Genomic DNA, 112,373 nt, shown 5'->3' on the forward strand with positions numbered 1-112,373 from the left:
GCGCGTCGGTCAGGTGCCGCTCCTCGTACGGCAGGGGATCGGTCCCGAAGAGCTGGGCGATGCCCTGCCGCCCCTCGACCTCCACCAGGAGGGTGTGCCGCCGGGGCGCCCGCCGCCGGGGTGGCGCCCGCCCAGCGTGCAGCCGCCGGGGTGCCCGTCGGCGCGCCGCCGGCCGCCGCGCCGGTGCCGGTCGGGCCCGCCGTGGACCGGCTCTTCGCCGGCCTCGCCGGGCTCGGCGTGCTGACCTTCGCCCAGCGGGTACGGCTGCTCGTCGCGCACCGGGTGGCCGACCCGACGGGGCTGGCCAGCGCGGAGGCGGCGGTGGCCGCCGTCGACGAGGACCGGGCCGAGCTGAAGCTCTCGGTCAAGGAACGCGACGACTTCTTCACCACCTTCTTCGTCAGCACCTGGTCGCCGTACGTGACGAAGGCGTCGGCGAAGCTCGGGCTCGGCCCGACGGGCGTCACGATGATCTCGGTGGCCTTCGCGGTGGCCGCCGCCGTGCTCTTCGGCGTGGGAGACCGGCCCGCGCTGGTCGCCGGGGCGGTGCTGCTCTACCTCGGCTTCGTGCTGGACTGCGTGGACGGCCAGCTCGCCCGCTACACCCGGCACTTCAGTGCCTGGGGCGGCTGGCTGGACACCATGGCCGACCGGGCGAAGGAGTACGTGGTCTACGCCGGGCTCGGCTACGGGGCGACCCAGGCCGGTTTCCGGTACGGCTGGGCGCTGGCGATCGCCGCGATCACCCTGCAGACCGTCCGGCACATGACGGACACCTGGTACGGCGTGCTGCACGACGAGGCGGCCCGCCGGCCGAAGGCGGTCGGCACCTCCGGCGGCGGCATCGGCGACAAGCTGAACGCCGCCTCGAACCGGGTGCAGGCCGACACGGGTTCGGTGTCGTACTGGCTGAAGCGGACGGTGGTCTTCCCGATCGGGGAGCGGTGGGCGTTGATCGCGCTGACCGTGGCGCTGTTCGGCCCGCTGGTCAGCCTGTACGCGGTGCTGGCCTGGGGGGTGCTGGCGTTCGCGTACACCGGGGCGCTGCGTACCCTGCGGGCCCGCTGGATGCGGGTGCCGGTGCTGGACACGGTCGACGCCACCCTGTACCGCGACGACGGCCCGCTGGCCCGGTTCCTGCCGGTGATCCGCCCGGTGGGGCCGCTGACGCTGGCGGTCGTCGCGGCGCTGGGCCCGGCGGCGCTGCTGGTGGCGGCTTTGTTCGGCGTCGGCGGCACGGGATCGGAGGGCCTGCGGTGGGCGGTGCCGGTCGCGCTGGTCGTGTTGCTGGCCGCCGGGCTCGGTGCCGGGGCGGCGCACGGCGGGCCGCTGGACTGGCTGGTGCCGGCCGCGCTGCGGGCGGGCGAGTTCCTGTTCGCCATCGCGGTCGGCGTGGTCGGCGAGGTGCCGCCGTGGCTCGTCTTCGGGTACGTCTTCGTGCTGACCCTGCACCACTACGACCTGACGGCGCGGCTGGAGAAGCGGCAGTCGGCCCCGCCGCTGCACGGCGGCACGCTGGGCTGGGAGGGGCGGTCGGTGCTGCTGGCGCTGGCCGCGATCGTCGGTTTTGCGGCTATCGGCATGGCTACACTCGGTGCGTACCTTCTCGTGGTTTTCGTGGGGAGTGTCGTCCTCGCCTGGGTCGTCCTGCCCGCCCGCGCCGCGCGGGCGTCGGTGGGCCTGGCCGGAGCGGGAGGTCGCACGCCGGGCTGACGGAGGGGCCGGCCGATGACACTGATCAGCTTCGTCGTGCCGGCCTTCCGGGTGCAGGGCTACCTGCGCGAGTGCCTGGACTCCATCCTCGACCAGCCGGTCGCCGACATCGAGGTGATCGGGGTCGACGACTGCTCGCCGGACGACAGTGGCGAGATCCTCGCCGAGTACGCGGCCCGGGACCGGCGGCTGCACGCCGTCCGGCTGCCGCGGAACGTGGGGCTCGGTCCGGCCCGCAACATCGGGCTGGACCGGGCCGTCGGCGAGTACGTCTGGTTCGTCGACGGCGACGACTGGCTCGCCCCGGACTGCCTCCCGGAGGTGGCCGAGCGGCTCCGCGCCACCCGGCCGGACGTGCTCCTGGTCGACCACGTCCGGACGCACTGGAACAACGCCGCCAGCCCCAGCGCGATGGCCGAGGTCTTCCCGGAGCCGCCCGGCGAGGAGACCTTCCGGCTGCGGGACCGGCCCGAGACCCTCCGGCTGCTGCACACCGCCTGGAACCGGCTGGTCCACCGGCAGTTCCTGCTCGATCAGGGGCTGCGCTTCGCCCCCGGCTGGTACGAGGACGTCTCGTTCAGCTACCCGGTGCTGATGGCGGCCGACCGGATCGGCGTGCTCGACCGCGTCTGCGTCAACTACCGGCAGCGCCGGGCCGGCGCGATCACCAGGACCAGGGGTGACCGGCACTTCGAGGTGTTCGAACAGTGGCACCGGGTGTTCCGGCTGATGGACTCCTGGGGCCCGGCGGTCGACGACCTGCGGCCCGCCGTCTTCGAGCGGATGATCTGGCACTACCTGACCGTGCTCGGCAACGGGGACCGGATCGCCCCCGAGCTGCGGCCGGCCTTCTTCGCCCAGATCACCGCCGACCACGCGCGCTGGCTGCCCCCCGGCGGATACCCGGCGCCGGAGGGCACGGAAGGGCTCAAGCACCGGCTGGTCGCCGCCGGCCGCTGGCGGACCTTCAGCGCGCTGCGTACCGCCTACCGGGCGCGGGACGCGGCCCGGCGTACCGCCCGGGGCGCGAGGCGGCGGGTGGCACCCCGGGCCCGGCGCGCCGCCCGGCTGGCCCGGGACACCCTGTTGCGCGAGTACTACCGGGCCGAGCTGCGCCGGCCGGTCGATCCGGCGCTCGCCGTCTACGCCGCCTACTGGTACCGCGGCTACTCGGACAACCCGGCCGCCGTCTTCGAGGCGGCCCGGCGGCTGGCGCCGGAGGTCCGCGGGGTGTGGATCGTCCGACGGGACCGGGTGCACACCGTGCCCGAGGGCGTCGAGTACGTGGTCGCCGGGACGCCCGCGTACTACCGGGCGCTGGCGCGGGCGCGGTGGCTAATCAACAACGTCAACTTCCCGGACTTCGTCCGCAAGCGTCCGGGCACGGTGCACGTGCAGACCCACCACGGCACACCGGTGAAGGTGATGGGGCTCGACCAGCAGCGCTACCCGATCGGCGCGGTCGGGATGGACTTCGCCGGGCTGCTGCGCAGGGTGGACCGGTGGGACTACAGCGTCAGCGCGAACAGCTTCTCCAGCCAGATGTGGGAGCGGGCGTACCCCGCCGGGTACACCACCCTGGAGGTCGGCTATCCGCGCAACGACCGGCTGGTCACCGCGACCGCCGAGGAGGTGCTCCGGCTGCGCGCCGGCTTCGGCCTCGGCCTCGGCGAGCAGGTCGTCCTGTACGCCCCGACGCACCGGGAGCACCTGCCCGGGTACCGGCCGCCGTTCGACCCGGAGCGGCTGCTCGACGTGCTCGGTCCGGCCGCCCGGCTGCTGATGCGCAGCCACTACTTCCACGACCGGGACCGGCGGACCCGGCGTCCGGCGGAGCGGGAGCGGGTACGCGACGTCAGCGGTCACCCGCGCGTGGAGGACCTCTATCTCGTGGCGGACGCGCTGATCACGGACTATTCCTCGGCGATGTTCGACTACGCCGTGCTCGACCGGCCGATCGTCGTCTACGCCCCCGACTGGGAGGCGTACCGGCTGGCCCGTGGCGTCTACTTCGACGTGACGGCGGAGCCGCCGGGCGCGGTGGCCACCAGCTTCACCGGCCTGCTCGACCTGTTCCGGGCCGGCGAGGTCGACTCGGAGGCGGCGCGGAAGGCCCGGCAGCGGTTCCGGGCCCGGTTCTGCGCGCTCGACGACGGGCACGCCGCCGAGCGGGTCGTCCGCCGGGTCTTCCTCGGCGAACAGCCGTCGATGGACGGCGCGCCCGGCTGCTGATTTGCGGAGTTGCGCGCCTGGTGGGTGTTTACAGGGCCGACACAACTCGAACATGGAACGTTTACCCGATGTGCGAATCGGATGATCCTGGTCACAGTCATTCGGTGTTCGGCCGACGAGCTGGGGGGAGGGCACGGTGACCACCGTCGCGCTCAAGGATGTCACCAAGGTGTTCAGGGACGGCACCCTCGCCGTCGACAGCGTCAATCTCGACGTCAACGACGGCGAGTTCATGGTGCTGTTGGGCCCCTCGGGCTGCGGGAAGTCCACGGTGCTGAGGATGGTCGCCGGGCTGGAGGAACCGACCTCGGGCGCGGTGATGCTCGACGGCGAGCTCGCCAACGACCTGCCCCCGCGCGACCGGAAGATCGCGATGGTCTTCCAGGACTTCGCGCTCTACCCGCACATGACCGTCGGCGACAACATCGCCTTCCCGCTCAAGCTGGCCGGGTTGGAGCCCGAGCCGCGCGGCGAGCGGGTCACCGACGTGGCCAGCGCGCTCGGCATCGGCGACGTGCTCGGCCGCAAGCCCAGCCAGCTCTCCGGCGGGCAGCGCCAGCGGGTCGCGATGGGTCGGGCGATCGTCCGTCGCCCCGGGCTGTTCCTGATGGACGAGCCGCTGTCCAACCTCGACAGCGGCCTCCGGGCCGAGCTGCGTGCGGAGATCTCCGGCCTGACCCGGGAGCTGGGCGTCACCACCATCTACGTGACGCACGACCAGGCCGAGGCGCTGACCATGGCCGACCGGGTCGCCATCATGCGCAAGGGCGTGCTCCAGGACGTCGGCACCCCCACCCAGGTCTACGGCCGACCGGCCACCCTCTACGTGGCGGCGTTCCTCGGCAGCCCGCGGATGAACCTGCTGGAGGCCTCGGTCTACGTCCACCTCGACCGCTACGTCACGCTCACCCTCGGCGACCAGGCGCTCTACCTGCCCTGGGACGACATCCGGAGCCGGGCGGTCGCGCACTACCACGGCGAGCGGATCGTGGTCGGGATGCGGGCCGAGGCGCTCACCCCGGTCTCGCCGGACGCTGAGGGAGCCGTGCTGCACGGCCGGATCCGCTACCTGGAGCACCACGGGCACGAGTCGCTCGCCTACCTCGACATCGGGGCCACGGCGATCGTGGTGGACGAGATGGGCGCCCGGGTCGAGGCGCCCGCCGGCCAGCGTGGCCTGCGGCGCTTCGGGCAGGTCATGCAGCGGCTGACCGGGCGTGCCGCGGAGGAGGAGGCCACCGCCACCCCCACCACCCGCGGTGCCCGGACCAGCGTGCTCAGCGACCCGGGCCGGCACCACCGCCGCCCCGCCGAGCTGGCGGTCCGGCTCGCGCCGTATCCCGCGGTCGCCGCCGGGCACGCGCTGGCGGTCTCCGTACGCATGGACGCGCTGCACTTCTTCGACGAGCGCGGCGACCGCATCGACGTCGGCTGGCGCTGAGTGTAAGGAAGGGCACCTTCCTAACGCATAGCGTTAGGAAGGTGCCCTTCCTTACCGCCGAGAGCGGGCTTGTCGGGGAAGTTACCGGCTAGTAACGTCAGGCCATGACCATCGACTCGCGCCAGGTGGCGGCCGGCATACTGGAGGCCGTGCCGTTCGCCCGTACGCTCGGCATCGAATTCGTCGAGGTGGCCCCCGAGGCGGAGGGCGGGGTACGGGCGACCGTCCGGCTGCCCGACTCGCCGGCCACCCACAACCACGTCGGCGGCCCGCACGCCGGGGCGATGTTCACCCTCGGCGAGACCGCCTCCGGCGCGGTCGTGCTGGCGGCGTTCGGGCAACTGCTCGACCGGGCCGTACCGCTCGCGGTGCGGGCCGACATCGCGTACCGGAAGCTGGCCATGGGCCCGGTGCTGGCCACCGCGCGGCTCGGCCGGCCGGCGGCCGAGGTGGAAGCCGAACTGGAGGCCGGCCAGCGGCCGGAGTTTCCGGTGCTCGTCGAGATCGCCACCGAGGCGGGCAAGCCGACAGGCGAGATGACCGTGGTCTGGACGCTGCGCCCGAACTGATCGGCGCGCCGAGCGGACCGAAAGCGGTTTGCGGGCGTACCGGGCTGGATAGGTTTGTACCGTGCTGGGCCTACCTGCTCACGTGACCGCCTGTCTCTTCGATCTGGACGGTGTGCTGACGCAGACCGCCCGGGTGCACAACGCCGCCTGGGCGGAGACCTTCGACGGCTTCCTGCGCCGCCGCGCCGCGACCTCCGGCGAACCCTTCCGCCCCTTCGACCCGGGGCCGGACTACAACCGCTACGTCGACGGCCGGCCACGCGCCGACGGGGTGCGGACGTTCCTCGCCTCCCGGGGGATCGTGCTGCCCGAGGGGGCACCCGACGACCCGCCGGACGCCGACACCGTCCACGGGGTCGGCAACCGCAAGAACGTGCTCCTGCTGGAACGGCTGCGCACGCAGGGTGTGGACGTCTACCCCGGGTCGGTCGCCTACCTGAAGGCGGCGCACGCCGCCGGGCTGCGCCGCGCGGTGGTCACGGCCAGCGCGAACGGCCGGGAGGTGGTCGCCGCCGCCGGGCTGGAACCGCTGCTGGAGGCCCGGGTGGACGGGCTCGTCGCCCGAGCCGAGGGGCTGCGCGGCAAGCCCGAGCCGGACACCTTCCTCGCGGGCGCGAGGCTGCTCGGGGTCGACCCACGAGACGCCGCCGTCTTCGAGGACGCGCTGGCCGGGGTCGCCGCCGGGCGGGCCGGCGGCTTCGGGTACGTGGTCGGGGTGGACCGGGTCGGCCAGGCCGCCGAGTTGCGCGCCCACGGCGCCGACGTCGTGGTCACCGACCTGGCCGACCTGCTCGACTCCGGGCGACCCGCGTGATCAGGGAACGGGCCTATCCGGTCGAGCCGTGGCACATCCGGGAGACCCGGCTGGACATGGACGTGCTGGCCCAGTCCGAGTCGGTCTTCGCGCTCTCCAACGGGCACGTCGGGCTGCGCGGCAACCTGGACGAGGGCGAGCCGCACGGCCTGCCCGGCACGTACCTCAACTCCTTCTACGAGCTGCGCCCACTGCCGTACGCCGAGGCCGGTTTCGGCTTCCCCGAGTCGGGCCAGACCGTTGTCAACGTCACCAACGGCAAGCTGATCCGGCTGCTGGTCGACGACGAGCCGCTCGACGTCCGGTACGGCGAACTCCTCTCCCACGAGCGGGTCCTGGACATGCGTGCCGGCACCCTGCACCGCGAGCTGCACTGGCGGTCGCCGGCCGGTCGCGAGGTCAAGGTGCGTACCACCCGGCTGGTCTCGTTCACCCAGCGCGCGGTGGCCGCGATCAACTACGAGGTGGAGGCGGTGGACGGCCCGCTGCGGCTGATCCTCCAATCCGAGCTGGTGGCCAACGAGACGCTGCCCGCGCAGAGCCGGGACCCCAGGGTCGCGGCCGTGCTGGAGTCGCCGTTGCAGGCCGAGGAGGAACTCACCACCGACGACGGTGGGCTGCTGATCCACCGGACCAAGGTCTCCGGGCTGCGGGTCGCCGCCGCCATGGAACACGAGGTGTACGCCCCGGCGCGCAAGACCATCGAGTCGGAGGGGTACGAGGACTGGGTCCGTACCACGATCGGCTGCGTGCTCCAGCCCGGCGAGACGCTGCGCGTGGTCAAATACCTCACCTACGGCTGGTCGAGCCGCCGCTCCCTGCCGGCGTTGCGCGACCAGGTCGGCGCGGCCCTGGCGGGGGCGCGGCTGGACGGCTGGGACGGGCTCCGCCGCGAGCAGCGGGAATACCTCGACGAGTTCTGGGACGCCGCCGACGTGGTGGTGGAGGGCGACCCGGAGGTCCAGCAGGCCGTCCGGTTCGGCATGTTCCACGTGCTCCAGGCGGGTGCCAGGGCCGAACGGCGGCCGATCTCCGCGAAGGGGCTGACCGGTCCCGGATACGACGGGCACGCGTTCTGGGACACGGAGATGTTCGTCCTTCCGGTGCTCACCTACACCCACCCGGCCGCCGTGCGGGACGCGTTGCACTGGCGGCACCACACCCTGGCCGCCGCCCAGGAGCGGGCCCGGACGCTCAACCTGGAGGGCGCCGCCTTTCCCTGGCGCACCATCGAGGGACCGGAGTCGTCGGCGTACTGGCCGGCGGGCACGGCGGCCTTCCACATCGCCGCCGACGTCGCCGACGCGCTGCGGCGCTACGTGCAGGTCACCGACGACACCGCGCTGGAACGCGAGATCGGGCTGGAGCTGCTGGTGGAGACCGCCCGGCTGTGGCGGTCGCTGGGCCACCACGACCGGCACGGCCAGTTCCACATCGACGGCGTCACCGGGCCCGACGAGTACACGGCGGTGAAGAACGACAACATCTACACCAACCTGATGGCGCAGCGGAACCTGATCACCGCCGCCGACGCCGTGGCGCGCTACCGCGACGAGGCGTTCCACCTCGGCGTGACCGACGAGGAGGCGGCCGCCTGGCGGGACGCGGCTGCCGCCATGCACATCCCGTACGACGAGGAGGTCGACGTCCACGAGCAGGTGGAGGGCTTCACCCGGCTCCAGGAGTGGGACTTCCTGGGCACGCCACCCGAGAAGTACCCACTGCTGCTGCACTATCCGTACTTCGACCTCTACCGCAAGCAGGTCGTCAAGCAGGCGGACCTGGTCCTGGCCATGCACTGGCGCGGCGACGCGTTCACGCCGGAGGAGAAGCTGCGCAACTTCCTCTACTACGAGCGCCGGACCGTGCGGGACTCGTCGCTGTCGGCGTGCACCCAGTCGGTGCTGGCGGCCGAGGTGGGCCACCCGGAGCTGGCGCACATCTACCTGCGCGAGGCCGCGCTGATGGACCTGCACGACCTCAACGAGAACACCCGCGACGGGGTGCACATGGCCTCGCTCGCCGGGGCGTGGATCGCCCTGGTGGCCGGGTTCGGCGGGCTACGCGACCACGACGGCAACCTGTCGTTCGCGCCACGGCTGTCCAGCCGGCTCGCGCGGCTGGAGTTCTCCCTGCAGTGGCGCGGGATGCGGCTGCGGGTGGAGGTCCGGCCGCACCAGACCACGTACGCGTTGCGGCACGCCGACCCGGAGGACGTGCTGGAGCTGCGCCATCACGGCGAGCCGGTGCGGGTCACCCACGCGGAGCCGGTGACGGTGCCGATCCCCCATGCGGAGGTGTCCGGGCCGGCCCCGGAGCAGGCACCGGGTCGCGCCCCACTGCTCCGCCTGCCCGAGAACGAGCCGTGACGCGCCGCCGGTCGTGGTGGCGGTCCGCCGGCCGTTCGTGACGCGCGTCGCCGGCCGGTCGTGACGCGCGCCGCCGGCCCGTGGTGGCGGGCCGGCGGCGGCGGTCAGCGTGGCCCCGCCGACGAGCGGCGGACGGCGGTTCCGGTCAGAGTGGCCTGCCCTGTGAGGGGCGGCCGGCGGCGTCGCGGGGCGCCATCGCCCGCGGGTCGTCGGCCGTACGTGCCTGGGCCGCGTCGTCCGCCCAGTCCCGGCCGCGTTCGATGTCCTGATCCCGCCGGTCCCGGTCGGCGGCCTGCTGCCGGGACTCTGGCTGCTGCTTCTGCGCCCGCTGCTGCTGCGCCATGGCGATCCTCGCGATCCGTCGGGGCGCGGTTGCGCCGGTACGGTCTGCGGTCGCTGCCGCCTACCCGGGGCCCCTGCAGACAAACGCCGCCCAGGTCGGCGTGGCCGCCCGACGCGACCGGTGCCAGTCAACCCCCTCCCGGCGGCCGCCAACGGCCGACGGCGGGCGTACCTGGGCGGCGGGCCGGGGGCCGCTTGGCGGTCGTCCGGGCGGGTATGCGGGGCGGACCGAGGACGATGGAGGCCGGAATGGACGTACGCAGCGAACCGGACGTACGCAGTGCGGCGGTGACGATCCCGGCGGGGGGCGCCGAACTGCCGGCGGACCTGCTGATCCCGCCGGAGCCGGCCGGTGTGGTGCTCTTCGCACACGGCAGCGGCAGCTCCCGGCACAGTCCGCGCAACACGGCCGTGGCGCACGTGCTCAACGGGGGCGGCCTCGGCACCGTGCTGGTCGACCTGCTGACCCCGGCCGAGGAACAGGTGGACGCCCGGACGGCCGAGCTGCGCTTCGACATCCGCCTGCTCGCCGACCGGCTCGCCGCGATCGTGGACTGGCTGGCGGCGGAGCGGCCTTTCGGCCCGGCGCCGATCGGGCTGTTCGGGGCCAGCACCGGGGCCGCCGCCGCGCTGGTGGCGGCGGCTGCCCGACCGGAGCTGGTCGGCGCGGTGGTCTCCCGGGGCGGCCGTCCCGACCTGGCCGGGCCGGCCCTCGGTCAGGTACGCGCGCCCACGCTGCTGCTGGTCGGCGGCCTGGACGACCAGGTGATCACGCTGAACGAGCAGGCGCAGGCGGCGCTGCCCGGCACAGCCGAGCTGACGGTGATCCCCGGCGCCACCCACCTCTTCGAGGAGCCCGGCACCCTGGACCAGGTCGCGACCCGCACCACCACCTGGTTCACCACCCACCTCCCCAGGTAGTCCCCGGCCAGTCCCCGTTGATCATGGCGTTGGCGGCAGCGATGGAGGTCAATTCCGCCGCTAACGCCATGATCAACGGGGCGGTGCCTGAGGAACGCGATGATCAACGGGGCGGTGCCTGAGGAACGCGATGATCAACGGGGCGGTGCCTGAGGGGCGGGGGTGGCGGGGTGGCGGTGTTGTTGGACGGTGTCGATGATCCGCCAGACGACGGCGGTGATCGGTACCGAGACGAAGGCGCCGGCGATACCGGCGATCAGGGTGCCGGCGGTGACCGCCACCAGGATCACCGCCGGGTGCAGGCGCACCTGCCGCTTCATGATCAGCGGCTCCAGGATGTTGCCCTCCGCCTGCTGTACGGCGATCACGGCGGCCAGGACCAGCAGGGCGATCACGGGTCCCTTCGCCGCGAGCGCGACCAGCACCGCCACGGCACCGGCCACGGTCGCCCCGATGATCGGAACGAATCCGCCGAAGAAGGTGATCAGCGCGAGCGGGAAGGCCAGCGGCACCCGGAGCACCACCAGCGCCAGGCCGATGCCGATCGCGTCGATCGCGGCGATCATCATCGTGCCCCGGCTGTACGCGCCGAGCGTCCGCCAGCCCACCCGGCCCGCCTCCGCGGTCACCGATCGGTTCGGTCCGGTCATCCGGGACAGCGTCCAGTGCCACATGGAGCGGCCGTCCTTGAGCAGGAAGAACAGCAGCACGAGCGCGAGCAGCACCGAGCCGACCACTTCCGCGGCCGTACGGGCGCTGGACACCGGGTCGAGCGAGCTCTGGCCGAAGCCCTGCCGGGCCTGGTCGAGTAGCCGGTCGAGCTGCTGGTCGCTGACGGGCAGCGTGGAGGTGACGAAGTCCCTGGTCCGGCTCAGGCCCTGTCCCAGTTCCTGGCTCAGCTCGCTGAACTGGTTGGCCGTCAGGTTCCAGACCAGCGCGCCGACACCGAACAGCACGCCGAGCAGCAGCAGCACGGTGAGCAGGGCGGCCGCCGCGGCGGGCAGCCGGAGCCGGCGCAACGCGAGCTGCACCGGGTCGAGCAGCGCGGTGAGGAAGATGGTGACGGCCAGTGCGATGGCCAGCGGCGCGAGCAGCACCGCGATCTTCCCCAACAGGTAGAGCCCGGCGACGACCACCACGAGGCAGGCGCTCCACACCACCGCCGAACGGACCAGCCAGGGCAGCGCGGCCCACGCCTGCCGGGGGCCCTGGGCCCGGTCCGCCGTCCCCTCGGGCGTCCGCCCGGTATCGTCTGCGACCACGTCGGCCCTCCTCGATCTCCGGCGAGTCGGTACCCGGCCGGCGCCCCTTCGACACCCGCGTCCCCTTTCACGCTAGATGGGCCGCCGGTGTCGTGACGGCGGGACGGGCACCGACCAGGGCGTCCGGCCGTACCGCCGGCGGCCTTTCCGGTCGCGTTTGCGCCCCCGGCACCCGGGAAGGCAACGATCGAACCCGGAGCTAGGAGGCCCCGCATGAGCGACTTCATGAACAAGGCCAAGGAGTTCGTCGACAAGCACGAAAAGCAGGTCGACCAGGGTCTGGAGAAGGCCGGCGACATGGTCGACAAGCGCACCGGCGGCAGGTACGGCGAGCAGATCGACAGGGGTGTCGACCAGGCTCAGGCGCGTACCGGTGAAGGCGAGCAGCCTCGTTGACCTCGCGCGGTCCCGGGTCGTCGTCACCGGCGGCCCGGGACCGCGGTTTGTGACAGATCGACGCTGACCGCTAGCGAAGGATCGACCACTCTCGCTACTATCCGCAGTCGGAACATGACTCAACGTCGAGTCTTCCCGGCCGGACCGGCGCCCACCCCTTGGGGCGCCGTGACGAGAGGAAGTCATCCGGTGACCGAGGCACCCGAGACGACCGCCCACCGTTACCCGTTCAGCACCCCCGACCGGCTCAATCTCGATCCGAGCTACGCCCGGCTGCGCCGGGACGAACCCCTCACCCGGATCCGGATGCCGTTCGGTGAGCCGGCCTGGCTCGCCACCCGGCACGCCGACGTCCGGGCCGTGCTCGGCGACTCCCGGTTCAGCCGGGCCGCCGCGGTGGGGCGGGACGAGCCCCGCAGCGCGGAACGGCGCCAGGAGGGCGGGATCCTGTCCATGGATCCGCCGGAGCACACCCGGCTGCGCAGGCTCGTGGCGAAGGCGTTCACGGCCCGGCGGGTCGAGGAACTGCGGCCCCGCACCAGGCAGGTGGCGGACGAGTTGGTCGACGGCATGCTCGCCGCCGGTCCACCGGCCGACCTGGTGGAGCACCTGGCCACCCCACTGCCGATCCGGGTCATCTGCGACCTGCTCGGCGTTCCCGTGGCCGACCAGCACCGCTTCCACACCTGGTCCGAGGCGATCGTGTCGACGACCTCGCTCAGCCCGGAGCAGGCCCAGGAGTACATCGACAACCTGTTCGCGTACATGGGTGACCTGATCGAGCTGCGGCGGGAGCGACCCACCGACGACCTGCTGGGCGCGATGGTCCGGGCCCGGGACGCCGACGACCGGCTCGCGGAGGACGAGGTCGTGCGGCTGGCCGCCGGGCTGCTCGCGGCCGGGCACGAGACCACCGTGACCCAGATCCCCAACTTCCTCTACACGCTGCTCACCAACCCCGACGAGTGGGCCCGGCTGAGGGGCCGGCCGGACCTGGTGCCGGTCGCCGTCGAGGAGCTGATGCGGTTCATCCCGCTCGGCGCGTCCTCGGCCTTCGCCCGGTACGCCCTGGAGGACGTCGAACTCGGCGGCGTACTGGTGCGGGCCGGCGAGCCGGTGGTGGTGTCGATCGCCTCGGCCAACCGCGACGAGACGGTGTTCGCCGAGCCGGACCGGCTCGACGTGGCCCGGCAGGCCAACCCCCATCTCGGCTTCGGGCACGGGGTGCACCACTGTGTCGGCGCGCAGCTCGCCCGGATGGAACTCCAGGTTGTCCTGGAGACCCTGATCGCACGCGTGCCCGGCCTGCGGCTGGCCGTGCCGGAATCCGAGCTGACCTGGAAGAGCGGCCTGCTGGTCCGGGGGCTGGTCGCCATGCCGGTGAGCTGGTGACCAGATGAGCGCGACGAACGAGCAGTGGCGGGTGCACGTCGATCCCGCCCGGTGTATCGGGGCGGGGATCTGTGCGGGCATCGCGCCGAAGCACTTCGTGCTGGTGAACGGGCTGTCCCGCCCGCTGGCCGAGCGGGTGGCACCGGACGACGCGCTGATGGACGCCGCGGACTCGTGCCCGATGGAGGCGGTCATCGTGTCCGACGCGGGCAGTCTGCGCCGGATCGCGCCGGAGTCCTGAGCCGCCGGGGACGCGCGAGGGCCGGCCCCGCGTGAGGGCCGGCCCTTGTCGGTGATGGATCCGTCGGTGCTGGATCTCGTCGGTGTGCTGGATCAGGAGGAGTAGCCGCGCTCGGCGATCCAGTTGGCGACCTTGTCCAGGGCCATCCAGTACTCGGCCTCGGGGGCAGCCGGATCGGCGATCCGGATCAGCTCGCCACCGTCCCGGTAGCCCACCAGGGTCAGGTAGTGCCCGCCCTCGTACGAGTGCGGGTTGCCGGCGGTGTCGACGGCGGTGCCCTTGATGTTGGCCACCACTGGCCGGCCCTCGTCGAGGGCCGCGACGGCGTCCGACCGGAGCCGGTCGACCTGCTCCGGCCTGGCCACCGGGCCTGGGATCTCGGTCGTCCGGTACCGGCCACCGGTCAGCTCGTTGAGTACCCGCGTCGTGTCCAGGGCCGAGTCGGTGCCGGCCTCGGTGGTGCCCAGCCGCTTCGCTACCTCGTCCTGCGAGAGTGCCTTGCCGAGCGCCGACAGGGCGATCCGGGTCGCGGCCGGCCCGCAGTAGTAGAAGTTGGGCTGCGCCTGGTACTCGATGCCCACGGTGCGCTCGGCCCGCCTGCCGGCGCGGGCGCCCTTGTCGGTGCGGCTGTCCTTGTCGGCGCGTACCGAGCCCACCGGAGTGGTCGTCACCGGCGCGGCGTGCGCGGCCACCGTGGGAACCGCGAGGCACCCGCCGGCCACCAGCAGGCCGGCGACGGAGAGGCCGCTCTTTCGAACGATCGGGTTCATGGTCGGGCTCCAATCGGGGGTTGACGCCTCCGGGGGGACCGGAGGCGCTAGCACCGGGAGAGGCGCTCGGCGAGGGACTCCGACAGACCGCGCGGCGGATCGACCCGCGGGGCGTCTCAGGGATGCAACGGCCCTGCTCCGGCGGACATTCCGGCCCCCGGCCTGGTCCGCACGCCCTCCCCGATCCACCGCGATCTTGCACTTGCTGCCCCGACAAAAGCCACACAAGGCTCATTCCGGGGGCAGTAACTGCAAGATCGGCGCGGAGGGGGTGGGGGATGGGGGTGCGCGTCGCGCGGCGGGTCACAGGCGGGTGTGTGGGGTGTCCGGTTTCGGGCGTGCGGGGACGTCGGGTGTGGGTGGCGGTGAAGCGTCGGTCATGGGACGCGGCGGTGGGTCCGGTCGTCGTCGGACGGTACGTCCGGTCGGCCGGCCAGCGGGGTGTGCGCGGCGCGTCGCTGCCGGACCAGCCGGCCGAGGTAGATGAGCGCGCCGGTCAGCACCGCCATGTCGTCCAGGTAGATGGGGTCGGGCAGCAGGTCGATCGGTAGGACGGTGTAGAGCAGGGCGCCGTAGAAGGCGACCTTGCCGTTCACCCCGAGCGTGCCGAGCAGTCGGCGGGTGCGTACCACCCGGACGGCCAGCAGCACCGCGCCGATCAGCGTGGCGACCGCCACGACTCCGACGACGATCCACGCCTCCCTGGACATACCGCCACGCTAGCCCAGCGGAACCACTTCCGCCCGGATCAGTACGCGGGAACGGCCGCCCGGCCCCGCGCCGCCTCCCGGCCGGACACGACCGGGAACTCCCGGGTCTGCTCGGCCGCTCCGGCGCTGTCGAGCAGCGGCAGCAGCGACTGCGACTCCTCCGGGCGACGAGTGGTCGCGGCGAACGCCTCGGCACGCAGGCTGCGCGCCGCCTCGACGGCGGCCTCGGCGGCCCGCCACGCGTCCTGCTCCCGCGCCCGAGCCGTCCGCTGCCGGGCGAGCAGGTTGTCCCGTACCGCCCGGCGCAGCACCAGCTCCTGCTCGACCGGGTGCAGGCGGGGATCCCAGCCGTCGCGGTGCGCGAAGACGTCACTGAGCTGCTCCACCGACAGCTCCTTCCGCCAGTACGCGTCGAGGGCGGCCCGGTGCATGAAGCGCTCTCGCTCGGCGTACTCGGCGGGCGTCCGGACGGTACGCGGCAGGGGCATCGCCTCGGCGTTCGCGAGTCGGCGCACATCCGCCTCGGCGGCCTCGTACGCCTGCCAGGCCGCCTCGACCTCCTCCTGCGCCGTCAGCCACTCGGCACGCAGCCGGGCGGCGGTGGTGGCGGCCCGTTCCGCGGCCACCGCGACCTCTTCCGCGTACCGGGACCGGTCGCGCGCCTCCTCGGCCCGTTCCAGCTCGCTAGGCATGGCGGCACGCCGGATCCGGGCGCCGACGTCGAATCGGAGCCGGCCGGGCCGCAGCACCAGGCCGGCCACGGTGACGGCGACGACGCCGAGCAGGCTCAGCCAGATCACGGCGGCCCGGGGCACGTCGAGCAGGACGGAGGAGAGCACGGTTTGCATGGTCGGCACCTCGCGATCGATCGAGGGGATTCGGCGTGGTCGTGCCCGTGGGACGGGCGGATGGGCGTGGGCGCGTACGGGGCGTACCGCGGTGGCCGGCGAGCTCGGCGTCCGGGTGCCGGTGCTGGACGGCATCGCCGGGGAGAGCCCGGCCGGACCCCCGCCGCGTCACGAACGCACCGGCGCGGCGGCGCTGGCCGACGGGTCAGGCGGTGGGCGGGCCGCGCCGTGCGGGGGCGCCGCGACCGGGCTGGACCGGATGGGCGCTCGGGTGGCCGGTCGCAACGACGGAGACGTCGGTCGGGATGTCGGCCCGAGGGAACTCCGGCAGGGCCGTGGTGCCGGCGACCGGAGGCGCGGTGTCGATGACCTGCTCGGCTGCCGGATCCCGGTGTGGCGGCTGCGCGACGCTCGTGGCGACCGAGCCGAGGGCGTCGGCGGGTGCCGGGGCCGGTGCGGCGGTCGCGCCTCCGAGGCCGACGGCCAGCACCAGTGCGGCGACCGCGAGTCGGGTCAGCTCGCGCAGTGAACGCAGCGTGACCGACCAGAACGGGTCGGACGCTACGGACGGCACCCGTCCAACCTATCGTCCGCGTCCGGCCCATGCAGCGTGGCGACGACCCGGATGGGGTGACCGTCACCACTATGTCCGGAATGGACCGTTAAGCGGATCGTCGGCGGCCATCGGTCCGGCCGGACGGCGGAACCGGCGCCGGACGTGCGACGGCCCTCCAGGCGTGCGGCGGCCCTCCGGACATGCGAGCCCTCCGGACGTGCGACGGCCCACGGGCGGGCGAGCCGCCGGGTGGGCCGTCGTCGTGCGAGGGGTGTCAGCCGTCGGTGCCGAGCACGGGCGGAGCCGCGTCCGCGTCGTTACCCCAGACCATCTCGTCCTCCGTCAACCAGGTCAGCCGGCTGTCGGCGTCCTCGTCGTGCGGCCCCTGGCCGGCGCCCAGGACACCGAGGCGGTTCGCCCCGGCAGCCGCGCCACGTGCGCCAGGCCGAGCCGCGTCGCGGGCGTTGTCGAAGCGCCGTCCCATTCCCGTGGCCGCCCGGTTGTCGGCCAGCGGGGCGCCGCCGGCGGACCGGACCGGTGCGGTCGACGCGGTGCCGGCCGACCCGGCGAGGACGCCGGTGCCGAGCACGCCGTTGCTCGGCCCGCCCTGGGGGCCGAACTGGAGGCCCGAGCCGGCCGAAGCCGTCGCCGTGCCACCCGGCCCGCCCACACCGGTCACCGGGGAGGTGAGCAGGGTCGCGCCGGCGAGGGCGGTGCCGGCGACCACGGCGGAACTGCCGTTGCCCGACTGCCCACCGCCGACCGTGCCCGGGGTGGTGGTGACCGTGTCGGAGCCGCCACCCCCGCCGCCCGGCCCGGCACTCGGGCGGTCGGGGGCCGCCACGGTGACCCCGCCCGTGCTTCCGCTGAGGCCGCTGGTCTTCGGCGCGGCCGTGGGGGTGCTGACCTGCGGGCCGCCCCGCGGCGTCGTCGAGGGGTCGCGGTTGGGGTCACCCGGGATGTCCGGGTCCGGCGGCGGCGGCGGGACGATCCGCCCGTACGCGGAGAGGTCGTAGCCGGCGGCCAACTCGGCCACCACGTTGACCATGCGCTTGTGCGCCTTCTCCTGCTCGGCCTTGTCCTGCTGGTGGCCCAGCAGACCGCCGATCACCACGCCCGGGACGCCGAACACGGCGCCCTTGAGCGCGCCGGAGGCCGCCTTGTCGTGGTCGTCGGTCTCGTCCGGGCTCTCGGCCTGCGCGCGGGCGGTGCGCAGGTCGGCGGCCATCAGGTTCAGGCCCCGGCTGATGTCCGCCATGCCCTCGCCGAGCTTGTCGGCGTAGTCGGTGACGAGCGTCAGCCGGCGCTGGAACTCCTGCGAGGCCGAGCCCGTCCAGGTGTTGGCGAGCTTGTCGAGGTCGCCGCTGAGCTCGCGGGACAGCCCGTCGAGAATGCCCTTGAGCGCCGTCCACTGCGCGCTGACGCCGTCGATCTGGCCCGGCTGGCCGGCCATCACGCCGTCGTAGAGCTGCTGGTGGCTGACGGGCTCGTAGCGCTGGGTGTACTCAGACACGCGGGTCCTCCTTCCCCTTCAACGCGTCGTCCACCCCGTTCAGCGCCCCGGTGATGTCGGCGGCGTTGGCCGCGTTGCGCGCCTCGGCGGTGCGGTAGTTGGCCAGGATCGTCCCGGTGGCGCTCTGCGCGGCCTTGACCGCGGCGCGCAGCCGGTCGACCTGGTCCACGTAGGACTGGTGGATCTCCGAGTAGCGACGAGCGTTCTGGGTGGCGTCGGCGAACGAGCCCAGCGCCGGCGGCCGGCACTGCATCTCCGTGCTCAGCTTCCGCAACGCCTTCTCCGCCTCGGTCAGCCGGTTGGCCAACTTCTGGTGGAAGTCCTCCAGGGACATCAGGTCGACTGTCGTGCGCCCGGTCATGGCAGCATCCCCGTAGTCATCGTCGATAGCCGTTGGCAGGCATCAGGTTAGTCGACCGGCGCGAGTCGGGCGACCCGCCGTCGGTACCGATCCGGCGGGTGCGAACTCAGCCACCCGCGCTGGCGGTGGGGGAGGACGCGCCGGTTGCGGAGGACGACGCGCGGGGCGAGGACGGGGCGTTCGAGGCCGGCCCGCCGGAGGGCGTCGCCGGCCCACCCGACGGGCTCGTCGTCGGGCTGGCGGTCGGGCTGGCGGTCGGGCTGGCCGGCGGCTTCGTCTGGCGGGCCGACGGCGCCGGGCCGGGCGCGAAGTGGGCGAGCGCCGCGTCCCGCGAGAGAGTCGGCCCGGTCGGCACGAGGGCCAGCAGCGAGGCGGGTACGGCCAGCGGCGTGACCCCCTCGTAGCCGAGCGCCGCCATGGCGCCGACACCGAGCGGGTACCGGACCCCGAGGGCGTTGATCAGGTAGACGGTGGCGCCAGGGGCGGCCGCGCCGCTCTCGCCCGCCCCGGGCATGGCCTGCACGAGCACGCCCTTGCCGCCGGGCAGCAGCACGCCCTCGGCGGTACGCACACCGTCCCGCCCGGTCTGCCGCACGGGGATCGCGCCGGTGGTGGCGGTGGTCAGCTCCTGCGGTACGCGGTCGAAGACCTCCAGCGTGGTGGTGGGCGGCCCGCCGGCGGTGCCCGCCCGGTAGGTCGCGCAGAGCACCGTCCGGCCCTCGCTGACCGGGTGCAGGGCGGGCAGTGCCTGCGGCATGCCGGCCTCCTCCGCCCGCTGGTCGGTCAGCAGCTTGCCGGCCTGTGCCGGCGTGATGTCGGTGACCTGGCCGCCGTCGCGCAGCAGCATCAGCGCGCTGATCTCGCCGATCGCGGAGAGGCCCTCCCGGGTGAGTACGTAGTGCTGGCCCGCGGCCCGGAAGACCTGGCCGACCTTGGCCGGGCGTTCGGTCAGGGTGCTGGCCTCGTCCGCGCCGGCGATGACCGGTTTGCGCATGATCGGCCCGGCCGGCACGGCGTTGAGCAGTTGCTGCCCCACGGGCAGGCGGGGCGCGTTGGCCATCCGCAGCGCGGCGAGCGCGGAGTCGCCGCCCGTCACCTGCAACCGCGCGTTGCCGGTGAGCAGGTGCCGCTGGCCGGCGGCCTCCACCAGCACGGCCCGGTCGCCGAGCGGCACGCCACCGGGCAGCGGACGGTCGATCACCACCCGGGTACGGGAGTTGCCGGGGCCGGCCGGATCCGGGACGTCGCAGACGGACCAGGGCAGCCCGGTCAGCGACTTCCGGTCGGGCAGGGCGTCCGGGGCGCCGACGATGCCGACCGTGCGGCCCCGGGGCCGTTCCCGGATCGACGCCTGGGACATCGTGCGTACCTGCGGGGCCGGCTCGTTGATGATCAGGCGGGCCGAGGCGTAGTTGAGAGTGGGGTAGAGCTGCCCGTCGACGAAGACGTACGTCGCCCCGGTCTCCCGCTCGATGACCAGGGTGTTCGGCTCAAGCGGCGCCGTGTTGCCGGTGAACTGCCCGTACGCGCCGACGCCGCCGAGCACCACGGCCGCGGCGATCACGCTGCCGAAGACCGCCATGCCGAGCCGCCGCATCGGCAGGTTGGTGGTTTCCGGGTCGCCCGACAGCAGCGCCGAAACGATCCGGCGGGTGACGAAGCGGTACGCCTGCACCTGATCGCGGCGGGTCCGCATGACTTACCTCCGGCGGGGGGTGGGTCCGCGACGAGCAGGTCCGAGTCGGTGTCGCGGGCTTCCCTACGATAAGGGGCCGTCGACGGGTCACCGTGACCAGCGCCCGACCCGATCCGGCGAACGCTCAGCCGTCCAGAAAGGACTGTCAGCGATGACGCAGGTTCAGGCGCCACCCGGTCGTCCGGCACCGCAGCCGTCCGGCGTCGCCCAGCGGCCGGTCGTACCGGCCGACCGGCGCGACCGTGGCCGGATCGGGCCGGTGGCCGTGGGGCAGCTCGTCGTGCTGGAACTCTGCGCCCTGGCCGTCTGGGCGGCGCTGGGCGGGCCGGTCGGGCTGGCCGGCGCCGTCGCGGCGCTGTCGCTGCTGGTCGTGGTCGCGGTCTTCGCCCGGCGTGGCGGCCGCTGGTGGTACGAGGACCTGCTGCTGCGCCGGCGGTTGCGGCGGCGTCGGGAGGCGGCCAAGAGCAGTGTCGCGGCCGGCGGCGGGGCCGATCCGAGGCTGGCCGCCCTGGCTCCGGAGCTGACTGTGATAGAACTCACAGATCGTGGCACCCGGCTCGGCATCGGCCAGGACGCGCAGGGCTGGTTCGCGGCGGTGGCGGTGCAGGGCCGCACCGGGGCGCCCGACGGCTCGGCCGAGGCGTCGGTGGTCGACCGGGCCCTGCGGGTCCTCGCCGACTTCACCGGCCCGGTCACCCGGGCCCAGGTGGTCTCACACACCCTGGTCTGGTACCCCGCGCCGGGAGCACCGCCGGCGGCCCACCGGACGGTCTGGGTGGCGCTGCGGCTCTCCGTGCGGGACGCCCGCGTCGAGACGGTCAGCCGTGGCGGTGGGATGCCCGGCGTGCACCGTACGTTGTCCGCCGGGATCGGCCGGCTGGGCAAGGCGCTGACCGCGGCCGGGCTCGCCCACCGGCCGCTCAGCCGCGACGAACTGCGCGCGGCGGTGGTCTCGGCCGCCGGGCTGGACCTGGCGCAGACGCCCTCGGCGGAGACCTGGACCGGGCTGCGTGGCGGCGGTTGGACCCAGCGTTGCCTGACCCTGCGGCCCCGGGCCGACGCGCCGTTCGGCCCGCTGGTGGACGCGGTGACGGCCACGTCCGCCCCGTCGCACACCCTGGCGGCCGTGGTGCTGCCGGGCGGGCGGGTCGCCCCGCCGATGCTCCGCGTGGCGGCGCTTGACGACCACGTGGAGGCGCTGGTCAAGGCAGTGCGGGAGGTGGCCCGCCGGTGCGGCGCCCCGGCCCGCCCGGTGGACGGCCAGCACGGCCCCGGTGTCTACGCGACCGCCCCGGTCGCCACCGTCGTCAGCACCTTGCCGCCGACCGACTGACCCCGACCGACCCGACTGACCGGCCGACACGGGCGGGCGGCGCCACCGGCCCGGGGACGGCGGTTCGGGTCAGGGCCGGAGGTTGACGATCCAGCCGTAGAGGCCGACGACCCAGACGGCCAGCGGGACCAGCGCGATGATCAGCATGATCTCCACGATGTCGAGCAGCCGACCCCAGACCGGGGAGATCCGCTTGCCGGCCACGGTGAGCCCGTAGATCAGGCTCACCACGGCCGCGAACACCAGGCCGCCGAGGATCAGGCCGAGGCGGACGGCCGTCGAGCCGCCGCCGAACGTGGCGGCGGCGGTCAGGCCGAGCCCGCCGGTGCCGGCGAGCAGCACCGGGGTGCGCTGGGCGCGACCGAGGAACGGCCGGGCCCGCAGCAGCGACAGCAGCGACAGTACGAGGCAGAGCAGGATCGCGGGCAGGCTGCCGTCGAGCGCGAGCACCACCTGGGCGCCGAGCACCAGCAGCGACACCGTCCAGAGCAGGCCGGTCAGGAACTCGTCGGCCCGCTCGCTGAGCTGGAGCACCTGCCGGCCGTCCACCGACTCGGTGTCGCTCTTCAGGTCGTCGGGGCCGGTCGGGATGGACGGGACCGGCAGCCGGGCCAGCCGGTACGACGCCATCGGCAGCGCCGGCACCGCGCCGAACGCGACCGCGGCGACGATCGCGGCGGCGGCCGGCGCGTCGATGTCGAACGCCAGGCTGACCAGTGCACCGAAACCGATGGCGGCGGCGACCGCGACCGCGCCGAAGAAGAGCGGAAGCCGGTCACCCACGGCCAGCGCGGCCACCGCCGCACAGACCACCACCGCCGTCGCGCCGATGAGCACGTGCGGTGCGGCCAGCTCGGTCAGCGGGCGGTCACCGGCGAGCAGCAGCAGGCCCCCGACGCCCGCGTACGCCAGGCCGACGACCCCGAGCGCCGACCCGGTCGCGCTGTCGGCGGCGGCCCGGGACAGCACGGCCGCGCTGACCACCAGGGCGACCGCGACGACCAGTGCGGTCAGCGCGCCGGGCAGGTGCGGCGGCCCGGTGAACAGGGCCGCGACCGCGCCGGCGCCGAGCGCCGCCGCGGCGAAGAGCACCGCGAAGGACCGGGTGGTGCCGACCTGCCAGGCGCCCGGGCGCTGGTTGGTGGCGGTGGCCACCGCGTCGACCACGTCGTCGAAGACGATCTCCGGTGCGGTGGCGGAGCGGGGGTTGAAGTAGAGCACCTCGCCGTCGCGGATGCCGAGCTGTGCGGCGGTGCGGCCACCGTCCAGCGGCTGACCGCCGAGCCGGGCCAGGCTCCAGCCGCCGTGCCGGACACCCTCGTCGGCCAGGTCCTCACCCGCGTAGCGGAGCAGGGTCGGCAGCAGGTCGGCGAGCGGCACGTCCGACGGCAGCGCGAGATCCATCCGGGTGCGGGGCGCCACGATGGTGATCCGGCTCAGGCCGCCGGTCGCCGTCTTCGTCGCCACAGTGGCCTCCTCGCGCTCTCTACGATCACCCCTGGCCGGCGGTGCCGGCGCACGGGGTTCCTGACGCCCACGGGAGATTACCTACGATGGCGGGCACGTACGATGCCCACCCGACGACTCCGGTCGCTCACCGAACTTCTACAGGGCCGCTTCTGGGAGGAGACAGCCGTGAGCACGGTGGTGTTCCGCAGGCTCCCGCGTCAACCGGGGCCCGCGCTGCCGCGAGGCGAGGTGCTGCTGGAGTCACCTCCGGAGCTGCCCGAGCCGACCCCACGCGGGATGGGGCAGCTGCTGATGATCCTGCCCATGGTCTGCGGCGTGGGCGCCATGGCGTTCCTCTACGCCGGCCGGGGCGGCGGCACGATGACCTACATCGCCGGTGGCCTCTTCGGCGTCTCGATGCTGGGCATGGCGCTCGGGTCGCTGAGCCACGGCAACAACGACAAGGCCGAGCTGAACGCCGACCGGCGCGACTACATGCGCTACCTGGCCCAGATGCGCAAGCGCACCCGGCGCGCCGCCGAGCAGCAGCGGGCGGCGATGGCCTGGCGGCACCCGGAGCCGGACGCGCTCTGGTCGATCGCCGCCTCCCGCCGGCTGTGGGAGCGGCGGATCACCGAGGACGACTTCGGCGAGACCCGGATCGCCACCGGCCCGCAGCGCCTCGCCGTGGAGATCGTCCCGCCGGAGACCAAGCCGGTCGAGGACCTGGAGCCGATGAGCGCCATCGCGCTGCGTCGCTTCGTCCGCGCCCACTCGACCGTGCCGGACCTGCCGACCGCGCTCTCGGTGCGCGCGTTCAGCCGGGTGGTGCTGCGCGGCGACCGGGAACCGGTGCTCGACCTGACCCGGGCCGCGCTGGGCCAGCTCGTCACCTTCCACGCCCCGGACGACATGGTCGTCGCGATCGTTGCCGCGCCGGACCGGCAGCCGTCCTGGGACTGGGTGAAGTGGCTGCCGCACAACCACCACACCGCCCGCAACGACGCGGCGGGCGCCCGCCGGATGGTCTTCGCCAGTCTCGCCGAGGCCGAGGAGGCGCTCGCCGGCGACCTGGCCGGCCGGCCCCGGTTCGCCCCGGAGGCGAAGCCGCTGACGACGGCGGCGCACCTTGTCGTGGTGATCGACGGCGGCGAGGTCTCGGCGACCTGCCAGCTCATGGGGCCGGGGCTGCTCGGTGCCACCGTGATCGACCTGTCCGGCACCGTGCCCCGCGACGCCGGCCGCTGGCTGCTCTGCCTCGACGTGGGCGACGGCAGCTCCCTGGACCTGGTCCGGGGCACGTCCACGTCCCGGCTCGGCCGGCCGGACCGGCTCACCGGGTCCGCCGCCGAGGGGCTGGCCCGGCAGATCGCCCCGTACCGGCTCTCCCAGCAGCAGACCACCTCCGACGAGCCGCTGGCGCGCAGCATGGAGCTGCCCGACCTGCTCGGCGTCGGGGACGCCGCGACCGTCGACGTGCAGCAGACCTGGCGCCCCCGCAGCCACCGCGACCGGCTGCGCATCCCGCTCGGTCTCGGGCCGGACGGCAACGTGGTGGAGCTGGACTTCAAGGAGTCCGCGCACGAGGGCATGGGCCCGCACGGTCTGGTGATCGGCGCGACCGGCTCCGGCAAGAGCGAGCTGCTGCGGACGATCGTCGGCGCGCTGGCCGTGACGCACTCCTCCGAGGATCTCAACTTCGTCCTTGTCGACTTCAAGGGTGGCGCCACCTTCGCCTCGCTGGACGCGCTGCCGCACACCAGCGCGGTGATCACCAACCTGGCCGACGAGCTGACGCTCGTCGACCGCATGAAGGACGCCCTGGCCGGCGAGATGAACCGCCGCCAGGAGGTGCTGCGGGCCGCCGGCAACTACGTCTCCCGCTACGACTACGAGAAGGCCCGGGCGGCCGGCGAGCCGCTGGACCCGATGCCCAGCCTGCTGATCATCTGTGACGAGTTCAGCGAACTGCTCGCCGCGAAGCCCGACTTCATTGACCTCTTCGTGATGATCGGCCGGCTCGGCCGGTCGCTCGGCGTGCACCTGCTGCTGGCCAGCCAGCGGCTGGAGGAGGGCAAGCTGCGCGGCCTGGACACCCACCTGTCGTACCGGATCGGTCTGCGCACCTTCTCGGCGGTGGAGAGCCGGATCGTGCTCGGCGTGCCGGACGCGTACGAGCTGCCCAGCGCCCCCGGCCACGGGTACCTGAAGACCGACACCAGCACCATGCTGCGGTTCCGGGCCGCGTACGTGTCCGGGCCCTACCGGGCGCCGGGCCAGGCCGCCGCGTCGTCGCGGGCGCTGGTGCAGCGCCGGATCGTCCGCTACGGGGTGGACTTCGTGCCGGTGCAGAACCCGACCCTGCCGGTGCCGGACGCGCCCGAGCCGGAGCAGCCCGCCGACGGCAAGGTCGTGGCGATGCTGGACGTGCTGATCGACCGGCTCAAGGGGCGGGGCCGCCCGGCGCACCAGGTCTGGCTGCCGCCGCTGGCCGAGCCGCCGGGCCTGGGCGAGCTGCTGCCGCCGTTGAGCGTCGACCCGAAGCACGGCCTCTGCACCGCCTCGTGGCGCGGTCGCGGGCGGCTCGCCGCTCCGGTGGGCATCGTCGACCGGCCGTACGAGCAGCGCCGTGACCCGATGCTGGTGGACCTCTCCGGCGCCGGCGGCAATGTGGTGATCGTCGGCGCCTCGCTCAGCGGCAAGAGCACGATGCTGCGCTCGATGCTCGCCTCGCTCGCGCTCACCCACACCCCGCGCGAGGTGCAGTTCTTCTGCCTCGACTTCGGCGGTGGCGCGCTGCGCAGCCTGGACGGGCTGCCGCACACGGCCGGCGTGGCCGGGCGGCGGGACACCGAGGCCGTGCGCCGTACGGTGGCCGAGGTGGTCGCCGTCATCGACGACCGGGAGAACCGGTTCGCCCAGCACGGCATCGACTCGGTGGCCAGCTACCGCCGGCGTCGGGCGGCCGGCGAGTTCGCCGACGACCCGTTCGGCGACGTCTTCCTCGTCGTCGACGGCTGGAACACCCTGCGCCAGGAGTACGAGGAGCTGGAGCAGACCATCACCAACCTGGCCAACCGTGGCCTGGGTTTCGGCGTGCACGTGGTGCTGACCGCCGTGCGGTGGGCGGAGATCCGGATCAACATGCGGGACCTGCTCGGCACGAAGCTGGAGCTGCGGCTCGGCGACCCCAACGAGTCGGAGATCGACCGGCGGGCGGCGGCGAACGTGCCCACCGGCTCGCCGGGGCGCGGCCTCACCCGCGACAAGCTGCACTTCCTGACCGCCATCTCGCGGATCGACGGCCGGCGCGACATCGACGACCTGACGGAGGCGTCCGTCGCACTGTCCCGGCACGTCGCGGAGGCCTGGCCCGGCCGGCCGGCCCCGAAGGTGCGGCTGCTGCCCCGCAAGCTGGCCGTCAGCGAGCTGGCCCGGGTCGTCGACCGGTCGGCGCCGGGCCTGCCGATCGGCGTCAACGAGTCAGCGCTGGCCCCGGTCTACCTCGACCTCGTCAACGAGCCGCACCTGACGGTCTTCGGCGACGCCGAGTGCGGCAAGACCAACGTGCTGCGGCTGATCGCCCGGGGCATCATGGAGCGCTACACGCCGGCGCAGGCCCGACTGGTCATCGCCGACTACCGGCGCGGTCTGCTCGGTGCGGTCGAGGGGGACCACCTCCTCGACTACGCGCCGTCGAACCAGGTCTTCGCGCAGGGGCTCGGGTCGATCCGCAGCGCATTGTCCAACCGGCTGCCCGGCCCGGAGGTCACCACCGCCCAGTTGCGCGACCGCAGCTGGTGGAAGGGGCCCGACCTCTACATCCTCGTCGACGACTACGACCTGGTCGCCTCGGGCGGAAACAACCCGCTCAGCGCGCTGCACGAGCTGCTGCCCCAGGCCCGCGACATCGGCCTGCACCTGATCATCACCCGGCGGGTGGGTGGCGTGGCCCGGGCGCTCTACGAGCCGGTCCTGCAACGCCTGCGCGAGCTGGACCAGCCCGGCCTGCTGATGTCCGGAAACCGGGAGGAGGGCGCGGTCTTCGGCACGTTGCGGCCGAGCCCGCAGCCGCCGGGCCGGGGCACGCTGGTGCGCCGGCGGGACGGCCAGCAGCTCATCCAGACCGCCTGGTCGGAGCCAGGCTGACAGGACCACCGCCGTCGGCGCGGCCTGCGGGGGGACCGCCCGGCGTGACGGCATCCGGTAGCCTGCGGCACGAGCGTCGCAGCCGACGAGAGGACCGTGTTGAGTACATCGTGGACGCCCGGCCCGGGAGCGGCGGCCGGTCTCGAGGGGATCCTGCGGCAGGCGCAGGAGCAGCAGCGCCGCCTGGAGACCTTCCAGCAGCAGCGCGCCGAGCTGCGGGTGACGGGGGAGAGCCCGGACGGCCTGGTCCAGGTCACGGTCGACGGCGACATGAAGGTCGGCGACATCCAGCTCGATCCCCGGGCCATGCGGCTGGACAGCTTCAGCCTGGTCGAGTCGCTCCAGGGCGCGATCGACGCCGCCTACGCCGCGCACGCCGAACGGCAGCGCGAGCTGGTGGAGGAGATGGTCGGCGGCACGGACCTGGTCCGGCGGGCCGAGGCGGGGAAGGTCACCCCGGAGGAGTGGTTCAAGCACTTCGGGGTGGACATCAACGACCCGCTGCGCCGGCTGCGCGGCTGACGAGGAGGCGAGCCAGTGGCGAACAAGGTCGATGTCGGCGCGATTGAGGGCGCCGCGAAGAAGCTGGCGGCCGAGGACGGCCCGAAGGCCTTCCTGCGGAACGCGAAGGAGAAGCTGGACCAGGTCAAGCTGTCCGGCATGTGCATGACGTTGTTGGGCATCGGCACGGTGAACAGGCACAATGCGGTCATCGACGAGCACGTCGACAACCTGACCACCGGCATCGAGCACCTGCAGAAGGCTGCCGACAACCTCAAGAAGACCGCAGCCAACTGGGAGAAGTCGGACCAGCCGTGGGTGGTCAAGTGACCCCGCGGGCGCGGAACGCAGGGAGGCTCTGATGACGGCACCCACGCCGCCGCCGGTTCCGGCGCAGCTGGCGCAACTCCGCACGTTGATCGCCGCGGCCCGGGCGAACTGGGTCTGGCTGGCCGGCAGCGCGGTCCTCCTCGCGGCCATCGTGCACCTTGAGTCCTTCGACAACGAAGAGATCGCCAAGGCCATCAAGAACTGGGACGAGGCGGCCAAGTACCTGGGCGGGGACCAGTTCGGCAAGGCGATGGAGAGCGTGCCGCCGTCCGCCGAGGAGTGGAACTTCGAGGACCGCGAGGCCTTCGACAAGTTCGTGCAGCAGCTCGGCCAGGAGGTCTCGGCCCTCGCCGCGGCGCTGACCACGAACAAGGACTCGTTGCAGGGCCTCATGGATCACTACAACGGCGTGATCGACTCCCTGAACCAGGTGCTGTGGACGGTCCTGATCGCGGTGATCGCGTCCGTGGCCATCCAGTACATCCCCGGGGGCCAGGCGGTGGCGCAGGCGATCGGGGTGGCGGGGCTGACCATCGCCATGGCGGTCATGGCGCTCGTCTTCACCGAGGTCGGGTCGGCGCTCTCCACCATCACGAGCTCGTTCCGGGGCGCCGAAGCGCACCAGTTCACCACCGAGTCCAAGCCGGGCTTCGCGACGGGGCCCGACCCCGACATCAAGGACATCAAGATCGACTGGGTGCAGGATTCGGGGTTCTACACGGCCTGAGCGGCCGAACGGAAGGTGGGCGGCACCGTGTGGCAGACAAAGGCGTTCGTGTACGCACTGGTCGCGATCCCGGTCTTCGTCGTGCTCGGGTTGGTCGCGCAGGTGACCCACTCGAAGCTGGCCCGGCGGTTGGCGGAGATCGTCCTGCTCAGTTGCCTGGCCGCGTTCGCGGCGGCTCTCGGCAGCCTGGCGGACGACGCGACGCAGTGGGTGCTGACATCGATCCTGGGCGTTCTGTTGCTGGTGGGCCTGGTGCTGCACGTCCGCTCGTACTTCCGTTCCTCGTGACAGGTACGGCCCGGTAAAGCGGGTTGTGGCGCCATGTGGGGCAGGGCTGCGCGGACTGGACAGCGTCCGCTACGGTCTTGACTGAGTGTCCGTCGGTGGGGTGTTCGCCTTGCCGCGGGGGAGGGACGCGGCAACTGCGCCGCCACAAGATGACGGAAGGGTGTGAAGCATGGCGTTCGAGGTCGAAGCAGGGACTCTACATACCGCCGCGAGTGACGTGCGCTCCACGCGCAGCGAGGTCGACGGCGAGCTGAAGAAGCTGTGGAACGTGGTCGACGACCTGGCCATCGCCTGGAAGGGGCAGGCGTCCACCGGTTTCCAGTCGCTGATGCAGCGCTGGAACGAGGACACGGGCAAGCTGCTGACGGCGATGGACAACATCGCCGACCTGCTCGACAAGTCGGGTACGACGCACCAGGTCAACGACGAAGAGCAGCAGCAGATGCTGGACAAGTTCCACTCTGCACTCAACCCGTGATCTGCCGACACGAGCAGGGGAGGAATTCATGAGCATCAAGGTTGATTACGCGGTTCTCGAGAGCAGCAACCAGCAGATGACTGCTATCTCGCGGACCATCGACGAGAAGCTCGACACGCTGCGGTCGATGCTGTCGAAGCTCCAGTGGGACGGTGAGGACCGTGCCGCCTACGAGCAGCACCAGGCGCAGTGGGACGCCGCCGTCCGGGACATCAACAAGATCCTGAACGACATCGGTGGCGCCGTGGGCATCGCCCGCGAGAACTACGTCAGCACCGAGATGAGCAACGCCAAGGCGTGGAACTGACACGATCGCCGACGCGGCTCCGGTCCGGTTCGACCGGGCCGGAGCCGCATCGCATTGTGCGCCGATAGCTCCCGGGAGAATCATGCGTGCGAGGAAGCCTTCGCGGCCGAAGCTCAGGCTGGCCGTCGCCGTGCTGGCGTTGGCCGTCGGCGCCGGCTCCGGTCCACTGGCCGCGCCGGCTCCGGCCCGCGCCGACACGGTGCGCGGCCTCCAGTGGTATCTCGACACGCTGAAGATTCCCGACGCCCACAAGATCACCAAGGGTAAGGGCGTCACCGTCGCCGTCATCGACACCGGCGTCAACGCGAACCTGCCCGACCTGCGCGGCCAGGTGCTGCCGGGCAAGGGAGTGGCGGCCGGCACGGCGGCTGACGGTCGCCGTGACGACGACACCAAGGCGGCCCACGGTTCGGCGATGGCGGGGATCATCGCGTCCCGGGGCGGGGGTGCCATGCGTCATCTGGGCATCGCCCCGGAAGCGAAGATCCTGCCTGTCGCGATGGGTAACTCCTTCGACTCGGGCGACCTCGCGTCCGGCATCCGCTGGGCGGCCGACGCCGGCGCGGGCGTGATCAGCATGTCCGTCGGAACGGGCACGGCGGCGACGCCCGAGGAGGTCGCGGCCGTCCGGTACGCCCTGGACAAGGACGTCGTGCTGGTCGCCTCCGCCGGTAACCGCAAGCAGAACGACCGCGTCGTCACCAGCCCCGCGAACATCCCCGGTGTCATCGCGGTGACCGGGCTGGCGAAGAACGGCAACTTCTTCGCGGAGAGCGTCACCGGCCGGGAGGCCGTGCTCGCCGCGCCGATGGAGAAGATCATCTCTCCCCGGTCCGCGTCGGTCTCGTCGAACGGCTACGGCATCGGCAGCGGCACGAGCGACGCCGCCGCCATCGTGTCCGGGGTGGCGGCGCTGGTCCGCGCGAAGCACCCGGATCTCGACGCGGCCAACGTGGTGAACCGGCTCGTCCGCACCGCCCGCGACAAGGGCCCGACCGGCCGTGACGCCCAGTACGGCTTCGGCGCGGTCGACCCGATCGCCGCGTTGACCCGGTCCGTGCCGGCGGTGGACAAGCACCCGCTGCTCGGCGCCGCGACCGGTGCCGATCCGTCGGCGGGCGCGGCGACGCCGTCGGCGGACGACGGGCCGGCGGTGTCGATCAGCATGAAGAAGGACAGCGGCGCGCTGGTCCAGGGGGCGCTCTGCCTCCTCGTGCCCATCGCGCTGGTGATCCTCGTGATCGTCCTGGTACGGCGGTCCCGGCGGAAGGTGACTGCCGGCCCGCCCGGATTCCCGCCGCCCGGCGGCCCGCAAACGGGCCCGCCCGGCTACCCGCCGCCCGGCGGCCCGCAGTTCGGTGCGCCCGGCTATCCGCAGTCCCCCGGTTACCCACCGGCCCCCCGGGGAGTGCCGGGGAACCCGCAGTTCGGCGTGCCCGGTTATCCGCCGCCCGGCGGAACGCCGCCGGGCACGCCCGCTCCGCCCCAGGCGGGACCCCCGCCCGGGTACGGCCCGACGCCCACCGGCGGACCCAGCCCGTACGGCGTGCCGCCAGCGCCCCAGGCCGGCGCCTGGCCGTCGCCCGGCGCCACGCCGACGGCACCCCCACCCCCGCCGGCACCCGGCGGACACCAGCAGTAAGCCAGATTGTCAGTCGGCGACGGGGAGGAACCGATGACGGACGAAACGCGCCCACGGGTGGACAGGACGGAGCAGCCGGAAGAGATCCGGGTGGACACTCCGTACATGCCCCTCAGCCCGGCGGTGCCCACGGTGCACATCAGCGGCATCACGATGGACAACGTCAACCGGGCGGAGACCCCCTCCGGCCTGGTGCCGGGGGCGAGCGAGAGCGGCGACAACACGGAGTGGGACGCGTCCAGCCTGGACAGCGCCATCGAGTGGCTCGAGTCGCACGCCTCCTTCCTGAACAAGCAGTCATACACGATGGTGGAAATCCAGGACAAGATGGGCGGCACGGCCGCGGCGAGTGGCATGAACGGTGTGGGCGGGGCGTCGAGCCCGCTGGGCGCCTTCGACCGGGCCGGTGACCTGGCCCGGAAGCACGGCAGTCTCTTCACCAGCACGCAGCAGAGCGTCCGTAAGCTCGCCGACGATCTCTACGCGGCAGCCAACGCTCTTCGTGAGGTCAAGGAGAACTACGAGACGGCCGAGAAGGCCAACGCCATGTCGGCCGCCGAGATGGAGCGCGCCTTCACTCAGGCCGCCAGCGGATCCAACGGCTGAACGGGAGGGTGACAGGATGCCTAGCTGGGAAGAGATGTGCCAGCAGATCGTCGTCGCGGGCAGGCCGGGCGACGTCACCAGCGCCGCCTTGGGCTGGGAGCAGCTGCTGAAGAACGTGACCGCCGTCAAGGACAGCCTGGAGAAGAACGTCACCGATCTCGGTGAGGTGTGGAAGGGCCCGGCGTACGAGTCCTTCAAGACCCACGTCAAGCAGATCGCCACGGACGCCGGCCGGGTCGTCGACGACGCCGAGAAGCACAACGGCATCGTCCAGTCGCTGAAGACCGCGGCGGACAAGCTGAGTGCCGCGCAGGCTGAGTTCCCCATCCCCGCGAGCTGCGTCAACGACGTGCTGGAGGCGCGCAACGGCCGGCTCGTGATCGACACCGGCCTGTTCGAGATGAAGGTCAAGCCCGACTTCCTGGGCCTTCTCGACCCGCTCACCTCGCTCGCCGACTGGCTCAACGACAAGTCCGGCGAAGCGGAGAAGGTCTACAACCAGGTCAGCGGCGAATACACCACGATCGACTCCGGCACGCCCGGCCAGACCACGCCCGGCACCACCAAGACCCCGGAGGTGGAGACGCCCGACCTGGGCGGTGGCCCCGGTGCCGGGCCCCTCGGCGGCGCGCCGAAGATGGGTGGGATGCCCAACACCGGCAGCCCCGATCTCGGCGGCCCGCCGTCGATCGGCAAGCCCGACATGCCCACCACGACCCCCATCGGGCCCGGTACCCACCCCGACCTCGACAACGGCGGCTACAACCCGGGCGACGGCTACAAGCCGCCGGGCACCGGCAGCCTCGCCGACGACTACGGCAGCGGCCTTGCTGGTGCCGGGCCCTCGACCGTTCCCGGCCTCGGCGGTGGCGGTGGCGGCGGCCTGCCGGGCACCTCGTCGCTCGGCGGCGGCGGGCTCGGCGGCGGTGGCGGCGGGCTGGGCGGGGGCATGATCCCCGGCGGCGGTTCGCTCGGCCGTCCCGTGAGCCCCAACATGGGCCCGATGATGGGCGGCGCCGGGGCCGGCGGTAACCGCGGTGGCGGCCGGGCCGGCAAGCTCGGCGCGGGCGGAATGGGCCCGATGATGGGTGGCGCCGGGGCCGGCGCGGGCGGTCGTGGCGGCGGGCGCGCGGGCGCTGCTGCCGGCGCGGGTGCCAAGGGCGCACGCGGCATCGGTGGCATGGCCGGCATGGGCGGTGGCGCCGGCTACGGCGAGGACGAGTCGGCTCGCAACACCTGGCTCGAGGAGGACGAAGACGTCTGGGGCGCGGACGGCGGCGGCACGCCCGGCATCCTGCGCTGACGACCTCGCCTGAGCGCCGTCCACCTCGTCGGTGGGCGGCGCTCAGCGCTGTTGCGACCCGGCCCGACGACTTGCGTCCGCGTGCCCGGGACAGGGGCCGGCGGGCCACGGCCGACCGGGCGGCGTGCGAATCGCCAGGCGCCGTGGCGGGCGTCAGCCCGCCGTGGCGGTGTCGGTGCCGGACGGGCGGCGACCCGGGCGCCAGCCCCGGCGCCGGCCGAGAAGCACGATCGGTTTGACGGAGAGCAGCAGGCCGGCGATGAGCGCGCCGACGGCGGCGGTCCAGAGCGCGACGGTCTGCTGCCAGGCCAGCGGGTCGGCCGTGGAGGGCGGTGGCGGCATCGCGCCGGCCGGCGGGTCGGTACGGGTGCCGAGCAGGCTCGTCACGGCCCGGTACGGGTTCACCACCCCGTAGCCGACCTCGGCGTTCTTTCCCTCGGGCGGGCTGTCCGCCGTCCGGATCAGCCGGTCGGCCACCTGCTCGGGGTCGAGGTCGGGATGGGCGGCCCGGACCAGCGCCGCCGCGCCCGAGACGTACGCGGCGGCGAAGCTGGTGCCACCCTGCGGCTCGGCTAGCCAGCCCTGCCCGCCGGGGGCCGGGCCGAGGATGTTCAGCCCGGGCGCCGCGATGTCGACGTAGTCCCCGACCACCGAGCTGCCCACGTGGCCGCCCTCCTGGTCCACCCCGGCGACCGCGATCACCCCGTCGTACGCGGCCGGGTAGGCGGCCAGGTCCCGCTGGTTCTCCTGCCGGTTCCCGGCGGCGGCCACCAGGACCACGCCCTTGTCGAGGGCGTAGCGGACGGCAGCTTCGAGATCCGACTGGTTCAGGGTCACCAGCGACAGGTTGATGACGTCGGCGCCGTTCTCCACCGACCAGCGGATCGCTGCGGCGATCTGCCCGGGCAGGCCCTCGTCGGAGGTGGCCTTGGTGTCGGGCAGTACGCGTACCGGAAGGATCCTGGCCTGCGGGGCGATGCCGCTGAACGACCCGGCTACCTCCTTGCCGGCGATGATGCCGGCGACGATCGTGCCGTGCCCGGCCAGGTCGCAGCGGCCCTGCTGTTGGGGCAGGCCGTTGAAGTCCCGGCCCTCGGCGACCTGCCCCCTCATCACGGGGTGGCTGGCCGAGACGCCGGAGTCGATGACGGCCACCGTGACCCCGGCGCCGCGGGAGATCCGCCAGGCCGCGGACGGTTCGAGTCGTTGCAGCGGCCACGGCGTCCCGGCGGGGGCGGGCGTGCCGGCGGGACCGCAGCGGGGAACTGCCGCCGAGGCGGGCGCCGGAGCGACGACGGTGGTGCCGAGCAGGAGGGCGGCCGCTCCACAGAGGACCGCGCGGGCGCCGCGCCCGGGTTGGCGGGCCGGCTCGGTCCCGCCCGGTCGGAAACTCTCGCGCACGCGGTGAGATTACCGCCGTGGACCGGGACGCCGCCCGCCGCACCTCGGCAGGCGGTGGCCGTCAGCCGTCCCCGGCTGGCGCCGGCGACTCCTCGGCGAACAGCGCGAGCAGGTCGCCGACCTGTCGGTCCGCCTCCGCCGGGTGCCGGAACCGCCCGGCCGGGTTGAGCGTGTACTCGTTGCGCCGCCCCACCCGGGTGCGTTGCAGGTAGCCCTCGGCCTCCAGGTCGGCGACGATCGCCTGGGCGGCCCGCTCGGTGACGCCCACCTCGTCGGCGACGTCCCGGAGCCGGGCGGTGGGGTTGCGGGCGATGGCGAGCAGCACGTGCCCGTGGTTGGTGAGGAACGTCCAGTTGCGGGTGCTCCCGTGCTCCCCTGTCGTCGCCATGCCCGCCATCGTATGGTGCGCGTTTCGGGCCCGCCGGGTGCCCTCGCGGGAAGCTTGGGTGGTCCGCTTGTGCGGGCCCGACCAACATATGAAATGCATATCACGCATCCCTTGACGTACCTTGCGCTGCGTGTGACGGTGGTGGCAGCCCGCGTCCAGGGTCGGCCCCGGGTGACCAGGTCGTGCACGTCAGGGAGCGAGGTGGCGGGATGAGCCGTCCCGGATCGCCAGGCACTCAACCGGGCCCGGAGCGGTCGCTCCCCGTGCCGGACACCAGCGGTGACCCGTTCGCCGTGCCCGTGACGCGTGAGCAGGCACTCGCCGAGCTGCACGCCGGGAACCGGCGGTTCGTCACCGGCGCCCCGCGCCATCCCAACCAGGACGCCGGTCACCGCGCGGCGGTCGCCGACGGGCAGCACCCCTTCGCCGTGATCGTCGGCTGTTCCGACTCCCGCCTCGCCGCCGAGATCATCTTCGACCGCGGCCTTGGCGACCTCTTCGTGGTCCGCACCGCCGGGCACACCATCGGCCCCGAGGTGCTGGGCAGCGTGGAGTACGCCGTGACGGTGCTGCGTACGCCGCTGGTGGTGGTGCTCGGGCACGACTCCTGCGGTGCCGTCCAGGCGGCGCGTGCGGCGGACGCGACCGGCAACCCGCCGGGCGGGCACCTGCGCGCCGTGGTGGAGGCCGTGGTGCCCAGCCTGCGCCGGGCCGCCGCCGAGGGGGTGGACGAGATCGACCGGATCGTCGACATCCACATCGCGTACACCGTCGAGGCGATGGTGGACAGCTCCGCCGTGCTCGCCGCCGAGGTGGCCGCCGGGCGGTGCGCGGTGGTCGGCATGTCGTACCGCCTGGCCGCCGGTGAGGTGCGGACGGTGGCCGGGGTGCCCGCTGACGCGGTCGACGTGGCCGAGCCGGCCGCCAGCGCCGCGCTCGCCTGACTCCATCCGTCGAACCCGGCCCCGCACGCTCCCCGGCCGGCCGCTCGCCTGGCGACGCCCCCCCACGACACAGCAGGGCCGCCCCGGACGGATCGGGGCGGCCCTGCTGTGTCGCAGAGGCTAGAGCAGTGACACGTGGACGTGGTCCGTGTGGTTCGACGGGCCGCTGTAGGAACTCCAGCCGGTCGTCGGGAACCAGATCTGCCGGTTCCAGATCACGTAGTAGATGCCGAGCCGGTCGGCGTTGCGGACCAGGAACGCGGTCAGGTTGTTGCCGTACATGTAGGTGTCGTCGTTGTGCCAGGGGGAGAAGCCGCTCCTCTGCAACGACCAGTCACAGGCCCGGCCCTTCGGATGTTCGTACGGCCCACCGGAGCGGTAGCAACCGACGAACCGGTTGAAGCCGGCCCGCTTGACCTCCTTGTACATGTGCAGCGTGCGTGCCGTGATGCAGCCGGAGGTGGTGGGGTCGTTCTCGGTGCAGCCCAGCGGCTTCCAGTCGCCGTCGGCGGTGCGCCCCGGGGCCATCCTGGCCACCGGCGAGGTGGCGACCACCTTGCCCTTGGTCAGCCCTCTGCCGCCCACCAGGGCCAGGGCCTTCTCCGCCTCGCGCTTGCCGCGGTTCAACTCGTTCGCGAGCTTCGCCTGCTCGCGGACCTCGGCGTCGAGCGCCAGCTTGGCCTGCTCGGCGCGGGTCTTGACCGCGTTCACCTCGGCGAGCTTCTTGGAGTTGACCATGTTCAGCTCGTCGAGGGCGGCGGCGCGCTGGACGAACGAGTCGGGGTCGGTGGTGCCCAGCAGCATCGACACCGCGCCGATCCGCCCGGTCCGGTAGGACTGGGCGGCGATCTGGCTCACCTGCGGGGCCAGCGCGTCCAGTTGGGCCTGCGACCGGTCGACCTCCAGGGCCAGTTCGAGCTGGCGCTTCTTCGACTTCGCCAGCTTCGCCTTGGCCTGCACGTACGACCGGGTCCGGGCCTCGATCAGGTCGTCGAGCAGCTTGGGCTCGTCGTCCCCGTGCCCCGAGGGTTTGGGTGGGGTGGGCGCCGCCACCGCCGGAAGGGGTCCGGCGAAGACCGCCAGGGCGGCGAACACGGCCACCACGGGCGTCAACCAGCGGCGTAGGGGTGCCGTCACAGTTTTCCCTTCCGTCGACCGCCGACCGGGTTAGCTGACGGGTTCGGGGCGGAAGTGGCCCCTACCGCTGTCGCGGATTCACCCCACGTGCCTGGGTCCCCGGCTCGCCTTGCGGCGATTGGGCGGTGGCACCGCAGGCGCCGCTGCGCGCCTTCGGCGGTGACCGGCAGCGAGATTACCCGAGAGGCCTTCCTGGGATCTACGTCCCTAAGCCGACTAAATGCGTCATTTCGTGACGGCGGAGGGTGACCAGTGACGCGTTTATCAGGATCGAAGTCCCGACCCGTCACACTGCGTGGTGTCACCATGCGGTCTCCGTACTCCTGCCCCCGTCGGGCCATCCGCTGCGGGCGGTGGCAGTCGGGTCCGTGGCGCGTGCCCCGCCGAGCGCCTCCAGCGCCTCGGACCGGTCGGCCGCCGGTCGGGGAGCCGGCGTGGTCGGGGGTTCGGCTTGCTCGGAAACTTCACCGCCGCGCCGCCCGGCGGTGGTCACCACGGCCGCCAGCCCGGTGGTCAGCGGCACGGCGGCGATCAGGCCCAGGGTGGCGACCGCGCTGCGGACGATCTCCTGGGCCAGGAACTCGCTGGTCAGAATCTGGGTCACCGCCCGGGAATCGGCGGTCAGCAGGAGCAGCACCGGCAGGGAGGCGCCGGCGTACGCCAGCACGATGGTGTTCACCGTCGAGGCGATGTGGGCGCGGCCGACCCGGGTCGCCGCGCGGTAGAGCTGCATCCGGGACAGCCCCGGGTTGGCGTGCGCCAACTCCGTGACCGTGGCGGCCTGGGTCACCGTGACGTCGTCGAGTACGCCGAGAGATCCGATGATGATCCCGGCCAGCAGCAGGCCGTGCAGGTCCACGTCGACCTGGAGCACGGACAACGTGGTGGCGTCCTCGGAGCCGAACCCGGTCAGGTGGGTCGCGGCGGTGGCGATGGTGCCCAGCACGCCGGTCAACACCAGGCTGCCCAGCGTGCCGAGCACGGCTACCGAGGTCTGTGCGGTCACGCCGTGGGTCAGGTAGAGCACCACGAACATGATCAGGGCGGCACCGACGACCGCGACCAGCAGCGGGGGGCTCCCGGCGCTGATGCCGGGCAGCACGAAGGTCAGCAGGATGGCGAAGCTCGCCGCCAGGCCGGCCAGCGCGGCCAGCCCGCGCCACCGCCCGAACGCGACGATCGCGGCCGCGAAGAGCACCACCAGCCAGACCAGCGGCTTGCCGCGCTGGTGCTCCGCGATGTTGTAGGTGCTGATCGAGGGGTCGGCGGGGTCGGTGAGCTGGACCAGGATGATCTCGTCGCCCACGGCGACGGCCGGCGCGCCGGGACCGGCCGGCACCGGCGTCTCCACCTGCTGACCGGCGGCGGGGCCGTCGTCCACCCGTACGGTGACCGTCCCGCAGGGGCCCTGCGCCCCGTCCGGGCCTCCCTCCGGGGTTTCCGGGGCCGGTGGGCACGGCTCCGTCACCACCCGCGTCACCGTGCCGTGCTGCCGGGGCGGTTCGGTGCCGGCCGCGGGGTCGGGCGCGTCCCACGGCCACAGCACCAGGGCGGCGATCAGCGTGGCGACGAAGAGGGGCACCACCGTCGCCACGAGGATCCGTCGCACCCCGGGCGGGGCGGATGGAGCAGGCCGGGTGTGGTCGGCGCCCATCGAGTCTCTCTCCCAACGATTCCGGGCGGGGGCGTGCGGGCGGGCCGGTTCAGCCCCGTCGCGTTGCCGGGGCGTGGACCGTACCCGTGCGGCGGTGCGGTGACGTGCCGCGGTCGTCGTCCCCCGCCCGGTCGGGGGCGCGCGGCGGGCGGTACGAAATCCGGAGGGTCACCGGCCGAATGGTAGCCACCCCGGCGTCCCGGCGCAGTTCGTGCGGGCGGTGTCGGGGTGTGGGTCCGGCCGGAACCGTTGTGATTCCGGTCCCGGTCGGGTGTCGTGCCCGCGTGGTGGCCCGCGGCGGCCGGGCCGACCCGCTAGCGTCCCAGGTGTGCGGACGACGGTGACGGCGGCGTGGTGGGCCCGGGTCCCGCTGCTCGTCTGCACGCTGCTCGGTCTGGCCGCGATGCACACCATCGGCCACGACTCGCACCCGACGGGACACTCCGGCACCCCGCCGGCACACGCCGCCGGGCCGGCACACGCCGCCGGGCCGGGTTCGCACGGCGACGGGGTGGGCGCGCCGGTGGTGGCCCGGCCCGACACCCTTCTCCCGTACGCCGCCGGATCGGTTCTCCGGTCCGGCGCGGGCTGCCCCGGTGACTGCGGGTCCGACCGGCTCCTGCCGTCCAGTGGCCCGGGCGGAGGGCTGCCCGGTTGGGGCGTGTGCCTGGCGGTGCTGGGTGCGTTCGCGGTCACCCTGCTGTTCGCCGCGCTGCTGTCGGCCGTCGTACGCGCTGCCGGCCCGCCGGGGGGTGGCTCGGGCGGCTCCGCTCCCTCGTCCCGGGCCCCGCCACCCCGGCCGGTGGGCCTGCGGCTCGCCACGGTCTCGGTGCTGCGCAGATAGGACGCGTCCGGTGCGGTCCGGCGGTACGCCGTTCCGCGCCCTCGTCGTGCTGCGTACGTTCCGACATCGAAAGGCCCAAGACATGACTATTCGTACCCTTGTGCGCCGTGCCGCCCTGGCCGGCGTCGCCCTCACCGCCGTCCTCGCCGTGACCGCCTGTGGTGACGACGACCACTCGTCGCCAGGCACGGGGCACGGCACGCCCGGCAGCGGCGGGCCGTCGGCCACCGCCACCGGCGCGGCCGCCTTCGGCGACGCCGACGTGATGTTCGCCCAGATGATGATTCCGCACCACCAGCAGGCGGTGGAGATGGCGGACCTGGCCGCGACGCGCGCGGCGGACCCGGAGGTCAAGCGGCTCGCCGCGGAGATCAAGGCGGCGCAGGCGCCCGAGATCGCCACGATGAGCGGCTGGTTGACGGCCTGGGGGAGGCCCGCGCAGTCGCCGGGAGCCGAGATGCCGCACATGGACCACGGCATGCCCGGCATGATGTCCGACGCCGACATGACGAAGCTGGCGGCGGCCTCGGGCCGGGAGTTCGACCGGCAGTTCCTGACCATGATGATCGCCCACCACGAGGGCGCGATCACCATGGCTCGGGACGAACTGGCCCGGGGCATGAACGCTGAGGCCAAGGCCCTGGCCGAGCAGATCGTCAGCAGCCAGCAGGCCGAGATCGACACGATGAGGAAGATCCTCGGTCGGTTGTGATCCGGTGGCCCCGGCGCCTCTTTCGGGGGGCGCCGGGCCCATGCGCGCCGCGCTGGCCCCCGGGCCCCGGGCCCATGCGCGCCGCGCTGGCCCCCGAGACCGCGGACCCCGCCGCGCCACCCAAACCGCCCCGAACGAGACATCACTCCGCCCTGCCCCTTGCCGGCCCCTCGGCGATCTTGCACTTCATGCCCGGACAAAGCCGACATTTCAACCCAGAGTGGGGGCTGGAAGTGCAAGATCGCGAGCCAAAGGCGGGTGCGGGAGTCCCGCCGTCGGGGGGCCGCGGACTCAGCCGCGCTTCATCAGGCGCCCGACGGCGGCCATCATCTCGGTGGCCATCTCGTCGGCGCGGCCCTCGGCGGCGCCCTCGCGCATGCAGTGCCGCGAGTGCCCGTCGAGCAGGCCGAGCGCGACCTTGTCCAGAGCGGCCTGGATCGCGGAGATCTGGGTGAGCACGTCGATGCAGTAGCGGTCCTCGTCGACCATCTTCTCGATGCCTCGGACCTGCCCCTCGACGCGGCGCAGCCGCGCGAGCAGCTGGTCCTTGGTGGCGGTGTAGCCCCGGGTCGGGGCGGGCGTCGGTGTGGTCATGGGGTCGAGGATACCGTACCCCTCGGGGGTATGGTACGGTGCTCGGTGTCCGATACCCCCACCCGGTAGGGGTACATGATCTAGGCAGCGTTCCGCCTCCGATTTACCCCCTGGGGGTATAGGCTTGGCGGAGTCGAGAGGAGAGTTCGATGGTCACCACGACGTACCAGGTGCAGGGCATGACCTGCGGGCACTGCGCCACCTCGGTCAGCGCCGAGGTCGGCGCGATCACGGGCGTCAACGACGTACAGGTCGACGTCGCCGCCGGCAAGGTCACCGTCACCAGTGCAGGTCCGTTGGACACCGACACCGTGCGCGCCGCCGTCGACGAGGCCGGCTACGAGCTCGTCGGCGCCTGACGGCCACGGAGAAAACGAGGCACACCATGAACACGGCGACGAAGCTGAGCGGTTTCGCCCTCGGCATCGCGGCGGTGTTCGGCGCGACGTACGGGGTCGGCCGCGTGGCCGGCCCCGTGACCCCGCCCGCCGAGACCCGTCACGACCCCAGCGGCGACCACGGGGCCACCGGCGAGGGCGACCACGGAGGCGAGCAGGGGGGCGCGGCCCACCTGCCCGGCGGGCTGCTCGTCTCCGACCGCGGCTACACCCTCCGCCCGGTCGACGCCGCGGCCGGGCAGTTCGCCTTCCAGGTCACCGGCCCCGACGGCCGGGCGGTCACCGCGTACGACGTGGCGCACGACAAGCGCATGCATTTGATCGTCGCCCGCCGCGACCTCTCCGGCTTCCGGCACGTACACCCCGAGATGGGGGCGGACGGCACCTGGCGGGTCGACTCGCCGCTCGGCGGACCCGGCGTCTGGCGGGCGTTCGCCGACTTCACCCCGACCGGTGGCGAGGCGTTGACGCTCGGCGTCGACGTGACCGTACCCGGCGCGCTGACCGGGCGGCCCCTGCCCGCCCCGGCGACCAGCACCACGGTCGACGGCTACACGGTCACCCTCGCCGGCACGCCCCAGCCCGGCCGCACCGCCGACCTGACCCTGACCGTGAGCCGCGACGGCGCGCCGGTCACCGATCTTGAGCCCTACCTGGGGGCCTACGGCCACCTGGTGGCGCTGCGTCAGGGCGACCTGGCGTACCTGCACGTGCACCCGCACGGCGAGCCGGGCGACGGGTCGACCAGGCCCGGCCCCGACGTGAGCTTCTCGGCGGAGATGCCGTCGGCCGGTGCCTACCGGCTCTACCTGGACTTCAAGCACGGCGGCGTCGTGCGTACCGCCGAGTTCACCGTCGTCGCCGGCAGCCCGGCAGGGCCGGTCGCCCCGGCCCCGACGGGCGTCCCGACGGCGAGCAGTACGCCCGCCGCCACGAGCTCCCCGACCGCCGACGCCGGCCACGGCGTCCCCGGTCACGGGCACGACTGACGGGATCCGTGATGACGACCAGCAGCAAGCCCTTGCCGTACGCGCCGAACCAGATCGAGTTGGCGATCGGCGGGATGACCTGCGCCTCCTGCGCGGCCCGGATCGAGAAGAAGCTGAACCGGATGGACGGGGTGACCGCCACGGTCAACTACGCCACCGAGAAGGCCACCGTCCGGTACGCCGACGAGGTGACCCCGGACGACCTGATCGCCACGGTCGAGAAGACCGGCTACACCGCCGCCCTGCCGCCCCCGCCCGCACCCGCCGGCGCGGAGCCGGCCGCCGCGCGGGTGGACGAACTACACGCCCTGCGTACCCGCCTGTGGGTCTCGGCCGTGCTCACAGTGCCGGTGATCGTCCTGGCGATGGTCCCCGCCTGGCAGTTCGACTACTGGCAGTGGCTGTCGCTGACCCTGGCCGCCCCGGTCGTGGTCTACGGCGGCCTGCCCTTCCACCGGGCGGCCTGGATCAACCTCCGGCACGGCGCGGCGACGATGGACACCCTGGTCTCCCTCGGCACGCTGGCCGCGTTCGGCTGGTCGATCTGGGCGCTCTTCCTCGGCACCGCGGGTACGCCGGGGATGACCCACCCGTTCACCCTCGCGATCAACCGCAGTGACGGCGCCGGCAACATCTACCTGGAGGCGGCGGCCGGGGTGACGGTGTTCATCCTCGCCGGCCGCTACTTCGAGGCGCGGGCGAAGCGGACGGCCGGTGCGGCCCTGCGCGCCCTGCTGGAGCTGGGCGCCAAGGAGGTCGCCGTGCTGCGCGACGGCACGGAGACCCGGATCCCGGTGGACCAGCTCGTCGTGGGGGACCGGTTCGTGGTCCGGCCCGGCGAGAAGATCGCCACGGACGGGGTGGTCGACGAGGGCACCTCGGCGGTCGACGCGAGCATGCTCACCGGCGAGTCGGTCCCGGTCGAGGTCGGCCCGGGCGACTCCGTGGTCGGCGCGACCGTCAACGCCGGCGGCCGGCTGGTGGTCACCGCGACCCGGATCGGCGGCGACACCCAGCTGGCCCAGATGGCCCGGCTGGTCGAGCAGGCGCAGAGCGGCAAGGCGGCGGTGCAGCGGCTGGCCGACCGGATCTCCGGCGTCTTCGTGCCGATCGTGATCGCCCTCGCGGCGGGCACCCTCGGCTGGTGGCTCGGCACCGGAGGGGGCGCCACCGCGGCGTTCACCGCCGCCGTGGCGGTGTTGATCATCGCCTGCCCGTGCGCCCTCGGGCTCGCGACGCCGACCGCCCTGCTGGTCGGCACCGGCCGGGGCGCGCAGCTCGGCATCCTGATCAAGGGGCCGGAGGTGCTGGAGTCCACCAAGCAGGTGCACACCGTGGTGCTGGACAAGACCGGCACCGTCACCACCGGCCGGATGACCCTGGTGGACGTGCTCCCGGCCGACGGCGAGGACCGCGCCGAGCTGCTCCGGCTCGCCGGCGCGCTGGAGTCCGCGTCCGAGCACCCGATCGCCCAGGCGGTGGCGGCCGGCGCGGCCGAGGCGGGCACGTTGCCGCCGGTGACCGGCTTCGCCAACGCCGAGGGGCTCGGCGTGAGCGGGACGGTCGAGGGCCGGGAGGTGCTGGTCGGCCGGGCCCGGCTGCTGCGCGAGCACGGCCTCGACGTACCGGAGGAGGTCGAACGGGCGGCGAGCACGGCGGAGGCCGAGGGGCGGACGGCGGTGCTGGTCGGCTGGGACGGCCGGGCGCGGGGGGTCCTCGCGGTGGCGGACGTGGTCAGGCCGACGAGCCGGGCGGCGATCGCGCGGCTGCGCGCGCTCGGCCTCTCCCCGGTGCTGCTGACCGGTGACAACACCACCGTCGCCAACGCGGTCGCCGCCGAGCTGGGCATCGACGAGGTGATCGCCGAGGTGCTGCCCGCCGACAAGGTCGCCGTGGTGCGGCGGCTCCAGGACGAGGGGCGGACGGTGGCGATGGTCGGCGACGGGGTCAACGACGCCGCCGCGCTGGCCCAGGCCGACCTCGGCCTGTCCATGGGCACCGGCACGGACGTGGCGATCGAGGCGTCCGACCTGACCCTGGTCCGGGGCGATCTGATGGCCGCCGTGGACGCCATCCGGCTCTCCCGGCGCACTCTCGGCATCATCAAGGGCAACCTGTTCTGGGCCTTCGCCTACAACGTGGCGGCCCTGCCGCTGGCCGCCGCCGGCCTGCTGAACCCGATGATCGCGGGCGCCGCGATGGCGTTCTCCTCGGTCTTCGTGGTCGCCAACAGCCTCCGGCTGCGTGGCTTCCGACCGGTCGCCTGATCCCACCGTGCCGCGCCGCCGACCCGTCACCGGGCCGGCGGCGCGGCGCTGTCAGCCCGAGGTCGCCGCGGTGCCGCGATCGGGAGGCGCCGACGCCGGGGCGTTCGGGTGGTTGGGTGGCGGCCGGGCGGGGTACACCGAGGGCGTACCGGCTCAGGACGGCCGACGTGTCCCCCGGGTGTGGCCACTCGTTGGCAGGACGACGTCGCGCCGCCCGGCGTCGGCTGAGATCCGTGCCCCGTCAGACGGCTGAGACCCGAACGGGAGGCATCGTGTCCCGATCCGTCGTGTATGCGCGGCGCGCCGCCGCGATGGTGGCGCTCTGGGTGCTGGTGGTGGGATGCCGGGACGCGGCGCGGGAGCAGGCCGCCGCCCCGGCCGGCGTCACCCCACCGAGCCCGACGGCCCCCGCCGTGCCCTGACCGAGGGGACCGCCGACCGGATCCACGTTGGCTCCCGGGCCTCCCGCCCGGCCGCCTGGACGGACTCCGCCCGGCCGCCGTCAGTCGGGGGCGTCCGCCCGCCGGATCCGGCCGTGCAGGTCGGTGCCCCGGATCACCTGTACGCGCCACGGCCTGAGCCGCAGAACGTGCCCACTCCCCGCCTCAGGCCGCAGCCGTGACGGACACGGGCGTGGGCGCCGCGGAGGTGGCGGACCCGCGACGGACACCGAACGCGGTGACGATCGCGGCGACGACCGCGAACACCACCGGCACGACGAGCCCGTGCCGGACAGCCGCCATCCCGATCCCGCTGCCCGGTGCGCCGTCGGCCGCGGCGGCGCTGACGGCGGTCACCGCCGAGACGCCGAGCGCCGTACCGAGCTGCATCGACGTGTAGAGCAGGCCGCCGGCCAGCCCGTGCTCGCGCTCGTCGACCCCGTCGGTGGCGGCCATGGTCAGGGGACCGTAGGCGAACGAGAACGCCAGGCCGAGCAGGAGCATGCCGGGCAGCATCGCCGCGTACGTCCAGTCGGGCGCGACCGGCAGGAACAGCGCGTACGCGAGGACGGCCGACAGCATGCCGCCGAGCAGGACCCGGACGTGGCCGAAGCGGTCGACGAGCCGGGGAGTGAGCGTGGGGGACAGGATCATGTCGATCGCGACGACGAGCATCGCCAGGCCGGTCTGTAGCGGAGTCCAACCCCGCAGTTCCTGAAGGTAGAGCGTGATCATGAACTGGAAGCCTGCGAAGGAACCCAGGAACAGCAGCGCCCCGACGTTGGTGCGCACGAGCGGCCCGGAGCGGAGGATGCCCAGCCGCACCAGCGGGTTGGCCGAGCGCCGTTCGATCACGACGAAGGCCGCCACGAGGGCCAGGCCGGCGGCGAACACCCCGACGGTGAGCCCCGTGCCCTCGCCGGCGTGTTCCAGGCGCACCACGCCGTAGGCGAGCAGCAGCATCGCGCCCGTGACGCTCAGCGCGCCAGCGAGGTCGAACCCACCCGTCGGCCTGACCTTCTCCGTCGTGTCCCTGAGCAGGACGACCGCGGCCACGAGGATGACCGTGGCGAGGATGACCGGGGCGAAGAACACCCAGCGCCAGCCGACGGAGGCCAGCAGGCCGCCGGCGACCAGGCCCAGCGAGAAGCCGCCGGCGCCGATGCCGGCGTACACGCCCAGCGCCCTGGTGCGTTGCGGTCCCACGGGAAAGGCGTTGGTGGCCAGGGCCAGTCCGGCGGGGGTCATGAACGCGGCGGCGACGCCGGTGACGAAGCGCGCCACCAGCAGCAGCCAGCCCTCGCTGGCGAGACCGCCGAGACCGGAGAACGCCAGGAAGACGACGAGCCCCAGCAGGAACATCCGGCGGCGGCCGAGCAGGTCCGCCGCCCGCCCGCCCAGGAGCATGAAGCCGCCGTAGCCGAGGACGTACGCGCTCACCACGCCGCTGAGCATCCCGGTCGACAGGCCGAGGTCCGCCCGGATCGCCGGCAGCGCCACGTTCAGCATCGCGACGTCGATCCCCTCCAGGAAGATCGCCCCGCACAACACGAGCAGCACGCCCCACGCCCGTCGGTCCGTGCGACCGGCTGATGTAGCCATGGTTGATCGGCTCCTTCCGCTGGACCGGCTGCCCTCGGTTCTCCCCGTGCATGCCGGTTCCTTCTTGTAACCAGGAGGATCGTCAGGCACCATCAACGGCCATGGAAGACGGAACTTCGCGGTCCCTCGGTAACTGCGGGGATACCGACGCCGACTACGACGTGTTCCAGTGGGACACCAGGGAGGACTGCGAGGTCCGCCAGATCCTCGACCGGGTGGCCGACAAGTGGTCCCTGCTCGTGATCGCGCTGCTCGACAAGCGCAGCCTGCGCTTCACCGAGCTGCGTCGGCAGATCGACGGGATCAGCCAGCGGATGCTCGCGCGTACGCTCCGGCACCTCGAACGCGACGGCCTGGTGAGCCGCACGGTGTTCCCGACGGTGCCGCCCCGGGTCGACTACGCCCTCACCCCGCTCGGGGCGACCCTGCACGAGACGATCCGGGCCCTGGTGACCTGGACGGAGACGCACCAGCGCGAGATCGCCGCCGCCCGCGCCGCCTACGACGTACGGGCGGCCGAGGAACGGGAAACGGCCGAACGGGACGCGGCCGAACGGGAGCGGATCGCCCGGCAGGCGCTCACGGGATCCCCGGGGCGGGCGGTCTGAGGCGTCGGTCGACCGCTACCCCACGTCGCTCGACGTGCCCGCCCGGGGCAGCCGCTGCCCGGCCGTCCCGGCGCCCGGAGCCAGGCGCGCGGCCCGCAACTCCAGGTAGCGCTGCTCCGGCAGGCTCGTCGTCCCCCGGGCCGCCGCCAGGTACGCCGCCCGCGCCGGTTCCGGCTCGCCGGCCAGCTCCAGCAGGTGGGCGCGGACGGCGGCGAGCCGGTGGTGCCCGGCGGTGCGGTCGTCGGCGTCGAGCGGGGCGAGCATGGCGAGGCCGGCCCGGGGCCCCTCGACCATGGAGACGGCCACCGCCTGGTTGAGGGTGACCACGGGGCTCGGGGAGACCCGGGCGAGCAGCCGGTAGAGCGCGACGATCTGCCGCCAGTCGGTCCGCTCGGCGGACGGGGCCTCGGCGTGCACGGCGGCGATCGCGGCCTGGAGCTGGTACAGGCCCGGCGGCGACCAGGTCAGCGCTTCGGTGATCAGGGCGATCCCCTCGGCGATGGCGGCGTGGTCCCAGCGGGCGCGGTCCTGCTCGGCGAGCGGGACCAGCTCACCGGCCGGCCCGGTCCGGGCCGCCCGGTGGGCGTCGGTGAGCAGCATCAACGCCAGCAGCCCGGCCACCTCGCCGTCGTCCGGCAACAGCCGGTGCAGCAGACGGGCCAGCCGGATCGCCTCGGCGGTGAGGTCGACCCGGTGCAGGTCCGGCCCGCCGGACGAGGTGTGGCCCTCGTTGAAGACCAGGTAGAGCACCTGGAGCACGGCCCGCAGCCGCTCGTCCCGTTCCCCGGGCCCGGGCAGGGTGAACCGGGCCCCGGTGGCCCCGATCCGCTGCTTGGCCCGGCGGATGCGCTGGCTCATGGTCGCCTCGGGCACCAGGTACGCCCGGGCGATCTGCGCGGTGGTGAGGCCGCCGACCGCGCGCAGCGTCAGCGCGACCTGCGCCGACCGGGCCAGCGCCGGGTGGCAGCAGAGGAACAGCAGCATCAGGGTGTCGTCCCGGTCGGGGGGTTGCTCGTCCGCCGCGGGGGCGACACCCGCGTACGCCGGCTCGCGGGCGGCCAGCGCGGCCTCCCGGTCCCGGCGGGCCCGCTCGCTGCGCCACTCGTCGGTCAGCCGGCGGGTGGCGACGGTGAGCAACCAGGCCCGGGGGTTGTCCGGAGTTCCCTGCGCCGGCCACTGCGTCGCGGCGGCCAGCAGCGCCTCCTGCACCGCGTCCTCGGCGGCGTCGAACTGGCCGTGCCGGCGCACGAGCAGCCCGAGGACCTGCGGCGCCAGGACGCGCAGCAGGTCCTCGATCCGCGCTCCGCTCACTCCTCGGTCCCGGCCTCGCCCATGAGCGCCCGCACCTCCAGCGCGCCGAAGCCCAGCCGCACGTCGGGCCAGCTGGCGGCGATCTCGGCGGCCCGCTCGGGGCTGTCGCAGTCGACCATCAGGTAGCCGGCGAACTGCTCCTTGCTCTCCATGAACGGCCCGTCGGTCACCTCCGGCCGGTCACCGACCAGCCGCGCCGTACGCGCCTGCGACGGGTCCGCCAGGGCCTCGCCGCCGACGAGCTCGCCCGACTCGGTCAGTTCCCGCATGATGTCGTCGACCTCGCCGAAGAGCGCGGCACGCTCCTGCTCCGACAGTTCCTCAACGAATCCCGGGCGGTTCCAGATCAGCAGCATGTACTTCATCGCCTGCTCCTCGTGTCGTCGATCGCGCCCATGGTGGCGCGTTCCGGGGAGAGGTCGGAGCCGACCCGCCGTTTCCGACAACCCGACGGGAGGGATTTCAGCGTCGGCCACGTACCTGGCGCTTCGGGCCCGGGCCGGGACCGAGCGAGGCGCGGTCGGCGGCGGACGTGCCCGACGACCAGCCGTCGGCGTCGCGGACGCTCAGTCGGGACCGGGTGACGCCGGGAAAGAGCGAGTCGACGCGCTCGCGTACCGCCTCGGCGCGGGTGGCGAGCACCGGCAGCAGCCGCTCCGGCCCGGTGCGCGCCGCCGCCTGCCGGTCCGCGTCCTCCGTGGCCGCCCGCAGCCGCTCACCGATCCGCAGCGCGAAGGCGTTGAGGAAGGACTCGTCGTAGTCCCTGGTCCGCCGGCCGCCGCCCCTGGTCCGCCGCTCGTCCCTGCCGCGCAGCATCGCGGCGGTGGCCTGCACGAGCAGCGAGGTGTAGAGCAGCTCGACCGCCTCCAGGTCGGCCGGCCAGCCCAGCACCGTGGTGAAGCCGAGGTCGTCCGACCAGACGGCCTCGCAGCGGTTCGCCGCCGCCACCTCCTGGGCCAGCAGCGCCTTCGCGCCCGCGTACGGGGGCTCGGTGCCGAGGCGTACCCCGCCGGGCTGGTCGGCGGGCTCGGCGACCCCGGCCAGCAGCGCCTGGTCGATGCTGTGCCGGGCGATCAGCTCCTGGGCCTTGCCGGTCAGCGCCTCCGCCTCCGCCGGGTAGGTGGTCGACTCGGCCTTGGCCAGCAGTGCCCGCACCCGGTCGAGCATCCGGGAGCCGCCGGCCGCCCCGCCGCGTGCGGTGCCCGCCCCGGTGGCGCCGGGCGGCGGCCGCAGCACGGCGATCGGCGGCAGCCCCTCGACCAGGGCCAGCACGTCGACCGCCGTCCGCAGGGCGGTGAACCGGTCGCAGCCGGTGCGGGCCGACCAGCCGACCAGGTGGGTCTCGTCGGCGTCCCACCACACCGCCGCGCCCAGGTCGCGTAGCTGGTCGTCCCACCACGGCGGCACCGGCCCGGTCAGCCCGCGGCGCTGCGCGGCGAGCGCGTCGGTGACCAGCCCGACGGCGCGGGTGTCGAGCCGGCGGGCGGCGAGCCGGGTCAGGTCGACCGGCTGCCAGCCGTGCCGCGCCAGCCGTCCGACGCCCCGGGCCAGGCGCCGCAGGAGCGCGGCGTCCACCGCCGCCGCGCCGTCCGCGGCGCCGGTGCCGATCATGAGTCGGTCCAGCTGCCGCTCCGCGAGGCGTACGTCGGTGCCCCGCACCGCCGCGAGGGCGTCGCTGATCAGTTCCTCGGCGTCCGGCACGGCACGTCCTCCTGCGGTCTGCTTCGGCGCGCCCGGGGAACGATCGTCGCCTGCCCGCCGAAGGTACCGCCGGGCCCGCCCCCCGTCCGCCCGTCGTGACCGCTGCCACCGGAACCGTTCGGTCCCACCGTTGCGTCGGCGGGGAACTTCCGCATGGTGCGGCCGGTCCCGGGTAGTTCGGGACGACGCGAGTGATGCGAGGTTCCCGAGATGGCGAGATCGTGGTTGCCGGACAACGGCCCTGACACACCGGATCCTCGCCGGTCCGTCCTGGCCGCCGCGGTGATCGGCGTGGCGGTGATGGCGGCCGTCGACGAGATCGTCTTCCACCAGATTCTCGGCTGGCACCACTTCTACGACCGCTCCACCCGCGCTGTCGGGCTGTTCTCCGACGGGCTGCTGCATTCGGCCGAGCTGCTCGCCCTGGTCGGCGGCTTCTTCTGGTACGCCGACCTGCGCCGTCGGGGTGTCCTGGTGCCCCGGGCCGCCTGGGGCGGGTTCCTGCTCGGCGCGGGGGCGTTCCAGCTCTTCGACGGCATCGTCGACCACAAGGTGCTGCGGCTGCACCAGATCCGCTACGGGGTGCACCTGCTCCCGTACGACGTGGTGTGGAACGCGGCGGCGGTGGTGTTGTTGCTGCTCGGTGCGTGGGTGACCTGGCGGGTGCGGTCCCGCCCGGGCCGAGCTGCCCGGTGACGGCGTTCGCGCACACCGGTGCCGCCGCCGGGCCGGACCCGCTGCCGCTCGCGGCGGTCGCGTTGCTCGCCGCCGGCTACCTGCTCGCCGTGTCCCGGGCCCGGCGTGGCTGGCGGCGTCGGCGTACCGTCGCCTGGCTGGCCGGCTGCGCGGTGCTCGCGGTGGCCCTCGGTCCGCTGGCGGGCGGGCCCGGCGACCCGCGTGTGCACATGGCCCAGCACCTGCTGTTGGGCATGGTCGCGCCGCTCGCGCTGGCCCTCGGCGCTCCGGTGACCCTGCTGCTGCGGGTCGTGCCGCCGCCGGTCGGCCGCAGGGTGGGGCGGTTCCTGCGGGCCGGGCCGGTGCACGTGCTCGCCCATCCGGTGACGGCAGCACTGCTCACCACGGGCGGGCTGGCGTTGGTGCTGCTCACCCCGCTGTATGCGGAGGCCGAACGGAACCCCGTGCTGCACCACGCCCTGCACGTGCACTACGTCGCCGCCGGTTACCTGCTCGCCTGGTCGGTGGCCGGCCCGGATCCGGCCCCGCGTCGGCCGGGCCCGGCGGTGCGGATCGCCGCGCTGATCGGCGCGGGGGCCGGGCACGCCGTGCTGGCCAAGTACCTCAACGCGCACGCCGCCACCCTGCCGCCCGGACTACCGCACCGCGACATCGAGGCGTTGCGCGCGGCGGCCCGGCTCATGTACTACGGCGGCGACGTCGCCGAACTGCTGCTCGCCACAGCCCTCTTCGCCGCCTGGTACCGCCGGGGCCGGCCGCGCCGTCCGGCACCCTCGGGCGGCGCGGGATCGCCCGGACCCGCGCCGAGGTGCGCAGCCGACCGGGTCGGCCCGGTCAGCCGGTGTACGGGTTCCCGGCCGTCAGCCGGAGCGTGAAGCCGGCGTCGTCGCGTTGCCAGGTCACGTGGTTGCAGGACTGGTAGGTGATCCAGACACCGAGCCCGCCCGGTCCGCCGTCGGACGCGGGAAGCAGCCCGCAGTACGGGTCTTCCGGCCCGTCGCCGCCGTCGCTGACCGCCGTCACGATGCGGTCGTCACCGGCCCAGACGCGCAGCCGGACCGGGGGACGGCCGTGGCGCAGCGCGTTGGTGACGATCTCGCTGACCGCGACCACGAGATCCTCCACGTCGTCGACCGGCACCTGCCCCTGGTCGGCCTTGCGCACGGCGGCGCGCGCCTCGGCGGCCGTCGGGTCGGTCAGCTCGACGGCCGGCGGCTGCGTCTCGACGGGGTCGGGCACGATCGGGCGGTTCTCCCGCAGGTACTCCGTCGGCGGGGTCCAGGTCGGGCTGGGCAGGTGCCGGCCGTCGGGGGTGGCGAACCGTGGATGCGTCCGGGCCACGTCCGCCAGCACCGACGCCGGGGTGATCCGGGTGTCGTACGCGCACAGGCTCCACAGCGGGAAGTCGTCGTACGCGTGGTTGATCGCCGACTCGTAGCGTGCCCACCAGTCCCAGGTAGCGCCGAAGGAGACCGGCGGCACCTCGCCGATGATGCGGATCTGGCCGGCTCCGGCGGCAACCTGCTCGGCGAGGAGCTGACGATAGGACCGGATGGCGGCGGTGGGCCGGGCGTAGACGTCGCCACCGGGCAGGAACTCGACCGCGGCCCCGGCCGGCAGTGCCGAGCGGACCAGCCCGCCCGTGCGCTCGCCCAGGGCCACGAAGGTGGGCTCACCCGCCTCGACGCCGCCGAGCAGGAACGGCACCGCGACGGCGAGCAACTCCTCGTCGGAGGCGTAGCGGACAGCCTCGTGGTAGTAGCCGTGGTGCTGGGCGGCGGCGCCGGTCCTCATGCCGCGGCCTCCACCCGGATCCCGGGCAGGTTCAGCAGGTCGACCAGGCGGGCCGTGGCCCTGTGCGGGGTGCGCAGCACGGCGGTCGCGCGGCGGCGCTGCGCGTACTCGCCGAGGTGGGCCAGGGCGCGATGGTCCAGGAAGCGCAGCCCGGACGCGGACAGCACCAGCTCACCGTCGGTGGGCCGCAGGTCGGCGCGGTCCAGCGCGGTGCGGAACAGCTCGTGGTTCGACATGTCCAGCTCGCCGGTCAGCGCGGCGTGCCCGTCGGCGGGTGCCACGGCGTACAACCGGAACAGCAGGCCCTCGACGTTGGTCTGCGGGTGCATGCAGGCCAGCTCGACGACCGCCCGGTCGCCCAGCCTCGGCCGGTGGTAGGCGCACACGGCCGAGAACGCCCCGGTGCGCATGTAGCGGTCGATGAGGTGCTCGTAGCGGGTGAAGACGTCGAGCTGGGCCGGGGTGCGGACCAGTTCGGTGGCCTCCGCGACCACGCTCAGGCCGGTGTGACCGGCGGCCAGCGCCTCCTCCGTGGCGGCCGCGTAGGCGGCGACCTGCGCCGCCGGGTCGACGACGTGGTCGGGCGAGTAGGTCGAGGCCAGGGAGACCACCGCGGCGGCGCCCCGGCGCTCGGCGGCGGCGAAGTGGGGCAGCGCGCGCAGCCGCTCGGCCACCAAATCCGTGGGCTGCGGGGTGATGTACCAGAAGCGCTCGCCGCGGGCGAGGCTCGCGGCCAGGTGGCGAGCCGTCCGGTCGGCGAGAAACTCCGGGTCGTCGTACGCCCAGCAGACGTGATCGTGTGGCGTGGTGTGTCGTTCACCGTCGATCACGCTTGATGCCTCACGACAAGCAGTGTAGGCCGCCGGGAGGCGCGTGCCACCCCCGTGACCTGCCGGACCCGCTCCGGCCCACTCGGCCTCGGGGTCAGGCGTGTCTGGCCCCGGTCAGGCGCGTGCTGCGGGGGAAGGACGCCCAGATGTTCTTGGTGGTGCCCGTGGCGTACCAGCCGACGTCGAGGGACAGCGCGCGGGCGAGTTGCAGGCCGCGCCCGCCGGTGTGCAGGGCCTCGGGGTCGGCGAGTTCCGGCTGGGAGGCCAGGTCGTGGTCGGCGACGTCGAGGATGAGGTGGTCGTCGGTGGCGAGCAGCCGGACGATGGTCGGCGGGATCCCGTGCCGCAGGGCGTTCGTGGCGAGCTCGGTGGCGATCAGCGCCACCGACTCGGGCACCTCCTCCAGGGACTCGTCCGCGCCGAGCACGTCGCCGGTCAGCTCCTCGTGCAGGGACGCCCGCAGTGCCCGCAGGTCCGCCGGTTCGGACAACGTCCACCGCCGCAGCTCGGTGGCCTGCGGGGGTGGCGAACCGCTCAGTCGACCCATGGCCCCTGTTGTACCCGATCTCGGGTCCCCACACTCCCGACGGGGCGGGTCAGCGTACGGGATCGTGGGTGCCACGGGGCACCCCCGGGCGGCAGCGCCGCACCCGCTCGGCGGCCATCCGGCCGCCCACCGCCAGGCCGTGCCGCTCGACCGCCGTCAACCCGTAGGCGCCGCAGGTCGGGGTGAACCGGCACTGCCCCGGCCAGTGCGGCGACAGCCACCGGCGGTAGCCGCGGATCGCCGCCACCCCCGCCCGGTCCAGCACCGGTGCGCGGGTGGCCGCGGCCGTCGCCGAGCCCAGCATCAGCAGGGTGGAGAACAGGCCGAGATCGCAGCAGTCGCAGCAGCCGTCGGGGTTCTTCGATTTCGACATGTACCGCTGCTGCCTGCGGTTTTCGCGGGCTGTCTCCCGGATGCGCCTGAACATGGACCGATCATCGGCCAGCGCGGGCAGCGGCGTGCCGCCGCCCCCGGAATTCGCCGCCGGGTGGGACCGGACGTTCGTCGCGGGACCTGTCTCTCCGGATCCGCATGGTGCGCGACCGTCGCGGGTAGTGCACAGGCAATGACCGAGAGGAGACCATCGTGCCCAGCACCACGAAGGCCATGCTCGACACGTACCCCGAATCGATCAACCTGGACCGGGCCGCACTGGCCGCCGTCATCGAGGCCCTGAACACCTGCGCCCAGGCCTGCACCGCGTGCGCCGACGCCTGCCTCAGCGAGGACATGGTCGCCGAACTGGCGAAGTGCGTACGCACGAACCTGGACTGCGCGGACATCTGCACGACGACCTCCCGGGTGCTGTCCCGGCACACCGGCTACGACGCCAACATCAGCCGGAGCCTGCTGGAGGCGTGCGCCGCCGCCTGCCGGGCCTGCGGTGACGAGTGCGCCAGGCACGCGGCCATGCACGAGCACTGCCGGGTCTGCGCCGACGCCTGCCGCGCGTGCGAACGGGCCTGCCGCGACCTGCTCGCCACCATGAGCTGACCGTCCGGAGGCGGGGTGAGGAAGGGCCCCTTCCTAACGCTATGCGTTAGGAAGGGGCCCTTCCTTACACCGCAGGAGCCGGCCCGGCCGGTGTCAGATCAACCGGACCGGTCCCGCGTCGATCCGGACCCGGAACAGGGCGTACGGCTTGCGTCGCAGGTCCCGCCCGCCCTGGTACGTGGCCTGCCGGTGCAACTGGTTGGCGGTGACGTACAGGTGCCCGTCGGCCGCCACGGACATCGTGTCGGGCCACAGCAGCCGTGGGTCGTGGACCACCGTCTCGTACGTGCCGTCGGGGTGGCGACGTAGCACCGCGTTCTGCTCGTATGACGTCAGGTAGAGCCGGCCGGCGTCGTCGGTCTCCAGGCCGTCGGAGCCGCCGCCCTTGTCGCCCTCGTCGACGACCGACGCGGCGACCCGGTCGTCGGCGACCGAACGGTCGGCGAGCGAGTCGGTGGCGACGCTGTACCAGCGGCGCGACGCGAGCGGGCAGTAGTGGAGCCGGGCGCCGTCGGCGGAGATGGCGATCCCGTCGGAGCCCATCGCCACCGGCTTCGGTGGCCCGTCGGCGGGGCGTTGCAGGAACGGCCGCCCCTCGACGACGGGCCGGAACGTCTCCAGCGGCTCGGCCCTGGTGGACGGGTGGTCGTGCAGCCGCCGCCAGGACGCGCCGCTGGCCAGGTCGACCACGATGATCCCGTTCGGGCCGGAGTCGGAGGAATCGGTGATGTAGGCGATGCCCGCCTCGCCGCGGCGCAGGTCGAAGCGCACGTCGTTGAGGTAGGTGCTGGGCAGCGCCACGTCGGCCGGAAAGGTGATCACCTGGGCGACGGTGTCGGTGTCCAGGTCGACCCGGACCAGCTTCGGGCCGCCGGGTGCGGTGGGCCGGAACATCGGGCTGCCGGTGTCGAGCACCCAGAGCCGGTCGGCGGGGTCGACGACGACGCTCTGCACCGACACGAACGCGTCCGCGTCGTCGTCGCCCGAGGGGCTGTTCCACCGCTCGTCGGGGAACGGCACCTCGCGGCCGTCGCGCAGCTCGACCACCGTGGCGGGCACCTCGTCGCCCCACTTCGGGAAGTTGACGAAGATCCGGCCGGTGTGCGAGACGCTCACGCCGGTGGGCATCGGGCCGGTGAAGGAGTGGACGAGTTCCAGCTCGCCGACCGGCTCGTCGGTCACCGGCCCGGTCACGGCGCGCTCCGGGGGCGCACGCTCGGCGTCCGGCCAGTCGAACCCGGCACCGTGCCGGCGGGCACGCGGCAGTCCGCGGTCTGCATGAGCGCCTCCACTCCTCGGGCTGGGCGTGGACCTTCCCGGCGCGCTGCGTCGCAAACCGTCCCGCTCCGCATCGCCGGCCGACCGTCATCACGCCTTCCGTGAGCGGCCGAGCCGCGCCGCGATACCCGCCGGGGGTATATGGTGATCGCGAGGAGGTGGAGATGTCCCACGACTCGCACCACCACGGCGACCGCCCGTCCCACGCGACGGCGGATGCGTCACCCCCACCCGACGAGGGAGAACACGCCCACGGCGCGGGCGGGCACGGCGGCCATGACAAGCACGCCGGGCACGATCCGGAGGTGTTCCGCCGGAAGTTCTGGCTGAGCCTGGCGCTGACCGTGCCGATCGTGCTGACCAGCGAGATGGTGATGGAGTGGTTCGGCTACCGGCTGGACTTCCCGGGTGTCTCGTGGGTCGGCCCGGTCCTCGGCACGGTCGTCTTCTGCTACGGCGGCTGGCCGTTCCTGGTCGGTGCGGTACGGGAGGTGCGCGACCGGGCGCCCGGCATGATGCTGCTGATCGCGATGGCCATCACGGTGGCGTACGTAGCCTCGGCGGCGACCGCGCTCGGCGCCTTCGACCTGGACTTCTGGTGGGAGCTCGCCGCCCTGGTCACGATCATGCTGCTCGGGCACTGGCAGGAGATGAAGGCCATCGGCCAGGCGCGGGGCGCCCTGTCCGCCCTGGCGGCGCTGCTGCCCGACGACGCCGAGCGGGTGTCCGCCGGCGGTGAGGTCGAGCGGGTGTCCGTGGCGGAGCTGCGGGTCGACGACCTCGTGCTGGTCCGCCCCGGCGCGCGGGTGCCCGCCGACGGGCGGATCACCGAGGGCGCCGCCGAACTGGACGAGTCGATGGTCACCGGTGAGTCCCGGCCGGTCTCCCGCGACGTGGGGGACCGGGTGGTCGCCGGCACGGTGGCCACCGACGCGGCGATCCGGGTACGCGTCGAGGCGGTCGGCGAGGATACCGCGCTGGCCGGCATCCAGCGCCTGGTCGCCCAGGCCCAGCAGTCCAGCGGGCGCGCGCAGGTGCTCGCCGACCGGTTCGCCGCCTGGCTGTTCTACGTGGCGACCGTGGTGGCCGTGGCGACCCTGGTGGCCTGGGCCGTGTTCGGCGACCTCGGCGAGGCCGTGGTGCGTACCGTCACCGTCCTGGTGATCGCCTGCCCGCACGCGCTGGGCCTGGCCATCCCGCTGGTGATCGCGCTGTCGACGGCCGTGGCGGCCAAGGGCGGGATCCTGGTCAAGGACCGGCTGGCGCTGGAGCGGATGCGCACGGTCGACGCGGTGCTGTTCGACAAGACCGGCACGCTGACCCGGGGCGAGCACGTCGTTTCGGGGGTGGCGGCGAGCGGAGGCGGCAGCGAGGACGACGTGCTCGCCCTCGCGGCGGCGGTGGAGGCGGACAGCGAACACCCGCTCGCCCGGGCCATCGTCTCCGCCGGGGCCGAGCGCGGCGGGGCCCGGCGGGCGACGGGGTTCCGCTCGCTGACCGGGCGCGGCGTCCGCGCCGAGGTCGACGGCACGGCGTACGCCGTCGGCGGCCCCGCACTGCTCCGCGAGCTGGGCGCCGAGGTGCCGGACGACCTGGCCGACCGGCAGGCCGACTGGTCGCGTCGGGGCGCGGCGGTGCTGCACCTGCTGCGTCTCGACGGTGACACCGCCACCGTCCTCGGCGCCCTCGCGCTGGAGGACCAGGTCCGCCCCGAGGCCCGGGCGGCGATCGCCGAGCTGCGGGAGCAGGGCGTCGGCAAGATCGTGATGATCACCGGGGACGCCCGGCCGGTCGCCGACGCGGTCGCCGCCGACCTCGGCTTCCGGCCCGGCGTCGACGAGGTCTTCGCCGAGGTGCTGCCCGCCGACAAGGACGACGCCGTGGCCGACCTGCAACGGCGCGGGCTGCGGGTGGCGATGGTCGGCGACGGGGTGAACGACGCCCCCGCCCTGGCCCGGGCCGACGTGGGCATCGCCATCGGCGCCGGCACCGACGTGGCGATCGAGTCCGCCGGGGTGGTGCTCGCCTCGTCCGACCCGCGCGGTGTCACCGGCGTGATCCGGCTGTCCCGGGCCTCGTACCGCAAGATGATCCAGAACCTGGCCTGGGCCGCCGGCTACAACGTGGTTGCCCTGCCGCTGGCCGCTGGCGTGCTGGCCTGGGCCGGGGTGACGCTCAGCCCGGCGGTCGGCGCGGTGCTCATGTCGGCCTCGACGATCGTGGTGGCGCTCAACGCCCAACTGCTGCGCCGGGTGCGCCTGCGGCCGTCGGAATGACGAGCGGCGCCAGTGCCGGTGACAGCCATGCCTGTCCGAGCCCGACGATCTTGCACTTCCTGCCCGGTCAAAACCGGGCATAGGCCCCATGCTAGGGGCGGGAAGTGCAAGATCGCGAGCTGAGGGCGGCCCCGGCGCGTCCCGAACCGACCAATCAGGTTTTCTTGACAGTAAAATCTGTCGGTGGAAGGGTGGGGGCATGTTCGAAGTCGCAGTGATCGAGGATCCGGCAGCGGCCGAGGTGTCGCTGGACCCGATGCGGGTCCGGCTGCTGGCCGCGCTCGCCGAGCCGGCCTCGGCGACGATGCTCGCCGCCCGGGTCGGCCTGCCGCGGCAGAAGGTCAACTACCACCTGCGGGCACTGGAGCAGCACGGCCTGATCGAGCTGGTGGAGGAGCGCCGGAAGGGCAACGTCACCGAGCGGATCATGCGGGCCACCGCGGCGTCGTACGTGATCTCGCCGGCGGCCCTCTCCGCGGTGCGGCCCGACCCGGCGCAGTCGCCGGACCGGCTGTCGGCGCGGTGGCTGCTGGCCCTCGCCGCCCGGCTCGTGCAGGACGTCGGCGCGCTCATCACCGGCGCGGAGCGGGCGAAACAGCGGGTGGCGACGTTCGCCGTCGACGGCACCGTCCGGTTCGCCTCGGCGCGCGACCGGGCCGCCTTCGCCGAGGAGTTGGCGGCCACGGTCACCGCACTGGTCGGCAGGTACCACGACGAGAACGCCCCCGGCGGCCGTGAACACCGGGTGGTGGTCGCCCTGCATCCCAGCGCCGACCAGGACGACACGAAACAGAGTGAGGGGCACTGACATGGGACACGACTTCGAGCTGCGCAAGGAAGTCGAGCTGGCCGCCACGCCCGAGCAGGTCTGGGAGGCCATCGCCACCGGTCCGGGCATCGACTCCTGGTTCATGGGCCACACCGAGGTCGAGCCGGGCGAGGGCGGCCGGACCCGCCTGACGATGGCCGGCCACGTCGAGGAGTCGACGATCACGGCGTGGGAGCCCGGGAAGCGGCTCGCCGACCGCACCGAGCCGGGGGCGGACGGCACCTTCATGGCCGTGGAATACCTCATCGAGGGCCGCGAGCGGGGCAGCACGACACTGCGGCTCGTGCAGAGCGGCGTGCTCGGGGACGACTGGGAGGCCGAGTACGAGGCGATGGCGGTCGGCTGGGACATGTACCTCGGGACGCTGGCCGCGTACCTCGCCCACTTCCCCGGCCGGACCGCGGCCCCGGTCGCGGCGTTCCGTCCCGGCTGCGGTGGAGCGGACCGGGTGTGGGCGGCGGTGGCCGACGCCATCGGTGTCGCCGGCCCGATCGCCGAGGGACAGCGGGTCCGGTTCACCGTCGACGGACTGCCGCCGATCGAGGGCGTCGTGGACCTGGCCGGTCTCCCGACCTACGTCGGAGTCCGCACCGCCGACGCGCTCTACCGGTTCCTCCACTCCGGCGCGGAGCGGGGTGACGCCCTGGTCCTCGGCCACCACGTCTTCGACACCGGGCAGGACCCGGCCCACGTCCAGCGAGCCTGGCGGGACTGGCTGATCGCCCTCCCCATCGGCTGACCCGCCGACCCGGACGCCCGGCAGGCCGGGCCCGACCCGGACGCCCGGCGGACGGGGGTCGATCCGGCCACCCGGCAGGCTCTGCCGGGTGGCAGCCGGGTCGGTCCCGCCGGGCGTCCGGGTGTGGTCGGGGCGTGCGGCGACGGCGGTCCGGCCGGTGTGGTTCCCGCGACACTGGCCGGCGGGCTTGTTGCGTAATCGTGGCAACTGCGTGATGCTGGCGACAGCGGGGCGGGTGCCGTGGCGATGATCCAGACCATCTCCACGGTGCCCGCCCCGCTCGTGACCGCTAACAGGCGCGGCGCGGTCGGTCCACCGCACCACGCCGGTCCGGTGCGTACGCCGGCCGGTCGTGCGGGGAACAGACCGGGAGCATGTGATGGGTACGTCCGTGTCCAAGCGCGCGACGGCAATGGCCGTCGCCGGTGTCCTCGCCCTGGCCGGCTGCTCGTCCCCGACGACCACCTCGACGGCCGCGGGCGGCGCCGGCCCCCTCGTGGTGGCGACGGCGGGCGAGCCCGACACGTTGAACCCGGTGCTCAACTACGGGGTCGACGGCGGCTCCCTGATCTTCGACGGGCTGGTCGCCCGCGACGCCCGCAACCAGCTCGTGCCGGCGCTGGCCCGCGAGCTGCCGACCGTCTCGCCCGACGGCAGGACGGTCACCGTGAAGCTGCGCGACGGCGTGCTGTTCCACGACGGCAGCCCGTTCACCGCGCAGGACGTGGTCTTCACCTACCAGGCGGTGCTGGACCCGAAGGTCGACTCCACGCTCCGCTCCGACCTGGACATGCTCGCCTCGGTCACCGCCCCCGACCCGTCGACCGTGGTGTTCTCCCTGAAGTACGCCTACGCCCCGTTCCCGCAGCGCCTGGCCCTCGGGATCGTGCCGGCGAAGGCCCTGGCCGGGCAGGACGTCAACAAGGCCGAGTTCAACCGCAAGCCGGTGGGCACCGGCCCGTACCGGGTGACGTCGTGGACCCCCGGCGACCGGCTCGTGCTCGCGGCCAACGAGAAGTACTGGGACGGCAGGCCCGCCAACAGCGGGGTGGTCGTGGCGTTCGTCCCCGACGACAACGTGCGCGCCCAGCGGATGCGGGCGGGGGAGTTCGACGTGGCGGAGCTGGCCCCGAAGCTCACCACCGGGTTCGACGGGCAGGCCGGCTACCGGGTGGAGCGGGTGCCCACCGCCGACTACCGGGGCGTGATGCTGCCGGCGGGCAACCCGGTCACCGCCGACCTCGCGGTGCGCCGGGCGCTGAACGCGGCGGTGGACCGCGCGGCCATGGTCACCGGCCTGCTCGGCGGTGCCGGAGAGCCGGCGTACGGGCCGGTCCCGCCGACGTCGGAGTTCGCCGAGCCGTCGATCGTCGGCAAGCCCGCCGCCGACCCGGCCGCGGCGACCGCCGCGCTCGACGCCGCCGGCTGGCGGCCGGGCCCGGACGGCATCCGCGTCAAGGACGGCCGGCAGGCGGCGTTCTCGCTGATGTACCCGGCCCCCGACAGCCTGCGCAAGGAACTGGCCCTCGCGGTGACCGCCGACGCGAAGAAGGTCGGCATCAAGATCACCCCAGAGGGCCTGACCTGGGACGCGATCACCCCCCGGATGAAGAGCGACGCGCTGGTCATGGGCTACGGCACGCCGTACGACCCGGACTTCGTCTCCTACAAGCTGTTCGGCTCCGCCTTCGCCGGCCAGGGCTTCTTCAACCCCGGCTCGTACCGTTCCGCCGTGGTGGACAAGGCGTTGCAGGACGGCCGCGCCAACGCCGACCCGGCCACCCGCAAGGCCGCGTACGCCACGTTCCAGAAGCAGCTCGGCACCGACATGCCGTGGGTGTTCCTCACCTACCTGCAGCACACCTACGTGGTGAAGGACGCGGTCGCCGGGGTGACGCCGCGGGTCGAGCCGCACGAGCACGACGTGGCCAACAGCCTCTGGTGGAACATCCACACCTGGACGAGGAAGTCGTGACCACACCCGCCCCGGTCACCGCGCCGTCCCCGGCCAAGGCTCCCGCCCGCCGGTCCCGCCGGCTCGCGGGCGCCGGCGCCGTGGTGCGCCGCCGGCTGCTGGTGGCCGTGCCGATCCTCGCCGCCACCAGCGTCGGCATGTTCGCCCTCGGCGCGGCCTCGCCGATCGACCCCGCCCAGCAGTACGCGGGCGCGGCGGCGTTCACCGCCAGCGAGGAGAACCTGGCGCAGATCCGCGCCAACTGGGGCGTCGACGACCCGCTGCCGGTGCAGTACCTCCGCTGGGTGGGCAACCTGCTCCAGGGCGACCTGGGCTGGTCCACCAGCCGGCACGAACCGGTCACCGCCGTGCTCGCCGCCCGCGCCGGCTGGACCCTGCTGCTGGTCGGCGCCGCACTCGCCCTCGTCCTCGTCGCCAGCTTGCTGTTGGGCACCCTGGCCGCGTACCGGCGCGGCGGCTGGTTCGACCGGGCGTTGCGCACGACGGCGTACACGGTGCAGTCGATGCCGGTGTTCTGGCTCGCGCTGGCCGCGATCGCCCTGTTCGCCCTCACCCTCGGGTGGCTGCCGGCCGGCGGGCTCACCGACATCACCGCCACCAGCACCGAGCCCGCCGACGTGGCCCGGCACCTGATCCTGCCGGTGACCGTGCTGGCGGTCGCCCAGGCGCCGTGGTTCGTGCTGTTCGTCCGCGACGCGGTCGCCGACAGCCTCCGCGACGACCACGTCCTCGCCGCCCGGGCGAGAGGGCTGCCCGGCCGCACCGTCCTGTTCGGCCACGCCCTGCGTACCGCGCTGCTGCCGTTCCTCACCCTCGTCGGCACCCACCTGCCGGAACTCATCGGCGGCGCTGTCCTGGTGGAGACCGTGTTCTCCCTGCCCGGTCTCGGCGCGGTCACCGTCCACGCCGCGCTGGGCAGCGACTTCCCGCTGCTGGCCGCCACGACCCTGGCCACCACCGTCGTGGTGCTGGCCGCGAACCTGGCCACCGACCTCGCCTACGCCGCCGCCGACCCCCGGGTACGCCTCGATGACTGACCTCGCCCTGCCCGCGCGGCTCCGGCGGGCGAAGCCCCGTACGGGCCGGGCCGGTGCCGCCGTCGCCTGGACCGTGCTCGTCGGCGCGGGCCTGGCCTGCCTCCTCGCCCCCGTCCTCTGGCCGCTCGACGAGAGCGCGGTGGACCTGGCCCGCACCCGGCTCGCCCCCTCCTGGGCGCACCCGGCGGGGACTGACGACCTGGGCCGTGACGTGGCCCACCGCAGCCTCTACGGCCTGCGCGTCTCGCTGCTCGTGGGAGTCGTCGCCGCGCTCGTCGCCACCGTGATCGGCGGCCTGGTCGGCGCGGTGGCCGGCACGGTCGGCGGCTGGGTCGACCGGGTGCTGATGCGGGTGGTCGACACCATCGCGGCGCTGCCGCACCTGCTGCTGGGCATCTTCATCGTCGCGATGCTGCGCCCGAGCCTCAACGCGGTGATCCTCTCGATCGGGCTGACGCACTGGCTCTCCACCGCCCGCATCGTCCGATCGGAACTGCTCAGCCTGCGCAACCGCCCGTTCGTCGACGCCGCGATCTCCGGCGGGGCCAGCCGTGCCCGGGTGCTCACCCGGCACCTGCTCCCGCACGTGCTGCCCCGGTTGGCGCTGGCCACCACGCTGATGGTGCCGCACGCGGTCTGGCACGAGACCGCGCTGTCCTTCCTCGGTCTCGGCCTGCCTCCGCACCTGGCCTCGGTCGGCAACATGATCAGCGACGGGCAGCGGTCCCTGCTCACCGGCGCCTGGTGGGCCAGCATCGTGCCCGGCCTGCTCCTCGTCGTCGTCACCCTCGCCCTGGCCACCCTCACCGGCCGGTGGCGCGACCGCCTCGACCCGCGCGTACGAGCGGAGCTGAACCTGTGACCGCCACCCGCGAGCCCCGCGCCACCTCCGCCGCCGCAACGGCCGACACCGCAGCCGACGGCCGGCCCGGCCTGCTGGAGGTCGACGGCCTTACCGTCCGCTTCCAGCTCCGCGACGCCGTCGTGCAGGCCGTCACCGACCTGCACCTGACCGTCCGTCCGGGCGAGCTCCTGGCGGTGGTGGGGGAGTCCGGCTGTGGCAAGTCGGTGCTCGCGCACGCCCTGCTCGGCCTGCTGCCCCGCAACGCGGCCGTCACCGGTCACGCCCTCCTGCGCCCACCCGCCGGGGAACGGATCGACCTGATCGGCGCGTCCGAGCGCCGCCTCGCCCGCGCGGTCCGGGGACGCGCGGTCGGGCTGGTGCCGCAGAGCCCCGCCACCGCGCTGACCCCGGTGCGGACGGGCCGGCGGCTGCTGGAGGAGACCCTGCGCGCCCACGGCCACCCCCGGCGCGAGGCACCCACGGCGGCCGACCGGATCGCCGCCGAGGTCGGTCTCGACCCCGCCGATCTCGACAGCTATCCCCACGAGCTGTCCGGCGGCATGGCCCAGCGCCTGGCCACCGCCCTCGCCCTCGCCCCGGACCCGCCGCTGCTGCTCGCCGACGAACCCACCACGGGGCTCGACCGGCCCCTGGTCGACCACACGCTCGACCTGCTGCGGCGCCGCTGCGACGCCGGCGGTGCCGTCCTGCTCATCACCCACGACCTGGCCGCCGCCCGCCGCGTCGCCGACACCGTCGCCGTCATGTACGCCAGCCGGATCGTCGAGCGCCGGCCCACCGAGGAGCTGTTCGCCGCGCCCGCCCACCCCTACTCGGCCGGCCTGCTCGACGCCCTGCCCGAGCGGGCCTTCCGGCCGGTCCCCGGGCACCCGCCGATGCTCACCGACCTGCCCACCGGCTGCGCCTTCGCCCCGCGCTGCGACCGCGCCACCGACGTCTGCCGGACCCCGCCCGCGCCTCCCGCGGACGGGCCGGGCCAGGTCGCCTGCCACCACCCCCTGACCGTCGTCGGAGCCCCGGCATGACCAGCAGCTCGCTCGCCGCCCACCAGGTCGCCGTCTCCTACGGCCGCCGGCGCGTCCTCGACGGCGTCGACCTGCACGTCGCCCCCGGCGAGACGGTCGGGCTGCGCGGGCCCTCGGGTAGCGGCAAGTCCACCCTCGCCCGGGTGCTCGCCCTGCTGCACGCACCGAACGGCGGGCACGTCAGCCTGGACGGCCAGCGGGTGCCGGGAGCCCGCCACCGGGTGCCCGCGGCCGTCCGTACCCGGGTCGCGATCCTCTTCCAGAGCCCCCGCGCCGCCACCGACCCCCGGCTGGGCCTCGCCGACATCATCGCCGAACCGCTGCGCGCCACCGGCGTCGCCGAGGAGCAGGCGCGGGCCCGGGCGGCGGAACTGGCCGATCTCGTCGGTCTCACGCCGGACCTGCTCGCCCGCCGGCCGCACGCCGTCAGCGACGGGCAACTGCAACGCGCCTGTCTCGCCCGGGCCCTCGTGCACCGGCCGGACTACCTGCTCTGCGACGAGGCCACCGCCATGCTCGACGCCTCGACCCAGGCGCACCTCGCGGCCGTCGTCACCGACTACCAGCGACAGCACGCGGCCGGGGTCCTGCTCATCACCCACGACCCGGCGCTGATGACCCGCTGGGCCACCCGCGTGGTCGACCTGCCCGCCCCGCCGCCGTCCTGACCGCCGCCGGGCGGAAGGTGTAAGGAAGGGCACCTTCCTAACGCATAGTGTTAGGAAGGTGCCCTTCCTTACACCACAATCCCGCGTCGGCGCCGGGGGTCAGGCCGCGCGGCGGTCGGAGGCGCGGGCGGAGCCGGGATACGGCGACGGGAGCAGCCGCAGCCCGGGCGACTCCGCCGGCTCGTCGGTGGGAAGGTGCCAGCGGGGACCGTCCGGGCGGTCGCGCCGGGCCGCCGGGCCGCCGGGGCGCAGCCCGGGACGGGACAGGGCGACCACGACGACGTAGCCCGCGAGCAGGAAGCCGTGGCTGACCAGCCGGGCGGTGTCCACCTGGCCGGTCAGCAGGTCGTTGACCGACAGCAGGGCCAGCATCCCGACGAAGGCGCTCAACATCGGCACCAGCCCCGTCGGGGGCGTACGCCGGGCGGCGACGAACAGGAAGCCCGCGCCCACGGCGACGTTCCACGCCGCCGACTCGTGCCACAGGTGCCCCGTCGCCAGACCGCCCGCCGGGTGCACGTGGGGGGCGGAGCTGCCGCGCCCGACCTGTGCGAGGCCCAGCACGAGTTGCAGCGCCCCGATCAGACCCAGCGCCGCCCGCAGGGTGAGCACGACCCGCCGCCACCGGCGGGGCGACGGTGTGGGCAGCGCGCCGAGGATGACATCGGTGCGGTCGTCGTCGACGACGGCGACCGACAACCGGACCCGCCGGGTCACCGCCGCGGCCCGGTCGTACCACGCCCGGCAGCCGTCGCAGCCAGCCAGGTGGCCGGCCGCCGCTGTCCGCTCCGCGGCGGTCTCCTCCCCGTCCAACTGCGCCGACAGCACCTCACGCCACTGCTCGCAACCCATGTACGGTAGTCGCCCCGGGCGGGCCGTTGGTTCCCGCGCACTTCGGCGGATCATGGCCTTCGCGCAGGTCGACAGGGGTGTGCGGGCGCCTCAGCCAATGGCGTCGCCGAGCCGGCGGGAGCCCGGCCGGCCGTCCATGGCGGCGACCAGATCCTCCCGGGCGCGGGCCACCCGCGAGCGGATGGTGCCCACCGGGCAGCCGCACACCTCCGCCGCCTCGGCGTAGGACAGGCCGAGGACCTGGGTCGCCACGAACGCCTCCCGCCGCTCCACCGGCAACGCCGCGATGAGGCGTTCCAGCACCACCTGCCGGTCGAAACCGCTGTGCGCCGGGTCGGGGGCGTCGTAGCGGTCCGCTATCGACACCGTCCGGGGCCGTGACGTCATGGCGCGGACGTGGTCCGCGGCGACCCGCCGGGCGATGGTGAGCAGCCACGTCCGCGTAGAGGAGCGTCCGGCGTACGACGGTAACGACCGCATCGCCCGCAGAAAGGTCTCCTGCGCCAGGTCGTCCGCCTCGCCGGGGGAGACCAGCGCGGCGAGGAAGCGTCGGACCTGCTGCTGCGTCGCGCGGACGAAGGAGGCGGCGGCAGCCCGGTCACCCCGGCCGGCGGCGAGCGCCCACGCTGTCAACTCCGCGTCGTCAGCCATCCGGCACCTCCGTGCCGGGCCGGCGGAGGACGGGCCGCCCGACGACAGTCACGTCAGATCTATCTGGTGACTCTGCACGGTACCGCAGTTGGCGCGGTGCGCTCTGCCCCGCGCATGCGTTTCTGCGGCACCCCCTAGCATGGTTGGTCCCCACCCCACCGTCGAATCAGGCGACCCCATGACCGGTACGGTTTTCGAGAACGCCCGGATCCACACGCTCGACCCCGTCCGCCCGTACGCGGAGGCGATGCTGGTGCGCGGCGAGCGGATCGTCGCCGTCGGGGACCTGGACGAGTGCCGGGACCGTGCCGGCGGTGCGGTGCGCCGGGTCGACCTCGACGGGATGACCGTCCTGCCCGGGATGATCGACAGCCATCTGCACTCGGCGCTCTACGTGCGGGGCCTGGAGCAGGTGGACCTGCGCGGCACCACCAGCCTCGACGAGGCGCTGACCCGGATCGGGCGGCACGCCGCCACCCTGTCGCCCGGGGCGTGGCTCTTCGGCGGCCGCTGGGACAGCCACAAGTGGGAGCGGCCGGTGCAACCGAACCGGGCCGACCTGGACCGCGTCTGCCCCGACCGCCCCGCCGTGCTGCCCAGCATCGACGGGCACACCACCTGGGTCAACACCGCCGCCCTCCGGCACCTCGGCATCGACGCCGGGACCCCCGACCCGATCGGTGGGCAGATCGTCCGCGACGAACGCGGCGAGCCGACGGGGATCCTGCGGGAGTCGGCCGGGGACGCGGCCTACGACCTGATGCGCACCTCGCTCAGCGGTGACCTGGTCACCCAGCTGCGTACCCACCTGCCCCGGCTGCTCGCCGTCGGCCTCACCAGCATCCACGACATCGACGGGCAGGACTGCCGGGCCGCCTACGAGACCCTGTACGCCCAGGGTGAGCTGCCGCTGCGGGTGCACAAGTCGATCCCGGTGACGGCGCTGGACGAGGTGATCGACCTGGGCTGGGCGACCGGCGCCGGCGACCGCTGGCTGAGCACCGGACCGGTCAAGATCTTCACCGACGGGGCGCTCGGTTCGCACACCTGCCTGATGACCGAGCCGTACGACGGCGAGCCCGACAACCACGGCATCGCGGTCACCCCCGTGGAGGAGTTCGAGCGGCTGGTGGCGAAGGCGGCCGGCGCGGGCATCGCCGTCGCGGCGCACGCCATCGGCGACGCGGCGAACGAGATGGTGCTGCGCGCGTACGCCCGCTGGCAGGAGTCGGCGCGCACCAACCCGACGGCGGTACGGCGGCTGCGGCACCGGATCGAGCACACCCAGCACCTGCGGCCGGCGGACGTGCCGCTGCTCGCCCGGCTGGGCGTGGTCGCCTCGATGCAGCCGACCCACTGCACCAGCGACATCCCCCTTACCACCCGGATGCTGGCCGGCCGGGACCTCGCCTCGTACGCCTGGCGCAGCCTCCTGGACGCCGGTGCGACCGTGGCGTTCGGCTCGGACGCCCCGGTCGAGGACCCGGATCCGTTCTACGGCGTGCACGCCGCGGTGACCCGGCAGCAGCCCGACGGCACCCCGCCCGGCGGCGTGCAGCCGCACGAGCGGCTCGATCTCGACACGGCGCTGCGCTGCTTCACCGAGGCGGGCGCGTACGCCTCCTACGAGGAGCACCTGAAGGGGCGGCTGACCCCCGGGATGCTCGCGGACTTCATCGCGCTGCCCGTCGACCCGTACCAGGTCGAGCCGGCCGCCCTACGTGACCTCGCGGTGGCGCTCACCGTGGTGGGTGGGGTGGTGCGCTGGCAGCGCTGACCACCGACACGCTCCGGCCCAGATCACAGCCTCCAGCCCTCCGGCCGCGTATCGCCTATAGGCGGATGCGGTCCTTACCGGATAGGGTGGGCTAACCGGCTGTCCGACTCTGGGGAGGGTATGTGCTGGTTCTGGTGGCGATCCATGCGCTCGCAGCCGTGATCGCCCCGGGACTGATACGTATCTGGGGGCGTCGCGCCCTCTACCTGGTGGCCCTGGCCCCCGCCGCGACCCTGGCCTGGGCGTTGACCCGCACCGGAACGGTCCGTTCCGGCACCCCGGTCGTCGAGACGGTCACCTGGGTTCCCCAGCTCGACCTGGAGATCGCCCTGCGGATGGGCACCCTGGCCTGGCTGATGGTGGTGCTCGTCGGCGGGGTCGGTGCGCTGGTGCTCGCCTACAGCGCCCGCTACTTCCGCTCCGACGACCCCGGCCTGGGCCGGTTCGCGGCGGTCTTCGTCGCCTTCGCCGGGGCGATGCTCGGCCTGGTGGTCTCCGACGACCTGCTGCTGCTGTACGTGTTCTGGGAGCTGACGACCGTCTTCTCCTACCTGCTGATCGGCAGCGACCCGACCCGGCGCTCCAGCCGGCGGGCCGCCATGCAGGCGCTGCTGGTGACCACCCTGGGCGGCCTGGCGATGCTCGCCGGGTTCGTCATGCTCGGGCAGCACGCCGGCAGCTACCGCTGGTCGGAGATCGCCGCCGACCTGCCCGGCGGCGGCTACCTGGCCGTGGCGCTGCTGCTGATCCTGCTCGGCGCGCTGAGCAAGTCGGCGATCTTCCCCTTCAGCTTCTGGCTGCCCGGTGCCATGGCCGCGCCCACCCCGGTCAGCGCCTACCTGCACGCGGCGGCGATGGTCAAGGCCGGTGTGTTCCTCGTCGCGCTGATGGGGCCGGCCGTGGCCGGGGTCACGCCGTGGCGGCCGGTGCTGCTCGTCGGCGGGCTGCTCACCATGTTGCTCGGCGGCTGGGCGGCGCTGCGGCAGGTCGACCTGAAGCTGCTGCTGGCCTACGGCACGGTCAGCCAACTCGGCCTGCTCATGGTGGTGCTCGGCGCGGGCACCCGCGACACCGCACTGGCCGGCGTGGCGATGGTGCTGGCCCACGCCCTCTTCAAGTCCACCCTGTTTCTCGTGGTCGGCCTCGTCGACCACGCCGCCGGCACCCGTGACCTGCGCGAACTCGGCGGCCTGGGGCGGCAGGCCCCGGCGCTCGCGGTGGTGGCCTGCCTCGCGGCGGCCTCCATGGCCGGTCTTCCGCCGCTGGCCGGCTTCGTCGCCAAGGAAGCCGCCGTCGAGGCGTTCCTGCACGGCGGCGGCACCGATCTGGCGGTACTCGTCGGCCTGGTGCTCGGCTCGGCGCTGACCGTGGCGTACACGCTGCGCTTCGTCTGGGGTGCGTTCGCCGCCAAGCCCGGAGTGCCCACCACCCAGGTCCGGCCGGTCCGGTGGCCCTTTCTCGCGCCGGCCGCCGTGCTCGCGGCCGCCGGCCTGGCGGCGGGCCTCTTCGCGCCGTTCGTCGACGGCGTCCTCGCCCCGTACGCGGACCTGTACCCGAGCACCGGGCCCGGCTACCACCTCGCGCTGTGGCACGGAGCGACTCCCGCGCTGGGCCTGTCGGCGCTGGCGGTGGCCGCCGGGGCCGGGCTGTTCCTGCTGGGGCACCGGGGGCGGCTGCGCCCCGGGGCGGCCCGCCTGCCCTTCGACGGGGCCTCGGTCTACGACCGGCTCATCGGCGGGGTGGACCGGCTGGCGGTGGAGCTGACCGGCGCCACCCAGCGCGGCTCGCTCCCGTTCTACCTGGGCGTCATCCTGTTGGTGCTGATCACCTTGCCGGGTGGGGCGCTGCTGGCCGGGTTCCCCTGGCCGCAGCGGTTCGAGCTGTGGGACACCCCGTTGCAGGCCGTGGCCGCCGCCGTGGTGGTGGTCGCCGCCGTGGCCGCCGCCCGCGCCCTGCGACGGTTGACCGCGATGATCCTCGTCGGCGTCGCCGGCTACGGCACCGCGTTGCTGTTCATCCTGCACGGCGCCCCGGACCTGGCCCTGACCCAGTTCCTGGTGGAGACCGTCACGATCGTCATGTTCGTGCTGGTCCTGCGCCACCTGCCGGCCAAGTTCTCCGAGCGCCCCATCCGGTCCAGCCGGCGCGGTCGCGTGGCGCTCGGCGTCGCCGTGGGCGTGGTCACCGCCGGCATGGCGTACGTCGCGGCGGGGGCGCGGGTGGCCACCCCGATCTCCGTCGACTTCCCCGACGAGGCCGTCTCCTACGGCGGCGGCAAGAACATCGTCAACGTGACCCTGGTCGACATCCGGGCCTGGGACACCATGGGCGAGATCGCCGTCCTGGTGGTGGCCGCCACGGGCGTGGCCAGCCTCATCTTCCGCCGGTCCCGGGACCTGGGCCGACGCAGCGTCATCCCCGGCGCCGGGCGCAGCGAGTCGTCGCGCCCGCGCTGGCTCACCACCGGCGCCACGGCCCGCCAGCAGTCGGTCATCCTCCAGGTCGTCACCCGGCTGCTGTTCCACGTCATCCTGGTCTTCTCGATCTACCTGCTCTTCTCCGGGCACAACGCCCCCGGCGGCGGCTTCGCCGCCGGACTGGTCGCCGGGCTCGCACTGGCCGTGCGTTACCTGGCGGGCGGGCGTACCGAGCTCAACGGGGCCGCCCCGGTCGACGCCGGCGCGGTGCTCGGCGCCGGGCTGTTCGTCGCCGTCGGCACGGGCCTAGCCGCGATGCTGCTCGGCGGGGAGTTCCTGCAGAGCGCCCTGCTCGACATCCACCTGCCGGTCCTCGGCCACGTCCACTTCGTCACGTCGGTGTTCTTCGACGTCGGGGTCTACCTCATCGTGGTCGGCCTGGTCCTGGACATCCTGCGCAGCCTGGGCGCCGAGATGGACCGCCAGCAGGAGACCGACCAGCACGAGACCGAACAGGCCGACGACGACCGGACGAAGGAGCTGGTGTGAACCCGAACCTGACCTACGTCCTCGTGGTGGGCGTGCTCTTCGCGACCGGGGTGACGCTGCTGCTGGAACGCAGCCTCACCCGGGTGCTGATGGGCGTCATCCTGCTCGGCAACGGTGCCAACCTCCTCCTGCTCACCGGCGGGCAGGCCGGCGGGCCACCGATCGTCGGCACCACCGCCGAGGGGGACATGAGCGACCCGCTGCCCCAGGCGATGGTGCTGACCGCGATCGTCATCACCCTCGGCATGACCGCGTTCCTGCTCGCCCTGGCGTACCGCAGCTGGCACCTCAACGGGCACGACGAGGTGCAGGACGACGTCGAGGACCGCCGCATCATGGAGCTGGCCGACCGGGACGAGGGGCCGGGCACCGCCGACACCGACACCGGGGACGGCGACCCGAACGCCGTACCCGCCGACGACCGGGCGGCGAGCCTGGCCGGTGACGCGGGGAGGGCCGGATGACCTGGCTCGTACCCCTGCCGGTGGTGATGCCGCTGCTCGGCGCGGCCCTGACGCTGCTGCTCCTGCGCCGGCCGCGCGCCCAGCGGTGGGTCAGCCTCACCGTGCTCACCGCCACCGTCGCCGTGGCGGCGCTGCTGCTGTTCCGCTCCACCGTCGACGGGCCACTGGTCGTCGAGGTCGGCGGCTGGGTCGCGCCCCTGGGCATCGTTTTGGTAGCCGACCAGCTCGCCGCGCTGATGCTCGTCGTCTCCGCCGCCGTCACCCTGTGCGTGTTGGTCTACTCCATCGGGCAGGGCATGGCCGACGGCGACGAGGAGACCCCGCTGTCGGTCTACCACCCGACCTACCTCGTGCTGACCGCCGGAGTGTGCAACGCGTTCCTCTCCGGCGACCTGTTCAACCTCTACGTCGGCTTCGAGATCCTGCTGGTCGCTAGCTACGTGCTGTTGACCCTGGGCAGCACGGAGACCCGGATCCGGGCCGGCACCACGTACGTCGTGGTCAGCCTGCTGTCGTCGCTGATCTTCCTGGTCGCGATCGGTCTGGTCTACGCGTCGACCGGCACGCTCAACCTGGCCCAGCTCGTCGACCGGCTCGACGCGCTGCCGGACGACCTGCGGCTGGTCCTGCAGGGGATGCTGCTGCTCGCCTTCGGCATCAAGGCAGCCGTGTTCCCGCTGTCGGCCTGGCTGCCCGACAGCTACCCGACCGCCCCGGCCCCGGTCACCGCCGTCTTCGCCGGCCTGCTCACCAAGGTCGGCGTGTACGCGATCATCCGCACCGAGACGCTGCTGTTCCCCGGCGGGCGCACCGCCGACCTGCTGCTGGTGCTGGCGGCGCTGACCATGGTGGTGGGCATCCTCGGCGCGGTCGCCCAGTCCGACGTCAAACGGCTGCTGTCGTTCACCCTCATCAGCCACATCGGCTACATGCTCTTCGGCGTAGGCCTGACCACCTCGCTCGGGCTGTCGGCGGCGATCTTCTACGTGGTGCACCACATCACCATCCAGACGACCCTGTTCCTCGCCGCCGGCCTGGTCGAACGCCGGGGCGGCAGCACCGCGCTGGACCGGCTCGGCGGGTTGGCCCGGCTCTCGCCGCTGCTGGCCGTGCTGTTCTTCGTACCGGCGCTCAACCTCGCCGGCATCCCGCCGTTCTCCGGGTTCCTCGGCAAGCTCGGCCTCGTCCAGGCCGGCGTGGACGACGGTGGCCCGCTGGCCTGGACGCTCGTGGCCGGTGGGCTGATCACCAGCCTGCTCACCCTCTACGCCATCGCCCGCGTGTGGAACCTGGCGTTCTGGCGGGCACCGCATCCGGACATGCCCGACGTCGGCGGCAGCACCCGCGTCGACACCGGCCGCGTCGACACGACCCGCGCCGACACCGCCCGCGCCGACACCGCCCGCGCCGGCACCGGCCGGGTCACCGGGCCCGGGGTCACCGCCACGGCCGAGGCCGCCGGTCAGACCGCCGGCGCCGCCCGGGTCGCCGTCGCCGAACGCCCGGACCGGGGATCGGAGCCCGAGGCGTCGGGCCCGGTGCTGCCCCGGCTGATGATCGCGCCGACCGTCGCCCTGGTGGTGCTCGGGCTGGCGCTGACGGTGGTCGCCGGGCCGCTGTTCGACCTCAGCACCGACGCGGCCGACGACCTGCTGCGCCGGACCCCGTACGTCGAGGCCGTGTTCCCGGACGGTGCACCGTGACCAGTGACCCGACGACCACCCCGACCGCGCCCGCGAAGCCTGCCCGGCCGGCCAACCCGCCGTTGACCCGGCTGGCGCGGCGCCGTAACCGGATCGTCGCCGCGACCGGGCTGACGGGTGTCTGGATGCTGCTCTGGGGCACCCTCAGCTGGGCCAACCTGATCGGTGGGCTGGTGCTCTCCGTCGTGCTGCTGGCCGTGTTCCCGCTGCCGCCGGTGACCTTCGCCGGGCGGATCCGCCCCGTGCCGCTCGCCCGGTTCTGGCTGCGCTTCCTGTGGGACCTCGTGGTCGCCTCCGCCCAGATCGCCTGGCTGGCGGTGCGGTTCGGGCATCCCCCGCTCAGCGCGATCATCGCCGTGCCGTTGCGGGTCAACACCGACCTCAACCTCACGCTCACCGCCGAGGCGCTCTCCCTGGTGCCCGGCAGCCTCATCCTGGAGGCCGACCGGGCGACCGGGACCCTCTACGTGCACGTCATCGGCGTACGCAGCCGCGACGAGGTGGAGCGGTTCCGGCAGGGCGTACTGGACCTGGAAGCGCGCATCGTCGCGGCCATCGGCTCGCCGGACGAGCTGCGCCGCGTGACGCATCCCGACCCCGCCGGCCTGCCGAAGCCGGCCCACCCGGAAGGGGCATCGACATGACAGTCGTCGCCGTGACCGTCGGCGTGCTGCTCGCCGTGGCCGTCGGACTGACCCTCACCCGCATCATCCGTGGACCGTCCATCCTCGACCGCGCCGTCGCCACCGACGTGCTGCTCGCCGTCGTCGTCGCCGCCATCGCCACCGAGGCCGCCTACAGCCGCGACGCCACCGCGCTGCCCGTGCTGGTCGTGCTCGCCATCCTCGGGTTCGTCGGTTCGGTGAGCGTGGCCCGCTTCGCGGCCAGGAGAAACGTCAAGTGACGCTCGACGCCGTCCTCGACGCCACCGCCGCGGTCTGCCTGATCGCCGGCGCGCTGCTCTGCGTCGCCGCCGGGGTGGCGCTGGTGCGCTTTCCCGACCTGCTCGCCCGCATGCACGCGGCGGCCAAGCCCCAGGTGCTCGGCCTGCTGCTCGTCCTGCTCGGCTGCGCGCTGCGTCTGCGCACCGGGGTGGACATCACCACCCTCGTGCTCGTCGGCGTCTTCCAGCTCGCCACCGCGCCGGTCGCGGCGCACATGGTGGGCCGAGCCGGTTACCCGCACGACGAGATCCGCGGCGACCTGCTGATCACCGACGAACTAGCGCCCCACCTGGACCGGATCAGCGCCGGCCGGCCGTCCTGACCCGGTGCGTCCGGCACGACGGCCCGAAGGCGGACTGCCGGAGACCCGGCGGTGGCGCATGGCGTCGCCGGTACCTTCCGAGGTACGGACCCAGAGGGCGTAGGACCTGAACGGGAAACCGCCCCTCTGGTCGCTGACCAGAGGAGCGGCTCCGCCACCCTCGCCGGCCAGGGTGCCCCGCGGACGCAGCCGGTCACATGTCACGTACCGTGCCTGCTGGTCCGTTGCTGGACCGTGACGACGATCTTCTTCCCGGCGTGGAGCCCCTTCTCGAGGCGGCGGTGTGCCTCAACGGCGTCGTCGAGGGCGAACACCCGGTCGATGGCGGGCCGCAGTGCACCGAGGCGTACACCGGCGTTCAGGAAGGCCGCCATGCGCTTCACCACGACGGCGTCGACGGTGTGCTCGAAGCTCCGGTAGCTGAAGATCGTGAGCGGCGCGTTTCCCGGGAAGGATGTGGGCCGAGGGTCCAGGAAGCCCGCGGCGACCAGGGTTCCGCCGGGGCGGGCCGCCTTCACGAGATCCTGCTGGCCGGGACCCATGACGACGTCGAGGACGATGTCGGCGCCGATCCCGCCGGTGTGGTGGCGGACGGCTTCGACGACGTCCACATGGTCGGTGGCGATGACCGCGGCGGCGCCGGCGGCGAGCAGGTCGTCCTTCTTCGCCGTGTGCCGGGTGATGGCGATGGGCACGGCGCCGATCTGCTACTTCTGCTCGGGCTCGCACGGCGGGTTGATCACCGACGCCATCGCCCGCATCGAGGCGCTGCGCCGCCTTACGGTGCCGCGAGAGCCTGGGCCAGCAGCGTGGCGAGTTTGGCTGCGCGTGTCGGGTGGTGATGGCCGACCCAGAGAACTCGTCCGACCAGATATTGGACGAAGTCGGGATGGCCGGTCCGGTTCTGTGTGGCGAGGCCGGTGCGGGCGGCGTTGTGCAGGATGGCGCGGAGCCGGTCGTACTCCTCGCGTGGTGTGGCGGGGTGTTGGTTGACGACGAGTCCGGCGAGGAGTTGCTGGTCGGCGCGGCCGCGGACGAGGGTCTTGCCCGGGTGGATCCGAAAGCCCTCGTCAACGGCGATGTCGGTGACGGCGGCGAGCAGCTCGTTGACGCGGCGGGTGGTGAGGTCGCCGGAGAAGGCGAGGTCGTCGGCGTACCGGGTGTAGGTGATCTCGAAGGCGTCGGCGAGGCCGGTGAGGCGGCGGTCGAGTCGGTAGGCGCACAGGTTCGCGAGCGCGGGTGAGGTGGGCGCGCCTTGAGGAAGGTGCCCGGTGCGGAGAACTGCGAGCCGCGCTGCCCGGTACGGCAGGTCGGTGGGTGCCCGGCGGAGGACGGGATGTGGGGTGCGGGTGGTGCAGAGTCCGGTGAGGGTGTGGGCGACGGGTTCGGGGTAGCCGGCGGTGCGGAACAGACCGTAGACGCGGGTGGCGGGGATGCTGGCGAAGAAGGCGAGCAGGTCGACTCGCACCACGACGGGTCGTCCGGTGTGCGCGGCGGCGAAGCTGTGCGCGGAGCGGCCCGGCACGAAGCCGTGCGCGGCTGAGTGGATCGGGATCGGGCCGAGAACCTCGGCGAGGAGCCGTCGTTGTAGGGCGCGGAGCCGGGATTTCGGTGCCTCGATCAGCCGGCCGCGGTCGGCCCATCGGTAGTGGTAGTGGTGCAGCCGTTGGTCCGTGGCGCGACGGTTCATGGCGCGTCGATCGGCGTACCAGTCGAGGTGCTCGACGCTCAGGTCGAGCATCGCGGCCAAGGTTCCGACGGTGTCGATGAGCGGGATGTGCCAGGGGCTGCGGACGGTGCGGGTCGGTGCCACGGGCCGGGTGCGGATGACGATCGGTCGGCCGTGCTGGCGGGCGGCGATGACTGCTGCGCGTAGCGGATCCAGAGTGGTGAGGAAGGCAGCCAGCTCACGGGGCCGGTCGCGTGGTGGGTGGGGATAGGCGACCAGTGCCGCGTCGACGACCGGCCACAGCCACCGCCGCCGGACGCCGAGGACGAGCCCACCCCGATCTACGAGATCGGTGCGGTGCCAGCCGTGGCCGACGAGGAACGCGTCAGCGAGCGCGGTGGCGAGGGCGTGGATGGTGGTCACGGGCAGGCCGGCGGTGGTGGTGGCAGCGTGTCCCGACGATGCCCGGTCGTGCGGGTGCACAGGCTCGCGGAGCGTGCCGACGCACCTGTGGTGTAGTGCCGAGGTGAGTGTGACGTCCCCGGGGTTGCCCCGGAGAGACCGTGACCGCGCCCCGCCTGGGGGAGCGGCCTGGTCAGCTCGGGACACGCTGCCATCCGTGCAGCGTAGCTGCCGTTGCCGCCGGCGTCGTTCATGCCCGAAGGGGCCGCCGTCCCGAACTCTCCGTCCTCCCCGCCCCGGCAGTCTTCAGAACAGCGGTGGCGATGTCGTCAAGATCATCAGGTTGCGCAGTTCGGGAACCCGCACCCGGCGGCTTCCAGCGTGCCGCCGACATCCTGCTGAAGCCCTTCTCGCCGTGCCCGCCCTATTGCAGGTGGAACCTCTCGTTCACGGCGAGGGCCGCCAGCTGCTGCATCGTGAACGGCAACGTCGTCAGGCTCGGCCGCCCGTCGCCGAGGTTCGCGCCCTGCGCCGCGAACACCACCACACCGTCCGGGTGCCGGTAGGCCGCCCACTGGTCGAACCGGTCGTCGCCGCCGGGCCGGAACACCACACCGACCTGCGCCGATGCGACGGTCACCACCTGGCACTCGCCCCCCATGCCCCAGAACTGGCGGGCCAGCGCGCACGGCTCGGCCGGTAGCTGGTTGCCCGCGGTGTGCACCTCGACGAGCAGACGCCCCATCCGCTCACCCTGGGCCAGGGCGGCCGAGGACGAGTAACTCCACACGTCGACGCCGTTCACCTTGTCCTCGAACTGCGCCTGGTACGTCCGCAGCGGCATCCGGTGCGTTGGGTCTTCCGGTGCGGTGTAACCGGCGGGCACGACGGAGATGATCTCGTCGAGCAGCCGCTTTCCCTGGTCGTGCTTGGCACCCGCCCGCGCGGTCCGGTCCTCCTGCGGGCGGCCGTCCGGTCCGGTCGGCCACGGCTGGGCAGACTTGCTCGACGACGGCTGTGGGGCGGCCTGTGGGGCGGGACCTGCCGGGCTGTGGCCGCCGGCACCGGGTGGGACCGCCGTCGCGACGCCGGCGACCGCCAGCACCACCGCCGCCGTACCGGCGCAGGCCCACATCGTCCGGCGGCGGGCGTGCGCGCGCCGGGCGGTGCTCAACATGTCGGTCGCACTCAGCGGCGGCGGCGGGCTCGTGGCCGCCATCTCGCTGCGCAGCGTCTCGCGCAACTCTTCTCCGTTCATCGTCGCCCCTTCTCGCTTCCGCTGTATGTCGGTGACAGGAGACCCCGCAGCGTGTCCAGGCCACGGGAGGCCTGGCTCTTCACCGTCCCCGGCGAGCAACCCAGCAGGGCCGCGGTCTCCTCGACCGACTGGTCCTCCCAGTACCGGAGAACCAGGACCGCCCGCTGACGTGGCGGCACGGCGGCCAGCGCCTGGAGCATCAGCAACCGGTTCTCCGGCGCGTCGGGCGGTGCCGGACGCTCGGCGTCGTCGCCGCCCACCCGCTCCCGCCGCCACCAGCCGCGGCGTCGCTCGTCGAGGAAGGCCCGGACCAGGATCTGGCGTACGTAGGCGTCCAGCACCTCGTGTCGGGAGACCCGGTTCCAGACCAGGTAGAGCTTGGTGAACGCGGTCTGGACCAGGTCCTCCGCCCGATGCCAGTCGCCGCAGAGCAGGTACGCGGTGCCACGCATCGCGTCCGACCTCGCCACGAAGTACTCCGCGAACGCCGTGTCGCGATCGCCCATCCATGCCTCCGATCCCCGTTTCGAGATAGTCACGTCGGGTCCAACTTCCGGGGTTGCTTCCGGGAGCGGAGTTCCTCGTGCCACGACTTGGGGACGGACGCGGAAGCCGGAGCGATGCCAGGTACGGCACCCTGAGCGAGGTGCCGCGCATCGGCTCGCCCACCTCGCGATCTCACTGCGCCGGGCGCCCCACCGAACGCTGGCCCGGCGTCCGCGTCGTGACCTGAGTCGGCGTTCGCCGGTCGCGAGCCGGTGTTCGGTGCTCTAGGCGGGTCCTGGGCTGGGCGAACGGGGGTCAGGGGACGTGGGTGAACGTGGGCCGCTCCCTGCCACCCCAGGTGAACCCGCAGGTCGCTAGACTAGGCCCTCGCGCCCTCGTAGCTCAGGGGATAGAGCATCGGTTTCCTAAACCGTGTGTCGCAGGTTCGAATCCTGCCGGGGGCACCTCGAAGATCAACCAAAACGCTTCCTGAGCAGCGGATACGTCATCGCGTCGATCGGTCGGCCTGTGCAGCCGGCTGCCACCCGTAGCCGCCGTTCGCGGCCCTCCGTGCAGATGCGTGCAATGATCTTGAACGCTCGAACGGCCCTGTTCGTGCAGGTCAGCACCCCCGGCAGGGGCAAGTAGTCGCAGGCCCGCCAGAGATGGTTCGCTCGCCCTCGTGATCATCAGCGACCCGCCAGAAGCCGGAGTTGCGGGGCTTCCCGGCTCACCATGACCGGCGCCGCGCAGTGTCGACAGGACCCGGACGAAGGCCGGACGACGTTGGTCTGGGTGTGAAGCTCGCCCGACTTCTCCGTCTCGGGGCAGTAGTAGCCCAGGTGGTGCCGGATCCAGGGTGCTCGGGCGAGGGCAGCGCCAGGCTCATTTCGCTTGGCGTCGTGGAACGGCGCCCACCAGTAGTCGACCACCGCGCGCAGACTGGTCTGGTCACGTTCTTCGCTGTGGTCCAAGGCCGCGATGCGGCCGGCGGAGTAGTGCTGATCGAACTTGTCATCACCTGAGCAGACTGCTCGATCCGCTCCCACCTCGAAAGTCGTGGTGCGGCCGGTGCGTTGGCAGATGAAGCAGTCCAGGCTCAGCTCAAGTCGGCCGCGCCAGTGGAGGTTATGAGAGGACGTCAGAAGGACGAGGACGGTCGTGACTTCAACGGATCGGAGCACGTCGCGATCCTGGCACGGGCCGCGGGAGTACATCAGCTCAGCGCCGCGTCAATGCGTTCGGTCATCCGGCTGCGGCCGCCGTCGAGGCATTTCGCGTACACCTTGAGCAGCACGTCGACCGAGTGCCCGGCGCGTTGCGCGACCTCGGGCGCCGGCAACCCGGCGTTGAGCCAGAGCGACACCCCGGCGTCCCCGGCCCGAAGGCCGAGGGCGGTAATTCGTACGCCGCCGGACAGCCGCGTATGCATCGGCACCGTGCCAGCCACGGGCCAGTAGCCGATGTCCCAGGCGGTCCCCATCGGTCATGGTCGGACACCACGGCTCCACCGCTGACCAGGCGTTCCGGACGGATCAGGTCAGCCGGCAGCGATCTCCAAACCGGCGGTGTAGCGCTGCTATGGTGCGGCCGTGCCGGATCCCGTGACCGTTGCTGTTCTACTTCGCCCGCTTCTGGGCCGACGACTGCATGCGGTTACCGAGGCGCGGCATTGGTACGACCACCGACCAGTGGCGGGAACTGCTGGTCTGCTGGTCTTCTGGCTGCACTTCGAGGGAGCGCCAGTCATCATGGCCCACGGCTGCGGTGAGCTGCTGAAGCTCACAGAGGAAATGCCCTACTCGTCGTACGACATGCAGGAGTGCGGGCGGACGGTGGTCGGACCGGTCCAACCCGCAGACCTGCTCGGCGAGGTGGTTGGGCAACGCCTCGTCGACGTGGGACTCATCCAGGGATACAGCACGGTGCCGGCTGTCGGTGGGCTCCTGCTGCGCTTCGATCGGACCGAGCTGCTCGTCGCGACCCTGGCGGACGAATGGGTCTGCCAGCCGGGGCCGATCCCGGACGGACTCCGGCAGTACCTGTCGATCATCGGTTGGCTGAGCAGCCCCGCGCCTACTGCCGAGGGCAGTGACGTCGGAAGCCTGCTGTAGGGCAGTGCCGATGGCTGGAACGCTGTACGGTCCGACCGTGGCAAACCCAGCGCTGAGTGCCCCTACCGCGCCTTCACTGGCAGCCGCTTTCCCCGCCTACCTCCAGCGGGACGTACAGGCCGTCTTGAAGCTTCTGCCCCCGTCCGGCCTGGAACCGGCGTTGCCGTTCCGTGTCACCGTCGACGGGCACCCGGTCATTATCCCGTACCGCATGTACCACCCTGAACCTCAAGCCCGTGTGGAGGGTGTCCTGTCGCCGACCCAGTCGGCGATCCTCAACTGCCTCTATACGCGTCACCACGACGGTCGGGTGCGGCAGCGACGGCTTGGGCACGTGCTGAGGTTGAACGAGCCGTGGGTGGTCCCGTTTGTGGTCCGGCTGGTCGGAGAGTATGTCCTGGAGATCGTGCTCGACATCCGCCGTGAGCTTGTCGAGATCCATGATCCCTGGACTTCGCAGCACGCCGTCTACGGCCAGGTCCTCGCCGCGAACCCGTCGTTCGTCGCCAACACAGCTCAGCGCGTGGCAAGCTACTGGGCCTGCTACCGGCATCTGTACTCCGACCGCCGCTACTACCCCGGATCCACACTCATCGAGTCCATGCGAGCCGCGGCCAGGTACTACAGCATCCCCACGAGGACGCGGCATCCTTATATATCTAGACAACCCACCCCCTAGTCCACCTCCCACCCACCCCTCGTGGTGAGGGCAGGTGCGGTTGAGGTTGTCTACCGGGCGTTCGAGGGGTGCGACGCGGCGTCGTCGAGGTGGCGAACCAAAGCCGTCACTCGTATCCCATGGCCGGGATGACCTTGCCGAGTGCCTCTGCGATGTGCTCGCGGGTTTCGTCGTCGAGTTGGTCGTTGCGGTTCGTCAACTTGTGCGACTGGAACGTCGAACGGGTTTCGAAGTCGTCGACGTCGAGCCGTTCGAACAGGGCGCGGCGCTGCCCGGGCCAGTCGGCTGCGAGATCTTCTGCTTTCACCTCGATGTATCGCCTGCCCGTCAGGTCGACCGTGTTCTTCCAGGTGAGCCATCGGTGGTAGATCGGCTTGAGGTAGGCGAGCGCGCCGTCGACGGTGGGCGGTGCCCATGGCTGGGCCAGGTGGGATGCGAGCACTGAGACCGGGTGACGCTTGATGTGCACGATGGTCGCTTCGGGGACCAGTTCCCAGAGGAACTCCATGCACAGCAGGTTGAACGGTGTCTTCTCGCACCAGGTCGGCTTGCCCGCGTCGGCGGCTGCTCCGCCGAACAGTGTGTCGACCAGGCCCCGCAGGATTTCGAGCAGTCCGCCCCGGTCGCTGAAATACCTGGGAAGTACCCGCCGGCGGCTCAGCGGCTCGAATGGCCCGGCCGGCCGGTCGGCGTTTCCGAAGCCTTCCGCGGGCGCAGGTTCGTCGTATGTGTACGCGATCAACTGCGGCCAGAGTTGTTGCACCGCGTCCCGGTACCGCCGCTCGCCGACCAGCTCGGGAACGGTCTTGCCGCGATCGTCGCGCCGGCCGGGCACTCGTACGGTGAGGAAGTCGCTCAGCCGGTGCAGGGCGTCCTCACCGACGGTGGGGTCGTATCGATCGGTGAGCGCGTCCGCCAGGTCCCGCAGGCCACCCGGGTCGATGAGGAACCGGGTCTCCATGGGGATCCGATGGATCAGGGGATGTTCACCGATGATGTCGGCGATCCGTGACGTTCCTGAACGACCCGTACCCGCAACGAAGATCGGTGAGGGGGAAGACATGGCGAGCAGTCAAACCCGCAGCCCGGCGCCTGTGCAAGGCATTTATCCCCTTCACCTGCTGCTACGGGCCGGACCCGCGCGCCGCCGCGTCGAGTGCGCGCGTGCGTGCCGGACGTCTCCTCCGACACGCGAGCATCGAATTGTCGAAGCTCGTCATCGCAGTGCGCTTGACGGGTTCTGCTGCAGCGGAGTCCTGGTGTGCCACGATCGCCTCCACCACGTATCGACGTCGGGACAGGTCGGTCATCGGAGATCAACGAGCGCCCGGTGGCGACGTCGTCTGTTGCCTGAGTGCACAGTCAACGAGTGCGGAGGCGAGAAGTAGTTGTCCACAGACATGGGGGACCGCGACGACGATGCGTTCCTCGCCTGGCGTGATGCGATGTGTCAGCTCACCTCGGGCCAGGAGGCAGCGAGATCGTGGCGGCGGAGCAGGTACAAGTTCGCACATCGGCTCGGTGCGGCACTGGTCGGTGCCACCGGGGCCGGTGCCGCGATCAATGGGCCAGTGGTCTACGGCGTCTGGCTCCGGTGGGGCCTGCTCTACGTGGGCCAGACCCGCGAGGCGGAGCGACGGTTACGCGATCTTCCAGTGGGGGAGAGCCACCATCTCGCCAACACCTTCCCGCCCGAAATCTGGCACAGGGTTGTCGTAGTCGCTTGGCCGAGGCTCCCGGAGGCCCAGCCCCTGGCCGCGAGACTCGGGGTCGACGTCGTGGGCTTGGCGCTTGAGCACGCCCTGCAGGGCCAACTGCGCCCACTCATGAACTCAGAGCGGCGGACCCCGGGCGGCGGATGGCGGGACGTCATGTGGGAAGGCAGCAGGTCGCGCGGCGCACGTAAGGCTCACGAGGTCGTTGAGCTCGTCCAGGCGGTGCGCAGGGTCTGGGACGCTGCGGCCTGTCAGCCTGGCGGAAAGATCGCGACATCGCCTGCATGCCGAGTGGTCTTTCCCGAGGAGTTTCTGCCTGTGGAGGGGTGATTATCGCTGGCAGCTCCGGCGCCATCGAATCTCGCCTTCGTGCCATTCGTCGGTGGGCGTCAGCCCGGCAGCGGCGGCGACGGCAGCGGATGCCCGATGGTCGGGGTGGATATGGGCGATGATGGTGGGGATCGGCTGCTGGCTGAGCCAGTCGACGAGTCCTCGGGCAGCTTCGGTGGCGATGCCCCTTCCCTGCCAGGCGGTTCCGACCACCCAGGCGATCTCGGCGATAGGGCCGTGCGCGGAGGGGCTGATCGTTGCCTGGACCGTGCCTGTCAGGCAGGCCTCGTCCCGGAGCCGGATCACCCAGTTCAGCCAGGAGACGGCCGGATCGGGAGAGCCAGCGGTCATGCGCTGGTAGCGCGAGCGCAGGGCTTGCGGGGTGTCCGGAGTGCCACCGGTGAAGGTGTGCAGTGCTGGATCGGACAGCACTGCGGCCATCTCCTCGGCGTGCTCGACGAGAAGCGGCAGCAGGTCAAGCCGCTCTGTGGTGATGCTCTGGGCCGCGATGGCGGTCACGCGGGGACCGCCTCGGGGCGATCGACCAGGTGGCCACGTTCGGAGCGGGTGCCGGAGCGGACCGGCCGCGGGTCGGGCGAAGCCGTCACGCACCGACAGGCGGCGGCTCTGGGCGTGGACTTGGTCGGTGTGCGCGGCGATGTGGGCGGCGACCTCGGCGTCCATCGCGGCGGCGAGCAGCCGCAGCGCCCCGTCACGCAGGATTCCGCCGATCAACGAGGCTCCGACCGCAGTGGGGACCGGCGAGGCTGATGGGCAGGGTTCCTCTGATCTGCCTACGGTGAGCGCGGGCGTACCCTCTGACGCGCGTTCGCGCGCGGGCCTTGCTCGATACCTGCCACGGGCCATCCCTGGAAGGTACGCCCTCCCAAGGTCACCGCAGGGACTGCTCTGCTCGACGTCACGTCGTCACGAACGGAAGCCCGCATCACCTCGCGGCGCCTTCGAAGGATGGCACCCGCAGAGCCGCCGATGATCGTTGGCCCGGTCTCCGACTCCGACCGCCGGAATCGGACGCGCACCCGAACGCGCACATTCGTCGCAACCAATTGGATAGAGTGACCCACCACAGTGGAGTGGAGGCGACGATGCCAGACGGTTCCGAGCCCGCCGAGGCCCGCTTGCCGGTGCGCGTGGTGACGATCCTCGGCCTGTTCTCGGTGGCCGTACTCCTGGTCGCAGGCGCCGCTCTCGTCGTGACCTGGCCGACCGCGCCGCATCGCTCTTCGTACCTGCCGATCCGGCTGCACGCATACGATCCGGCAACCGCGCGGGTCGAGGTCGCCCCGCAGGTGACTTTCCGGCAGGGGCAGATTCCGGCCGCCGCGATAGCTGAGCCGGTGACCGGATCGCTGATGTCGGAGCGGGTGCGGGCGACTTGGTACGACAAGGTCGGCTACCAGACCAACAGTGTCGACCTTGCAGAAATCAATACATTGCGGACCAGTCCGGTGCCGTTGAGCACCACCTCGGCGGTGCCCGCCGGGACGTACCAGTTCGTGCTGGCCACTATCCGGGGCGACCGGGTGGAGGAGGTGCTCGCCTGGGTGCACGTGGAGATCGAGCGATGACCGGACAGGCGCCCCCGACGAGCGGCCCGGGTCGGGAGGAGTCCGAACCGGCCGGCGCGTCGCCGCCCGCGGCGGAGACGGCGGAACCGCAGCCGGTGGAGGTGCCGCAGCCTCGTCCGGCCCCGCCGTCGGCACCTCGCCCGGTCGTGCCCGCGCGGCCCGGCCCGACGGTGCCGGCGGATCCGACGGCGTACCGGATCGACCGGCTCGCCGCCGCTCTCACCATCGGCGAGGCGTTGCTGGTGTTGATCGCCATGGCGTCACTGGTGGGGGTGATCCGCAACGACAGCCCCGAGGTTCGTGTCCTCGGCATCGTCAACATCGTGGTCATCGGCATCATGATGCTCGCCGCGGTCGTCGCCGCTGTCGTCATCGTCGCGGTCTCCGTCAGGGGCGGCTCTCCACGTGCCCGCTTCGTGACCTGGGCGGTCAGTGGCGCACTGGTGTTCGCCGTACCTGGCGTGCTGCTCCTGCTCCTCACCCTCCTGCAGGCCGGCATCGCCTGGCGGGGCGCGCTGCTGAGCATTCCGACGACCATCTTCGCGCTGTGGACGTTCCGCCGGATGCAGCGGAACCGTAAGCCGCCGTGGTGGCTGCTTCTGGTCGCCTTCGCCTGGGGTCTGCTGGTCGCCGCGTACTTCGCCCAGATCGTCGAGGGGGTGCTGCACGTCGTCATCACGGCGGAGGTGCTGCCGGGCATCGCGGCGATCATCGGCCACTCGGCAGCCGCCGCGTTTCCCGAGGAGTTGGGCAAAGGGGCCGGCGTGATCGTGATCGTGCTGCTGTTCTGGCGGCGGATCGACGGGATGCTCGGCGGCATCGTCGTCGGCGCCTGTGTCGGTATCGGCTTCCAGTTCGCCGAGTCGATGACCTACATGATCGGCAGCTTCGACACGGTTCTCTATCAGCACTGGTACCGGCAGGTGACCGGGCTGTTGATCAGCCACGCCACGTACACGGGGATCATCGGCGCCGGGGTCGGCCTGGCCATGCAGTTCGTCGACTGGCCGCGTCGGGTGCTCTTCACCGGTGCCGGCTTCGCCGTCGCCATCGCGGCACACCTGGTCTGGGACGTTTTCGCCTTCGGTCACCTCTACTGGGAGTCCGACGACTCCACGCTTCAACTGTTCGTCGTGCAGCCGCTGAACCTTCTCGTCCTCAAGGGCCCGGCCTTCGCCGTCCTTCTCTTTCTCGTCGTCGTCGCGCTGCGGCAGGAGACCAGGTTGCTGCACCGGCACCTCCAGGCGGAGGCGGGCACCACCTTCGGTGCGGTCACCCCGGCCGAGGTGCCGGTGTTGGTGAACGCGCCGCTGCGCTTCCGGATGCGGCTACGGGCGCTGTGGCGGGGCGACCATCAGGCGTACGCCCGGGTGAAGAGACTGCACGCCGCGCAGCTTGACCTGGCGTTCGTCCGATGGCGGCGCGAACGGGGCGATCCGCAGCCGCCGGGAGCCGAGGAGTCGCTGCGACACCGGATCGGCCGACTCAGGAGCGAGCCCGCCGCGCATCAGGATGAGCGGCTGTAGGCCGATGCCGCGGCCCAGCTGACCGGCTGCCGGAACACCACGGGCGCCGGATCCGACCGCGACGGATGTGGGGGATCGCGCGCCGACCTGCTGCGCCGGTCACTCGGGGGCGGTCGGCGTGGGTCGCTCGCGCTCGCCCTGCTGGCGGCCTCCGCCGGCATCGGCTGGAACTTCGGGCCGGAGCGGCATCGGTGGCTCGGGCAGGTCTGCGATGACAGGCCGAATCCCGAGCAGTGCCATCCTGGTGCCATGTCTGAGCCAACATGGCTTGCCGATGGTGCCACCGTGTGCCATCATGGTGCCATGGACTTGACCTCGTATGTGAACAACCTCGGACGCGAGTTCGCCACCCTCGCCGAAGCCGGCGGGGATGAGGCGCGTGCGCTGGTCGAGCGCCTGACCGGGTCGCTCGAGTCGGCGATCCGGATGACCCTGCTGGACGCGTTGTCGGCCGCCGCCGACGAGATCACCCGGGACCTGGCCCCGGGCTCGGTGGAGCTGCGCCTGCGCGGTCGCGACCCGAACTTCGTCGTGACCGCGCCACCCGTCGAGCCGCTCGGTCCCACCGCCCAGGAGGCCACGGCGGCCGTCGGCGGCGCGCCGGACAGCGAGCTGCTGATCGCCGAGGACGGCCCCGCCGCCCGGATCAACGTACGCCTGCCCGAGCAGCTCAAGGCGGCGGTCGAGGAGGCCGCGGCCAGGGAGGGGCGATCGGTCAACGCCTGGCTGGTCCGGGCCGCGGCCGTCGCCTTGCAGCGGGCCGACCGCGATCAGCGTCACGAGCCGCGCGTCGGCGGGAAGCGTGCCCAGCAACGCTTCACCGGCTGGGTGCGTTAGCCGCACCGCGCCCTCTCCTCACTCTCACCCTCACGTCCCCGACCTGCGGGGACGACTCACCCACCCATGATGCGGGGACAACCATGCCAATTTTCGAAACGCCCGAACCGATTTCCGTCACGCTCGAACTCGGCGTCGGCAGCGTCCGAATCGCCGCGAGCGACCGGACCGACACCGTCGTCGAGGTCCGCCCCAGCGACGAGACCGACGAGTCCGACCTGAAGGCCGCTCAGCAGGTCCGGGTCGACTACACCAACGGCACCCTCCGGGTCACCGGTCCGAAGGCGCGCGCTTTCGACTTCTCCCGCAAGACCAGATCGGTCGACGTGTCCATCGAACTGCCCAGCGGATCCGCGGTGTCGGCCGAGCTGCAGGTGGGCGGCTTCCGCGGCGCCGGCCGGCTCGGGGAGTGCCGGCTCAAGACCTCCGCCGGCAACGTCTGGCTCGAACGCACGGGCCCGCTGCGCCTGGACACGTCGGCCGGTCACGTCACGGTCGACGGCATCGCGGGCAACGCCGAGATCCACACCGGCTCCGGCAAGGTCGAGATCGGCGAGGTCGAGGGCACCGCGGTGGTCAAGAACTCCAACGGCGACACCACGATCGACGCGGTCACCGGCGACCTGCGGGTACGTGCGGCCAACGGCGCCATCCGCGTCGAGCGGGCCGGCTCCGGTGTCGACGCGAAGACGTCCAACGGCGATATCCGCCTCGGCCAGGTGGCCCGTGGCGCGGTCGTGCTCGGGACCGCCATGGGCGACCTGGAGATCGGCATCGCCGAGGGCACCGCCGCCTGGCTCGAGGTGGACACCGCATTCGGTCAGTTGCGCAACCTGCTGGAGAACGCCGTCCGGCCCGAGGAGGCCGACGAGACCGTCGAGGTGCGCGGCCGCACCTCCTACGGCGACATCACCATCCACCGATCCTGACCCGCTTGCGGCCCTGAGAAAGGCAACCAATGACCCGTACGCAATCCCGGCCGGCCATCGCCGCGACCGGGCTACGGAAAGCTTTCGGCGACCATGTCGTGCTCGACGGTCTCGATCTGAACGTGCCACCGGGAACGGTCTTCTCGCTGCTCGGCGCGAACGGTGCCGGGAAGACCACCACCGTCAAGATCCTGTCCACCCTGCTCGGCGCCGACGCCGGCGACGTCCGGGTCGCCGGGCACGACGTCGCCCGCGAACCGGACGCGGTGCGCGCCGCGATCGGCGTCACCGGTCAGTTCTCCGCGGTGGACAAGCTGCTCACCGGCGACGAGAACCTGCGGCTGATGGCGGATCTGCACCATCTCACCCGGGGCGAGGGCCGTCGGCGCGCCGCCCAACTGCTCGAACAGTTCGACCTGACCGAGGCGGCGGGAAAGCCGGCATCGGCCTATTCCGGGGGAATGCTGCGGCGGCTCGACCTGGCGATGACCCTGGTCGGCAGACCGCAAGTGATCTTCCTCGACGAGCCGACCACGGGACTCGACCCGCGCAGCCGCCGGGACATGTGGCAGATCGTCCGGGATCTGGTGGCCGGTGGCGTCACCATCTTCCTGACCACGCAGTACCTGGAGGAGGCCGACGAGCTGGCGGACCGGATCGCGGTCCTCGACCGCGGCCGGGTGGTCGCCGAGGGAACCGCGGAGGAGCTGAAACGCCGCATCCCCGGTGGGCACGTCCGCCTGCGGTTCGCCGACCCGCAGAGCCTCGACGCGGCCATGAGCCTGCTCGACGAGGCCTCACGCGAGAACGACTCCCTCGCCCTGCGGGTGCCCAGCGACGGCAGCCTGCGCTCGCTGAAGACCCTGATCGGTCGGCTCGACGACCGGGCCGTCGAGGTCGACGAGCTGTCCGTGCACACCCCCGATCTCGACGACGTCTTCCTCGCCCTCACCGGCAACTCCACCCACGAGAAGGTGACCACCCGATGAGCACTCCCGCCCTCACCGGCCCGGCTCCGGCAGGCCTCCGTTTCCATCCGCTACGCGACTCGGCGACGATGCTGCGCCGCAACCTCACCCGCATGCTGCGGTACCCGTCGATGACCGTGACGATCGTCGGGATGCCCGTCGTCTTCCTGCTGCTGTTCGTCTACGTGCTGGGCGGCACGCTGGGTGCCGGGCTCGGCGGGACGGTCGGCGCAGCCGGCGGGCGCGCCGCGTACGCCAACTACGTGGCGCCCGCGATCATCCTGATGACCGTGACGGCCACGGTCCAGGGAACCGCGATCTCCATCGCCATGGACATGACCGAAGGCATCATCACCCGGTTCCGCACCATGCACATCGCCCGCGTATCGGTGCTGACCGGACACGTCCTGGGCAGCATGATCCAGACGATGATCAGCCTGGCGATCGTGATCGGCGTGGCGCTGCTGGTCGGCTTCCGGCCCACCGCCGGGCCTGGCGCCTGGCTGGCCACGGCCGGTTTCCTGATGGCGGTGACCTTCGCGCTCGTCTGGTTGTGCGTCGCGCTCGGCCAGGTGAGCAAGAGCGTCGAGACCGCGAGCAACCTGCCCATGCCGCTCGTGCTGCTGCCCTTCCTCGGCAGCGGGTTCGTTCCCACCGACTCCATGCCGGCCGGTCTGCGCTGGTTCGCCGAGTACCAGCCGTTCACGCCGATCATCGAGACCCTGCGCGGCCTGCTGATGGACAAGCCGATCGGCAACAACGCGTGGATCGCGCTCGCCTGGTGCGCCGTGATCGCGCTGGGCGGGTACCTCTGGTCGAAGCGACTGTTCGACCGCGAGTCCTGACCGCCGGCGGAGCCGCTGGTCAGGACTCAGGGGCGGTCGTGCAGGAACCACGCGTCGCTTCGGGTCACGGCAAGCGCGAGCTGCCACGGGGCCATCTGCAGATTGCCGCCGACGGCCAGGAGCTGCTTGGCGAGCTGCCACGCCTGTTCGCCGGGCTCCGGCTGTCGGGTGACGACGAACTGCAGCATGGTCGACCAGCAGGCCACCAGCTCGGCCCCCCACTGCCGTTCCCACTGCCGGATGGCCGCGGCGAGTCCTTCCGTTCCCTGCGGGCGGGTGGCTCCGAAGTAGCTGATCCAGGCAGGTGCCAGCCACTGCGTGGACGTCGGCAGCAGTACGAGTTGCACCTCTCGTGGCGTGTACCAGGTTCGGGTGCCGACGAAGCTTGCGGCGATCCGGTGGCCGCGCTCCGCGAGTGCCGGATCGGTCAGTAACAGCTCCCAGATCCATCGTTCGATCGCTGTACGGGTCGTCGGCAGTGTCAACTCACGTCGAGCCAGTGGACCGAGGTCGACGTTCAGCGAACTGGTCAGGTGCCTGTCCAGTGCCTCCTCGGAGATCGGCTCGTCGTCGTGCCAGCGTCGATAGACGGACCACGGGTCCAGAGTGCGGGCGGCGTGGGCCAGCGCAGCGACCTCCTCGGCCGTCGGCTCGTGACAGAGCTCGCCGGGACCGGTCAGGATCGGCCAGCGGCCGGTCTCCGGCAACGCCGAGCGCGCCGCTCGCCACGCGTCGAGGAGCTGTTCCGGCACTACGCCGGTGATCAGGAAGGTGTTTCCGATGCCCTCCTCCACCGGATGCCCGTCCAGAGCCGTTCCTCGTAGGGCCGCGGCGATCTCGTCAGGGTCGTCCATCACCGGCGTCATGTGCGCGACCGTAGCCCGCACGTCCGACACGCAGGTGCTGCCTCGCTGCCTGCGAGGGCCGCGCTGCCGCGGCGGAATCCGCCGCCTGCGCCGGTCAGTGGCGGTGCAGGCGGCGGCAGCGCGGCCGCACCGCGTACGTCGCCTCGGCCTTGGAACGCCGGCAGCGGGCCGCGGGCGCCTTCTTATTGTTCACACGCAGGACATTGCCCCGTAATCCGGACGTGCCCTTGCCAGGCCAATAGACAGCTCCCTATCCTCGCTGTGGAAAGCGCTTTCCAGAACGCACCCGGATCGTCCAGGTGGACGGCGGACCTCGCCCCCACCTGCAGCGACTTGCGCCCTGAGCCGCTACCGATCCGTCGCGGGGGGCTCCACCCAGGACGTCGACGCGCCACGGAACGAAGGGTGTACGCCATGACGAAATCGCGTCTCGGTGACCTTCGAGGGCGACGCTGACGAGTCGTCCGCCCAGGTCGCGGCAGCGAGCGCCGACCGGATCGGCAGCGGGACAGAGCGTCCCCGGGCAGGCAACGAGCGGCCCGGCCGCAGGCGACAGGTCGGCGGGCCCGACGGCCGCCGGACCGACCACGGGACTTGGCAGCAACACCAGCATTCGAGGACGAAGGTGAGGCAAGGATGAGACGACCAGTCGCACTGCGACTCCAGGCGGCGCTGGCCACGACGGCCATCGGGGCCGCGATCGGTGTGGCGCTGCTGCCGACGCACCAGGCGTCGGCGGCGGCCGGAAGCGCCACCGGCTACGCGACCCAGAACGGCGGGACCACCGGCGGCGCGGGCGGGCAGACCGTACGGGTCAGCACGGGGACCGGGATCCACACGGCCCTGTGCACCCGGGCGAGCAGCAGCACCCCGATCATCATCGAGGTCCAGGGCACCATCAACCACGGCAACACCAGCAAGGTGTCGGGCGACAGCTGCAACACCGCCGACGGCGTGATCGAGCTCAAGCAGATCAGCAACGTCACGATCATCGGGGTCGGCAGCGGTGCCGTCTTCGACCAGTTGGGCATCCACATCCGCGATTCCAGCAACATCATCATCCGGAACGTGACCGTCCGGAACGTCAAGAAGTCGGGCTCGCCCACGTCCAACGGTGGTGACGCCATCGGCATGGAGAGCACCGTCCGCAACGTCTGGGTCGACCACGCCACCCTGGAGGCCTCGGGCGGGGAGTCGGAGGGCTACGACGGTCTCTTCGACATGAAGGACAACGTCCAGTACGTGACCCTGTCGTACAGCATCCTGCGCAACTCCGGCCGGGGTGGCCTCATCGGGTCCAGCGAGAGCGACCGCTCGAACGGCTTCGTCACGTTCCACCACAACCTGTACGAGAACATCGACTCCCGTACGCCGCTGCTGCGCGGCGGCATCGCCCACATCTACAACAACCACTACGTGAGCCTGCACGAGTCCGGCATCAACTCCCGGGCCGGCGGCAGGGCCAAGGTGGACAACAACTACTTCCGGAACTCGAAGGACGTCCTGGGCACGTTCTACACCAGCGAGGCCGGCTACTGGCAGGTCAGCGGCAACATCTTCGACAACGTGACCTGGTCCGCCCGCAGCGGCGACAACAACCCCGCCGGCCCGAACCCGGTGTCCAACACCACCGTCAGCATCCCGTACTCCTACCGCCTCGACGGGGCGAACTGCGTGCCGGACATCGTCCGCCAGACGGCCGGCGCCAACACGGGCCTGCGGGAGTCGGACGGCAACTGCACGCCGCAGTCGCCGTCGCCGTCGCCGACCACCCCCACGCCGGGCCCGACCAGTCCGACGCCCGGGCCGACCAACAGCCCCACCCCCGGGCCGACGACCCCGCCGCCGAGCGGGAACAACCTCAGCATCGGCGCCGGCTCCGACGGTTCCAGCAAGGCCGACGGTACGAGCTACGGCAACGTGCGGGACGGCAGCCTGAGCACCTACTGGTCCCCGTCGGGCGCGACCGGGGACATCTCGATCAAGTGGGGCTCCGCGACCGCGGTGTCCCGGATCATCATCCGTGAGCCGTCGGGCACCCAGGGCAGCATCGGGTCCTGGCAGGTCGTCAACCACGGCACCGGCGCCGTGCTGGCCTCCGGCAGCGGGGCGGGCACCATCACCTTCGCCCGGACCTCGCTGACCAAGATCACCTTCAGGATCACCAGCTCGGGCGGCGCGCCGAAGGTCGCCGAGTTCGAGACCTACGCCGGGTAACGCTCCAGATCTACGCCGGGTGGCAGTACCCGGACCGGGGCGGGGGTCGTCAGCCGACGGCTCCCGCCCCCGCCGTCCCGGACGGCGTGCCGCCCCGGCCGGAACCGCGTTCCCGGTGCGACGACAGGCGGGCCGGACGCGACCGCGAGTGGCGAATGACGTACCGGTGCCGTGACCACGAGCGTTTACGGTGTTGGTTGACACGCCGTCGGCCGGCGTTGCGGCGGTCAGGCTGTGACGGTGGCGGGTCCCGTACGCGTGCGGCATCCGGTCGAGGTCACAGCACTAGCGCAGATGCCGGGCGAAGAACCTGGCTGCGTCGTCCCCTGCGGACTGCGGGACGCCCGTGTGTCCGCCCATGTTGGCGTGCAGCGTCTTTTCTCTGGACCCGAAGGCGTCGAACAGGTCCAGGGCTGCTTGCCGGTCGTTTCCTTCGTCGTCCCACTGCAGCAAGACGTGCAGCGGAATGGTGACCTGGCGAGCCTCCTCGAACATGCTGCGAGGCACGAAACTCCCGGCGAACAGCCCGGCGGCCACGATGCGCGGCTCGACCAGCGCCAGCCGGATGCCGACGGAGATCACTCCCCCCGAGTACCCGACCGGGCCGCCGATTTCCGGCAGCGACAGCAGGGCATCCAGGGCGGCCTGCCATTCCGGGACCGCCCTGTCGACGAGCGGGAGGACGAGGGCGTCGATGATCTCGTCGCTGACCGGCTCGCCGGCCGCCAGGGCCCGGCGCAAGTCGGCGCGGGCCTGCTCGGCGGCGGCCCATCGAGGCCGGTCACCGCTGCCGGGAAGCTCGATGGTGGCCGCGGCGAAGCCCTCCGCCGCGGAGTGCCGGGCCCGAGCCACCAGGCGGGGATACATCTTGCGCAGTCCGAGCGGGGGGTGACCGAGCAGGATCAGCGGGACCGCTGCGGACGCGGATCCCGGCGTCCACAGGATGCCGGGGATCTCGCCGAGGGTGAATTCGCGTTCGACGACCCCGTCATCGAGGCGCTGTTCAGCAGTGAATCGCATGGTCGTGCCTTTCGGGAGTGCTCACGAACGGCGCTCCCGGACGACCTATCGCCCGACCGTGACCCCAGAGGGGAGCACCCATGTCGAAACGTTCACGGGTACCACCTCCTCGGTCTCTCGCACGGTCCCCGAGAAACTAGCAGCGGCCACCGTGATCCGCCGAACGCTTTTTCGGCGCAGGCTCCCATCCTGCCGACCACGGAGCGCGGGGTCGACGGCGCCGCCACGGAGCGGGAGCAGCGAGAAGACGGCGCCGCCACGGAGCGGGAGCGGCGAGAAGACGTACGGCGTCCCGCTACCGCCGGGCGGGGGGCGGCGGCAGGGGTGGGAGGTCGTCGGCGCCGTCCCCGGTGTGGATCCTCGCGGCGGCGCGACCCGGCGTGCAGCCGTACTCCCGGGCGAAGGCGGCGATGAAGGCGGACGGGCTGGCGTACCCGATGCGGTGGGCGACCTCGCCGACCGGCCGGGTCTCCAGCAGTGCCAGTGACGCTCGCAGGCGCAGCCTGGTCCGCCACTGCGAGTACGACATGCCGAACTCGCGGGCGAAGTCGCGTTGCAGCGTCTTGACGCTGACGTGCAGGCGGTCGGCCCACTCGTCGAGGCGGGTCGGGTCGCCCGGGTCGTGTGCCAGTGCCATGGCGACCGTCACCGCGACGCCCTGGCCGCCGGCCGGCCGGTCGCCGACCGGCGGTGACGACGGGCCGAGCCCGGCCATGATGCGGCGGCGGTCCACGGGCGCGTCGCGCTCGTCGTACTCCCGGTCGGTGAGGGCGAGGACGAGCCGGGCCGCCTCGGCGTCGATGGCGACGGCGCCGGCGCGCAGCCCGTCGAGGGCGGCGGGCACCTCGCGCAGGCAGATCCGGTAGACGGTCTGCCGGTCCGCCGCCCGTACCTCGTGGGTCACCGCCCGGTGGGACCAGAAGGCCTCGTCGGGGCCGATGAAGCTGGTGTGCCGGCCGTGCTGGGCGGAGAGCAGGCCGTCCGGCGACCAGTAGACCTGGTGCAGGAAGTCCTGCCGGCTCTCGCCGAGCGCCAGCCGGGTCACCGAGCGGTAGCGCAGGACGAGGATGCCGTCGGGCCGGCCGAGGCCGTAGCCGAACTCCTCGCAGCTGACCGGATCCGCCGTGAGGGGATCCGTGACGGTCACACTCTGACCTCTCCCCGACATGGGTTGACCTCTCCTCGACATCCCGGAAGCGCAAGTAAGGCTAGCCTAAGCTTCGCAGCCCAGCGGGGTTGCCACCCCCCTGAAGCCGTTCGAAGGATCAGTAGATGTCCGTACGACAGCACTGGCGTCTGACCGTCGCCGCCGCCGTGGCGCTCGCCGCGCTGGCCGGCTGCGGGTCGGACGGCGCCGAATCCGCCGCGACGTCCGACGGTGGCTCCGGCACCCGCGTCTTCGCCGCCGACAACGGCGAGATCAGCATCCCGGCCGACCCCAAGCGCGTCGTCGCCACCGGCTACGCGGTGCCGGCCCTCATCGAGGCGGACGCCGCCCTGGTGGGGATCTCGACCTGGAAGCGCGGCCTGGCGATGATGTCGGAGCAGGACCGGGCCACCTACGACGGGCTGCCCAAGGTGGCCGGCGAGGCGGCTGCGGAGACCAACTACGAGGCCGTCGCCGCCGCCAAGCCGGACCTCATCGTGATCGGCGTGCCGCAGCCGGCCCTCGTCGACATCGACATGAAGCGGCTGGAGAGCATCGCGCCCGTCGTCGCGATCGGCCCGACGGTGCCCGACGCCTGGCGCGAGCTGTCCCGCCGCCAGGCCGACGCCGCCGGCCGCACGGCGCACTTCCAGGCGGCCAAGGAGGCGTACGAGAAGAAGGCGGGCGAGCTGAAGGCCAAGTACGGAGACGCGCTCGCCGGCCTGAAGTTCGGGCACCTGGGCGGCTACGGCGACGCGGCCAAGGGCACGTTCCAGCGCGAGTTCGCCAAGGCGTGGGGCACGAACATCGCCCAGGACGTCGGCGTGACCTACTACGGCGAGGTCAAGGAGAAGGGCGGCGGCGGGCGCGACGTGAGCGAGTACCCCGCGATCGAGGAGCTGCCGGAGAGCCTCGGCGAGGCGGACGCCATCACGTACACGGTCCAGCCCGACGGCACCCCCGGCGAGTCGGTGAAGCAGGTGCTCGACTCCGCGCTGTGGAAGAACCTGCCCGCCGTGAAGGCCGGCCGGGTGTTCCCGCTCCAGTACACGGAGGCGGCGACGTACGAGTCGGCCCTCAAGGCCCTCGACTCCGTCGACAAGGCGCTCGCGCCGCTGCTCGCCCGATGACCATCGATCGTCACGACCCGGCCGGGCGGGTCGCCGCCCATCACCGCGCCGGCAGCGGCGTGGCCCGGATCGGCTACCCGGTCGGGGTGCGGAGCGTCCGGATCGTCGCCCGGCGGCAGTTGACCCCGCGCATGCTGCGCCTGACGCTCGGCGGCCCGGGCCTCGCCGGCTTCCACACCTACCAGGCCGACGACCACATCAAGATCGTTTTCCCCGATCCGGACGGCACCCGGCGCGACCCCGTCCAGAACCGGGAGGGGACGCTCGACTGGCCCAGGCCCTCGCCCACCTCCCGCAAGTACACCGTGCGCCGGTACGACGCAACCGCCCAGGAGATCGACCTGGACTTCGTGCTGCACGACGGCGGCGTCGCCTCGACCTGGGCCGCGTCGGCGGCGGTCGGCGAGGAGGTGACGATCGCCGGGCCGCCCGGGGCGAAGGCGTTCCCGCACAGCTACGACCACTACGTCTTCGCGGTCGACGGCACCGCGCTGCCGGCCGTCGGCCGGTGGCTGGAGGAATCCCCGGCCGACGTGTCGGCCCACGTCGTGATCGAAATCGACGACGCCGCCGAACGGGACTACCCGCTGGCGTCGCGCGACCGGGTGGCGGTGACCTGGCTGGTGCGCGAGGGCACCCGCTCGACGCTCGCGGAGCAGGTGCGGTCGCTGCGCCTGCCGGCGGTCGGGCGGACCTTCCTCTTCGCGGCCGGCGAGGCGACCGAGATCAGGCCGCTGCGCGCCTGGAGCCGGGACCGCCTGGACTCCCTGATCACCGGTTACTGGAAACGCGGGATCGCCGGGCTTGAAGACTGACCTGTCCCGGCGGGCGCCCCTCCTGCTCGTGTCCGCCGCGCTGCTCGTCGTCGCGGCGGGCGCGAGCCTGGCCGTGGGTGCCCGCGCCGTCGCGGTGGCCGAGGTCTGGCGGGCGCTCACCGACTTCGCGGGCACCGCCGACCACCTCGTCGTACGCGACATCCGGCTGCCCCGCACGATCCTCGGCGTCTGCGTCGGCGCCGCCCTCGGCGCGGCGGGGGTGCTGATCCAGGCGCTGACCCGCAACCCGCTGGCCGAGCCCGGCATCCTCGGGGTGACCGCCGGGGCCGGGTTCGCCATCAACCTGGGAGTCCTGGCCGGCGTCGCCGGGTCGCAGTCCGGGCAGGTGGCGCTCGCGGTCGCCGGCTCCGCCGTCGCCGCGGTCGCCGTCTACGCGGTCGGGCGGGCCTCGCCGCTGCGTCTGGTCCTCGCCGGCGTCGCGCTGAGCTGGGTCCTGATGGGCGTCTCCCTCGGGCTGCGGCTGACCTTCCCCGACGTCTTCGACAGGTACCGGTTCTGGTCGGTCGGCGCGCTGGCCGGCACCGAGCAGACGCCGCTGCTGCTGCCCGTGCTGGTGACCGTGGCCGCCCTGGTCGCCGCGCTGGCCGCGACCCGGCCGCTGAACGCGCTGGCCCTCGGCGAGGACGTCGCCCACGCGTTGGGCGCCCACGTGACGCGCATCCGGGTCGCCGTGCTGGTGCTGGTCACCCTGCTCACCGGCGTCGCGACCGCCGTCGCCGGGCCGATCGCGTTCGTCGGCCTCATGGTCCCGCACCTGGCGCGGCGGATGGCGGTCGACTCGATTCCGTGGATCATGGCGTACTCGGTGCTGCTCGGGCCGGTCCTGCTGCTCGTCGCCGACGTCGGCGCGCGGGTGCTGCTGCCCACGGGCGAGGTCCCGGTGTCGATCGTCACGGCGTTCCTGGGCGGGCCGGTGCTGATCTGGGCCGTCCGTCGCTACGGGGCGGCGGCGCTGTGAGCACGCTGACCCTGCGGGCGGGGCCGGTCCTGGTCGAGGTCGAACGGCGTACGGCCGTCGTGTCGTCGGGGCTCGTCGCGGTCGCGGCGGCGCTCGCCCTGCTGGGCCTCTGCCACGGCCAGGACTGGGCCACCCCGGCGGAGGTGGTCACGGCCCTGTTCTCCGGCGGCGAGTCGGCCTTCGTGATCCGCGAGTGGCGGCTGCCGCGGGTGGCCGCGGCGCTGGTCTTCGGCGCCTCGCTCGGGCTCGCCGGAGCGGTCTTCCAGAACCTGACCCGCAACGCGCTGGGCAGCCCCGACGTCATCGGCCTCGACGCCGGCGCGTACACCGGTGCGCTGGTGGCGATCACGCTGCTGAACGGCACCGCCGGGCAGCTCGCGGCGGGCTCGGTGGCGGGCGGGCTGCTGGCCGCCGCGGTCATCTACCTGCTCTCCCTGGACTCCGGGCTCAGCGGCCTGCGGCTGGTCGTCGTCGGGATCGCCGTCAACGCGATGCTCACCGCGTTCAACTCCTGGGTGGTGCTGCGGGCCGAGATCGACGTGGCGCTCGCCGCGACCGGGTGGAACGCCGGCTCGCTCAACGGCGTCGACTGGGCCGAGGTGCGGCTCCCGTTCGCCGTCATCGGCCTGTTCGCGCTGCTGCTCGTCGTCGTCTCGCACGCCATGCACCAGGCCGCGCTGGGCGACGAGGTCGCCCGCACCACCGGCGTACGCCTGGGTCGGCTCCGGCTGCTGATGGTCCTGGCCGGCGTGGGGTGCACCGCGACCGTGACCGCCGTCGCCGGGCCGGTCGTGTTCATCGCCCTCGCCGCGCCCCAGATCGGCCGTCGGCTCGCCCGGGCCGTGGGCGTGCCCCTGGTGCCGGCGGCGCTGACCGGCGCGGTGCTGCTGCTGGCCGCCGACCTCGTCGCGCAACTGCTGCTGGCGCCGGTCGCGCTGCCGGTCGGCGTGGTCACCACGGCGATCGGCGGCTGCTATCTCATCTGGCTGCTCGGCATGGAGGTGAAACGACGGTGAAGAGCCGCCTGACCGCGGAAGACGTCACGCTCGGCTACGGCGAGCGGGTGGTGTCGACGCGGGTGAGCCTGGCCGTCCCGGACGGCGCGTTCACGGCGATCGTCGGGCCCAACGCGTGCGGGAAGTCGACGCTGCTCAAGGCGTTCGTCCGGCTGCTCACGCCCTCGTCGGGCACGGTACGCCTCGACGGCCGGGACGTCGCCGCCCACCGGCCGAAGCCGTTCGCGCGGCAGGTCGGGTTCCTGCCCCAGGGCCTGGTCGCGCCGGAGAACATCGTCGTCCGGCGGCTCGTCGCCCGGGGCCGCTACCCCCACCAGTCCCTGCTCGGCACCGGCTCGGCGGCCGACGAGGAGGCCGTCCGGTCGGCCATGGCGGTGGCCGGCGTCGCGGACCTGGCCGAGCGGCCCGTCGAGGAACTCTCCGGCGGCCAGCGGCAGCGGGTCTGGATCGCGATGGTGCTGGCGCAGGAGACGCCGTACCTGCTGCTCGACGAGCCCACCACGTTCCTCGACATCACCCACCAGTACGAGCTGCTCGCGCTCTTCGCGCGGCTGCGGGACGAGGGCCGCACGATCGTCGCGGTCCTGCACGACATCAACCAGGCGTGCCGGTTCGCCGATCACGTCGTGGCGATGAAGGACGGTCGGGTCGTCGCCCAGGGGCCGCCGGCCGACGTGGTGGACGCGGACCTCATGCGGGAGGTGTTCGGCCTGCCGAGCATGGTGATGCCGAACCCCGCGACCGGCACCCCGATGGTGGTGCCGACCGTGTAGCCCGCCCGCGGCCCGTCCCGAGTGGTCGCCCTCAGTCCTGACCCCAGACCAGGCAGAACGGATGCCCCGCCGGGTCGGCGTAGACCCGGTAGCCGCGGGAGTGGCGGCCGCCGCCCCGGAGCAGGGTCGCGCCCAGCCGGAGCACCGCCTGCTCGGCCTCCTCGATGTCGTCCACCTCCACGTCGAGGTGGACCTGTTGCGGGAAGGTCGGATCCGGCCACTGCGGCGGCTGGTAGTCGGCGACGCTCTGGAAGCAGAGGCGGGGATGGCTGTCCGGGCCCCGCAGCGTCACCCAGTCCCCGTCGCTGTCCGCCCACTCGAGGCCGGTCAGCTCGACGTAGAACTCCGCCAGCTTCTCGGCGTCCGGACAGTCCAGGACCACCGAGTGCAGTCGACCGATCATCTGACTCCCCCGTCATCGTCGTGACACGGTGACCGGCGTGGCAGTTCACCGTGTCAGTGAAGGTACTCGCCGAACGTGGCGGAGTAGCGACGGCGCGCACGGGCCCGTCAGCTCGCCGGAAGCTGCTCGGCTGTCGTGATCACCCGATCGATGAGGCCGTACTCGCGGGCCTCCTCGGCGGTGAACCAGCGGTCCCGGTCCCAGTCCTGCTGGATCTGCTCCAGGGGACGCCCGCTGTGCTGGGCGATCAGCTCCTGCATGGTCCGCTTCACGTGCAGCATGTTCTCCGCCTGGATCGTGATGTCCGCGACGGTGCCGCCGAAACCGCCGGACGGCTGGTGCATCATGATCCGCGAGTGGGGCAGCGCGTAACGCTTACCGGCCGTCCCCGCGCAGAGCAGGAACTGCCCCATCGAGCCGGCGAAGCCGAGCGCCACCGTGGCCACGTCGCTGCCGACGTAGCGCATCGTGTCGTAGACGGCCATCCCCGCGCTCACCGAGCCGCCCGGCGAGTTGATGTAGAGGACGATGTCCCGCTGCGGGTCCTCGGCGGCGAGCAGCAGCATCTGGGCGCAGATCTGGTTCGCCGAGGCGTCGGTCACCTCGGTGCCGAGGAAGATGATCCGTTCCTTCAACAACCGCTCGTACACCTGGTCGCCGAAGGACGGCTGCCCAGCGTCCAACATCCGCACGTCGAGACCGATCATCGCGTCCGCCCTCCTGGCCGTGCCGGCGGGCGGCCGGCGGGCGCCCGGGGGACCGGCCTCTCCAGCCTGCGCGGGACGGCGCGCGGCAGCCCAACCGTTCTGCCGGGGGCAGATCTGCCGCCGGCAGAACCGGCCGGGCTAGACGGCGGTCAGCCGCCGCCCGCCCGACCGCGACCGCGCACAACCGAGTGCGAGGCGGGTACGCGGGCCGGAGCGACCGCCCTGGTCGGAGGCGGGACGCCTGACCCGGAGCGTCGGACCGCCCGCCCGAGGCCCCAGGTGGAGCAGTGGGCCACCGGTCCGGGGACCGACCCGGGGGGCCGCAGGGGCGGCGGCATCGGGGCGGCCGGCCTCCGCCAGCTCCAGGCGGGCCTGGCTGTGCCGGGGGGCCGCCGGAATGCGCGGCTCGACCCGGCGCAGGTCGTCACGCGCCTCCTCCAACAGGTCGGACAGGTGGATGCCGAGGGACCGGCAGATCGCCGCGAGCACCTCCGAGGAGGCCTCCTTGCGACCGCGTTCGACCTCGGACAGGTAGGGGACCGACACCCCGGCGGTCTCGGCCACCTCGCGTAGCGTGCGGCCCTGGCGCAGCCGGAGCCGGCGCAGCACCTCGCCGATCACTCGTCGCAGCAACGACATGCCGGCCTCACTCTCGGGCTCGTCGTCCGGGGAACAACCCCATCATGCCCCCAACCGGCGTTCGGGGAGGCCCCGCCGGCTCCGCGTCGTGCCGGATGCGGTCCCCGTTCCGGTCTGTGCGACCCCGCCGTGCGAGATCCGTGCCGGCCGCTATGTTGTGGTCGTGCAGGCGACGACGGAGCCGGGGCAGGCTCTCACGTGATCCATTTTCCCGCGCAGCGACGTGGCCCCCTGAGCGCGCTCAGCCTCCGGCTGGCCGCCGCTGTCGGCCTGGTCTTCGCCACGGTCGCCGTGGTCTACCTCGACCGGGACGGCTACCGCGACGTCAACGAGGACGCGCTGACCCTGCTCGACTGCTTCTACTACGCGGTGGTCACCCTCTCGACCACCGGATACGGCGACATCACCCCGGTCAGCCAGGCCGCCCGGCTGGTCAACGTCGTCTACATCACGCCGGCCCGGGTGATCTTCCTGATCATCCTGGTCGGCACCACCCTGGAAGTGCTGACCGAGCAGTACCGCACCGGGCGTCGCCTGTCGCGGTGGAGGAGAGCCGTGAAGGACCACGTCATCATCTGCGGCTACGGCACGAAGGGCCGCAGCGCGGTCTCCGCCCTGCTCGAGAACGGGCTGGACAAGTCCCGGATCGTGGTCGTGGAACGCAGCGGGCCGGCCCTGCGGCAGGCCACCTCGGCCGGCCTGGTGGCGATCGAGGGCTCGGCGACCCGCTCGTCGGTGCTCAACGAGGCGCACGTACGCAACGCCAAGGCGGTGATCATCGCGACCGACAGCGACGACGCCTCCGTCCTGGTGGCGCTGACCGTGCGGCAGCTCACCGCCGGGCAGGTGCGGATCATCGCCGCCGCGCGGGAGGCGGAGAACGCCCCCTTGCTCAAGCAGAGCGGCGCCCACCACGTGATCGTCTCCTCGGCCACCGCCGGCCGGCTGCTGGGTCTGTCCACGTCGGCCCCGCCGCTGATCGACGTGGTGGAGGATTTGCTCACCCCCGGCCAGGGCATGGCGCTGGCGATGCGCTCCGCCGAGCGGGCCGAGGTCGGCCGCTCGCCCCGTGAGCTGGAATCGCTGGTCATCGCCCTGGTGCGGCGGGGCAAGGTGGTGACCCTGGCCGACAAGGCCGGCGCGGTCATCGAGACCGGCGACATGCTGGTGCACGTACGCGACGACCGTCCTCAGGCGACGGCAGCCCCCTGACCGGACCGTCCTGACCAGCCGGGTGCCGCTGGCGCGTTGGCCCCGGTGCCTGCCCTGGTGCTCATCGGGCCGCTGATCGTCGCGCTAAGTAGTCAGTTCCTGGCCCCCGTCCCATTGCCCTCCGGACGCTTTGCTCTGCAGCCACATACGCAACAGGCACTCAGGGTTACTGGTGCGCATGTGGCTGCAGAGCAAAGGGCGGGCGGGGCGTGGTCGGTCCTGGGCTCGGCCCGCAATGAATGCACTGGTCACGGGGCTGGTGGTGGCGGCGGTGGCGGGCGCTCGCCGTTCGGCTTCGCGACGGCCGTCACTCGTCGTAGTGAATGGCGGAAATTTGGTCCTGTTCACGCAGCGTGACCTGATGGGCGTGCCCCGACTCGGCAGAGGAGGCCCACCATCAGCGAGCAGGGCCCGCAACCCGGATCGGGTTGCGGGCCCCTACTGTCGTTCCGGCGCTGCGGCGGGCAGCCGCACCGGCCCCTGTCGGTGGCGGCCGGCCGCCCCGGTCAGAGGATGGTCCAGGTGTCCCCGCTGGCGAGGAGACCGGCGAGCTGCTGCTCCGGGGTCTCGGTGACCTTCGCCTTGGCCGCGTCGAGCTGCGCCTGCACCACGCTGTCGTAGGACGGCCGGGCCACCGAGCGGAACACGCCGATCGGGGTGTTCCGCAGGTCCAGGTCGGGCAGGCGGGAAAGCGCGAAGGCGTACGCCGGGTCGGTGACCGTGGTGTCGTGCACGACGATCTCCCCGGGGTCGACGGAGGCGGTCTCGCGGACCTCCAGGCCGAACCCGCCGGGCGGGTGGACGACGCAGAACTGCCCGTCCTTGCCGAACGTGATGGGCTGCCCGTGCTCCAGCCGGATCAGGAAGTCGTCCCGCGTGGCCGGCTCCTTGAGCTGGTCGAAGGCGCCGTCGTTGAAGATGTTGCAGTTCTGGTAGATCTCCACGAACGCCGAGCCCTGGTGCTCCGCGGCGGCCCGTAGCACCGACTGGAGGTGCTTGCGGTCGGAGTCGATGGTGCGGCCCACGAAGGTGGCCTCGGCGCCGAGGGCGAGCGACAGCGGGTTGAACGGCGCGTCGGCCGAGCCGGCCGGCGTCGACTTCGTGACCTTGCCGACCTCGGAGGTCGGCGAGTACTGCCCCTTGGTCAGGCCGTAGATCCGGTTGTTGAACAGCAGGATCTTCAGGTTGACGTTGCGGCGCAGGGCGTGGATCAGGTGGTTGCCACCGATGGAGAGGGCGTCACCGTCGCCGGTGACCACCCAGACCGACAGGTCGGGGCGGCTGGCCGACAGGCCGGTGGCGATCGCCGGGGCGCGGCCGTGGATCGAGTGCATCCCGTAGGTGTTCATGTAGTACGGGAAACGGGACGAGCAGCCGATGCCGGAGACGAAGACGATCCGCTCACGCGGGATGTTCAGCTCCGGCATGAACTGCTGGATCGCGGCGAGGATCGCGTAGTCGCCGCAGCCGGGGCACCAGCGCACCTCCTGGTCGGACTTGAAGTCCTTGGCGGTGAGCTTGAGGGCGACGGGCTCAGACATTCTTCAGGACCTCTTCCAGCATCGTCTCCAGCTCGTTGGCCGTGAACGGCAGACCGCGGACCTGGTTGTAGCCGATCGCGTCGACCAGGTACTTGGCCCGGATCACGTGGGCGAGCTGGCCGAGGTTCATCTCGGGGATGACCACCCGGTCGTAGGAGCGCAGCACCTCGCCGAGATTGGCGGGCATCGGGGCGAGGTGGCGCAGGTGTGCCTGGGCGATGGCGTGGCCGCGCTGGCGCAGCCCCCGGCACGCCGCGCCGATCGGCCCGTACGTCGAGCCCCAGCCGAGCACCAGCACCCGGGCGTCGCCGTCCGGGTCCTCGACCTCGACGTCCGGCACCGGGATCGTCTCGATCCGGGCCGCCCGGGTGCGCACCATGAAGTCGTGGTTCGCCGGGTCGTACGAGATGTCGCCGGTCTTGTCGGCCTTCTCCAGGCCGCCGATGCGGTGCTCCAGCCCGGCGGTGCCCGGGACGGCCCACGGCCGGGCCAGGGTCTCCGGGTCGCGCAGGTAGGGCAGGAAGGTCGTGCCGTCCTCACCGTTGGGCTTAGTGGCGAACTCGACCCGCAAATCGGGCAGCGACTCGACGTCGGGCAGCAGCCACGGCTCGGAGCCGTTGGCGACGTAGTTGTCGGAGAGCAGGATGACCGGGGTGCGGTAGGTCAGCGCGATCCGGGCCGCCTCGATGGCCGCGTGGAAGCAGTCCGACGGCGACTTCGGCGCGATCACCGCGATCGGGGCCTCGCCGTGGCGACCGTAGAGCGCCATGTTGAGGTCGGCCTGCTCGGTCTTGGTGGGCATGCCCGTGGAGGGGCCGGCCCGCTGCACGTCGACGATGACCAGCGGCAGTTCCAACGCCACCGCGAGGGAGATCGTCTCGCTCTTGAGCGCCACGCCCGGACCGCTGGTGGTGGTTACGCCGAGCGCGCCGCCGTACGAGGCGCCCAGCGCCGCGCCGACCGCGGCGATCTCGTCCTCGGCCTGCATGGTGAGCACGCCGAAGCGCTTGTGCTTGCTCAGCTCGTGCAGGATGTCCGACGCCGGGGTGATCGGGTAGGCGCCCAGGAAGACCGGCAGCCCGGAGCGGACGCCGGCGGCCACCAGGCCGAGCGAGAGGGCCGCGTTACCGGTGATGTTGCGGTAGGTGCCCGGCTGCATCTTCGCCGGCTTGACCTCGTAGCGGACCCCGAAGTCCTCGGTGGTCTCGCCGAAGTTCCAGCCGGCGCGGAACGCCGCGACGTTGGCCGCGACCAGCACCGGGCGGGCGGCGAACTTGCGCTCCAGGAAGCGCAGGGTCGACTCGTAGGGCCGGCTGTACATCCAGGAGAGCAGGCCGAGGGCGAACATGTTCTTGGCCCGCTCGGCGTCCTTCTTGGAGACGTCGTGCTCGGCGAGCGCGCCGACCGTCATCGACGTCAGCGCCACCGGGTGCACCACGTAGCCGGAGAGGGAGTCGTCGTCGAGCGGGTTCGCCTGGTAGCCGACCTTGGCCAGGTTGCGCTTGGTGAACTCGTCGGTGTTGACGATGATGTCCGCCCCGCGCGGCAGGTCGGCGAGGTTGGCCTTGAGTGCCGCCGGGTTCATCGCCACCAGCACGTTCGGCGCGTCGCCCGGGGTCAGGATGTCGTAGTCGGCGAAGTGCACCTGGAAGCTCGACACGCCCGGCAGGGTGCCGGCGGGGGCCCGGATCTCCGCCGGGAAGTTCGGCAACGTGGAGATGTCGTTGCCCAACTGCGCGGTCTCGGAGGTGAACCGGTCACCGGTGAGTTGCATGCCGTCGCCGGAGTCGCCGGCGAACCGGATGACCACCCGGTCCAGTTGACGGATCTGCTTGGTCACGCCTGCACCTCGCTTCGCTGGGCGCGGTCGCGCGGGCGGCTGAACATGATGGTGACCTCGCCTTGCCCGGCCACGGGACCTCCTTGACGCACCGCCGCACCAGACCCGCGACGACGGGCCCGGTCCGCTGTAGTTACCTCACCTGAGAGCCTACGTCGGATCGCTGCCCCAACCTTCTCGGAGGCCGCCCAATGGGATGGGAACCAGCGAGATTCCACCCCGGTTTGAGGTGTTTCCAGCCGCTCGCCGTAATCCAGATCACCGGGCCGCCGGGCCACCGGGCACGCCGGCGCGATCGGGACGGCCATCCGGCGGCTCGTCCGGTCACGGCTTCGGGCTCGCCGGCGGCCCGGCCGACGGGACGGCCAGCCGCCGCCGCAGCGAGATGGTCGCCAACGCGAGGGCGAACACCACCAGCAGCGTGGAGACCGCGATCAGGAGGATCGCCGTCCGCCGGGCCGAGCCGCCCCGCCCGTCGCCGACGGACGGGGTGCCGGCCGCCAGCACGCCCTGCGACCCCGTCGGCGCGGGCGGCGAGACCATCGGGGTCGCCAGGGCCGCCGCCGCGGTGATCCGGAAGCTCATCCGCAGCTGGCGTGCCCTGCCGCCGCGCGGGTCGAGCTGCCCGAGCACCGCGCCGGACAGCGGGGCCCGCAGCTGGGCCTCGGGCGTCGCGGACACCGGCAGCCGCAGCTCCGCCGTCCGGCCGGCGGCGACGGTGCCGAGCGAGCAGCGGGTACGGTCCGTGCCGGCCGGGGCACAGCCGGGCGGGGGCGCCGGCACGGTCACCCCGGCAGGCAGCACCACCTCGATCCGGCCCTCGGCGTCCACCCGGCCGCTGTTGCCCAGCCGTACGGCGAGCCCGCTCGACCCGCCGCCGATGTCGAAGGAGACCTCCTCGGCATCGAGGGTGATTCCGGGCACCGGCGGACCCGGCGGGAAGAGCACGGCGAAGCCCTCGTCGTCGGTCGCCGGACCGGGGGCACCGGGGGCGGTCGCGGTGACCCGGACGGAGCCGCTGAGCGGCATCCGCCGCCAGGCGTCACCGCTGACCCGTACGCGGAGCAGGGTGCTGAACCGGGCGCCCGGAGCGCTCGTCCACTCGCCGCAGCGATGCTCCCCTCCGCCGGCGCCGGCGCAGCCCCCGGTGCCGGCGTCGGTCAACCCGGCCGGGAGCGTGTAGGCCAGCCGGATCCGGGCGGGTGTGGCGCCGGTGTTCGTGACGGTCACCCGGAGCGTGGCCACCGTGCTCGGGGCGTTCCAGTAGGCGGCGGTCAGGGTGACGTCGTCGGTCGTGACGTGGACCCCGGCCGGGGGCGCCGGCGGGCTCGGGGCGGGTGCGGACGGCCGGACCGGGGGCACCGACGGTGACGGGACCGGTGCGCCGGTGGTCGGCGCGGCGGTGGTGGGTGCCGGTTCCTGCGGGGCGGTCGTCGTCGGCGCCGGCTCGGTCGTCCCGGCGGGCGGCGTCGCCTCCGGCGGCGGCGCCGTGGTGGTCGGCGCCTCGGTGGGCACCGGGCCGGTGTCGGTCGGATCCGCCGTCGGGACACCCCCGCCGGGCTCGCCGACCGGTTCGGTGGCTGACGGGTGGGTGGTGGCGGCGATCCGGGCGGCGGCCGGGTGGGCGGTCGCCCAGACCGGCAGCGCGGCGACCGTCAGGCCGAGCGCGAGCGAGATCGCCAGCGGCACGGCGCGTCGGTCGCGCACCCGCCGGCCGAGCCGTACGTCCACGCGGGCCATCCGTCCTCCGGTGACGATGAGTGAGCCCCAATGGTCGGCAATGGTTGCCGAAGGGCACTAGTCCCAGGGGGAAACAAATCCGTAACGGGTTCGACCCGGCCGGGCGGCCGGGAGGGGCGGTAGGCTCAGCGACCGTGACCGGTTACCTGGGCTCGTACGCGACGCTCGGGCTGCTGTTGCTCGCCAGCGTCCTCTTCTTCGTGGTGGCGTTCTCGGCCAACAGAGTGTTACGCCCTGCCCGCCCGGCGGAGCCCTTCGGCAAGCGCGCCAGCTACGAGTGCGGCCTCGACCCCGTCGGCGCCGACTGGGCGCAGATGCAGATCCGTTACTACGTGTACGCGTACCTCTACGTGTTGTTCGCCGTGGAGTCGGTGTTCCTCTTCCCCTGGGCGGTGGTCTTCGACCGGCCGGGCTTCGGGCTGGTCACGGTCGTCGAGATGGCGGTCTTCGTCGCGGTGCTGGCGCTCGGCATCCTCTACGCCTGGCGGAAGAACATCCTGCGCTGGTCCTGACCGGCTGGTCCTGGCCGGCCGGGGCGGGGCGGTCAGGCGAGGCCACGCCGGGTCAGCGTGGGCGGGCGGTCGCCCCGGATCGAGGCGACCATGTCGAGTACCCGGCGGGTGGGGCGGACCTGGTGCGCGCGGAAGACCCGGGCCCCCAGCCAGGCCGAGACCACGGTGGCCGCGAGAGTCCCCTCCAGCCGCTCGGTCACCGGCAGGTCCAGCGTCTCGCCGATGAAGTCCTTGTTCGACAGGGCGACCAGCAGCGGCCAGCCGGTTCCGGAGAGTTCGTCGAGGCGGCGGGTGATCTCCAGCGAGTGGCGGGTGTTCTTGCCGAAGTCGTGCGCCGGGTCGATCAGGATCCCGTCGGCGCGTACGCCCAGCGCGACCGCGCGTTCGGCGAGCCCGGTCACCGTCGTGACGACGTCGGCGACCACGTCGGCGAAGGCCGCCCGGTGCGGTCGGGTCCGGGGCGTCAGGCCGCCGGCGTGCGAGCACACCAGCCCCGCGCCGGTCTGCGCCGCCACCTGGGCCAGCGCCGGGTCGGCGCCCGACCAGGTGTCGTTGAGCAGGTCGGCGCCGGCCGCCACCGCCTCCACCGCCACCTCGGCCCGCCAGGTGTCGATCGAGATCACCACGTCGGGGAAGGCGGCCCGCACGGCGGCGATCGTCCGCACCGTACGGCGGATCTCCTCGGCCACGTCGACCTCCGCGCCCGGGCCGGCCTTGACCCCGCCGATGTCGATGATCCCGGCGCCCTCCTCGACCGCCCGCTCCACCGCCCGCAGTGCGCTGTCCTGGGCGAACGTCGCGCCCCGGTCGAAGAACGAGTCCGGCGTGCGGTTGACGATCGCCATCACCACCAACTCGTCCGGGCCGAACGTGCGCCCACCGAGCCGAAGCGTCCCGGCCATACCGCCTCCTGAAGGTCGCGCCCGCGGCCCGTTCCCCGCCCGCCGATCACGACGCTAGCCGGTCCGACTCCGGCAGGCCCGATCGGTCCGTCCCCGCCGCCCCAGGTCGGGGGGTGTGCCGGCCGCCCGGACGGTACCGATCCGGAACGCGGGCGGGTGGTGGGGTCGCTCCGGCCCGTTCGACGTGCCACGATCTGTGCATGGGTCAGGTTCTGCTCCTGCTGGTCGTGGCGTTGACCGTCGCGGCGGTCGTGTTCGGCGTGACGGTGCTGGTCACCGGCCGGGATCCCGGCCTGGCGCCGGCCGAGCCGGACGGGCGGGCCGTGCCGTTGCCGGCCGCCCGGCCGCTCCGCGAAGCCGACGTGGGTGAGGTCCGGTTCGACACCGCGCTGCGGGGCTACCGCATGGAGCAGGTCGACCAGGCGATGCGCCGGGCGGCCTACGACGTCGGGTACAAGTCCGAGCTGATCGGGGTGCTGGAGGCGGAGGTCGCCGCGTTGCGTGAGGGCCGGACGGCCGACGCCGACGCCCTGCGCAGCGCCCGGGAACAGGCGGCCGGAGCGGCCGCCGCCGAGCAGTCGCCGCAGGCCGGGGGGACGGTGCCGGTCGACGCCGACCGGGCGGAGCCGCCCGGGGGCAGCGACATCGTGGTCGAGCCGATCCCCGCGTTCGCCGGAGCCGGTTCGGCGGCGGGCGACGAACCGCCGGCCGGCGGCGGAGTCGGCGGGCGCCGTGACGACGCGACCGCCGCCGGGGCGGGCGACGGCGGTGCCGCGGACCGCAGCGCGACGGGTAAGGGCGGTCCCGCCGATCGCGACGGCGGCGACCCCGGCGCAGCGGGCGACGACGGCGCGGCCTCGCCGGCGGGCGACGAGGGGCGGTCCGATCCGGTGGTCCGGTCGGAGTCGAAGTGACTCCGGAGGGCGGCGACGCCCTGCGCGAGGTCTCCCAGCCCGGCGCGGGTGAGGTCACCGCCACGGTGATCGTCGACGCGCCGGCGCCGCGGGTCTTCGCGGCGCTGACCGCCTGGGAGCGGCAGTCGGACTGGATCCCCTTCACCACCGTCCGGGTGGTCGAGGGGGACGGCGGCGAGGGCAGCCTGGTCGAGGCGGTGACCGCGCTCGGCCCCGCCGTGCTGCGCGACGAGATGCGGGTGGTCCGGGTGGACGCGCCGTACGAGGTCGGCGTCGTGCACTGCGGGAAGCTGCTGCGCGGCCCCGGCGTGCTGCGCTGCACCCCGTTGAAGCGGGGCCGCACCCAGGTGGTCTGGCACGAGTGGTTCCACCTGCCCGGCGGTCCGGCCGGCCGGGTGGCCTGGCCGGTGCTCTGGCCCGGCTCGAAGTTCAGCCTGACCCAGGCGCTGCGGAAGTTCGGCCGGATGGTCGAGCGGGGCCTGCTGCCCTGACCTCGCTCTGCACGCGGTGATCGACTCGGTTTCCCCGGCCTCGGGTCGTCGGCACGCCCCGGACGCCCCGATGTCGTCGTCGCCGGGCGGTCCGGGCCTGCCGGCCGGGGCACGTCGAGGGGCCCGAGGCGTCGGGCCTGTCGGCGCGGTGCCCTAGCGTGGACGCGTGACTGACCTGGTGATCGGCGCCGACGGGCTGCCACGCTGCGGCTGGGGGACCAGCACCCCCGACTACGTCGCCTACCACGACACCGAGTGGGGCCGGCCCCTGCGCGGCGACGACGCGCTCTACGAGCGGGTCACGCTGGAGGCGTTCCAGTCGGGGCTGTCCTGGCTGACGATCCTCCGCAAACGCCCCGCGTTCCGGCTGGCCTTCGACGAGTTCCGGATCGGGACCGTGGCCGGCTACGGCGACGCCGACGTCGCCCGGCTGCTCGCCGACGCCGGCATCGTCCGCAACCGGGCCAAGATCGAGGCGGCGATCGCCAACGCCCGGGCGGCTCTGGAACTGCCGGGCGGGCTCTCCGCACTGCTCTGGTCCTTCGCCCCGCCGCCCCGCCCGGCCCGACCCGGGTCGTTCGCGGAGGTGCCGGCGCTGACCGCCGAGTCCACCGCGCTGGCCAAGGCGCTCAAGAAGCGGGGTTTCCGCTTCGTCGGGCCGACCACGGCATACGCGCTGATG

Annotated in this window: 108 protein-coding genes, 1 tRNA gene, 2 pseudogenes and 1 riboswitch (1 of these 112 running past the window's edge); of the genes and pseudogenes, 67 read left to right on the top strand and 44 right to left on the bottom strand. The window is 72.9% G+C overall.

Annotated elements, in window-relative coordinates; all coding sequences use genetic code 11:
- Positions 1-195: 195 nt before the first annotated feature.
- The 6 genes and pseudogenes from ABZ809_RS03645 to ABZ809_RS03670 all read left to right on the top strand — a co-directional run.
- Positions 196-1,713 (top strand): annotated as a pseudogene (locus ABZ809_RS03645) (DUF5941 domain-containing protein); the annotation flags it as partial.
- Positions 1,714-1,728: 15 nt separating this feature from the next.
- The gene (locus tag ABZ809_RS03650; RefSeq protein ID WP_357560832.1) at positions 1,729-3,945 is read left to right on the top strand and encodes a bifunctional glycosyltransferase family 2 protein/CDP-glycerol:glycerophosphate glycerophosphotransferase; all 2,217 of its coding nucleotides are present in this window, start codon (positions 1,729-1,731) and stop codon (positions 3,943-3,945) included.
- A gap of 136 nt (positions 3,946-4,081) precedes the next feature.
- Positions 4,082-5,386: an ABC transporter ATP-binding protein gene (locus ABZ809_RS03655; protein ID WP_357560833.1), complete on the top strand. Its 1,305-nt coding sequence runs from the start codon at positions 4,082-4,084 to the stop codon at positions 5,384-5,386.
- A gap of 104 nt (positions 5,387-5,490) precedes the next feature.
- Positions 5,491-5,955: a DUF4442 domain-containing protein gene (locus ABZ809_RS03660; RefSeq protein ID WP_357560834.1), complete on the top strand. Its 465-nt coding sequence runs from the start codon at positions 5,491-5,493 to the stop codon at positions 5,953-5,955.
- A 61-nt stretch (positions 5,956-6,016) separates the two neighbouring features.
- Complete coding sequence (locus tag ABZ809_RS03665) at positions 6,017-6,769, top strand: HAD-IA family hydrolase (protein WP_357560835.1); 753 nt, start codon at positions 6,017-6,019, stop codon at positions 6,767-6,769.
- Positions 6,766-9,138 (top strand): glycosyl hydrolase family 65 protein, encoded by a 2,373-nt coding sequence (locus ABZ809_RS03670; protein WP_357560836.1) that lies wholly within the window; start codon positions 6,766-6,768, stop codon positions 9,136-9,138. Before ABZ809_RS03665 ends, ABZ809_RS03670 begins: the two co-directional genes overlap by 4 nt.
- A 145-nt stretch (positions 9,139-9,283) precedes the next feature.
- On the opposite strand, the gene ABZ809_RS03675 is transcribed toward ABZ809_RS03670, so the two are convergent.
- Positions 9,284-9,481, bottom strand: coding sequence for a hypothetical protein (locus tag ABZ809_RS03675; protein WP_357560837.1), 198 nt, complete (start codon positions 9,479-9,481; stop codon positions 9,284-9,286).
- Positions 9,482-9,729: 248 nt separating this feature from the next.
- Here ABZ809_RS03675 and ABZ809_RS03680 point away from each other — a divergent pair, with 248 nt between their 5' ends.
- Positions 9,730-10,401: a dienelactone hydrolase family protein gene (locus ABZ809_RS03680; RefSeq protein ID WP_357560838.1), complete on the top strand. Its 672-nt coding sequence runs from the start codon at positions 9,730-9,732 to the stop codon at positions 10,399-10,401.
- Between the two features lie 134 nt (positions 10,402-10,535).
- Here the strand turns inward: ABZ809_RS03680 and ABZ809_RS03685 are convergent, their stop codons facing one another.
- Complete coding sequence (locus ABZ809_RS03685) at positions 10,536-11,663, bottom strand: AI-2E family transporter (protein WP_357560839.1); 1,128 nt, start codon at positions 11,661-11,663, stop codon at positions 10,536-10,538.
- Positions 11,664-11,876: 213 nt separating this feature from the next.
- Here ABZ809_RS03685 and ABZ809_RS03690 point away from each other — a divergent pair, with 213 nt between their 5' ends.
- The 3 genes from ABZ809_RS03690 to ABZ809_RS03700 all read left to right on the top strand — a co-directional run bounded on the left by ABZ809_RS03690 (position 11,877) and on the right by ABZ809_RS03700 (position 13,692).
- Positions 11,877-12,059, top strand: coding sequence for an antitoxin (locus ABZ809_RS03690; RefSeq protein ID WP_357560840.1), 183 nt, complete (start codon positions 11,877-11,879; stop codon positions 12,057-12,059).
- A 189-nt stretch (positions 12,060-12,248) separates the two neighbouring features.
- Entirely contained in the window at positions 12,249-13,451 is a 1,203-nt protein-coding gene (locus ABZ809_RS03695) for a cytochrome P450 (protein ID WP_357560841.1), read from the top strand.
- A 4-nt stretch (positions 13,452-13,455) separates the two neighbouring features.
- On the top strand, positions 13,456-13,692 hold the full coding sequence (locus ABZ809_RS03700) for a ferredoxin (protein ID WP_357560842.1): 237 nt from the start codon (positions 13,456-13,458) through the stop codon (positions 13,690-13,692).
- Positions 13,693-13,784: 92 nt separating this feature from the next.
- On the opposite strand, the gene ABZ809_RS03705 is transcribed toward ABZ809_RS03700, so the two are convergent.
- From ABZ809_RS03705 to eccB, 7 genes are all read right to left on the bottom strand, one after another.
- Entirely contained in the window at positions 13,785-14,462 is a 678-nt protein-coding gene (locus tag ABZ809_RS03705; RefSeq protein ID WP_357560843.1) for a C39 family peptidase, read from the bottom strand.
- 377 nt (positions 14,463-14,839) lie between these two features.
- Positions 14,840-15,172, bottom strand: a complete 333-nt coding sequence (locus ABZ809_RS03710) for a YkvA family protein (RefSeq protein ID WP_357560844.1) — start codon at positions 15,170-15,172, stop codon at positions 14,840-14,842.
- A gap of 38 nt (positions 15,173-15,210) precedes the next feature.
- Positions 15,211-16,020 (bottom strand): hypothetical protein, encoded by an 810-nt coding sequence (locus ABZ809_RS03715; RefSeq protein WP_357560845.1) that lies wholly within the window; start codon positions 16,018-16,020, stop codon positions 15,211-15,213.
- A 205-nt stretch (positions 16,021-16,225) separates the two neighbouring features.
- Entirely contained in the window at positions 16,226-16,594 is a 369-nt protein-coding gene (locus ABZ809_RS03720) for a hypothetical protein (RefSeq protein ID WP_357560846.1), read from the bottom strand.
- A gap of 256 nt (positions 16,595-16,850) precedes the next feature.
- The gene (locus tag ABZ809_RS03725; protein ID WP_357560847.1) at positions 16,851-18,089 is read right to left on the bottom strand and encodes a WXG100 family type VII secretion target; all 1,239 of its coding nucleotides are present in this window, start codon (positions 18,087-18,089) and stop codon (positions 16,851-16,853) included.
- Positions 18,082-18,450, bottom strand: a complete 369-nt coding sequence (locus ABZ809_RS03730; RefSeq protein ID WP_357560848.1) for a hypothetical protein — start codon at positions 18,448-18,450, stop codon at positions 18,082-18,084. Before ABZ809_RS03730 ends, ABZ809_RS03725 begins: the two co-directional genes overlap by 8 nt.
- A gap of 106 nt (positions 18,451-18,556) precedes the next feature.
- Positions 18,557-20,146, bottom strand: a complete 1,590-nt coding sequence (gene eccB / locus ABZ809_RS03735; RefSeq protein WP_357560849.1) for a type VII secretion protein EccB — start codon at positions 20,144-20,146, stop codon at positions 18,557-18,559.
- Positions 20,147-20,297: 151 nt separating this feature from the next.
- On the opposite strand from eccB, the gene ABZ809_RS03740 reads away from it, so the two are divergent.
- On the top strand, positions 20,298-21,479 hold the full coding sequence (locus ABZ809_RS03740) for a type VII secretion protein EccE (RefSeq protein ID WP_357560850.1): 1,182 nt from the start codon (positions 20,298-20,300) through the stop codon (positions 21,477-21,479).
- A gap of 69 nt (positions 21,480-21,548) precedes the next feature.
- On the opposite strand, the gene eccD is transcribed toward ABZ809_RS03740, so the two are convergent.
- Positions 21,549-22,946, bottom strand: coding sequence for a type VII secretion integral membrane protein EccD (gene eccD / locus ABZ809_RS03745; RefSeq protein WP_357560851.1), 1,398 nt, complete (start codon positions 22,944-22,946; stop codon positions 21,549-21,551).
- Positions 22,947-23,114: 168 nt separating this feature from the next.
- Between eccD and eccCa the strand changes: the two genes are divergently transcribed.
- The 10 genes from eccCa to ABZ809_RS03795 all read left to right on the top strand — a co-directional run bounded on the left by eccCa (position 23,115) and on the right by ABZ809_RS03795 (position 33,259).
- Entirely contained in the window at positions 23,115-27,077 is a 3,963-nt protein-coding gene (gene eccCa, locus ABZ809_RS03750; protein ID WP_357560852.1) for a type VII secretion protein EccCa, read from the top strand.
- A 96-nt stretch (positions 27,078-27,173) separates the two neighbouring features.
- The gene (locus ABZ809_RS03755; protein WP_357560853.1) at positions 27,174-27,599 is read left to right on the top strand and encodes a YbaB/EbfC family nucleoid-associated protein; all 426 of its coding nucleotides are present in this window, start codon (positions 27,174-27,176) and stop codon (positions 27,597-27,599) included.
- Positions 27,600-27,614: 15 nt separating this feature from the next.
- Positions 27,615-27,908 carry a hypothetical protein gene (locus tag ABZ809_RS03760; protein WP_357560854.1) on the top strand — a complete coding sequence of 98 codons (294 nt, stop codon included), beginning with the start codon at positions 27,615-27,617 and terminating at the stop codon, positions 27,906-27,908.
- Between the two features lie 31 nt (positions 27,909-27,939).
- Complete coding sequence (locus tag ABZ809_RS03765) at positions 27,940-28,635, top strand: hypothetical protein (RefSeq protein WP_357560855.1); 696 nt, start codon at positions 27,940-27,942, stop codon at positions 28,633-28,635.
- Positions 28,636-28,662: 27 nt separating this feature from the next.
- The gene (locus ABZ809_RS03770; RefSeq protein WP_357560856.1) at positions 28,663-28,923 is read left to right on the top strand and encodes a hypothetical protein; all 261 of its coding nucleotides are present in this window, start codon (positions 28,663-28,665) and stop codon (positions 28,921-28,923) included.
- A gap of 169 nt (positions 28,924-29,092) precedes the next feature.
- Positions 29,093-29,401, top strand: a complete 309-nt coding sequence (locus tag ABZ809_RS03775) for a WXG100 family type VII secretion target (protein WP_357560857.1) — start codon at positions 29,093-29,095, stop codon at positions 29,399-29,401.
- A 28-nt stretch (positions 29,402-29,429) separates the two neighbouring features.
- A complete protein-coding gene (locus ABZ809_RS03780) occupies positions 29,430-29,708 on the top strand; it encodes a WXG100 family type VII secretion target (protein ID WP_357560858.1) in 279 nt (92 codons plus the stop codon).
- 82 nt (positions 29,709-29,790) lie between these two features.
- Positions 29,791-31,350, top strand: a complete 1,560-nt coding sequence (locus tag ABZ809_RS03785; RefSeq protein WP_357560859.1) for a S8 family serine peptidase — start codon at positions 29,791-29,793, stop codon at positions 31,348-31,350.
- A 33-nt stretch (positions 31,351-31,383) separates the two neighbouring features.
- Positions 31,384-31,956 (top strand): hypothetical protein, encoded by a 573-nt coding sequence (locus ABZ809_RS03790; protein ID WP_357560860.1) that lies wholly within the window; start codon positions 31,384-31,386, stop codon positions 31,954-31,956.
- 16 nt (positions 31,957-31,972) lie between these two features.
- The gene (locus ABZ809_RS03795) at positions 31,973-33,259 is read left to right on the top strand and encodes a hypothetical protein (RefSeq protein WP_357560861.1); all 1,287 of its coding nucleotides are present in this window, start codon (positions 31,973-31,975) and stop codon (positions 33,257-33,259) included.
- Positions 33,260-33,412: 153 nt separating this feature from the next.
- Here the strand turns inward: ABZ809_RS03795 and mycP are convergent, their stop codons facing one another.
- Together mycP and ABZ809_RS03805 are read right to left on the bottom strand one after the other, a co-directional pair.
- Positions 33,413-34,660, bottom strand: coding sequence for a type VII secretion-associated serine protease mycosin (gene mycP, locus ABZ809_RS03800; protein WP_357560862.1), 1,248 nt, complete (start codon positions 34,658-34,660; stop codon positions 33,413-33,415).
- A gap of 61 nt (positions 34,661-34,721) precedes the next feature.
- Positions 34,722-35,057 carry a MarR family winged helix-turn-helix transcriptional regulator gene (locus tag ABZ809_RS03805; RefSeq protein WP_357560863.1) on the bottom strand — a complete coding sequence of 112 codons (336 nt, stop codon included), beginning with the start codon at positions 35,055-35,057 and terminating at the stop codon, positions 34,722-34,724.
- A gap of 200 nt (positions 35,058-35,257) precedes the next feature.
- On the opposite strand from ABZ809_RS03805, the gene ABZ809_RS03810 reads away from it, so the two are divergent.
- Positions 35,258-35,992: a carbonic anhydrase gene (locus ABZ809_RS03810; RefSeq protein WP_357560864.1), complete on the top strand. Its 735-nt coding sequence runs from the start codon at positions 35,258-35,260 to the stop codon at positions 35,990-35,992.
- Between the two features lie 120 nt (positions 35,993-36,112).
- On the opposite strand, the gene ABZ809_RS03815 is transcribed toward ABZ809_RS03810, so the two are convergent.
- Together ABZ809_RS03815 and ABZ809_RS03820 are read right to left on the bottom strand one after the other, a co-directional pair.
- Positions 36,113-37,129, bottom strand: coding sequence for a hypothetical protein (locus tag ABZ809_RS03815; protein WP_357560865.1), 1,017 nt, complete (start codon positions 37,127-37,129; stop codon positions 36,113-36,115).
- A gap of 3 nt (positions 37,130-37,132) precedes the next feature.
- Positions 37,133-37,264: riboswitch (cyclic di-AMP (ydaO/yuaA leader) on the bottom strand.
- 166 nt (positions 37,265-37,430) lie between these two features.
- A complete protein-coding gene (locus ABZ809_RS03820) occupies positions 37,431-38,783 on the bottom strand; it encodes a YibE/F family protein (protein WP_357560866.1) in 1,353 nt (450 codons plus the stop codon).
- A gap of 328 nt (positions 38,784-39,111) precedes the next feature.
- On the opposite strand from ABZ809_RS03820, the gene ABZ809_RS03825 reads away from it, so the two are divergent.
- Entirely contained in the window at positions 39,112-39,627 is a 516-nt protein-coding gene (locus ABZ809_RS03825) for a hypothetical protein (RefSeq protein ID WP_357560867.1), read from the top strand.
- Between the two features lie 82 nt (positions 39,628-39,709).
- On the top strand, positions 39,710-40,339 hold the full coding sequence (locus tag ABZ809_RS03830; protein ID WP_357560868.1) for a DUF305 domain-containing protein: 630 nt from the start codon (positions 39,710-39,712) through the stop codon (positions 40,337-40,339).
- 291 nt (positions 40,340-40,630) lie between these two features.
- Here ABZ809_RS03830 and ABZ809_RS03835 read toward each other — a convergent pair whose 3' ends face one another.
- The gene (locus ABZ809_RS03835; protein ID WP_357560869.1) at positions 40,631-40,933 is read right to left on the bottom strand and encodes a metal-sensitive transcriptional regulator; all 303 of its coding nucleotides are present in this window, start codon (positions 40,931-40,933) and stop codon (positions 40,631-40,633) included.
- A gap of 149 nt (positions 40,934-41,082) precedes the next feature.
- Between ABZ809_RS03835 and ABZ809_RS03840 the strand changes: the two genes are divergently transcribed.
- The 4 genes from ABZ809_RS03840 to ABZ809_RS03855 all read left to right on the top strand — a co-directional run bounded on the left by ABZ809_RS03840 (position 41,083) and on the right by ABZ809_RS03855 (position 45,009).
- Positions 41,083-41,292: a cation transporter gene (locus ABZ809_RS03840; RefSeq protein ID WP_357560870.1), complete on the top strand. Its 210-nt coding sequence runs from the start codon at positions 41,083-41,085 to the stop codon at positions 41,290-41,292.
- Positions 41,293-41,318: 26 nt separating this feature from the next.
- Positions 41,319-42,320, top strand: a complete 1,002-nt coding sequence (locus ABZ809_RS03845) for a hypothetical protein (RefSeq protein ID WP_357560871.1) — start codon at positions 41,319-41,321, stop codon at positions 42,318-42,320.
- Positions 42,321-42,331: 11 nt separating this feature from the next.
- Positions 42,332-44,587 (top strand): heavy metal translocating P-type ATPase, encoded by a 2,256-nt coding sequence (locus tag ABZ809_RS03850; protein WP_357560872.1) that lies wholly within the window; start codon positions 42,332-42,334, stop codon positions 44,585-44,587.
- Between the two features lie 272 nt (positions 44,588-44,859).
- On the top strand, positions 44,860-45,009 hold the full coding sequence (locus ABZ809_RS03855; protein ID WP_357560873.1) for a hypothetical protein: 150 nt from the start codon (positions 44,860-44,862) through the stop codon (positions 45,007-45,009).
- A 183-nt stretch (positions 45,010-45,192) separates the two neighbouring features.
- Here the strand turns inward: ABZ809_RS03855 and ABZ809_RS03860 are convergent, their stop codons facing one another.
- Positions 45,193-46,629 (bottom strand): MFS transporter, encoded by a 1,437-nt coding sequence (locus tag ABZ809_RS03860; protein ID WP_357560874.1) that lies wholly within the window; start codon positions 46,627-46,629, stop codon positions 45,193-45,195.
- 101 nt (positions 46,630-46,730) lie between these two features.
- Between ABZ809_RS03860 and ABZ809_RS03865 the strand changes: the two genes are divergently transcribed.
- Entirely contained in the window at positions 46,731-47,237 is a 507-nt protein-coding gene (locus ABZ809_RS03865) for a helix-turn-helix domain-containing protein (RefSeq protein WP_357560875.1), read from the top strand.
- Positions 47,238-47,252: 15 nt separating this feature from the next.
- Here the strand turns inward: ABZ809_RS03865 and ABZ809_RS03870 are convergent, their stop codons facing one another.
- The 3 genes from ABZ809_RS03870 to ABZ809_RS03880 all read right to left on the bottom strand — a co-directional run bounded on the left by ABZ809_RS03870 (position 47,253) and on the right by ABZ809_RS03880 (position 50,249).
- A complete protein-coding gene (locus tag ABZ809_RS03870) occupies positions 47,253-48,548 on the bottom strand; it encodes a sigma-70 family RNA polymerase sigma factor (RefSeq protein WP_357560876.1) in 1,296 nt (431 codons plus the stop codon).
- Positions 48,545-48,913 (bottom strand): YciI family protein, encoded by a 369-nt coding sequence (locus ABZ809_RS03875; RefSeq protein ID WP_357560877.1) that lies wholly within the window; start codon positions 48,911-48,913, stop codon positions 48,545-48,547. Before ABZ809_RS03875 ends, ABZ809_RS03870 begins: the two co-directional genes overlap by 4 nt.
- A 97-nt stretch (positions 48,914-49,010) precedes the next feature.
- Entirely contained in the window at positions 49,011-50,249 is a 1,239-nt protein-coding gene (locus ABZ809_RS03880; RefSeq protein ID WP_357560878.1) for a DUF2786 domain-containing protein, read from the bottom strand.
- Positions 50,250-50,459: 210 nt separating this feature from the next.
- Here ABZ809_RS03880 and ABZ809_RS03885 point away from each other — a divergent pair, with 210 nt between their 5' ends.
- On the top strand, positions 50,460-50,945 hold the full coding sequence (locus ABZ809_RS03885; RefSeq protein WP_357560879.1) for a DUF2243 domain-containing protein: 486 nt from the start codon (positions 50,460-50,462) through the stop codon (positions 50,943-50,945).
- The gene (locus tag ABZ809_RS03890) at positions 50,942-51,820 is read left to right on the top strand and encodes a cytochrome c oxidase assembly protein (protein ID WP_357560880.1); all 879 of its coding nucleotides are present in this window, start codon (positions 50,942-50,944) and stop codon (positions 51,818-51,820) included. The genes ABZ809_RS03885 and ABZ809_RS03890 overlap by 4 nt, the downstream gene beginning before the upstream one ends.
- Here the strand turns inward: ABZ809_RS03890 and ABZ809_RS03895 are convergent.
- From ABZ809_RS03895 to yidD, 4 genes are all read right to left on the bottom strand, one after another.
- On the bottom strand, positions 51,780-52,739 hold the full coding sequence (locus ABZ809_RS03895) for a sensor histidine kinase (protein WP_357560881.1): 960 nt from the start codon (positions 52,737-52,739) through the stop codon (positions 51,780-51,782). The two genes, ABZ809_RS03890 and ABZ809_RS03895, sit on opposite strands and share 41 nt — an antisense overlap.
- Entirely contained in the window at positions 52,736-53,569 is an 834-nt protein-coding gene (locus ABZ809_RS03900) for an MEDS domain-containing protein (RefSeq protein ID WP_357560882.1), read from the bottom strand. Before ABZ809_RS03900 ends, ABZ809_RS03895 begins: the two co-directional genes overlap by 4 nt.
- A 94-nt stretch (positions 53,570-53,663) precedes the next feature.
- Positions 53,664-54,116 (bottom strand): ATP-binding protein, encoded by a 453-nt coding sequence (locus tag ABZ809_RS03905; RefSeq protein WP_357560883.1) that lies wholly within the window; start codon positions 54,114-54,116, stop codon positions 53,664-53,666.
- Between the two features lie 49 nt (positions 54,117-54,165).
- Complete coding sequence (yidD, locus tag ABZ809_RS03910; protein WP_357560884.1) at positions 54,166-54,489, bottom strand: membrane protein insertion efficiency factor YidD; 324 nt, start codon at positions 54,487-54,489, stop codon at positions 54,166-54,168.
- Between the two features lie 212 nt (positions 54,490-54,701).
- On the opposite strand from yidD, the gene ABZ809_RS03915 reads away from it, so the two are divergent.
- Complete coding sequence (locus tag ABZ809_RS03915) at positions 54,702-55,109, top strand: four-helix bundle copper-binding protein (protein WP_357560885.1); 408 nt, start codon at positions 54,702-54,704, stop codon at positions 55,107-55,109.
- 93 nt (positions 55,110-55,202) lie between these two features.
- Here ABZ809_RS03915 and ABZ809_RS03920 read toward each other — a convergent pair whose 3' ends face one another.
- Complete coding sequence (locus ABZ809_RS03920) at positions 55,203-56,303, bottom strand: L-dopachrome tautomerase-related protein (protein WP_357560886.1); 1,101 nt, start codon at positions 56,301-56,303, stop codon at positions 55,203-55,205.
- Positions 56,304-56,551: 248 nt separating this feature from the next.
- Here ABZ809_RS03920 and ABZ809_RS03925 point away from each other — a divergent pair, with 248 nt between their 5' ends.
- The 8 genes from ABZ809_RS03925 to ABZ809_RS03960 all read left to right on the top strand — a co-directional run bounded on the left by ABZ809_RS03925 (position 56,552) and on the right by ABZ809_RS03960 (position 65,801).
- Entirely contained in the window at positions 56,552-58,663 is a 2,112-nt protein-coding gene (locus ABZ809_RS03925; RefSeq protein ID WP_357560887.1) for a copper-translocating P-type ATPase, read from the top strand.
- Positions 58,664-58,862: 199 nt separating this feature from the next.
- Entirely contained in the window at positions 58,863-59,471 is a 609-nt protein-coding gene (locus tag ABZ809_RS03930) for a helix-turn-helix domain-containing protein (protein ID WP_357560888.1), read from the top strand.
- A gap of 1 nt (position 59,472) precedes the next feature.
- Positions 59,473-60,231 (top strand): SRPBCC domain-containing protein, encoded by a 759-nt coding sequence (locus ABZ809_RS03935; protein ID WP_357560889.1) that lies wholly within the window; start codon positions 59,473-59,475, stop codon positions 60,229-60,231.
- A 379-nt stretch (positions 60,232-60,610) separates the two neighbouring features.
- Positions 60,611-62,206, top strand: coding sequence for an ABC transporter substrate-binding protein (locus ABZ809_RS03940; protein WP_357560890.1), 1,596 nt, complete (start codon positions 60,611-60,613; stop codon positions 62,204-62,206).
- Entirely contained in the window at positions 62,203-63,243 is a 1,041-nt protein-coding gene (locus tag ABZ809_RS03945) for an ABC transporter permease (protein WP_357560891.1), read from the top strand. Before ABZ809_RS03940 ends, ABZ809_RS03945 begins: the two co-directional genes overlap by 4 nt.
- Positions 63,236-64,105: an ABC transporter permease gene (locus ABZ809_RS03950; protein WP_357560892.1), complete on the top strand. Its 870-nt coding sequence runs from the start codon at positions 63,236-63,238 to the stop codon at positions 64,103-64,105. The genes ABZ809_RS03945 and ABZ809_RS03950 overlap by 8 nt, the downstream gene beginning before the upstream one ends.
- On the top strand, positions 64,102-65,133 hold the full coding sequence (locus ABZ809_RS03955; protein WP_357560893.1) for an ABC transporter ATP-binding protein: 1,032 nt from the start codon (positions 64,102-64,104) through the stop codon (positions 65,131-65,133). The genes ABZ809_RS03950 and ABZ809_RS03955 overlap by 4 nt, the downstream gene beginning before the upstream one ends.
- Positions 65,130-65,801, top strand: a complete 672-nt coding sequence (locus ABZ809_RS03960; RefSeq protein WP_357560894.1) for an ATP-binding cassette domain-containing protein — start codon at positions 65,130-65,132, stop codon at positions 65,799-65,801. The genes ABZ809_RS03955 and ABZ809_RS03960 overlap by 4 nt, the downstream gene beginning before the upstream one ends.
- 99 nt (positions 65,802-65,900) lie before the next feature.
- Here ABZ809_RS03960 and ABZ809_RS03965 read toward each other — a convergent pair whose 3' ends face one another.
- Positions 65,901-66,653 (bottom strand): zf-HC2 domain-containing protein, encoded by a 753-nt coding sequence (locus ABZ809_RS03965; RefSeq protein ID WP_357560895.1) that lies wholly within the window; start codon positions 66,651-66,653, stop codon positions 65,901-65,903.
- 90 nt (positions 66,654-66,743) lie between these two features.
- Positions 66,744-67,304: a sigma-70 family RNA polymerase sigma factor gene (locus tag ABZ809_RS03970; RefSeq protein ID WP_357560896.1), complete on the bottom strand. Its 561-nt coding sequence runs from the start codon at positions 67,302-67,304 to the stop codon at positions 66,744-66,746.
- A 178-nt stretch (positions 67,305-67,482) separates the two neighbouring features.
- On the opposite strand from ABZ809_RS03970, the gene ABZ809_RS03975 reads away from it, so the two are divergent.
- From ABZ809_RS03975 to mnhG, 7 genes are all read left to right on the top strand, one after another.
- Positions 67,483-69,081 carry an amidohydrolase gene (locus ABZ809_RS03975; RefSeq protein WP_357560897.1) on the top strand — a complete coding sequence of 533 codons (1,599 nt, stop codon included), beginning with the start codon at positions 67,483-67,485 and terminating at the stop codon, positions 69,079-69,081.
- Positions 69,082-69,203: 122 nt separating this feature from the next.
- Positions 69,204-72,047 carry a Na+/H+ antiporter subunit A gene (locus ABZ809_RS03980; protein WP_357560898.1) on the top strand — a complete coding sequence of 948 codons (2,844 nt, stop codon included), beginning with the start codon at positions 69,204-69,206 and terminating at the stop codon, positions 72,045-72,047.
- Positions 72,044-72,511, top strand: a complete 468-nt coding sequence (locus ABZ809_RS03985; protein WP_357560899.1) for a Na(+)/H(+) antiporter subunit C — start codon at positions 72,044-72,046, stop codon at positions 72,509-72,511. The genes ABZ809_RS03980 and ABZ809_RS03985 overlap by 4 nt, the downstream gene beginning before the upstream one ends.
- On the top strand, positions 72,508-74,214 hold the full coding sequence (locus ABZ809_RS03990; protein WP_357560900.1) for a Na+/H+ antiporter subunit D: 1,707 nt from the start codon (positions 72,508-72,510) through the stop codon (positions 74,212-74,214). The genes ABZ809_RS03985 and ABZ809_RS03990 overlap by 4 nt, the downstream gene beginning before the upstream one ends.
- Positions 74,211-74,858 (top strand): Na+/H+ antiporter subunit E, encoded by a 648-nt coding sequence (locus ABZ809_RS03995; RefSeq protein ID WP_357560901.1) that lies wholly within the window; start codon positions 74,211-74,213, stop codon positions 74,856-74,858. Before ABZ809_RS03990 ends, ABZ809_RS03995 begins: the two co-directional genes overlap by 4 nt.
- Positions 74,855-75,118 (top strand): monovalent cation/H+ antiporter complex subunit F, encoded by a 264-nt coding sequence (locus ABZ809_RS04000; RefSeq protein ID WP_357560902.1) that lies wholly within the window; start codon positions 74,855-74,857, stop codon positions 75,116-75,118. Before ABZ809_RS03995 ends, ABZ809_RS04000 begins: the two co-directional genes overlap by 4 nt.
- The gene (gene mnhG, locus ABZ809_RS04005; RefSeq protein ID WP_357560903.1) at positions 75,115-75,480 is read left to right on the top strand and encodes a monovalent cation/H(+) antiporter subunit G; all 366 of its coding nucleotides are present in this window, start codon (positions 75,115-75,117) and stop codon (positions 75,478-75,480) included. The genes ABZ809_RS04000 and mnhG overlap by 4 nt, the downstream gene beginning before the upstream one ends.
- A gap of 200 nt (positions 75,481-75,680) precedes the next feature.
- On the opposite strand, the gene ABZ809_RS04010 is transcribed toward mnhG, so the two are convergent.
- The 4 genes from ABZ809_RS04010 to ABZ809_RS04025 form a co-directional block, all read right to left on the bottom strand.
- A complete protein-coding gene (locus ABZ809_RS04010; protein WP_357560904.1) occupies positions 75,681-76,175 on the bottom strand; it encodes a zinc-binding dehydrogenase in 495 nt (164 codons plus the stop codon).
- An 83-nt stretch (positions 76,176-76,258) separates the two neighbouring features.
- Positions 76,259-77,572, bottom strand: a complete 1,314-nt coding sequence (locus ABZ809_RS04015) for a reverse transcriptase family protein (RefSeq protein WP_357560905.1) — start codon at positions 77,570-77,572, stop codon at positions 76,259-76,261.
- Between the two features lie 403 nt (positions 77,573-77,975).
- Positions 77,976-78,809, bottom strand: a complete 834-nt coding sequence (locus ABZ809_RS04020; RefSeq protein ID WP_357560906.1) for a hypothetical protein — start codon at positions 78,807-78,809, stop codon at positions 77,976-77,978.
- Positions 78,806-79,315 (bottom strand): SigE family RNA polymerase sigma factor, encoded by a 510-nt coding sequence (locus tag ABZ809_RS04025; protein WP_357560907.1) that lies wholly within the window; start codon positions 79,313-79,315, stop codon positions 78,806-78,808. Before ABZ809_RS04025 ends, ABZ809_RS04020 begins: the two co-directional genes overlap by 4 nt.
- 371 nt (positions 79,316-79,686) lie before the next feature.
- On the opposite strand from ABZ809_RS04025, the gene ABZ809_RS04030 reads away from it, so the two are divergent.
- Positions 79,687-79,759 (top strand) — tRNA-Arg (locus ABZ809_RS04030).
- 225 nt (positions 79,760-79,984) lie between these two features.
- On the opposite strand, the gene ABZ809_RS04035 is transcribed toward ABZ809_RS04030, so the two are convergent.
- Both ABZ809_RS04035 and ABZ809_RS04040 read right to left on the bottom strand, forming a co-directional pair.
- A complete protein-coding gene (locus ABZ809_RS04035) occupies positions 79,985-80,479 on the bottom strand; it encodes a hypothetical protein (protein WP_357560908.1) in 495 nt (164 codons plus the stop codon).
- Between the two features lie 32 nt (positions 80,480-80,511).
- Positions 80,512-80,667 (bottom strand): annotated as a pseudogene (locus tag ABZ809_RS04040) (site-specific integrase); the annotation flags it as partial.
- Between the two features lie 319 nt (positions 80,668-80,986).
- On the opposite strand from ABZ809_RS04040, the gene ABZ809_RS04045 reads away from it, so the two are divergent.
- Both ABZ809_RS04045 and ABZ809_RS04050 read left to right on the top strand, forming a co-directional pair.
- A complete protein-coding gene (locus tag ABZ809_RS04045) occupies positions 80,987-81,409 on the top strand; it encodes a hypothetical protein (protein WP_357560909.1) in 423 nt (140 codons plus the stop codon).
- 358 nt (positions 81,410-81,767) lie between these two features.
- Positions 81,768-82,088 carry a hypothetical protein gene (locus ABZ809_RS04050; protein WP_357560910.1) on the top strand — a complete coding sequence of 107 codons (321 nt, stop codon included), beginning with the start codon at positions 81,768-81,770 and terminating at the stop codon, positions 82,086-82,088.
- Positions 82,089-82,194: 106 nt separating this feature from the next.
- Here ABZ809_RS04050 and ABZ809_RS04055 read toward each other — a convergent pair whose 3' ends face one another.
- Positions 82,195-83,049, bottom strand: coding sequence for a sulfotransferase (locus ABZ809_RS04055; RefSeq protein ID WP_357560911.1), 855 nt, complete (start codon positions 83,047-83,049; stop codon positions 82,195-82,197).
- 1,084 nt (positions 83,050-84,133) lie between these two features.
- Positions 84,134-84,868, bottom strand: a complete 735-nt coding sequence (locus ABZ809_RS04060; RefSeq protein WP_357560912.1) for a GNAT family N-acetyltransferase — start codon at positions 84,866-84,868, stop codon at positions 84,134-84,136.
- Between the two features lie 359 nt (positions 84,869-85,227).
- On the opposite strand from ABZ809_RS04060, the gene ABZ809_RS04065 reads away from it, so the two are divergent.
- From ABZ809_RS04065 to ABZ809_RS04090, 6 genes are all read left to right on the top strand, one after another.
- Positions 85,228-85,722, top strand: coding sequence for a hypothetical protein (locus tag ABZ809_RS04065; protein ID WP_357560913.1), 495 nt, complete (start codon positions 85,228-85,230; stop codon positions 85,720-85,722).
- Positions 85,719-87,248 carry a PrsW family intramembrane metalloprotease gene (locus ABZ809_RS04070; protein ID WP_357560914.1) on the top strand — a complete coding sequence of 510 codons (1,530 nt, stop codon included), beginning with the start codon at positions 85,719-85,721 and terminating at the stop codon, positions 87,246-87,248. The genes ABZ809_RS04065 and ABZ809_RS04070 overlap by 4 nt, the downstream gene beginning before the upstream one ends.
- 303 nt (positions 87,249-87,551) lie before the next feature.
- Positions 87,552-88,085, top strand: coding sequence for a YlcI/YnfO family protein (locus ABZ809_RS04075; RefSeq protein ID WP_357560915.1), 534 nt, complete (start codon positions 87,552-87,554; stop codon positions 88,083-88,085).
- 83 nt (positions 88,086-88,168) lie between these two features.
- The gene (locus tag ABZ809_RS04080; protein ID WP_357560916.1) at positions 88,169-89,014 is read left to right on the top strand and encodes a DUF4097 family beta strand repeat-containing protein; all 846 of its coding nucleotides are present in this window, start codon (positions 88,169-88,171) and stop codon (positions 89,012-89,014) included.
- A 29-nt stretch (positions 89,015-89,043) separates the two neighbouring features.
- Positions 89,044-90,003 (top strand): ATP-binding cassette domain-containing protein, encoded by a 960-nt coding sequence (locus ABZ809_RS04085; RefSeq protein ID WP_357560917.1) that lies wholly within the window; start codon positions 89,044-89,046, stop codon positions 90,001-90,003.
- Positions 90,000-90,827 (top strand): ABC transporter permease, encoded by an 828-nt coding sequence (locus ABZ809_RS04090; RefSeq protein WP_357560918.1) that lies wholly within the window; start codon positions 90,000-90,002, stop codon positions 90,825-90,827. The genes ABZ809_RS04085 and ABZ809_RS04090 overlap by 4 nt, the downstream gene beginning before the upstream one ends.
- 26 nt (positions 90,828-90,853) lie before the next feature.
- On the opposite strand, the gene ABZ809_RS04095 is transcribed toward ABZ809_RS04090, so the two are convergent.
- Positions 90,854-91,693, bottom strand: coding sequence for a DUF4253 domain-containing protein (locus tag ABZ809_RS04095; RefSeq protein ID WP_357560919.1), 840 nt, complete (start codon positions 91,691-91,693; stop codon positions 90,854-90,856).
- Positions 91,694-92,329: 636 nt separating this feature from the next.
- Between ABZ809_RS04095 and ABZ809_RS04100 the strand changes: the two genes are divergently transcribed.
- Complete coding sequence (locus ABZ809_RS04100) at positions 92,330-93,910, top strand: pectate lyase (RefSeq protein ID WP_357560920.1); 1,581 nt, start codon at positions 92,330-92,332, stop codon at positions 93,908-93,910.
- Between the two features lie 285 nt (positions 93,911-94,195).
- On the opposite strand, the gene ABZ809_RS04105 is transcribed toward ABZ809_RS04100, so the two are convergent.
- Both ABZ809_RS04105 and ABZ809_RS04110 read right to left on the bottom strand, forming a co-directional pair.
- Positions 94,196-94,930: an alpha/beta hydrolase gene (locus tag ABZ809_RS04105; protein WP_357560921.1), complete on the bottom strand. Its 735-nt coding sequence runs from the start codon at positions 94,928-94,930 to the stop codon at positions 94,196-94,198.
- Positions 94,931-95,225: 295 nt separating this feature from the next.
- On the bottom strand, positions 95,226-96,077 hold the full coding sequence (locus ABZ809_RS04110; protein WP_357560922.1) for an AraC family transcriptional regulator: 852 nt from the start codon (positions 96,075-96,077) through the stop codon (positions 95,226-95,228).
- A gap of 125 nt (positions 96,078-96,202) precedes the next feature.
- On the opposite strand from ABZ809_RS04110, the gene ABZ809_RS04115 reads away from it, so the two are divergent.
- The 5 genes from ABZ809_RS04115 to ABZ809_RS04135 are packed head-to-tail and all read left to right on the top strand — an operon-like array spanning position 96,203 to position 100,790.
- Complete coding sequence (locus ABZ809_RS04115; protein ID WP_357560923.1) at positions 96,203-97,207, top strand: ABC transporter substrate-binding protein; 1,005 nt, start codon at positions 96,203-96,205, stop codon at positions 97,205-97,207.
- Entirely contained in the window at positions 97,204-98,022 is an 819-nt protein-coding gene (locus ABZ809_RS04120) for a siderophore-interacting protein (protein ID WP_357560924.1), read from the top strand. Before ABZ809_RS04115 ends, ABZ809_RS04120 begins: the two co-directional genes overlap by 4 nt.
- Complete coding sequence (locus ABZ809_RS04125; RefSeq protein ID WP_357560925.1) at positions 98,012-99,001, top strand: iron chelate uptake ABC transporter family permease subunit; 990 nt, start codon at positions 98,012-98,014, stop codon at positions 98,999-99,001. The genes ABZ809_RS04120 and ABZ809_RS04125 overlap by 11 nt, the downstream gene beginning before the upstream one ends.
- The gene (locus tag ABZ809_RS04130) at positions 98,998-100,017 is read left to right on the top strand and encodes an iron chelate uptake ABC transporter family permease subunit (RefSeq protein WP_357560926.1); all 1,020 of its coding nucleotides are present in this window, start codon (positions 98,998-99,000) and stop codon (positions 100,015-100,017) included. Before ABZ809_RS04125 ends, ABZ809_RS04130 begins: the two co-directional genes overlap by 4 nt.
- Positions 100,014-100,790 (top strand): ABC transporter ATP-binding protein, encoded by a 777-nt coding sequence (locus ABZ809_RS04135; RefSeq protein WP_357560927.1) that lies wholly within the window; start codon positions 100,014-100,016, stop codon positions 100,788-100,790. The genes ABZ809_RS04130 and ABZ809_RS04135 overlap by 4 nt, the downstream gene beginning before the upstream one ends.
- Positions 100,791-100,821: 31 nt before the next feature.
- Here ABZ809_RS04135 and ABZ809_RS04140 read toward each other — a convergent pair whose 3' ends face one another.
- The 3 genes from ABZ809_RS04140 to ABZ809_RS04150 form a co-directional block, all read right to left on the bottom strand.
- Positions 100,822-101,193: a VOC family protein gene (locus ABZ809_RS04140; RefSeq protein WP_357560928.1), complete on the bottom strand. Its 372-nt coding sequence runs from the start codon at positions 101,191-101,193 to the stop codon at positions 100,822-100,824.
- A 107-nt stretch (positions 101,194-101,300) separates the two neighbouring features.
- Entirely contained in the window at positions 101,301-101,900 is a 600-nt protein-coding gene (locus tag ABZ809_RS04145; protein ID WP_357560929.1) for an ATP-dependent Clp protease proteolytic subunit, read from the bottom strand.
- A gap of 138 nt (positions 101,901-102,038) precedes the next feature.
- Positions 102,039-102,539 (bottom strand): helix-turn-helix transcriptional regulator, encoded by a 501-nt coding sequence (locus ABZ809_RS04150; RefSeq protein ID WP_357560930.1) that lies wholly within the window; start codon positions 102,537-102,539, stop codon positions 102,039-102,041.
- A 198-nt stretch (positions 102,540-102,737) separates the two neighbouring features.
- Between ABZ809_RS04150 and ABZ809_RS04155 the strand changes: the two genes are divergently transcribed.
- Positions 102,738-103,751 carry a potassium channel family protein gene (locus ABZ809_RS04155; RefSeq protein WP_357560931.1) on the top strand — a complete coding sequence of 338 codons (1,014 nt, stop codon included), beginning with the start codon at positions 102,738-102,740 and terminating at the stop codon, positions 103,749-103,751.
- Between the two features lie 506 nt (positions 103,752-104,257).
- Here the strand turns inward: ABZ809_RS04155 and ABZ809_RS04160 are convergent.
- The 3 genes from ABZ809_RS04160 to ABZ809_RS04170 all read right to left on the bottom strand — a co-directional run bounded on the left by ABZ809_RS04160 (position 104,258) and on the right by ABZ809_RS04170 (position 108,872).
- Positions 104,258-105,292, bottom strand: a complete 1,035-nt coding sequence (locus tag ABZ809_RS04160) for a 2-oxoacid:ferredoxin oxidoreductase subunit beta (protein ID WP_357560932.1) — start codon at positions 105,290-105,292, stop codon at positions 104,258-104,260.
- Positions 105,285-107,132, bottom strand: coding sequence for a 2-oxoacid:acceptor oxidoreductase subunit alpha (locus tag ABZ809_RS04165; protein ID WP_357560933.1), 1,848 nt, complete (start codon positions 107,130-107,132; stop codon positions 105,285-105,287). Before ABZ809_RS04165 ends, ABZ809_RS04160 begins: the two co-directional genes overlap by 8 nt.
- A gap of 324 nt (positions 107,133-107,456) precedes the next feature.
- Positions 107,457-108,872 carry a hypothetical protein gene (locus ABZ809_RS04170; protein WP_357560934.1) on the bottom strand — a complete coding sequence of 472 codons (1,416 nt, stop codon included), beginning with the start codon at positions 108,870-108,872 and terminating at the stop codon, positions 107,457-107,459.
- Between the two features lie 134 nt (positions 108,873-109,006).
- On the opposite strand from ABZ809_RS04170, the gene ndhC reads away from it, so the two are divergent.
- Positions 109,007-109,384, top strand: a complete 378-nt coding sequence (gene ndhC, locus ABZ809_RS04175; protein WP_357560935.1) for an NADH-quinone oxidoreductase subunit A — start codon at positions 109,007-109,009, stop codon at positions 109,382-109,384.
- Between the two features lie 32 nt (positions 109,385-109,416).
- On the opposite strand, the gene folP is transcribed toward ndhC, so the two are convergent.
- On the bottom strand, positions 109,417-110,286 hold the full coding sequence (gene folP, locus ABZ809_RS04180; protein ID WP_357560936.1) for a dihydropteroate synthase: 870 nt from the start codon (positions 110,284-110,286) through the stop codon (positions 109,417-109,419).
- Positions 110,287-110,486: 200 nt separating this feature from the next.
- Between folP and ABZ809_RS04185 the strand changes: the two genes are divergently transcribed.
- From ABZ809_RS04185 to ABZ809_RS04195, 3 genes are all read left to right on the top strand, one after another.
- Complete coding sequence (locus tag ABZ809_RS04185; RefSeq protein ID WP_357560937.1) at positions 110,487-111,200, top strand: DivIVA domain-containing protein; 714 nt, start codon at positions 110,487-110,489, stop codon at positions 111,198-111,200.
- On the top strand, positions 111,197-111,691 hold the full coding sequence (locus ABZ809_RS04190) for an SRPBCC family protein (protein WP_357560938.1): 495 nt from the start codon (positions 111,197-111,199) through the stop codon (positions 111,689-111,691). Before ABZ809_RS04185 ends, ABZ809_RS04190 begins: the two co-directional genes overlap by 4 nt.
- A 166-nt stretch (positions 111,692-111,857) precedes the next feature.
- Positions 111,858-112,373, top strand: partial view of a DNA-3-methyladenine glycosylase I gene (locus ABZ809_RS04195; protein WP_357560939.1) — the 5' portion only. 66 nt of this gene lie beyond the right edge of the window; only the first 516 of its 582 coding nucleotides appear in the window; the start codon lies at positions 111,858-111,860; its stop codon lies off the right edge, out of view.

The organism is Micromonospora sp. NPDC047074, from assembly GCF_040643815.1.
Taxonomy (GTDB): domain Bacteria; phylum Actinomycetota; class Actinomycetes; order Mycobacteriales; family Micromonosporaceae; genus Micromonospora.

Bases quoted from the DNA above. Each gene is read 5' to 3' on its own strand.
- ABZ809_RS03650 (WP_357560832.1), top strand. From the start codon at position 1,729: ATGACACTGATCAGCTTCGTCGTGCCGGCCTTCCGGGTGCAGGGCTAC.
- ABZ809_RS03660 (WP_357560834.1), top strand. From the start codon at position 5,491: ATGACCATCGACTCGCGCCAGGTGGCGGCCGGCATACTGGAGGCCGTG.
- ABZ809_RS03675 (WP_357560837.1), bottom strand. From the start codon at position 9,481: ATGGCGCAGCAGCAGCGGGCGCAGAAGCAGCAGCCAGAGTCCCGGCAG.
- ABZ809_RS03680 (WP_357560838.1), top strand. From the start codon at position 9,730: ATGGACGTACGCAGCGAACCGGACGTACGCAGTGCGGCGGTGACGATC.
- ABZ809_RS03690 (WP_357560840.1), top strand. From the start codon at position 11,877: ATGAGCGACTTCATGAACAAGGCCAAGGAGTTCGTCGACAAGCACGAA.
- ABZ809_RS03700 (WP_357560842.1), top strand. From the start codon at position 13,456: ATGAGCGCGACGAACGAGCAGTGGCGGGTGCACGTCGATCCCGCCCGG.
- ABZ809_RS03705 (WP_357560843.1), bottom strand. From the start codon at position 14,462: ATGAACCCGATCGTTCGAAAGAGCGGCCTCTCCGTCGCCGGCCTGCTG.
- ABZ809_RS03710 (WP_357560844.1), bottom strand. From the start codon at position 15,172: ATGTCCAGGGAGGCGTGGATCGTCGTCGGAGTCGTGGCGGTCGCCACG.
- ABZ809_RS03715 (WP_357560845.1), bottom strand. From the start codon at position 16,020: ATGCAAACCGTGCTCTCCTCCGTCCTGCTCGACGTGCCCCGGGCCGCC.
- ABZ809_RS03730 (WP_357560848.1), bottom strand. From the start codon at position 18,450: ATGACCGGGCGCACGACAGTCGACCTGATGTCCCTGGAGGACTTCCAC.
- eccB (WP_357560849.1), bottom strand. From the start codon at position 20,146: ATGCGGACCCGCCGCGATCAGGTGCAGGCGTACCGCTTCGTCACCCGC.
- ABZ809_RS03740 (WP_357560850.1), top strand. From the start codon at position 20,298: ATGACGCAGGTTCAGGCGCCACCCGGTCGTCCGGCACCGCAGCCGTCC.
- ABZ809_RS03765 (WP_357560855.1), top strand. From the start codon at position 27,940: ATGACGGCACCCACGCCGCCGCCGGTTCCGGCGCAGCTGGCGCAACTC.
- ABZ809_RS03775 (WP_357560857.1), top strand. From the start codon at position 29,093: ATGGCGTTCGAGGTCGAAGCAGGGACTCTACATACCGCCGCGAGTGAC.
- ABZ809_RS03780 (WP_357560858.1), top strand. From the start codon at position 29,430: ATGAGCATCAAGGTTGATTACGCGGTTCTCGAGAGCAGCAACCAGCAG.
- ABZ809_RS03785 (WP_357560859.1), top strand. From the start codon at position 29,791: ATGCGTGCGAGGAAGCCTTCGCGGCCGAAGCTCAGGCTGGCCGTCGCC.
- ABZ809_RS03790 (WP_357560860.1), top strand. From the start codon at position 31,384: ATGACGGACGAAACGCGCCCACGGGTGGACAGGACGGAGCAGCCGGAA.
- ABZ809_RS03795 (WP_357560861.1), top strand. From the start codon at position 31,973: ATGCCTAGCTGGGAAGAGATGTGCCAGCAGATCGTCGTCGCGGGCAGG.
- ABZ809_RS03805 (WP_357560863.1), bottom strand. From the start codon at position 35,057: ATGGCGGGCATGGCGACGACAGGGGAGCACGGGAGCACCCGCAACTGG.
- ABZ809_RS03810 (WP_357560864.1), top strand. From the start codon at position 35,258: ATGAGCCGTCCCGGATCGCCAGGCACTCAACCGGGCCCGGAGCGGTCG.
- ABZ809_RS03820 (WP_357560866.1), bottom strand. From the start codon at position 38,783: ATGGGCGCCGACCACACCCGGCCTGCTCCATCCGCCCCGCCCGGGGTG.
- ABZ809_RS03830 (WP_357560868.1), top strand. From the start codon at position 39,710: ATGACTATTCGTACCCTTGTGCGCCGTGCCGCCCTGGCCGGCGTCGCC.
- ABZ809_RS03835 (WP_357560869.1), bottom strand. From the start codon at position 40,933: ATGACCACACCGACGCCCGCCCCGACCCGGGGCTACACCGCCACCAAG.
- ABZ809_RS03840 (WP_357560870.1), top strand. From the start codon at position 41,083: ATGGTCACCACGACGTACCAGGTGCAGGGCATGACCTGCGGGCACTGC.
- ABZ809_RS03845 (WP_357560871.1), top strand. From the start codon at position 41,319: ATGAACACGGCGACGAAGCTGAGCGGTTTCGCCCTCGGCATCGCGGCG.
- ABZ809_RS03850 (WP_357560872.1), top strand. From the start codon at position 42,332: ATGACGACCAGCAGCAAGCCCTTGCCGTACGCGCCGAACCAGATCGAG.
- ABZ809_RS03860 (WP_357560874.1), bottom strand. From the start codon at position 46,629: ATGGCTACATCAGCCGGTCGCACGGACCGACGGGCGTGGGGCGTGCTG.
- ABZ809_RS03865 (WP_357560875.1), top strand. From the start codon at position 46,731: ATGGAAGACGGAACTTCGCGGTCCCTCGGTAACTGCGGGGATACCGAC.
- ABZ809_RS03875 (WP_357560877.1), bottom strand. From the start codon at position 48,913: ATGAAGTACATGCTGCTGATCTGGAACCGCCCGGGATTCGTTGAGGAA.
- ABZ809_RS03885 (WP_357560879.1), top strand. From the start codon at position 50,460: ATGGCGAGATCGTGGTTGCCGGACAACGGCCCTGACACACCGGATCCT.
- ABZ809_RS03895 (WP_357560881.1), bottom strand. From the start codon at position 52,739: ATGAGGACCGGCGCCGCCGCCCAGCACCACGGCTACTACCACGAGGCT.
- ABZ809_RS03905 (WP_357560883.1), bottom strand. From the start codon at position 54,116: ATGGGTCGACTGAGCGGTTCGCCACCCCCGCAGGCCACCGAGCTGCGG.
- yidD (WP_357560884.1), bottom strand. From the start codon at position 54,489: ATGTCGAAATCGAAGAACCCCGACGGCTGCTGCGACTGCTGCGATCTC.
- ABZ809_RS03925 (WP_357560887.1), top strand. From the start codon at position 56,552: ATGTCCCACGACTCGCACCACCACGGCGACCGCCCGTCCCACGCGACG.
- ABZ809_RS03930 (WP_357560888.1), top strand. From the start codon at position 58,863: ATGTTCGAAGTCGCAGTGATCGAGGATCCGGCAGCGGCCGAGGTGTCG.
- ABZ809_RS03935 (WP_357560889.1), top strand. From the start codon at position 59,473: ATGGGACACGACTTCGAGCTGCGCAAGGAAGTCGAGCTGGCCGCCACG.
- ABZ809_RS03940 (WP_357560890.1), top strand. From the start codon at position 60,611: ATGGGTACGTCCGTGTCCAAGCGCGCGACGGCAATGGCCGTCGCCGGT.
- ABZ809_RS03950 (WP_357560892.1), top strand. From the start codon at position 63,236: ATGACTGACCTCGCCCTGCCCGCGCGGCTCCGGCGGGCGAAGCCCCGT.
- ABZ809_RS03960 (WP_357560894.1), top strand. From the start codon at position 65,130: ATGACCAGCAGCTCGCTCGCCGCCCACCAGGTCGCCGTCTCCTACGGC.
- ABZ809_RS03965 (WP_357560895.1), bottom strand. From the start codon at position 66,653: ATGGGTTGCGAGCAGTGGCGTGAGGTGCTGTCGGCGCAGTTGGACGGG.
- ABZ809_RS03970 (WP_357560896.1), bottom strand. From the start codon at position 67,304: ATGGCTGACGACGCGGAGTTGACAGCGTGGGCGCTCGCCGCCGGCCGG.
- ABZ809_RS03975 (WP_357560897.1), top strand. From the start codon at position 67,483: ATGACCGGTACGGTTTTCGAGAACGCCCGGATCCACACGCTCGACCCC.
- ABZ809_RS03990 (WP_357560900.1), top strand. From the start codon at position 72,508: ATGACCTGGCTCGTACCCCTGCCGGTGGTGATGCCGCTGCTCGGCGCG.
- ABZ809_RS04000 (WP_357560902.1), top strand. From the start codon at position 74,855: ATGACAGTCGTCGCCGTGACCGTCGGCGTGCTGCTCGCCGTGGCCGTC.
- ABZ809_RS04020 (WP_357560906.1), bottom strand. From the start codon at position 78,809: ATGAACGGAGAAGAGTTGCGCGAGACGCTGCGCAGCGAGATGGCGGCC.
- ABZ809_RS04025 (WP_357560907.1), bottom strand. From the start codon at position 79,315: ATGGGCGATCGCGACACGGCGTTCGCGGAGTACTTCGTGGCGAGGTCG.
- ABZ809_RS04055 (WP_357560911.1), bottom strand. From the start codon at position 83,049: ATGGAGACCCGGTTCCTCATCGACCCGGGTGGCCTGCGGGACCTGGCG.
- ABZ809_RS04070 (WP_357560914.1), top strand. From the start codon at position 85,719: ATGACCGGACAGGCGCCCCCGACGAGCGGCCCGGGTCGGGAGGAGTCC.
- ABZ809_RS04075 (WP_357560915.1), top strand. From the start codon at position 87,552: ATGGACTTGACCTCGTATGTGAACAACCTCGGACGCGAGTTCGCCACC.
- ABZ809_RS04080 (WP_357560916.1), top strand. From the start codon at position 88,169: ATGCCAATTTTCGAAACGCCCGAACCGATTTCCGTCACGCTCGAACTC.
- ABZ809_RS04085 (WP_357560917.1), top strand. From the start codon at position 89,044: ATGACCCGTACGCAATCCCGGCCGGCCATCGCCGCGACCGGGCTACGG.
- ABZ809_RS04090 (WP_357560918.1), top strand. From the start codon at position 90,000: ATGAGCACTCCCGCCCTCACCGGCCCGGCTCCGGCAGGCCTCCGTTTC.
- ABZ809_RS04095 (WP_357560919.1), bottom strand. From the start codon at position 91,693: ATGACGCCGGTGATGGACGACCCTGACGAGATCGCCGCGGCCCTACGA.
- ABZ809_RS04100 (WP_357560920.1), top strand. From the start codon at position 92,330: ATGAGACGACCAGTCGCACTGCGACTCCAGGCGGCGCTGGCCACGACG.
- ABZ809_RS04105 (WP_357560921.1), bottom strand. From the start codon at position 94,930: ATGCGATTCACTGCTGAACAGCGCCTCGATGACGGGGTCGTCGAACGC.
- ABZ809_RS04115 (WP_357560923.1), top strand. From the start codon at position 96,203: ATGTCCGTACGACAGCACTGGCGTCTGACCGTCGCCGCCGCCGTGGCG.
- ABZ809_RS04120 (WP_357560924.1), top strand. From the start codon at position 97,204: ATGACCATCGATCGTCACGACCCGGCCGGGCGGGTCGCCGCCCATCAC.
- ABZ809_RS04140 (WP_357560928.1), bottom strand. From the start codon at position 101,193: ATGATCGGTCGACTGCACTCGGTGGTCCTGGACTGTCCGGACGCCGAG.
- ABZ809_RS04145 (WP_357560929.1), bottom strand. From the start codon at position 101,900: ATGATCGGTCTCGACGTGCGGATGTTGGACGCTGGGCAGCCGTCCTTC.
- ABZ809_RS04150 (WP_357560930.1), bottom strand. From the start codon at position 102,539: ATGTCGTTGCTGCGACGAGTGATCGGCGAGGTGCTGCGCCGGCTCCGG.
- ABZ809_RS04160 (WP_357560932.1), bottom strand. From the start codon at position 105,292: ATGTCTGAGCCCGTCGCCCTCAAGCTCACCGCCAAGGACTTCAAGTCC.
- ABZ809_RS04170 (WP_357560934.1), bottom strand. From the start codon at position 108,872: ATGGCCCGCGTGGACGTACGGCTCGGCCGGCGGGTGCGCGACCGACGC.
- folP (WP_357560936.1), bottom strand. From the start codon at position 110,286: ATGGCCGGGACGCTTCGGCTCGGTGGGCGCACGTTCGGCCCGGACGAG.
- ABZ809_RS04185 (WP_357560937.1), top strand. From the start codon at position 110,487: ATGGGTCAGGTTCTGCTCCTGCTGGTCGTGGCGTTGACCGTCGCGGCG.